Annotated in this window: 92 protein-coding genes and 2 pseudogenes (1 of these 94 cut by a window edge); 35 read left to right on the forward strand and 59 right to left on the reverse strand. The window is 68.4% G+C overall.

Going from position 1 to position 115,343, the window contains the following annotated elements; translation table 11 throughout:
- The 3 genes in view from ACFYPG_RS05740 to ACFYPG_RS05750 are tightly spaced (at most 36 nt apart) and all read left to right on the forward strand, a layout consistent with a single transcriptional unit that may run on beyond the window.
- On the forward strand, positions 1–522 hold the 3' portion of the coding sequence (locus ACFYPG_RS05740; RefSeq protein ID WP_355008675.1) for an acyl-CoA dehydrogenase family protein. Its footprint begins 630 nt before the window's first position; the window shows 522 of its 1,152 coding nt (coding positions 631–1,152); the start codon falls outside the window, past its left edge; it ends in the stop codon at positions 520–522.
- An 11-nt stretch (positions 523–533) separates the two neighbouring features.
- Entirely contained in the window at positions 534–1,538 is a 1,005-nt protein-coding gene (locus ACFYPG_RS05745) for an acyl-CoA dehydrogenase family protein (protein ID WP_355008674.1), read from the forward strand.
- Positions 1,539–1,574: 36 nt separating this feature from the next.
- On the forward strand, positions 1,575–2,663 hold the full coding sequence (locus ACFYPG_RS05750; protein WP_387350544.1) for an LLM class flavin-dependent oxidoreductase: 1,089 nt from the start codon (positions 1,575–1,577) through the stop codon (positions 2,661–2,663).
- Between the two features lie 61 nt (positions 2,664–2,724).
- Here ACFYPG_RS05750 and ACFYPG_RS05755 read toward each other — a convergent pair whose 3' ends face one another.
- From ACFYPG_RS05755 to ACFYPG_RS05770, 4 genes are read right to left on the reverse strand one after another with little or no spacing between them, the layout of a single operon-like run.
- Positions 2,725–4,107 (reverse strand): FAD-dependent monooxygenase, encoded by a 1,383-nt coding sequence (locus ACFYPG_RS05755; protein WP_355008672.1) that lies wholly within the window; start codon positions 4,105–4,107, stop codon positions 2,725–2,727.
- A 25-nt stretch (positions 4,108–4,132) separates the two neighbouring features.
- Entirely contained in the window at positions 4,133–4,543 is a 411-nt protein-coding gene (locus tag ACFYPG_RS05760; RefSeq protein WP_355008671.1) for an SgcJ/EcaC family oxidoreductase, read from the reverse strand.
- A 22-nt stretch (positions 4,544–4,565) separates the two neighbouring features.
- A complete protein-coding gene (locus ACFYPG_RS05765; protein WP_387350896.1) occupies positions 4,566–5,747 on the reverse strand; it encodes an acyl-CoA dehydrogenase family protein in 1,182 nt (393 codons plus the stop codon).
- 31 nt (positions 5,748–5,778) lie between these two features.
- Positions 5,779–7,014, reverse strand: coding sequence for a cytochrome P450 (locus ACFYPG_RS05770; RefSeq protein ID WP_355008670.1), 1,236 nt, complete (start codon positions 7,012–7,014; stop codon positions 5,779–5,781).
- Between the two features lie 304 nt (positions 7,015–7,318).
- Between ACFYPG_RS05770 and ACFYPG_RS05775 the strand changes: the two genes are divergently transcribed.
- Complete coding sequence (locus ACFYPG_RS05775) at positions 7,319–7,717, forward strand: cupin domain-containing protein (RefSeq protein ID WP_355008766.1); 399 nt, start codon at positions 7,319–7,321, stop codon at positions 7,715–7,717.
- A gap of 66 nt (positions 7,718–7,783) precedes the next feature.
- On the opposite strand, the gene ACFYPG_RS05780 is transcribed toward ACFYPG_RS05775, so the two are convergent.
- The 3 genes from ACFYPG_RS05780 to ACFYPG_RS05790 form a co-directional block, all read right to left on the reverse strand.
- Positions 7,784–8,089, reverse strand: a complete 306-nt coding sequence (locus ACFYPG_RS05780; RefSeq protein WP_387350547.1) for a GNAT family N-acetyltransferase — start codon at positions 8,087–8,089, stop codon at positions 7,784–7,786.
- A gap of 71 nt (positions 8,090–8,160) precedes the next feature.
- Positions 8,161–9,102: a DUF5996 family protein gene (locus ACFYPG_RS05785; protein WP_387350549.1), complete on the reverse strand. Its 942-nt coding sequence runs from the start codon at positions 9,100–9,102 to the stop codon at positions 8,161–8,163.
- Between the two features lie 67 nt (positions 9,103–9,169).
- Positions 9,170–9,895: a flavodoxin family protein gene (locus ACFYPG_RS05790; protein ID WP_355008667.1), complete on the reverse strand. Its 726-nt coding sequence runs from the start codon at positions 9,893–9,895 to the stop codon at positions 9,170–9,172.
- 724 nt (positions 9,896–10,619) lie between these two features.
- On the opposite strand from ACFYPG_RS05790, the gene ACFYPG_RS05795 reads away from it, so the two are divergent.
- Positions 10,620–13,442 carry an immunoglobulin-like domain-containing protein gene (locus ACFYPG_RS05795; RefSeq protein WP_387350550.1) on the forward strand — a complete coding sequence of 941 codons (2,823 nt, stop codon included), beginning with the start codon at positions 10,620–10,622 and terminating at the stop codon, positions 13,440–13,442.
- A 77-nt stretch (positions 13,443–13,519) separates the two neighbouring features.
- On the opposite strand, the gene ACFYPG_RS05800 is transcribed toward ACFYPG_RS05795, so the two are convergent.
- The 4 genes from ACFYPG_RS05800 to ACFYPG_RS05815 all read right to left on the reverse strand — a co-directional run bounded on the left by ACFYPG_RS05800 (position 13,520) and on the right by ACFYPG_RS05815 (position 16,452).
- Positions 13,520–14,323 carry a DNA polymerase beta superfamily protein gene (locus ACFYPG_RS05800; RefSeq protein WP_387350552.1) on the reverse strand — a complete coding sequence of 268 codons (804 nt, stop codon included), beginning with the start codon at positions 14,321–14,323 and terminating at the stop codon, positions 13,520–13,522.
- Positions 14,323–14,994, reverse strand: a complete 672-nt coding sequence (locus tag ACFYPG_RS05805; RefSeq protein WP_387350554.1) for a DNA polymerase beta superfamily protein — start codon at positions 14,992–14,994, stop codon at positions 14,323–14,325. The genes ACFYPG_RS05800 and ACFYPG_RS05805 overlap by 1 nt, the downstream gene beginning before the upstream one ends.
- A gap of 245 nt (positions 14,995–15,239) precedes the next feature.
- Positions 15,240–15,605: a VOC family protein gene (locus ACFYPG_RS05810; protein WP_355008663.1), complete on the reverse strand. Its 366-nt coding sequence runs from the start codon at positions 15,603–15,605 to the stop codon at positions 15,240–15,242.
- An 82-nt stretch (positions 15,606–15,687) separates the two neighbouring features.
- Positions 15,688–16,452, reverse strand: a complete 765-nt coding sequence (locus ACFYPG_RS05815) for an ATP-grasp domain-containing protein (protein ID WP_387350556.1) — start codon at positions 16,450–16,452, stop codon at positions 15,688–15,690.
- Positions 16,453–16,670: 218 nt separating this feature from the next.
- Between ACFYPG_RS05815 and ACFYPG_RS05820 the strand changes: the two genes are divergently transcribed.
- The 8 genes from ACFYPG_RS05820 to ACFYPG_RS05855 all read left to right on the forward strand — a co-directional run bounded on the left by ACFYPG_RS05820 (position 16,671) and on the right by ACFYPG_RS05855 (position 24,337).
- The gene (locus ACFYPG_RS05820; protein WP_387350558.1) at positions 16,671–17,210 is read left to right on the forward strand and encodes an RNA 2'-phosphotransferase; all 540 of its coding nucleotides are present in this window, start codon (positions 16,671–16,673) and stop codon (positions 17,208–17,210) included.
- A gap of 894 nt (positions 17,211–18,104) precedes the next feature.
- The gene (locus ACFYPG_RS05825) at positions 18,105–18,338 is read left to right on the forward strand and encodes a hypothetical protein (RefSeq protein ID WP_387350560.1); all 234 of its coding nucleotides are present in this window, start codon (positions 18,105–18,107) and stop codon (positions 18,336–18,338) included.
- Between the two features lie 34 nt (positions 18,339–18,372).
- On the forward strand, positions 18,373–18,975 hold the full coding sequence (locus ACFYPG_RS05830) for a SigE family RNA polymerase sigma factor (RefSeq protein WP_387350562.1): 603 nt from the start codon (positions 18,373–18,375) through the stop codon (positions 18,973–18,975).
- Positions 18,976–19,364: 389 nt separating this feature from the next.
- Positions 19,365–19,595, forward strand: a complete 231-nt coding sequence (locus tag ACFYPG_RS05835; protein WP_387350564.1) for a hypothetical protein — start codon at positions 19,365–19,367, stop codon at positions 19,593–19,595.
- A gap of 313 nt (positions 19,596–19,908) precedes the next feature.
- Positions 19,909–20,481, forward strand: coding sequence for an RNA polymerase sigma factor (locus tag ACFYPG_RS05840; RefSeq protein ID WP_145780037.1), 573 nt, complete (start codon positions 19,909–19,911; stop codon positions 20,479–20,481).
- Positions 20,478–21,602: a hypothetical protein gene (locus ACFYPG_RS05845; RefSeq protein WP_387350566.1), complete on the forward strand. Its 1,125-nt coding sequence runs from the start codon at positions 20,478–20,480 to the stop codon at positions 21,600–21,602. Before ACFYPG_RS05840 ends, ACFYPG_RS05845 begins: the two co-directional genes overlap by 4 nt.
- Positions 21,603–21,892: 290 nt before the next feature.
- The gene (locus tag ACFYPG_RS05850) at positions 21,893–22,921 is read left to right on the forward strand and encodes a hypothetical protein (protein WP_355008656.1); all 1,029 of its coding nucleotides are present in this window, start codon (positions 21,893–21,895) and stop codon (positions 22,919–22,921) included.
- 180 nt (positions 22,922–23,101) lie between these two features.
- Positions 23,102–24,337 (forward strand): hypothetical protein, encoded by a 1,236-nt coding sequence (locus ACFYPG_RS05855; RefSeq protein ID WP_387350568.1) that lies wholly within the window; start codon positions 23,102–23,104, stop codon positions 24,335–24,337.
- A 131-nt stretch (positions 24,338–24,468) separates the two neighbouring features.
- On the opposite strand, the gene ACFYPG_RS05860 is transcribed toward ACFYPG_RS05855, so the two are convergent.
- Positions 24,469–24,867 (reverse strand): VOC family protein, encoded by a 399-nt coding sequence (locus tag ACFYPG_RS05860; protein ID WP_387350570.1) that lies wholly within the window; start codon positions 24,865–24,867, stop codon positions 24,469–24,471.
- A 92-nt stretch (positions 24,868–24,959) separates the two neighbouring features.
- Here ACFYPG_RS05860 and ACFYPG_RS05865 point away from each other — a divergent pair, with 92 nt between their 5' ends.
- Complete coding sequence (locus tag ACFYPG_RS05865; RefSeq protein WP_387350572.1) at positions 24,960–25,973, forward strand: helix-turn-helix transcriptional regulator; 1,014 nt, start codon at positions 24,960–24,962, stop codon at positions 25,971–25,973.
- A gap of 118 nt (positions 25,974–26,091) precedes the next feature.
- Here the strand turns inward: ACFYPG_RS05865 and ACFYPG_RS05870 are convergent, their stop codons facing one another.
- Positions 26,092–26,616 carry an aldo/keto reductase gene (locus ACFYPG_RS05870; protein ID WP_387350898.1) on the reverse strand — a complete coding sequence of 175 codons (525 nt, stop codon included), beginning with the start codon at positions 26,614–26,616 and terminating at the stop codon, positions 26,092–26,094.
- A 368-nt stretch (positions 26,617–26,984) separates the two neighbouring features.
- Complete coding sequence (locus ACFYPG_RS05875) at positions 26,985–27,905, reverse strand: fatty acid desaturase family protein (protein WP_387350574.1); 921 nt, start codon at positions 27,903–27,905, stop codon at positions 26,985–26,987.
- A gap of 669 nt (positions 27,906–28,574) precedes the next feature.
- On the opposite strand from ACFYPG_RS05875, the gene ACFYPG_RS05880 reads away from it, so the two are divergent.
- Together ACFYPG_RS05880 and ACFYPG_RS05885 are read left to right on the forward strand one after the other, a co-directional pair.
- Positions 28,575–32,726 (forward strand): SpoIIE family protein phosphatase, encoded by a 4,152-nt coding sequence (locus ACFYPG_RS05880; RefSeq protein ID WP_387350576.1) that lies wholly within the window; start codon positions 28,575–28,577, stop codon positions 32,724–32,726.
- Positions 32,723–33,022 carry an STAS domain-containing protein gene (locus ACFYPG_RS05885; RefSeq protein WP_387350578.1) on the forward strand — a complete coding sequence of 100 codons (300 nt, stop codon included), beginning with the start codon at positions 32,723–32,725 and terminating at the stop codon, positions 33,020–33,022. The genes ACFYPG_RS05880 and ACFYPG_RS05885 overlap by 4 nt, the downstream gene beginning before the upstream one ends.
- 310 nt (positions 33,023–33,332) lie before the next feature.
- Here ACFYPG_RS05885 and ACFYPG_RS05890 read toward each other — a convergent pair whose 3' ends face one another.
- The 4 genes from ACFYPG_RS05890 to ACFYPG_RS05905 all read right to left on the reverse strand — a co-directional run bounded on the left by ACFYPG_RS05890 (position 33,333) and on the right by ACFYPG_RS05905 (position 36,181).
- Positions 33,333–34,196, reverse strand: coding sequence for an alpha/beta fold hydrolase (locus ACFYPG_RS05890; protein ID WP_387350580.1), 864 nt, complete (start codon positions 34,194–34,196; stop codon positions 33,333–33,335).
- A 219-nt stretch (positions 34,197–34,415) separates the two neighbouring features.
- Positions 34,416–34,667 (reverse strand): hypothetical protein, encoded by a 252-nt coding sequence (locus ACFYPG_RS05895; protein ID WP_387350581.1) that lies wholly within the window; start codon positions 34,665–34,667, stop codon positions 34,416–34,418.
- A 91-nt stretch (positions 34,668–34,758) separates the two neighbouring features.
- The gene (locus ACFYPG_RS05900) at positions 34,759–35,763 is read right to left on the reverse strand and encodes a DUF808 domain-containing protein (protein WP_387350583.1); all 1,005 of its coding nucleotides are present in this window, start codon (positions 35,761–35,763) and stop codon (positions 34,759–34,761) included.
- Positions 35,764–35,962: 199 nt separating this feature from the next.
- Complete coding sequence (locus ACFYPG_RS05905) at positions 35,963–36,181, reverse strand: hypothetical protein (protein WP_387350585.1); 219 nt, start codon at positions 36,179–36,181, stop codon at positions 35,963–35,965.
- A 66-nt stretch (positions 36,182–36,247) separates the two neighbouring features.
- On the opposite strand from ACFYPG_RS05905, the gene ACFYPG_RS05910 reads away from it, so the two are divergent.
- Positions 36,248–36,556, forward strand: coding sequence for a hypothetical protein (locus ACFYPG_RS05910; RefSeq protein WP_387350586.1), 309 nt, complete (start codon positions 36,248–36,250; stop codon positions 36,554–36,556).
- Positions 36,557–36,920: 364 nt separating this feature from the next.
- The gene (locus ACFYPG_RS05915) at positions 36,921–38,168 is read left to right on the forward strand and encodes a PP2C family protein-serine/threonine phosphatase (RefSeq protein WP_355008262.1); all 1,248 of its coding nucleotides are present in this window, start codon (positions 36,921–36,923) and stop codon (positions 38,166–38,168) included.
- A gap of 87 nt (positions 38,169–38,255) precedes the next feature.
- Here ACFYPG_RS05915 and ACFYPG_RS05920 read toward each other — a convergent pair whose 3' ends face one another.
- From ACFYPG_RS05920 to ACFYPG_RS05960, 9 genes are all read right to left on the reverse strand, one after another.
- Positions 38,256–39,077, reverse strand: coding sequence for a PIG-L family deacetylase (locus ACFYPG_RS05920; RefSeq protein ID WP_355008263.1), 822 nt, complete (start codon positions 39,075–39,077; stop codon positions 38,256–38,258).
- 79 nt (positions 39,078–39,156) lie between these two features.
- A complete protein-coding gene (locus tag ACFYPG_RS05925; RefSeq protein WP_355008264.1) occupies positions 39,157–40,398 on the reverse strand; it encodes a glycosyltransferase family 4 protein in 1,242 nt (413 codons plus the stop codon).
- Positions 40,395–41,264 carry a sugar phosphate isomerase/epimerase family protein gene (locus ACFYPG_RS05930; protein WP_355008265.1) on the reverse strand — a complete coding sequence of 290 codons (870 nt, stop codon included), beginning with the start codon at positions 41,262–41,264 and terminating at the stop codon, positions 40,395–40,397. Before ACFYPG_RS05930 ends, ACFYPG_RS05925 begins: the two co-directional genes overlap by 4 nt.
- Complete coding sequence (locus tag ACFYPG_RS05935) at positions 41,261–42,745, reverse strand: YcaO-like family protein (protein WP_355008266.1); 1,485 nt, start codon at positions 42,743–42,745, stop codon at positions 41,261–41,263. Before ACFYPG_RS05935 ends, ACFYPG_RS05930 begins: the two co-directional genes overlap by 4 nt.
- Entirely contained in the window at positions 42,742–43,569 is an 828-nt protein-coding gene (locus ACFYPG_RS05940; protein ID WP_355008267.1) for an MBL fold metallo-hydrolase, read from the reverse strand. The genes ACFYPG_RS05935 and ACFYPG_RS05940 overlap by 4 nt, the downstream gene beginning before the upstream one ends.
- Before the next feature lie 2 nt (positions 43,570–43,571).
- Entirely contained in the window at positions 43,572–44,558 is a 987-nt protein-coding gene (locus tag ACFYPG_RS05945; RefSeq protein WP_355008268.1) for a Gfo/Idh/MocA family oxidoreductase, read from the reverse strand.
- A 3-nt stretch (positions 44,559–44,561) separates the two neighbouring features.
- Complete coding sequence (locus tag ACFYPG_RS05950; RefSeq protein WP_355008269.1) at positions 44,562–45,692, reverse strand: class I SAM-dependent methyltransferase; 1,131 nt, start codon at positions 45,690–45,692, stop codon at positions 44,562–44,564.
- A 14-nt stretch (positions 45,693–45,706) separates the two neighbouring features.
- Complete coding sequence (locus tag ACFYPG_RS05955; protein WP_355008270.1) at positions 45,707–46,633, reverse strand: HD domain-containing protein; 927 nt, start codon at positions 46,631–46,633, stop codon at positions 45,707–45,709.
- A complete protein-coding gene (locus ACFYPG_RS05960) occupies positions 46,630–47,808 on the reverse strand; it encodes an inositol-3-phosphate synthase (RefSeq protein WP_355008271.1) in 1,179 nt (392 codons plus the stop codon). Before ACFYPG_RS05960 ends, ACFYPG_RS05955 begins: the two co-directional genes overlap by 4 nt.
- Positions 47,809–48,001: 193 nt before the next feature.
- Between ACFYPG_RS05960 and galE the strand changes: the two genes are divergently transcribed.
- From galE to ACFYPG_RS05985, 5 genes are all read left to right on the forward strand, one after another.
- Positions 48,002–49,030, forward strand: coding sequence for a UDP-glucose 4-epimerase GalE (galE, locus tag ACFYPG_RS05965; protein WP_355008272.1), 1,029 nt, complete (start codon positions 48,002–48,004; stop codon positions 49,028–49,030).
- Between the two features lie 389 nt (positions 49,031–49,419).
- Positions 49,420–49,743: a hypothetical protein gene (locus tag ACFYPG_RS05970; protein WP_355008273.1), complete on the forward strand. Its 324-nt coding sequence runs from the start codon at positions 49,420–49,422 to the stop codon at positions 49,741–49,743.
- A gap of 637 nt (positions 49,744–50,380) precedes the next feature.
- Entirely contained in the window at positions 50,381–52,864 is a 2,484-nt protein-coding gene (locus tag ACFYPG_RS05975) for a beta-L-arabinofuranosidase domain-containing protein (RefSeq protein WP_387350590.1), read from the forward strand.
- Positions 52,865–52,959: 95 nt separating this feature from the next.
- A complete protein-coding gene (locus tag ACFYPG_RS05980; RefSeq protein ID WP_387350592.1) occupies positions 52,960–56,268 on the forward strand; it encodes a discoidin domain-containing protein in 3,309 nt (1,102 codons plus the stop codon).
- A gap of 243 nt (positions 56,269–56,511) precedes the next feature.
- Positions 56,512–58,446, forward strand: a complete 1,935-nt coding sequence (locus ACFYPG_RS05985) for an Ig domain-containing protein (RefSeq protein ID WP_355008276.1) — start codon at positions 56,512–56,514, stop codon at positions 58,444–58,446.
- A 906-nt stretch (positions 58,447–59,352) separates the two neighbouring features.
- Here the strand turns inward: ACFYPG_RS05985 and ACFYPG_RS05990 are convergent.
- A complete protein-coding gene (locus tag ACFYPG_RS05990) occupies positions 59,353–60,864 on the reverse strand; it encodes a family 43 glycosylhydrolase (RefSeq protein ID WP_355008277.1) in 1,512 nt (503 codons plus the stop codon).
- A gap of 684 nt (positions 60,865–61,548) precedes the next feature.
- On the opposite strand from ACFYPG_RS05990, the gene ACFYPG_RS05995 reads away from it, so the two are divergent.
- Positions 61,549–62,622 (forward strand): cellulose-binding domain-containing protein, encoded by a 1,074-nt coding sequence (locus ACFYPG_RS05995; protein WP_387350594.1) that lies wholly within the window; start codon positions 61,549–61,551, stop codon positions 62,620–62,622.
- 78 nt (positions 62,623–62,700) lie between these two features.
- Here ACFYPG_RS05995 and ACFYPG_RS06000 read toward each other — a convergent pair whose 3' ends face one another.
- The 5 genes from ACFYPG_RS06000 to ACFYPG_RS06020 all read right to left on the reverse strand — a co-directional run bounded on the left by ACFYPG_RS06000 (position 62,701) and on the right by ACFYPG_RS06020 (position 69,422).
- A complete protein-coding gene (locus ACFYPG_RS06000; RefSeq protein ID WP_355008279.1) occupies positions 62,701–63,729 on the reverse strand; it encodes a LacI family DNA-binding transcriptional regulator in 1,029 nt (342 codons plus the stop codon).
- Positions 63,730–64,310: 581 nt separating this feature from the next.
- Positions 64,311–66,236: a beta-L-arabinofuranosidase domain-containing protein gene (locus ACFYPG_RS06005; RefSeq protein ID WP_355008280.1), complete on the reverse strand. Its 1,926-nt coding sequence runs from the start codon at positions 66,234–66,236 to the stop codon at positions 64,311–64,313.
- Positions 66,237–66,238: 2 nt separating this feature from the next.
- Positions 66,239–67,153 carry a carbohydrate ABC transporter permease gene (locus tag ACFYPG_RS06010; RefSeq protein ID WP_355008281.1) on the reverse strand — a complete coding sequence of 305 codons (915 nt, stop codon included), beginning with the start codon at positions 67,151–67,153 and terminating at the stop codon, positions 66,239–66,241.
- A gap of 4 nt (positions 67,154–67,157) precedes the next feature.
- On the reverse strand, positions 67,158–68,078 hold the full coding sequence (locus ACFYPG_RS06015) for a sugar ABC transporter permease (RefSeq protein WP_355008282.1): 921 nt from the start codon (positions 68,076–68,078) through the stop codon (positions 67,158–67,160).
- 99 nt (positions 68,079–68,177) lie between these two features.
- Positions 68,178–69,422, reverse strand: coding sequence for a sugar ABC transporter substrate-binding protein (locus ACFYPG_RS06020; RefSeq protein ID WP_355008283.1), 1,245 nt, complete (start codon positions 69,420–69,422; stop codon positions 68,178–68,180).
- A gap of 397 nt (positions 69,423–69,819) precedes the next feature.
- Between ACFYPG_RS06020 and ACFYPG_RS06025 the strand changes: the two genes are divergently transcribed.
- Positions 69,820–70,842 carry a LacI family DNA-binding transcriptional regulator gene (locus tag ACFYPG_RS06025; protein ID WP_387350595.1) on the forward strand — a complete coding sequence of 341 codons (1,023 nt, stop codon included), beginning with the start codon at positions 69,820–69,822 and terminating at the stop codon, positions 70,840–70,842.
- An 8-nt stretch (positions 70,843–70,850) separates the two neighbouring features.
- On the opposite strand, the gene ACFYPG_RS06030 is transcribed toward ACFYPG_RS06025, so the two are convergent.
- Positions 70,851–71,981, reverse strand: coding sequence for a LacI family DNA-binding transcriptional regulator (locus ACFYPG_RS06030; protein ID WP_387350596.1), 1,131 nt, complete (start codon positions 71,979–71,981; stop codon positions 70,851–70,853).
- A gap of 250 nt (positions 71,982–72,231) precedes the next feature.
- Entirely contained in the window at positions 72,232–73,518 is a 1,287-nt protein-coding gene (locus ACFYPG_RS06035; RefSeq protein WP_355008286.1) for a cellulose-binding protein, read from the reverse strand.
- A gap of 808 nt (positions 73,519–74,326) precedes the next feature.
- Here ACFYPG_RS06035 and ACFYPG_RS06040 point away from each other — a divergent pair.
- The 4 genes from ACFYPG_RS06040 (at position 74,327) to ACFYPG_RS06055 (ending at position 76,151) form a co-directional block, all read left to right on the forward strand.
- Entirely contained in the window at positions 74,327–74,590 is a 264-nt protein-coding gene (locus ACFYPG_RS06040) for an alpha/beta fold hydrolase (protein WP_387350598.1), read from the forward strand.
- Between the two features lie 27 nt (positions 74,591–74,617).
- Complete coding sequence (locus ACFYPG_RS06045; RefSeq protein WP_355008288.1) at positions 74,618–74,821, forward strand: hypothetical protein; 204 nt, start codon at positions 74,618–74,620, stop codon at positions 74,819–74,821.
- A gap of 201 nt (positions 74,822–75,022) precedes the next feature.
- Positions 75,023–75,400 (forward strand): RidA family protein, encoded by a 378-nt coding sequence (locus tag ACFYPG_RS06050; protein WP_387350599.1) that lies wholly within the window; start codon positions 75,023–75,025, stop codon positions 75,398–75,400.
- Between the two features lie 70 nt (positions 75,401–75,470).
- Complete coding sequence (locus tag ACFYPG_RS06055) at positions 75,471–76,151, forward strand: GPP34 family phosphoprotein (RefSeq protein ID WP_387350601.1); 681 nt, start codon at positions 75,471–75,473, stop codon at positions 76,149–76,151.
- A gap of 114 nt (positions 76,152–76,265) precedes the next feature.
- Here ACFYPG_RS06055 and ACFYPG_RS06060 read toward each other — a convergent pair whose 3' ends face one another.
- On the reverse strand, positions 76,266–77,579 hold the full coding sequence (locus ACFYPG_RS06060) for a M48 family metallopeptidase (protein ID WP_387350603.1): 1,314 nt from the start codon (positions 77,577–77,579) through the stop codon (positions 76,266–76,268).
- A 508-nt stretch (positions 77,580–78,087) separates the two neighbouring features.
- On the opposite strand from ACFYPG_RS06060, the gene ACFYPG_RS06065 reads away from it, so the two are divergent.
- The 4 genes from ACFYPG_RS06065 to ACFYPG_RS06080 all read left to right on the forward strand — a co-directional run bounded on the left by ACFYPG_RS06065 (position 78,088) and on the right by ACFYPG_RS06080 (position 83,947).
- Complete coding sequence (locus ACFYPG_RS06065) at positions 78,088–80,154, forward strand: cellulase family glycosylhydrolase (protein ID WP_387350605.1); 2,067 nt, start codon at positions 78,088–78,090, stop codon at positions 80,152–80,154.
- A 717-nt stretch (positions 80,155–80,871) separates the two neighbouring features.
- Positions 80,872–81,336: a class I SAM-dependent methyltransferase gene (locus ACFYPG_RS06070; protein ID WP_387350606.1), complete on the forward strand. Its 465-nt coding sequence runs from the start codon at positions 80,872–80,874 to the stop codon at positions 81,334–81,336.
- Positions 81,337–81,447: 111 nt separating this feature from the next.
- Entirely contained in the window at positions 81,448–82,260 is an 813-nt protein-coding gene (locus ACFYPG_RS06075) for an AAA family ATPase (RefSeq protein WP_387350608.1), read from the forward strand.
- Between the two features lie 538 nt (positions 82,261–82,798).
- A complete protein-coding gene (locus ACFYPG_RS06080; RefSeq protein ID WP_387350900.1) occupies positions 82,799–83,947 on the forward strand; it encodes a DUF6236 family protein in 1,149 nt (382 codons plus the stop codon).
- A 323-nt stretch (positions 83,948–84,270) separates the two neighbouring features.
- Here ACFYPG_RS06080 and ACFYPG_RS06085 read toward each other — a convergent pair whose 3' ends face one another.
- The 3 genes from ACFYPG_RS06085 to ACFYPG_RS06095 form a co-directional block, all read right to left on the reverse strand.
- Positions 84,271–84,915: a response regulator transcription factor gene (locus ACFYPG_RS06085; protein WP_355008294.1), complete on the reverse strand. Its 645-nt coding sequence runs from the start codon at positions 84,913–84,915 to the stop codon at positions 84,271–84,273.
- On the reverse strand, positions 84,903–86,141 hold the full coding sequence (locus ACFYPG_RS06090; RefSeq protein WP_387350610.1) for a sensor histidine kinase: 1,239 nt from the start codon (positions 86,139–86,141) through the stop codon (positions 84,903–84,905). The genes ACFYPG_RS06085 and ACFYPG_RS06090 overlap by 13 nt, the downstream gene beginning before the upstream one ends.
- A 509-nt stretch (positions 86,142–86,650) precedes the next feature.
- A complete protein-coding gene (locus ACFYPG_RS06095) occupies positions 86,651–87,598 on the reverse strand; it encodes an alpha/beta fold hydrolase (protein ID WP_387350612.1) in 948 nt (315 codons plus the stop codon).
- 399 nt (positions 87,599–87,997) lie between these two features.
- Between ACFYPG_RS06095 and ACFYPG_RS06100 the strand changes: the two genes are divergently transcribed.
- Together ACFYPG_RS06100 and ACFYPG_RS06105 are read left to right on the forward strand one after the other, a co-directional pair.
- The gene (locus tag ACFYPG_RS06100; protein WP_387350614.1) at positions 87,998–88,906 is read left to right on the forward strand and encodes a LysR family transcriptional regulator; all 909 of its coding nucleotides are present in this window, start codon (positions 87,998–88,000) and stop codon (positions 88,904–88,906) included.
- A complete protein-coding gene (locus ACFYPG_RS06105; protein WP_387350616.1) occupies positions 88,906–89,826 on the forward strand; it encodes a serine hydrolase in 921 nt (306 codons plus the stop codon). Before ACFYPG_RS06100 ends, ACFYPG_RS06105 begins: the two co-directional genes overlap by 1 nt.
- On the opposite strand, the gene ACFYPG_RS06110 is transcribed toward ACFYPG_RS06105, so the two are convergent.
- From ACFYPG_RS06110 to ACFYPG_RS06205, 20 genes and pseudogenes are all read right to left on the reverse strand, one after another.
- Positions 89,823–90,656, reverse strand: a complete 834-nt coding sequence (locus ACFYPG_RS06110) for a CPBP family intramembrane glutamic endopeptidase (RefSeq protein WP_355008300.1) — start codon at positions 90,654–90,656, stop codon at positions 89,823–89,825. The two genes, ACFYPG_RS06105 and ACFYPG_RS06110, sit on opposite strands and share 4 nt — an antisense overlap.
- A 262-nt stretch (positions 90,657–90,918) precedes the next feature.
- Positions 90,919–93,075: pseudogene (locus tag ACFYPG_RS06115) on the reverse strand (transglycosylase domain-containing protein); the annotation flags it as partial.
- A gap of 76 nt (positions 93,076–93,151) precedes the next feature.
- Positions 93,152–94,060 carry a class A beta-lactamase gene (gene bla / locus ACFYPG_RS06120; RefSeq protein WP_387350618.1) on the reverse strand — a complete coding sequence of 303 codons (909 nt, stop codon included), beginning with the start codon at positions 94,058–94,060 and terminating at the stop codon, positions 93,152–93,154.
- A gap of 313 nt (positions 94,061–94,373) precedes the next feature.
- Entirely contained in the window at positions 94,374–94,772 is a 399-nt protein-coding gene (locus ACFYPG_RS06125) for a hypothetical protein (RefSeq protein WP_387350620.1), read from the reverse strand.
- Between the two features lie 277 nt (positions 94,773–95,049).
- Positions 95,050–96,651, reverse strand: a complete 1,602-nt coding sequence (locus ACFYPG_RS06130; protein ID WP_387350621.1) for an alpha/beta hydrolase — start codon at positions 96,649–96,651, stop codon at positions 95,050–95,052.
- A 1,263-nt stretch (positions 96,652–97,914) separates the two neighbouring features.
- Positions 97,915–98,517 (reverse strand): helix-turn-helix domain-containing protein, encoded by a 603-nt coding sequence (locus tag ACFYPG_RS06135; RefSeq protein ID WP_387350622.1) that lies wholly within the window; start codon positions 98,515–98,517, stop codon positions 97,915–97,917.
- Positions 98,490–99,215 (reverse strand): PucR family transcriptional regulator, encoded by a 726-nt coding sequence (locus ACFYPG_RS06140; RefSeq protein WP_387350624.1) that lies wholly within the window; start codon positions 99,213–99,215, stop codon positions 98,490–98,492. Before ACFYPG_RS06140 ends, ACFYPG_RS06135 begins: the two co-directional genes overlap by 28 nt.
- A gap of 116 nt (positions 99,216–99,331) precedes the next feature.
- Positions 99,332–99,814 carry a hypothetical protein gene (locus ACFYPG_RS06145; RefSeq protein WP_387350625.1) on the reverse strand — a complete coding sequence of 161 codons (483 nt, stop codon included), beginning with the start codon at positions 99,812–99,814 and terminating at the stop codon, positions 99,332–99,334.
- Positions 99,815–100,036: 222 nt separating this feature from the next.
- Entirely contained in the window at positions 100,037–100,813 is a 777-nt protein-coding gene (locus ACFYPG_RS06150; RefSeq protein ID WP_387350902.1) for a substrate-binding domain-containing protein, read from the reverse strand.
- 189 nt (positions 100,814–101,002) lie between these two features.
- A pseudogene (locus tag ACFYPG_RS06155) lies at positions 101,003–101,191 on the reverse strand (LacI family DNA-binding transcriptional regulator); the annotation flags it as partial.
- Between the two features lie 143 nt (positions 101,192–101,334).
- Complete coding sequence (locus ACFYPG_RS06160; RefSeq protein ID WP_387350627.1) at positions 101,335–102,657, reverse strand: RICIN domain-containing protein; 1,323 nt, start codon at positions 102,655–102,657, stop codon at positions 101,335–101,337.
- A 133-nt stretch (positions 102,658–102,790) separates the two neighbouring features.
- Complete coding sequence (locus ACFYPG_RS06165) at positions 102,791–104,371, reverse strand: RICIN domain-containing protein (RefSeq protein WP_387350629.1); 1,581 nt, start codon at positions 104,369–104,371, stop codon at positions 102,791–102,793.
- Between the two features lie 184 nt (positions 104,372–104,555).
- The gene (locus ACFYPG_RS06170) at positions 104,556–106,025 is read right to left on the reverse strand and encodes a family 43 glycosylhydrolase (RefSeq protein ID WP_355008319.1); all 1,470 of its coding nucleotides are present in this window, start codon (positions 106,023–106,025) and stop codon (positions 104,556–104,558) included.
- A 19-nt stretch (positions 106,026–106,044) separates the two neighbouring features.
- Positions 106,045–107,100 carry an arabinan endo-1,5-alpha-L-arabinosidase gene (locus ACFYPG_RS06175; RefSeq protein ID WP_387350631.1) on the reverse strand — a complete coding sequence of 352 codons (1,056 nt, stop codon included), beginning with the start codon at positions 107,098–107,100 and terminating at the stop codon, positions 106,045–106,047.
- A 165-nt stretch (positions 107,101–107,265) separates the two neighbouring features.
- Positions 107,266–108,906 carry a glycoside hydrolase family 27 protein gene (locus ACFYPG_RS06180; RefSeq protein ID WP_387350633.1) on the reverse strand — a complete coding sequence of 547 codons (1,641 nt, stop codon included), beginning with the start codon at positions 108,904–108,906 and terminating at the stop codon, positions 107,266–107,268.
- 22 nt (positions 108,907–108,928) lie between these two features.
- Complete coding sequence (locus tag ACFYPG_RS06185; RefSeq protein WP_387350634.1) at positions 108,929–110,320, reverse strand: glycoside hydrolase family 43 protein; 1,392 nt, start codon at positions 110,318–110,320, stop codon at positions 108,929–108,931.
- Positions 110,321–110,528: 208 nt separating this feature from the next.
- Positions 110,529–112,058 (reverse strand): alpha-N-arabinofuranosidase, encoded by a 1,530-nt coding sequence (locus ACFYPG_RS06190; RefSeq protein WP_387350636.1) that lies wholly within the window; start codon positions 112,056–112,058, stop codon positions 110,529–110,531.
- A 23-nt stretch (positions 112,059–112,081) separates the two neighbouring features.
- A complete protein-coding gene (locus ACFYPG_RS06195; protein WP_355008324.1) occupies positions 112,082–112,942 on the reverse strand; it encodes a carbohydrate ABC transporter permease in 861 nt (286 codons plus the stop codon).
- Complete coding sequence (locus ACFYPG_RS06200; protein ID WP_387350637.1) at positions 112,939–113,898, reverse strand: carbohydrate ABC transporter permease; 960 nt, start codon at positions 113,896–113,898, stop codon at positions 112,939–112,941. The genes ACFYPG_RS06195 and ACFYPG_RS06200 overlap by 4 nt, the downstream gene beginning before the upstream one ends.
- A gap of 68 nt (positions 113,899–113,966) precedes the next feature.
- Positions 113,967–115,328, reverse strand: a complete 1,362-nt coding sequence (locus tag ACFYPG_RS06205; protein WP_355008326.1) for an extracellular solute-binding protein — start codon at positions 115,326–115,328, stop codon at positions 113,967–113,969.
- Positions 115,329–115,343: the final 15 nt, after the last annotated feature.

Below are 115,343 nucleotides of genomic sequence, written 5' to 3' on the forward strand. Positions count from 1 at the left end.
GAGATCGTGCTGACCGGCGTGGAACTGCCCGAGGACAGCGTGGTGGGTGCGCGTGGCGAGGGCTGGAAGGTGGCGCTCACGACTCTCTCGCACGAACGCGGCACGTTCGGCATCACGCTCACCGCTCGCCTGGCGGTGCAACTGGACCGGCTGATCCGTACCGCCCACGCGGTCGGTGCCACCGCCGACCAGGCCGTGCGCCGGGAGATCGCCGATCTGCACGTGCGGCTTCAGGGGTTGCGCTTCACCGGTTACCGCGCGCTCGCGCAGCTGGAACGGGACGGGGAGCCCGGCCCGGAGAGCTCGGTGCTCAAGCTGCGCTGGTCGCAGACCCATCAGCAGATGTGCCGGCTGGGACTGCGGCTGGTGCAGGGCGACACCGTCGGACACGCCGGGCAGTGGGCGGCGTACTGGCGGCGGGCGCAGCTGCGCAGCCGCGCGAACACCGTCGAGGGCGGCACCTCCGAGATCCTGCGCGGGATCGTCGCCGAACGCGTTCTCGGCCTGCCTCGCCACCGTTAGGAGAGCGCACCATGGACTTCGCCACCACCACCGCACAGCGGGACCTGGCCGACGCGGCCCGACGCCACCTGAGCGAGCGCTTCCCACCGTCCCGGCTCGCCGCGACGGCGGATCACGGCCTCCTCGATCCGGAGGACTGGGCCGCGCTGGACCGACAGGGCTGGCTGGACGCGGAACTCGGACCGGTGGATCTCGCCCTGCTCGCCGAGGAGAGCGGGCGGGCGCTGCTCCCCCAACCCTGGGTCGGCACGGCCGGATCGGTTCTGCCGGTGTACCAGTCGGCGGGGCTGCCGCTACCCGGACCGGCCGCGCTGGTCGATTCCTCGGACACGTGCGCCGCGCACGACACGCCGGACTGGCGGATCAGCGGGAGCGCACCCGGCGTGGTCGACGCGCACCTGGCCACGGAGCTGGTGGTGGCCGCCACGACCCGCCAGGGGGTGGCGCTGTTCGGCGTCGCGCCCTCGGAGGTTTCCATCGCCGAGCGGGACGACATCGATCCACTGCGCCGGTACGCCACCGTCCGGTTGCTGCACGCGCCCGCCCGACTGCTCGCCGACCCCGGCCGCACCGCCGAGCTGCTGCCTGCGCTGCGGTTACGAAGCGCCATGCTGCTGGCCTGCGAGGCGGTGGGTGTCGCGGACGGCGCACTGGCCGAAGCCGTGCGGTACGCCGGAATCCGGACCCAGTTCGGCCGGCCGATCGGGTCGTTCCAGGCGGTGGCACACCAGCTGGCCGAGGCGTACGCGGAGATCGAGACCGCACGGTCGCTGGCCTACCGGGCGGCGGTGACGCTGAACGGCGAAGGCGCCGCCGAGGCGGTGGCCTGTGCCGCCGTGGCCGGTCCGCGCGCGGCCGTGCTGGCCTGCGAGGTGGCCCTGCAGGTCTGCGGTGGCATTGCCATGACCTGGGAGTTCGGGCTGCACCTGCGCTACCGGCGGGCGCTGTGGCTGGACGCCCACCGGGTCACCTCCGTGCCACCGCACGACGTGCTCGCGGCCCTGCTGCTGAGCTGACCGCCGGCGCTCACCGCCGAATCGAGAGGACGACACATGTCGTTGCAGCTGCACTGGTTCCTGCCCACGCACGGGGACGGACGCGAGGTGGCCCAACCCTCCTCCGGCCCGCCACCGCCCGGCGCGCGCCGCGACGTCGACCCGGACTACCTGCGTCAGGTCGCCCTCGCGGCGGACCGATTCGGGTTCACCGGGATGCTCGTGCCGTTCGGCATGTTCTGCGAGGACCCGTGGCTGGTGTCTGCCGCGCTCGCCGCGGACACCCGGCGGATCCGCTTCATGGTGGCGATGCGCCCCGGGCTCATCTCGCCGGTGCTGGCCGCGCAGTCCGCGGCGACCCTTCAACGTCTCTCCGGCGGCCGCCTCCAACTCAACGTGGTCACCGGCGGCGACGCCGACGAGCAGCGGCGCTACGGCGACTGGTTGTCGCACGACGAACGGTACGCCCGCACCGGCGAGTTCCTCGACGTGTTCCGCCGAGCCTGGACCGGTGAGCGGTTCGACCACACCGGCACGCACTACCGCATCCGCGCGGGCCTGCTCACCCGGCCGTACCCGGTCGCTCCGGAGATCTTCGTCGGCGGCTCCTCCGACGCGGCCCGGGAGGTGGCCGCCGTGCACGCGGACGTGCTGCTGGCCTGGGGCGAGCCACCGGCGGCCATGGCGGAGGCGATGGGCCGGGCCCGCGAACTCGCCGACGCGCACGGACGCACACTGAGCTTCGGCACCCGCTTCCACGTCATCGCCCGGGACACGTCCGCGCAGGCCTGGCAGGTGGCGCGGCAACTGGTCGACGGCATGGACCCGGCGCGGATCCGGCAGGCGCAGCAGCGCTTCCGGTCCACCGAGTCGCAGGGGCAGCAGCGGATGGCGGCGCTGCACGGTGGGCGTACCGACGACCTGGAGGTCTACCCGAACGTCTGGGCCGGGTACGGCCTGGTCCGTCCCGGCGTGGGCACCGCGCTGGTGGGCAGCCACGAGGACGTGGCGGACCGGATCGAGGAATACCACCGGCTCGGCCTGGACCACCTGATCCTGTCGGCGCAGCCGCACCTCGAAGAGGCCTACGTCGTCGGGGAGGGCGTCCTCCCGCTGCTGCGCAAGCGCGGCGTGCTCGCCGGCTGACGCCGGGCCCGGACCCGTCGGTGCCCCGGCCCAGAAGGGCCGGGGCACCGAACTTCTTGGATCAGACCTCCGAGGCGGTGCCGACGGCGTCGGGCTGCCACGCGGGCACCTCCGGTGCCGGACGGCGGCTGCGGGTCAGCACCCGGAGCATCATCGCGGGTCGCATCAGGGCCTGTGGCGGCTCGACGAGCCCCGCCACCCGCATGAAGGTCCGCGTCACCTGCGGGTCACGGGTCGCGGCCGCCTGCATCTTGGCCATGTACGCGTTCGCCATCCGCACCTTGAACGGTCGCGGGCCCCGCACCTGCGGGAAGCTCAGGTCACCACCCGCCGAGATCTCCCAGGGCACGTCGGTGACCGCGGAGACGGCCTGTTGGAAGTCGGTCGGCCGGGGTGCCGTGCCGCCGGCCAGGTGGTCGCGCAGGGTCAGCGCCTCCAACGCCGCCACTGTCATGCCCTGGCCGTAGACCGGGTTGAAGCTGCACGCCGCGTCGCCGAGGACCAGGAAGCCGTCCGGCAGCCGGGACAACCGCTCGTAGTGGCGACGGACGCTGGCCGGGTACCGCAGGGACACGGGCTCGTCCAGCGGCTCGGCGTCCTGGATGGCCTGGTAGATGTCCGGAACCGGCAGCGACTTGACGAACTCCAGGAATCCGGCCGGGTCGGCCGGCGCGCTGTCGCCGAGCACCCCGGTCAGAGAGACGATGCACCGGCCGCCGTCGATGCGGGACAGGAAGGCGCCACGGGGGTGCGACGGCGTCGACACCGGGTTGATCGACAGGTCGCCCTTGAGAACATCGTCCGAGGCCAGCCGATAGAGGCGCGTCGTGTAGGTCAGGTCGATCCGGATCCGGTCCTCGTCCGGCCGGCTGTACCCCAGTTCCTCCAGCCAGACCGGGGTGCGCGAGCCGCGGCCGGTGGCGTCGACCACCAGATCCGCGGTGATCGTCTCCTCGGCCGCGCCGTCACGCCCCTGCACCCGCACCCCGGTGACCCGCCGGCGGTCCGGCGTGGTGGTCAGCCCGACGATGTCGCGCTCTTCGGCGAAGCGTACGGCCGCAAGCTCGGCCACCCGTTGGCGCACCAACTGCTCCAGCACGGGACGGGCGGCCGACACGCAGGTCAGGCCGGTACTGGCCGGCGCCAGAGGGCGTCCGTTGAAGAACCACCGCAGCTCGCCCAGGTCGCCGGTCGGCACCCCGGCGGCCACCGCCTCCGCTGTGAAACCGGGAAACAGCTCGTCGAGGATCTGCTGGCCCCGGGCGAGCAGACCGTGCACGTGCCGGCCCTGTGACACGCCACGTCGGGCGGTGGAGACGCCGGTGAGCCGGTCGCGGTCGACGATGACCACCTCGGCGTACGCGTCGGCCAGCACCCGCGCCGCGAGCAGGCCCGCCATGCTGCCGCCGAGAACGACGGCACGCTCTCCCACCTGTGCGCTCACGGCTGCCCCTTCCTGGCCTGGTTGCTCACGACTCGCCGCGCGGGCTGTTCTGGTAAGCCGCCAGCAACCACTCGCCGTCGCGCTCGACGAGGATCCAGGACGCCCGGATGGCCCGGGCCGGCGACACGTCCTCGGCGCCGGGCTCCAGGACACCGCCCTCGGTCGTCAGCACCGCGACGCCGGGCGCGATGAGGCGGGCGTCGACCGGTGTGCCGGTGACCCGGGTGCCCTTGAGCTGGCCCTGGAACGCCTGCTCCATGTATCCGCGGATCTTGTCCCGGCCACGGCAGAAGACCCCGGGCAGGATCATGGTCGCGTCCTCGGTGAACGTGCGGGCGAACGCGTCGGCGTCGTGCTCCGCCCACGCGGTGACGATGTGCCGCGGTACCGCGGCCACGGCGGCCTGAGCCTCGGCGTTGAAGGTGCTCGTGGTCATTCTGGTGTCCTTTCTCGGCGGCTCAGAGATAGAGGGTGTCGGGTTCGAGGCCGCACAGGATCCGGCCGTACAGCTCGGTGTTGGTGTCCGGGTTCATCAACGCGTGCAGGTTGACCGCCTGCACGTCGCGGGCGATGCGCTGGATGGGCACGTCGTCGTAGAGCGAGGAGCCGCCGCTGGCGCCGGCGAGAATGCCGACCGCCTCCCTCGCCAGGCGGCACGCGGCTCCCAGGTCGGCCCGGGCACGGGCCCGCTCCGTGAGGCTCCACGGCTGGCCGCCGGCCGACTTGTCGTCGACCTGCGCGGTGAGGCGGTGCACGTGGAACTCGGCCTCGTCGGTCTTCAGCTCCGCCTCGGCCACCTGGCGGTGGGTCAGCGGCGCCTCGGCCTGCTTCTCGTACCCCGTGTAGGTGATCTTGCGCTCGGGCAGCCGCTCGAGGAACGTCTCACCGGCCGCGCGGGCCAGGCCCAGCACGGTGCCCACGGACGACGCGGAGGCAACCGGCAGCAGCGGCGCCCGGTACATGGCGGGCGCGTCAGCCGCGTCCGGTCCGGTCCGGCCCTGGAGCACCACCGGCAGCGGCAGGAACCGCTCGGCCGGCACGAACAGGTCCTGGGCGACCGTGCTGACGCTGCCCGTGCCGCGCAGGCCGGACGTGTGCCAGTCGTCGACGATCTGCAGCTCGGACGTCCGCACCAGCGCCATCACCGGCATCGGCGGGCCATCACCGCCGACCAGCACCGCGATGATCTCCTGCCAGTGGCTGTGCAACGCGCCGCTGATGAAGCCCCACCTGCCGTTGACGACGATGCCGCCATCGGCCGGGACCGCCATGGCGGACGGGCTCAGGGTGCCGCAGATCCGCACGTTCGGCGTGGAGAAGACCTCCTCCTGCACCGCCTCGGGGAACAGGCCGGCCATCCAGGTCGGGATCCAGTAGACGGAGGCGGTCCACGCGGTGGCACCGTCGGCCCGGCCGAGCGCGGTCGCGACGTCGGCGAGCGTGCGGGTGTCGGCCTCGTAGCCGCCGAACCGCTTCGGCACCCGCAGCTTGAAGACCCCGGCGTCGGCCAGGGCCTCGATCGTTTCGTCGGGCAGTCGGCGGTCCCGCTCGGCCTGTACGCCGTTCTTGCGCAGCAGCGGGGCGAGGTCCGTGACGCGCGCGACGATCTCCTCGCGCCTGGGTGTGTCGGTGGTGGTCAGCACGGCGGCTCCCTGAGGTCGTCGATGGTTGTCAGGCGGCGGGCACGGGGGCGGTCAGCCGGACCGGCAGCGTCCGGTGGCCGTTCATGATGAAGGTGGGCAACGGCTGCAGGTCGGCGACCGGCACCGCCAGCGAGATGTCGGGAAAGCGTTCGAACAGCGAGGAGAGGCCGGTGGTCGCGACCGCCCGGGCCACCCCGGCGCCGAGGCAGTAGTGCGGTCCGTGGCCGAAGGAGAGGTGCTCCTTGTCGGCGCGCTTCAGGTCGAAGCGGTCGGAGTCGTCGCCGTGCAGGGCGGGGTCGCGACCCACCGCGCTGTAGTTGATCAGGATTGGATCGCCCCGCGGGATCGTCACGCCGTCCAGTTCGATGTTCTCGACGGCGTACCGCAGCGGCAGGTGCGCCAGCGGCGACTCGACCCGCAGCGTCTCGTCGATGACGTCGTTCCAGGTGGCCTCGCCGGACAGCACGAGATCCCGCTGCTCCGGGTTGCTGAGCAGGGCCGTGATGGCGTTGTCGAAGAAGTTGATGGTGGTCTCGGAGCCGGCGCCGAGGATGGCGAAGATGGTGTCCGTCAGCTCCTCCTCGCTGAGCCGGGAACCGTCCTCGTCACGGGCGGCAATGAGGTCGCTGGTGATGTCCTCACCCGGGTTCTCCCGCTTGGTGGCGATGAGATCGGCCATCGCGCCGCGCCACCCGGCCAGCACGGCCTGCGCCTGCTCCGGGGTGACGGTGGTGTCGACCATCATGTCGATGACCTTCGCCGTCTTGGCGCGAGCCTCCTCGGACATGCCGATGAGGTCGGCCACCAGGCGGGCCGGCAACGGGTACGCGAACCGCTCACGCAGGTCCACCACCTCACCGGGGGCGGCGGCGGCCAGACCGTCGAGAAGCTCCTCAGTGATCTTGGCGATCCACGGCCGGATGGCCTCCGTACGCCTCGGGGTGAACGCCTTGCCGACCAGCTTGCGCAGCCGCACATGGTCCTTGCCGTACGCGGTGACCATGTTGTCCATCGCGATCCAGCTGATCATTTCCCAGTCCGGCGGGATCTCGCCGTTGATGAACGCCGGCCAGTGGTTGCGGGCGCTCTTCGTCACCCGCGGGTCGGTGAGCAGCTGCTTGATCACCGCATAGCTATTGATCGACCACGCCACCACGCCGCCGGGCAGAACCACCTGAGTGGCGGCGCCCTGCGAACGCAGCTTCGCGGCCTCACCGTGGATATCTTTTCCGGTGGTGTCCAGAGAGAACGGGCAACTGTCCATGGATGACTCCCAGTTTCGGCGGAGTGTTTCGGCCACGCGCCGGTCCGCCCGGCGAAGCCGAAGTGCCCGTTCCGGGGGGCGCAGCGGATCGACCGGTGGCGTTGCACGAGCGTGTCATCAGCCGATCCGGCGATGCATCTCTCGGTGTGCGCACTCGGTGGCGGCCTGCGAGAACGCCCAGGTCAGGTTCGGCGAGGCCAGGCAGAACACCCGTGCCGGGCTGAAGGACGATCGTGACGTCGGTCCGCTCAGCCGGGGTCGGCGCAGAGGTGGGAGGTCAAGGCGGGCCACTACAGTGGCCATCATGTCCGTACGTCCGCCTCTTGCCGAACAGTTCGATCTGCGCCCGCACCCTGAAGGCGGCTGGTTCAGGGAAACCTATCGGTCCGCTGTCACGTTCGAGCCCGATGGCTACCCGGGCAGCCGTGCCGCCGCGACGGCGATCCTCTATCTCCTCGAGCCGGGTGACTCGTCGGCCTGGCACACCGTGCGGTCGGACGAGATCTGGTTCTGGCACTCGGGTGGGCCGTTGGCGCTGACAGTCGGTAGGGACAGTCGGCCGACGATCCTGAGTGCCGAATGTCCGCAGATCCTGGTTCCGGCGGGCGAGTGGCAGTCCGCGAAACCGGCGGGCGACAAGCACGTCCTCGTCAGTTGTGTGGTGAGTCCGGGCTTCGATTTCGCCGACTTCGCCATGCCGTGAGGACGCCCCGGGCCTCCGCTCAGCGGGCCGGAAGGGTCGCGCGGCGGCACCGCCGCGCCCCTGCGTTCAGTCGCTGACCCTGCTGCGGGACTGGTAGACCAGATCCTGGTACTCGGGATGCCGGTCGATCCATCCCGCGATGAACGGGCAGGTGGCCAGGACGCGCAGATGCGCGGCACGGGCTTCGTCCAGGGCAGTGCGGGCCAGCGCCGACCCGACCCCCTTGCCCTCGTATTCCGGCGAGACCTCGGTGTGCACGAACGCGACGAGTTCTGCGGTGCGGATGTACTGAGCGACGCCGGCAACCCTGGACTCCCCGTCGACCCGGGCCTCGTACCGGTTGGCCTCGGGAGCGTCCGTCACTTCCACCATCTCGTGTCCTCCATACGGCGTGCCGGGATCGACCTTGTCCGCGTACTCGTGATCGTCACAGTGTTCGGTCCTCATCGAGCAGGGCCGCGGTGCCACCGGAGGGGGTCGTCCTCCAGCGCGGAGCGGTCCCAGCGCCCGAGGTCCGCAGCGGCCTCGTAGGTGGTGCGGAGGAACTCGGCGACCGCGCGGTCGGGGTCCGGTGCGGCGCGGGCAACCTCGTAGGGCAGGAGGAACTGCTGGAACTCGGAACTGTAGTAGGCGCCGTCGGGACCGATCCGCCGCTCGGCGAACCCGTCGGGTGCGGGATAGGCATACGAGTAGAAAGCGCCTTCCTCACCGCCGCCGGGCCAGAACCCGCAGCTGGACAGTTCGCGGGAATAGCCCTCGACCATCACCCAGTCCCCGCAGTTGGGCACACCCCCCGGGTGTGGCGGGGCCGACCGGCCGGAGAAACGGGTACAGGCGAGGTCCATCCCACCCCAGAAGAAGTGCACCGGACTGACCTTGCCCACAAAATGCGACCGGAACTCGCCCATGACCCGATCAGCCTGCAACAGCTGTCGCCAGAACAGGGCGGCCGCGTCGCCGTCGTAGGAGGCGTGGTCGTGGTCCTCTGCGAACGGGATCGCCGGGTCGACCTCGTTGGGGTATGGCCGGATAGGTGCCTCGATCCCGAGCTCGTCGAGCATGGCCATGACCCGCGAGTAGAACTCGGCGACCGGCATCGGCCGAAGTGCGAGGCTCCGTGCGCCGCCGCCGCTGGTCCGAATGTCGAGCCGATGGCCGATGAAGTCGAACTCGATCTCGAAGGCTCCCGCCCCGTACGGGATGGCGGACGTCGTCAACCCGCGCGGGCTCACGTACAGGGTCACCTGCCACCAGTGGTTGAGAAACGGAGCGTGTGCCATGCGGATCTTGCCCACGATCTGAGTCCACATGTGCACCGTGTCACGGGTGGCGGTCCAGTCCGAGACCCGCAGGCTCGGCCAGGTCGTCGTTGCCGGGCTCGTCATCACTACTCACATCCTTGGCGCTGCCACGAGAGGGTGACAGAGGTCGTTGTCGTGGTCGGTCGTCGCGTCAGCGGTACTCGGGGTTGGCGGCGTCCGGATGAACTCCTGCCTCCCAGGCGGTGCGCTGGTTGCCGTAGGCCGGGAATCCACCCGCGCTGCGCATCATCGACGCGAGGTGGAGCAGGTTGTAGGTCATGAACGCGGTATTACGGTTGGTGAAGTCGTTCTCCGGCCCGCCGGAGCCCTCGTCGAGGTAGGACGGCCCGGGGCCGACCTCACCGAGCCAACCCGCGTCCGCCTGCGGCGGGACGGTGAAACCGATGTGCTGCAAGCTGTAGAGAATGCTCATCGCGCAGTGCTTCAGGCCATCCTCGTTGCCGGTCAGCAAACAGCCACCGACCCGCCCGTAGTAAGCGTACTGACCCTGCTCGTTGAGCACCCCGGAGTAACCGTAGAGCCGCTCGATCACCCGACGGGTCACCGAACTGTTGTCACCGAGCCAGATCGGCCCGGCGATGACCAGAATGTCGGCCGCCAGCACCCGGGGCAGCAACGCCGGCCACTCGTCGGTGTCCCACCCGTGCTCGGTCATATCGGGTCGGACGCCGGTGGCGATGTCGTGGTCGACGGCGCGGATCTGGTCCACGGCGACCCCGTTCGCCTCCATGATCGCCGCACTGCGATCGATCAGTCCCTGAGTGTGGCTACGCACGGCGGAACGGTTGAGGGTGCAGTTGATGAACATCGCTCGCAACCCGGTGAAGTCGGGCTTCTCGATCACCGACGCGGTCATCAGCGGTCCTTCCTGGTTGTCGGTCGCGCCTCCGCCCGGCCGGTCGGCTCGACGAGCGTCGCACCCTGGCAGGATCCGACGACGCACCGTCCAGCTCCCGAGCGCGGCGGCGCATCCGGTGGATCAACGTAACGAGTGTGGTGTGTCCTGACCTGCGCCGAATCGGCTGGTCAACAGGTCGGCCACGGCGGACCGGACACAGCGCCCACGCGCTGAGCGCCCCCGCGGCCGGCGCGATCGACGCGGGTGTGACGCGGCGATCGTGCGGTGACCACCCCAGTATTCGGCGCTCAGCGGCGAGCGAACAGTGACACCACGTCACAAGCGATCGTGACACCACGCCACTGGCGCCTCCGGCGCGTCCGCACTGCGATGGGGGGCGCGCCCGTCGTGAACCAGCAGGCCACGTGCGTGCCAGACCGCAAGCGTCAGGCTGCGACATCGAACGGCCAAGCCGACCCTTCACGGGCCTCCGTGGGCTCGGGCCGCAACGCATCGCGTTGACCCGACAGCACCCCGTAGTTAGCGTTAACAAGTCCGTCCAGTTTGGAAACAAACGCGCCCGGCCAAGGAGGATCAATTGAGACTGCGACAGCCAAGACCACGTCTCGAGCGGAGTCGGAAGGGCAGAGGTGTCGCGGTCCTGGCACTGGGTGCGCTTGTTTCGGTCTCGATCGCGGCAACGCCCTCGTACGCTGCCGAGGAGCAACTCACCCAAGGCCTGGTGCACCACTTCGCCCTCGACGAGACCAGTGGGACGACGTTGGTCAACTCGGGTAGCGCGGGTGCGGCGGCGAACGCCACGCTCGTGAATCCCGAGAAGGCGGCCCTGACCGGCGAAGGAGTCAGGTTCAACCCCGACTCCTACGAAAGCGCCCTCGACGGCGCATACGTGGCGCTGCCGAACGACATCACCGCCGGCATGTCCAACCTCACCGTGGACTACGACGTGTGGGTCGACCCGGCGAACGTCGGCGAGCACCAGATGTGGGGTTTCGGCCGTAAGTCCGGCTCGTGTGACGCCGACACCGGCGCCGAGGGCTCCATCTTCGCGTCGAACACCCAGCGGTTCCGCGTCGCGGTGGGTCCGACGAACCTCCAACAGAACCGGGTCCGCATGCTCGAGAGAGCGTGGACCCATGTCACCTACACCCAGTCACTGAACTCGGACGGAACGAGCTGGACCGGCAGGGTCTACCTCGACGGCGTGCTGCACGCGACGTCGACGAACCTGACGACGGCGCCGTCGGTGAACGCCGCGGGGACCAACTGCAACTTCCTCGGTCGCTCGCAGACAGCGGGCCACTACTCGTTCCGCGGAACGATCCGGGACTTCCGCGTGTACGACCGGGCCGTGAGCCTCGACGAGACACTCCTCCTGGCAGAGAAGACGGTCTCCGACGGCGTTCGCGCCGACGCCGCGGCCATCGACCTCGGCCGTACCAGTGCGGTCGTACGCGACCTCGTTCTGCCCAAGGTCGGCTCCGTGGCGGGCTCGGCCATCACCTGGACCAGTTCCGACCCGTCCGTCGTCGAGGTCAACACCCCGCCAGCCGTCGCCAGCGCACGCAAGGTCGGGGTGACCGGCAGAATCACCCGGCCCGCACAGGGACAGGCCGACGCGACAGCCACGCTCACGGCGACTGTCCGCAAGGGCGCGCAGGAGGTCACCACACGGGAGATCCCCGTGGTGGTGAAGGCCGAGTTCGACGATGCGCAGGCTGTCGACCGCGACGCCTTCGATCTGACAGTGGACGGCGCCGACGGCGTACGCGGAAACCTCGACCTCGCCGCCGAGGGCGAGTTCGGATCCACGATCACCTGGAGGTCGACCACCGGCCTCGTCACCCCGACGGGCGTGGTCAGCCGGCCCGCCTTCGGCCGTGCGGACGTTGCCGCCACCCTGACGGCGACCATCAAAAAGGGTAAGGCCTCGCAGAAGAAGTCGTTCCCGGTGACCATCACCGCCATGCCACGATCGGAGGACCACGAGCGGTACTTCATGGGGTACTTCAAGGGAGAGGGAATCGCCGACGGCGAGCAGATCATGTTCGCCACTTCCAACGGCAACACCGCTCTGGACTGGACCGGTCTGACCGGAGGTCGGCCGTCACTCATCTCCCAGCTGGGCGACCAGGGGCTTCGTGACCCGCACATCGTCCGCTCCCCCGACGGCGACACGTTCTACATGATCGCCACCGACCTGAACTGGTACGACCAGGGCGGGTACGCCATCAACGACACTCAGTACATCGAGGTCTTCGAGTCGCACGACCTGGTGAACTGGACCCCTCAACGGCACGTGAAGGTGGCACCCGACAACGCGGGCAACGCCTTCGCACCAGAGTCGCTGTGGGTCGACGAGCTCGGCGCCTACGTCGTGTTCTGGGCCCAGTCGCTGTGGAACGACCCCGTGAACCGCACCGGTCAGGGGAACGCGCAGATGTGGTACGCCACGACGCGGGACTTCAAGACGTTCTCCCCTCCCCAGGTCTGGCAGGATCCGGCCCCGCTGTCGCGTATCGACACGACCGCGATCCGGGTCGGTGACCACTACTACCGGGTGACCAAGAACGAGGCCGGCAACCAGGGCTCGGACATCTTCTCGGAGAAGCACACCGACTTCCTGGACAGCAACATCGCCAACTGGACGTTGGTCGCGCCAGCTCTGGGGCGCACGACGTGGGTCGCCAACCAGGGGTACGAGGGACCGGTCATCTTCAAGGCCAACCCCGGTGACACCGCCTGCCCCGGCCAGTTCTACCTCTGGGGTGACCGGTACACGAACGGTGGCGGATACCAGGCCGCGTGTCACGAGAACATCGAGGCTTCGACGTGGAACGCCAAGGCGATCACGATGACCAACGCCGGTGTCGTCCGTCCCCGGCACGGCACCGTGATCCCGCTGACCGTCCGCGAGTGGAACGACATCCGCGGAATCCCGAACAGCGACGTCACCACCACCACCGAGGTGGCTGTCGAGCCGTACGCGAGCGGGGCCCAGACGACCACTGCCACCGTGACGGTCACGGCAGCTGACGGGTTCGAGACCGGCGGTCAGGTACGGATCAGCATCGGCTCGTGGTCGAAGCTCGCCCACCTGAGCGACGGTGCGGCGACCGTCACGCTGCCGACGGGCCTGCCCGCGGGTGCCCGGACGGTCAAGGCCGAGTACCTCGGCTTCGACTACCTGAAGGCGTCGGAAGGCACGGCGTCGTTCGAGGTGCCCTCCGGCCCGGCCGCCGTCAAGGTCAAGGCGAAAGCCACGCCGGCATCGGTTGTCCGCGGGGACACGTTCACACTGAACGTGACCGTCGGGCCGGCGAGCGGACCGAAGCACCACCCTCCGACCCCGACCGGCGAGGTCACCGTCACCTTCGGCGGCATCGCGTACGTCGTGCCACTGGCGCACGGCAGGGCCGTCGTCGAACTGCAGACCGCCGACCTGCGGCCCGGGGCCTACCAGGTCCATGTCGCCTACTCGGGCAACCCGACCTATCAGCCCTACGCCGCCGACTACCAGAAGTTGACGGTACGGAAGCAGTAGGCACCCCGACGAGACGCGCCCAAGTAGTGGGCGGGCGAGATCGATCTCGCCCGCCCACTGCCCGTGGGGCCTGTGTCTCAGATGACGGACATCCGGCCGACCTCAGTCCGCTGACTCACGACCCTGGTGGGGAGCCCGTGCAGTCGGGTGCGCACCACCAGGTCGTGCAGGGCGTTCACGGCTGCCGGATCTGCGCGTTCGGGCAACACCGAGGTGTCCCGGGCCGTCTCCAGCTCGGCGCGCAGCCGCGACACGTCGGTGGCGAGCCACCCTGCAACGCCCGCGGGGAGCGGGCCATGCTCGGCCTCCCGTTTGGCGGCAATGAGATCCGGTACGTACGCCAACCTCGTTCCCAGCACGGCAAGGTTCGTCTCTACGCGGCCGGTCCGCATCAGGTGGATCCCGGTGAGCAGGACCCGCAGCGTATAGAGCGCGGGCTTGAGCTGCCCGGTCCTGGCGTACAACCTCTCCTGAGTGGCCGCGAAACCGAGATAGTGGTGCGCATGGTGACGGGTGACCAGTCGCGGGGCCACGGCGATGAGTTCGGCGTGCACCGCAGTGGTCAGGACCACCAGCGGTGACAGCAGCTGCTCCAGGACGTACCCGTTGCGGCTGTTCAACAGCTTGACGAACTTCAGCAGATCGTGGCTGACCACGTCCAACTCGACGCCGTCGCGCACGCCCATGTGCTGCAACGTCTGCGGACCGGTGCGCAACCCGACGACCTCCTCGGCCGGGAGCAGGTGCACGGCGCGCAGATCCAGATCGGAGTCGATGGACGCGAATCCGTACAGATGCGCGCCGCTGACGGTGGCGAACAGCAGCGGACGGGGCAGGTCGCGGGCTGCCTCGGCGGCCCACGGCGGCACCTCGGTGGTCACTACAGGTTCCTCTCCCGTACGGCCGCGAGCAGCCGATCCACGTCAATCTGGTCGGGCTGATCGGGCAGCACGGTGGCGGCGGTCGCGTCGGCGAGCTCGACAAGTAGGTCCGCCGCCCAGGCGGCAACCTCATCCCAGGGCAACTCGCCGCGCCGCACCGCGAGCAGACGGTCGCGCAGGTGACTAACGTCGACCAGCACCTCCCCCGTACGCAGCACATGCGCCCCGGCGATCAGCAGCCGTACCATGTGCATGGCCTGCTTGTGATTCGTCTCGCCGGTCCGCTCGCGGCGGGCCGCCACTCGGTTGAGCTGATCCCTGGCGTAGTTGCCGTAGGTCTCGGCCACCCGCCTCGACAGGAACGCCTGCCGTGCTGCCAGCAACCATTCCCCGTCGACGGTGATCGTCTCGACCAGCGGGGACCAGAGCACCTCCAGAACTGTCGGGTTGCCCTGCAAGGCCAGGACGCAGAAGCGTTCGAACTCCCAGGAGAACTGCTCCGCCGCCGGACCGTCGAGGTGGGTGGGCGGCTTGTCGAGGTGCCAGAACGCCCGTGTGGGCGCTACATACACACCACGGCGGTCGTAGTCGGAGGCCAGGTCGTGCAGCCCGTACGCCCGGGACCCGACCACAACGGCGAGGGCCGTATGCCGCTCGACAAGCTCGATCACGCCCGGGACGCTACCCAATCAACGCCCTGCACGCGCCACCCTTTTCGAACACTCAGCGTCGGTGACCCCGAAGTGAGGACGACCTGACCGCCGATGCCGTGGTGGCGCGAAGCAATCGGAGAGTGTGGTGAGCGGTCCGAAGCGGTCCGGCAGTTCACGACACCGCGAGACGGCTCGCTGACCCGGCAGCCCGCAGCCGGCGATCCGGTGGCAAGTGCGGTGCTCGAAAAGTGAGGACTAGGACGTCATTTTTGGTAGTACTGCACGACGCAGAACTCGTTGCTCTCCGGGTCGGCCATCACCAGAACCGCGCCTTCCGGGTAGTCGTGCCGTTCGCCGGTCCACCGGCCGCCCAGCGCCCCGATCCGGTCCACCGCTTCACCGGCGTCGGCGACAGCGATGTCCACGTGCAGACGCGCCTTGCCGACCTTGGGCTCCGGTACGGGTTGGAACGTCAACACCGGCCCGCCGTCGGTAATGATGACTCGCCGCCAGCCGGGTAGGGACTCCGTCACCCGACCGCCGAGCACGGCGGACCAGAAGTCAGCCAGCTTCTGTGGGTCTTGACAATCTATCGTGACGCCGGCAAATCGGCCCAAGGTCGTCGTCATGGGCCCTAACGTAGTCGTGCCACAAAGCCTTGTCAGGGAGCACTCGACTCGGCAGTTCAGTACACCGGCTTGGACCTACGGCTCAGAGCGCAGCGCTCGGCTGAGGCCGTCGGATGAACTGTCGGTCGCGGTCGGTCACCGAAGCCGTTGGGCTTGCCGCTCGAAGGACGACATCGAGGACCAGGTCGGGATCCGCTACGTAGGCGCCGCTGGCCCATGCGGCGTTTGCCTCGATCACGGCCCAGTGACCGTCCACGAGTCCTACGTCGACAACGATGGCGGAGGGCAACGTGTGCCCGTAGCCGGCGATGAGATCGGCGCCGAAGGCTAGCGCGTCGGTCGACGGAGGGCCGAGGTGCAATCGGCCGTACGCGGCGTACTGACTGCCTGCGTGGACAACAGCGTCGAGCACGTGTAGCCGGTACTCGGCGGTGAAGTCGACGATGTCGCTGACGAGCACTGGAGTCCGCCGGTCGACAGCATCCGGGCCGGGCAGGCGGGAGCCATCCGTGTAGATCATCGCCGGGATGTTCCTGTCATTCGGCGACTTGATGAACGCCGGTCGACGGAGCTCGTAGGCCTCGCCGATGGCGACCAGGGTGATGTCGCGGCGGGTAAGTTCACGAGGAAGCCCAGTCAGCCAACCAGGTTCCGCTTCCAGCGGCGCGATCCCAAGCAACGGTGCGACAACGTCGGCGAAGCTCGGTCCCGCATGAAGGTGATCAGCACGCAGTCCGGCGGGCACGTCGAAAGAGCCGAGCTGGACGGTGCGTATTCCGCGTCGATGAGCGGCGTCGCGCAGGCTCCGGGCCGAGGCCGTCAGACGCGGCGGCAGGACAAGTGTCACGGCTGATGATCCTGCCCCGATACGCCGTCACAATCACAGCGGTTATCAGGCGCCCGGTAGCGGTTATCTTCGACAGATGTGGGTGGTTTCGTGGTAGCCGCTTCAACCCCTGGCGGCCGGCTGAACCATGTCCGGGCCGCGGTGCGGCAGAAGACCTGAGTTCGGTGTCGTCGGAAAACCTCTCGATTCGACCACCGGGGATCGACCACAATGCCACAGTGGAACGCGAGCACCTGGTGAAGTTGAGCAAACGGTTGTCGAAGGCCCTCCGGCACGACCCCGGCCGGGCCGGCCTGGTGCTCGACCCCGCCGGTTGGACTCCCGTCGACGCTCTGCTCGCCGCCCTACGGATCGAGCGGGCCGAGCTGGACGCGGTCGTCGCCAGCAACGACAAGCAGCGGTTCGCTGTCGAGCGCGGCACCGACGGGGTGCTGCGGATCCGGGCCAACCAGGGCCACTCGGTCCCGGTGGACCTCGGGCTGCCCTCGGTGACCCCACCGGACCGGCTCTATCACGGCACCAGCGCCGACGCGCTGGAGTCGATCCGGGCCACCGGCCTGCACCGCGGCGGCCGGCACCACGTCCATCTCTCCACCGACACCGAGACCGCCTATCGGGTCGGCGCCCGGCGAGCCGGTCGGGTCGTGATCCTCACCGTCGACGCGGCGGCGATGGCCGCCGACGGGCACGTGTTCCACCGCAGCGCGAACGGTGTCTGGCTGACCGACGCGGTCCCTGCCAGCTATCTGCTCGACTGAGCCCTGGCCTGGCCCGGGCAGCGCTCGGCCGATGACCCGAACCTGCACTGCCTCGACGGACGGGACCTGTACGGCGAGGCGGACTACGCCGAACTCCCACTGCCCGACGGGGTGCACCCCGACTCTGCCGGACATCGCCGTATCGCCGAGAACTTCGCGCGACTCGCGTTCGGCAACGGCGGCCCCTTCGCCACCGAGACCGGCTGACCGTCTATCGCGCCGAGACGCAACGGGTGGAACGTGGCCGTCGCACCGATCGTCCAGCATCCGACTCTCCGCACTGGTGTGAAGACGATGGCGGGGAGGAGAAAGAGCGATCAGCAGCCAGGTCGTCGCGATCGCAGTTGGTGTGGCATCAAGCGTGATCGCCCTCCCAGGTTCCACCGGCTCCCGCCCTGAGCGCCGGGACGGCGGCGATCCAGACCAGCGCGGCGTGCGCGATGTCAGCTCAAATCCCTGGTCAACGCCTGGCGCAACACCGGTACGGCGATCCCTGCGGGCGGGCTTCGAGGCGCCCAATCTCTTCGGCGAGTTTGTCCCCACACATCACGCTTGGATTGCGCTCCGAGCCGGTGGGCGAAGATCTCGTCAGCTGACGGCAACCTTTCTGGCGCGGCGGGTCTGTCATCAGGTATGGCTCTCCACACCGGACCACGCATCCTCGTAACCGCCGCGTTCGTCGCGGTCGCCTCGGCCGGCTGCTCCGACGGTCAACCTGTCGCCGAGGCACCCCCCTCGATCCCGCCCGGGACGGCATCCGCCCCGATCACCACCACCCCGCCGCCGTCGGTGTCGACCCCCTCGGCATCGCCGTCGACACCTCCGGCACTGCCGTCGCCGTCGAGCAGGCAGCCCGACGGCGGCTGTCCCGTGACCGCACCGACCCTGAACCGCGTGCCCGGGCTACCCCACGGCGACCGCATCACCCCGGACACTGTGGGGTGCTGGAGAGGCTGGGCGTTCGGCTGGAACCGCGATCAGCAGGGCGACGGCATGTACCTCTTTCGCTACACCGCGAGCCAGGGCTGGCGCATCCACGGACAGGGCAGCGCCTTCGACTGCGGCGACCTGGGCATCGAGAAGGACCCGGACGACCCGCCACCGTTCTGCTCGTGGCGCAACGGATGACCGGTGGTAGTTGGCGATTGCGGGTGTTGTTCCGATGACGAGAAGCGGAGCGATGGTGGCCGAACCAACGGCGCGTCGGGCTGTCCCGGCGACGAGCAGCAGAGCCGCGCCGGAGGATCCGGCCGAGGCCGAGTTCTGCGCGTTCGTCCGGGCCCGGACGCCAGCGCTGCAACGCAGCGCCTTCCTCCTGACCGGTGATCGGCACCTCGCCGAGGACCTGGTGCAGGACGCGCTGGCGCGCACCCATCGGGCGCTGGGTCGGCTCGCTGACGGCGGACATTTCGAGGCGTACACCCGCACCGTCATGTACCACCTGCATGTCCGCCGCTGGCGACGGACCCGGGTTGCCGAGAACCTGTTTGGAGAACTCGCCGACCGAGCTCACCCGGACAGCGACCACGCGGGTCGCTCCGACCTGAAACTGTCGCTGCTCCGGGCGCTGGATCAACTCACTCGCCGCCAGCGCGCGGTGCTGGTGCTGCGCTTCTTCGAGGACCGCAGCGAGGCCGAGGCGGCCGAGGTGCTCTCCTGCTCGATCGGCACGATCAAGAGCCAGACGAGCAAGGCGCTGGCACGGATGCGACAGATCGCACCCGAACTGCTGTCGGCGACGGAGACGAAGGGAGTCCCCCGTTGACCGACGATCTCGACCGGCTGCGCGGCGTCATGACCGATACGGCGGAGCACGGCGGAAGCACCGACCTGTATGAGCGCGCGCTGCACGAGTCCCGCCGGCTGCGCCGGCGCAGCGTTGCCACGAGGGGCGTCGCCGCGGCCACGGGCGTGCTGGCGATCGTCGCCTCCGCGACGCTGGTGAGCGGCCGAATCTCTGGTCCTCCAGCGCCGCCGGCCACCGATCCACCGACGGTTGTCCCCATCCCCCCGCCCTCGACGGAGCCGACGTCCGCCTCGCCGACACCGTCGGCGTCATCGCCACCACCGTCGGGGTCGACATCTCCAGCACGGCCTTCGAGGACGACGGCGAGTGGGCGGCCCGACCATGGCTGCCCGGTAACGGCGGCGACCTTGAACCGCGTCCCCGGTCTGCCTGACGGTTACCGGATCAGCCCGGACAGGGTGGACTGCTGGAAGGACTGGGCGACCGGTTGGGACCCGAAGCAGCAGGGCGACGGCTTGTACCTCTTCCGGTACACGCCGAGCCGTGGGTGGCGCATCCATGGAGAGGGCAGCGCGTTCAACTGCGCGGACCTGGGCATCACCAGGGACCCGGACGACCCGCCACCGTTCTGCTATTGAGCAGCGACGAATCGTCGCCGCTGTCGGCACACTGTGGCGGCCGGCCAAGCCTGGCTCGAAAGCCCGACGCTGCCTCCCCCACCTGGCGGCGGCGGCCGGGGTCGAGCCGGTGGCGCGGGCGGTGCGCAGAATGTCGGTGAGGGTGTCGGCGATGCCGCGGACCCGGGCGGGGCGACCTGGGATTGACTTCGGCGGCCAATCCGCGGAGCAGGTGAGGCGACAACACGGCTCGCCGTCGGACCTCGGCACCTGAACACTTTCCCGGCTGATCGGCAATGTCAGGTTGAAGCGCGGATTTTTGCCGAGGAGGGCCATGGCTTCGGATGCGGATTTGATAGGCCGGTCGCTGGATGGCGATGTCGACGCCTTCGTAGAGGTGGTCGAGCGTCACGAGGCCGCCGTCGGTTCGTACCTCGTTCGCCGGGCAGGGCGGGATGCGGCTGAGGACCTCCTGGGCGAGGTGTGGGTTGCGGCGTTCGAGTCGCGGCGCTCGTACGACCGGTCGTACAACGATGCGCGGCCGTGGCTGTACGGGGTGGCATTGAATCGCTTGCGGCGCTACTGGCGATCCCGGCCGGCCGAGGACCTGGTCGCGGACGTACCGGACGTGGCAACTGGATGGGATCCGTGGTCGGCGGTGGACCTCGGCGTGGACGCCCGGGCGGTGCTCCGGTCGGCCCTGACGCGGCTCAAACCCGAAGAGCGGGAGGTCCTGAGGCTCGTCGCCTGGGAGGACCTGACCGCAGCCGACGCCGCGCGGGCACTCGGCATACCGGCCGGCACCGCGCGGCGGCTGCTGAGCCAGGCCAGGACGGCATTGCGCGACGCCCCGGGGGTGTCCGCGCTTCTGAAGGACCGCAACAGCGCGAAGGAGAGACACCGATGACCGACGAGCTCGATCTGGTCGGTGCGTTGGGCAGCGCAGAACCACTGCGCCCGGAGGCGTATCAGCGGGCGCGGATGGTGCTGCGGGCGGCTATGGCCGACCCCGGAACCGTACGGCTGCTGGGGGCGGTATCAGCGGAGGACACGACTATGGAGGCGACTTCAACCATGGAAACGACGACAACCACGCGGGAGCAGCGCCGCCGCCGTATCGGTATCGCGGGCCGATTGGGCATCGGCGCCGGGGTGGGGGTTGCCGCCGCGGCGGCAGTCGTCGCTGTGGTGCTCAACTCGTCGGCGACCGGGGGCACGGAGGCCAGCAAGGATTCGTCAGCCGCCACCTCAAGCTCGACCACCGTCGACCGGTCCGCCGAGCGCGCGCCGCTGATGACCCTGGCCGGGTCCATCAAGACGCTCACCCCGTCGGCGGGCGACGCGTGGCTGGTGAAGGCGACGCAGGTCCACGGCACCAAGACCATGCAGGTCGTGTACACGCTGTACACCGACGGTCACGCGATCTATACGGGCAACAGCGTGAAGGACATCAAGCGGGCGATCGTCCGTCACCAGGATCAGATGACGGAAGGCGGCTACGCTCCGCTCCTCGAGGCAGCCGTCGCCGCGGCGGACAGCAGCCCGGCCGACGGCCGGACGCAGATGCTCAAGGCAGCCAAGGACCCGCTGGTGGGCCTCGACCCCGTAGCGCAGAAGGCGGTGTGGGACAAGCAGCAGGCGGACGCCCAGGTGATCATCAAGCAGAAGGGCGGCAACGCCAAGCCGAAGCCGTACACCCCCCAGGCCGTTCAGCGGCACTTCGACAACGCCCTGTGGACGTACAGCACTGAAGCGCTGTCCGCTGGCGACGGCAACACGCAGGTCCGGGCCGGTGTGCTGCGTCTGCTGTCCACCATCGCCGCGGTCAGCGTCAAGGACTCGACCACCCACGGCAAGGCCACGCTGACGATCACCGCCGGCCCCGAGGTGTTCGGCGGCGAGGTCAGCGAGGTGCTGACCATCGACGCCACGACCGGCATGCTGGTCAAGAACGTCTCCACCGTGCCCGGCCTCCCCCGGTCCTTCACGACGTACGAATCCTCCCGCGTGACGACGGCCGACCTGTAGGCCGGGAACTCGAACCCAACAGCTTTCCGCAGACGGGCGTAACGCGCCCAGCGTTCGATAACGGTGCGGGCCACCTGGAGGTGGCCCGCACCGTCGTTCTGTTGTTCGCACGGCCAATGCTCACCCGACGGAAGGCTGCTCACCGTGCGGCTGGTACGGACCATGTGGGGCATCAGCCGGCATTAACATTCACTCGCCTCGAACTGCGGTCCGATTCGGGTCATGGCCGGCAATTCGGCCGACGCGGCACCCTCCCGGGTGCCTTCCCTCAACTCTGAAGGAGTCGATACGTGCGGAAAGCATTCAGCATGCTCGTGGCGCTGCTGATCATCACCGGTTCCGCGCAACCCGCGCAGGCGGATGCGGGGCCGGTGACGAGACTGACGCTGACGAGCGGGAACAACTTCTACTCAAGAGTCGAGGAGCGCCTGCTGAGCCGAACGGTCACGCTCTCGGCCGGAGAGTCGAGGCACGTACGGGGCCGTCTTGAGGCGACGAGCAGCGTCACGCAGATCGTGGCGATGAACAACACGCTCAAGTGCGTGGACGCGGGCGGCACCGTGGTCGGCACCACCTCAACGTCGTCCCGCAACCACGAGGGCTCGGACACCACGTACTACGCCATGCCTGGGCATCTGCCCATCTACGCCGACCTGCTGTTCACCGCGCCGTCGGCCGGCACCTACACCTGCGGCCTCTACGGATACACGGCCTCCAGCTCGCTCACCGATTACCATCTGACCGCCGTCGCCACCAACACCTGGCTCGAGGTGAGCGACACCAACCAGGTGGGCGCACGCTGGTGGCAGAACCCCTCCTGCAACAGCACCGGAACGTCCAGCACCTGCACCTACGTCGGCGCGGGCACCTCCACGGCCTGGGTGTTCTACAACGACGGCACGCCCGTGTACAAGTGGAACGCGCACAGCAACGCCACCAGCGTCCAGGCGCTGGCCAATCTCGAGCTCACTACCTGCTACACGGGTACGGCCTCGTGCAGCAGCAGCGTCGACGCCTACGAGATGCCGCGCGGCACGAACGCTGTGGTGGATGTGCGCTTCGAGATGATCCAGCTGGACACGACGGCGCACACCTGTCGCACGACGAGCACGGCGACGTCCCGCAAGACGATCCGCGACGACGCGCACCACTACGTCACGAACTTCGCCCTGTCCGGCATCCCGGTCGACCCGACCTGCGGCACCCGCAACTTCATCATGCGGGTCTTCGTGCAGCACGTCTCTGGCAACCCGATCAAGATCGATGGCGTACAGAGCACCACGTCGCTCACGAACGGCATCGCCATGAACATTTTCTGACGGGTCGCGCGGTCGTACACCGGCCCAGGAGCCCCCCGCGTGGGGGCCCTGGACCCGTTTCGTGTCTGGACGAATGAAACAAGTCAGACTATGTCGTTTATCAATGCGTAGGACATCGCTGCCGCGATCGGGACTATACGATCACCGCACCATCCGGGCACCTTCCACTAAGGAGGCTCCATGCGTAAAAGCATGGTGTTGCTCTGCTGCCTAGTCACCACGATCGCGGTCACATCGTCCCCCGCTCAGGCGAAGGAGTCTTCGGCCGGGCCGGCCCCGCAACCCGGCTTTGCCGCAGCAGTCGACGTCGAGGCGATGACCGCGCAGTTCCACCGACTGGAAGCCGCTGCCGCCGCGCACCCCGACGGCGCGGGCGGCACCTACTTCGACGAGGTGACCGGTCAACTGGTCGTCCGCCAGGTACAGAACGCCGAAGGTGCCCGGCTTCGCTCCGCGGTCGGCTCCCGCTCGCGACAGGCGGGAGAGGTCCCGGTCCGGTTCGAGACCACTGCGGTACCGATCAAACGGCTGGAAGCCGCAGCCGAGCGGCTGGCGAACAGCCGCGCCTGGGCTGGCTCCCACGCCGCCAGCGTTGACCGTGTGAAGCTGGACCGCCTGGCCGGAGAGGTCGTCATCCACGCTTCCGGGGACGCGGACGCACTCGCCGCCGCCGCCGTCAAGGCCACCGGCGTGACTCCCCGGGTATCGGTCTCGCAGGCCGGGATCACGCCCGCCAGCCGCCGGGTTGACACCATCCCGTACTACGGCGGGTTGGCGATGTTCAACTACAACGTCACCGCTGCGGGAGACAACCCGCGTAGCGTGAACGCGTACTGCACGACCGGCTTCCGGATGACTCGCGGGGGAACGAACAGCAACTGGGTGACGACCGCGGGGCACTGCGGTGCCAATGGCACCACCTTCTGGCACAACGGCGGCTGGAACCTCCGCGTCAGCTCGAACTACCTGGCCCTGGGCACGGACGTCTCCATGGTCGCCGGCGAGAACGGGGCCTACTTCAGCCGGTACTCCTGGTTCGGCGAGCGCGACACGTCGACAGCCAACCCGGTCACGGCGAAGCTGACCGGGTGGCCCGCCATCGGCTCCGCCGTCTACATTTCCGGCTCCAACGGCGGCCTGGTGTACGGCAGGGTCACCGACACCGGCAACACCGGATGCAGCGGCTCCCCGGTGGTGGAGGTCGACACCGTCACCGGACACGCGCAGGACGGTCCCGTACTCGGCGGTGACTCGGGCGGGCCGGTGACGAGGTGGAACACCGCCACCTCAGCAACGAACGACCTCGTCGCCGAGGGCAGCGTCACCTGTTCCGACCGTAGCAGTTACGCCGAGTTCGACCCGATCCACCGCATCGAGGCGGCGACGGGCGCCGTCGTCGTGGTCGCCGGCACCTGACAGAAGCCTGTGCGGGCGGTGTGCTGACTGACGCCGCCCGCACACCACCGCGACGTTCTGACCGCCCAACGCCGCGAACGCGCACCCGTACGCCGGCCTGCCGGAGGTACCTGTCGGGGGGTGCACTGTCGTCAGCGAGCATATTTTTCGATGGCGGCCGGGGTCACAGGGGTGAAGAAGTTGACGAGGTTGCCGTCGGGGTCGCGGAACAGTAACGACCGGTTGCCCCAGGGCATCGTGGTGGGCTCGTTGACGAAGTTCTCGACGAAGCCGGCCAGGTTCTGATGCGCGCCGTCCACGTCGTCCACGAGGAATTCGATGATGACGGTACGGTTGTCGGCCGGACGGGCGGCGCCAGGCGCGAACAGCGGGACGGTGCGGGTGCTGCCGATCGCGAGGGTCGCGGAGGTGGTCCTGATCTCGGCGAAGTCCTCGTTGGCCCAGCTCGCCTGCGCTCCCGTGGCTCGCTCGTAGAAGTCGACGAGGCGTGCGACGTCGTCCGTGATGATGCGGGTCGAGACGAAGTTCATGGTGATCTCCTTGTTCCGGTGGAGCCGTTCCAGCTCGCATGCTAGGACCAATACCGGACAGAAACGGTCCACATTTGCGCTACGTTCCACGCATGGCTCGACCTACCGCTCGCGTGCTCACTCTGCTGGAGCTCCTACAGTCGGGCGGCAGCCGGACGGTGGCCGAACTGGCCGACCGGCTCGGCGTCGACGGGCGCACCGTGCGGCGGTACGTGGACCACCTGATCGAGCTCGACGTGCCCGTCGAGTCGGTGCGCGGCCGCTACGGCGGGTACCGGCTCGCTTCCGGATACCGCATGCCTCCGCTCATGCTGGGCGACGACGAAGCGCTCGCCGTGCTGCTCGGCCTGGTCGCCGGTCGCCGAGCGGGGTTGACGACGGCGACGGGCACGGCGAGTGAGACGGCGGCGGCGAAGATCCGGCGGGTACTGCCCAAGCGGCTCGCCCACAGGCTCGACACTGTGCTCGAATCCCTCACCTTCACGGCTCCGCCCGGCGAGTTCGCCGTCCCGGAGACCGTGATCGTGCTCTCTCTCGCCGATGCCGTGCACCATCGTCGGCCGGTCTCGATCAAGTACACCGCCGCCGACGGGCGGCACAGCGAACGCACGCTGCACCCGTACGGGCTCGTCGCCCATTCGGGCCGGTGGTACGTAACGGGCGCGGATCCCGAGATCGGCGAAGACCGGACGTTCCGGTTGGATCGCATCGCAGACGCGAGGACCCTGCCCGGCGCGTTTGAGCCGCCCGCCGGACTCGATCCGGCGCAGCGCGTCCTCTCAGGGCTCGCCAAGGCTCCGTACCGGCATCAAGTGACACTGTGGATCCAGGGGACGGTCGAGCAGATCCGCACCCGATTTCCCGCCAGCGTCGCGAGCGTGGAGGAGTCCCCGTCCGGGGAAGATGCAGATCCGGAGACCGAGCGCTGGCTCCGCGTCGAGCTGTGGGCGGAGCGGCTCGACTGGTTGCCTCCGGTGCTCGCGTCGCTCGACCGGCCGTTTGTCATCGAGCGACCGGATGACCTCCGCGGTCTCGTCGTCGCGCTCGCCGACCGCCTTGCGACCTCCGCCCGTGGAGTCCGCCTCACGCATAACGGCAGCCCGTGATGGCCGTGCGCTGGACAGTCGTACGTCAGATCGAGGTGCCGCCGACACCTCGGCGAGCCGGCAACCCTACGGCTACCGGCTCGCCGACGCCGGCCCTCATCCGAATCGCGCCGTGGTGTCAGCGGTGGGTTGCGAATGTGATTTCGCCACGGGTTTGGGCTCTGATGTGGTCGCTGGCGAGCATCGCGTGCGGGAAGCCGAGCTCGATGGCGCTGGCTTGGTCGAGCCGAGTGAGCTGCGACGGCGTGAACTCGACCTCCAGTGCGCCGAGGTTTTCCTGTAGCTGTGCTGATGTACGGGCACCGATGACTGGGGAGGTCACCGCGGGGTTCTGCAGGGTCCAGGCCAGGCCTACCTGAGCGGGCGTGCGGTTCAGGTCGCTGGCGATCTCTTTGACCACGTCGACGATCGCGAGGTTGCGTTCGGTGACCCCACCGAGTGCCAGATTGAAGCTCTTACGGGCGCTTTCGGCGGCTGTGGCATCTGGCGTGGCCAGGTCTTGGCGGCTGTATCTGCCGGTGAGCACCCCGCCGGCGAGTGGTGACCAGAGGACCGTTCCCAGCCCCAGTTCCCGGGCCATGGGAAGCAGGTCGCGTTCCGCGGTACGTTCGATCAGGTTGTACTCCAGCTGTACCGCGGCCAGCTGGGCAGCATCGCGCCGACCTCACCGGTGCGCAGTTTCAGAAGAAACTGGCCGGCAGCGCCACCCTCTACCGCCACTTCCCGACGCGCGAGGACCTGGTCGAAGAGATCTACCGCGACCAGATCCGCCCGCTACACGAGGACGCCCACGCCCTGCTGGCCAGCCAGCCACCGGACCGGGCGCTACACATCTGGATGGGCCGGTTCGCCGCATGGGCCACCGAGCGGCGCGGCATCTGTCAGGCCCTGGTCGCCATGAGCGCCTGCGGAAAATCGCCCCCAGTTCGACCGTATGCTCGCGATCGTCGTCAACGGCCTGCGGCCCGGCGGGTCATGAGTGCGGGCAGTGTGGGAGGCGCGGACACGGTTTCAGTCGTTGCCCAGGCGGGTCGCTGCGGACCCGACTGTTCGCAGGTGTGCCAGTCCTTGCGACCAGGACTGGATCAGGGTGGTTTCGTGGTAGGCGACCCCCTGTTCGGTGCAGAACTGGCGGATCAGTGGCTGGGCGTGGCGCAGGTTCGGCCGGGGCATGCTGGGGAACAGGTGATGTTCGATCTGGTAGTTGAGCCCGCCGAGGAGGGCGTCGAGGAGCCGGCCGCCGCTCACGTTGCGGGAGGTAAGGACCTGTCGGCGTAGGTAGTCGAGGTCGTCGGCCTCGGTCAGGATGGGCATCCCCTTGTGGTTCGGGGCGAAGGAGCTACCCAGGTAGAGCCCGAAGAGGGCTTGATTGACCAGTATGAACACGATCGCCTGGGGAACGCTCAGGACCAGGAATATGGCTGCGAGGTAGCCGCCGAAGTGCAGGACGAGCAGTCCGGCTTCCGCCGGTCGATGCCTGAGTCCGCGGCGGCTGATGACCGCCCGGACACTGGCGCCGTGCAGGTGCAGACCCTCCAGCATCAGCAGGGGGAAGAACAGCGCCGATTGATGGCGGACGAACAGCGCCTTCACGCCGCGCTGCGTCGCGGCCTGCCCCGGGGTGAAGGACAGCGGAGCCACGACGATGTCGGGGTCGCGCCCTTCGGTGTTTGGATGGGCGTGATGGCGGTTGTGTTTGTCGACCCACCATCCGTAGCTAATTCCGTTCATCAGGTTTGCACAGACCATGCCCACCACGTCGTTCGCCTGCCGAGAGCGGAAGATCTGTCGATGCCCGGCGTCGTGGCCGAGAAACGCCAGTTGCGCGAGCAGTACCGCGAGGCCGACCGCTGTGCCCGTCTGCCACCACGACGACCCGAGCCGAACGAACACCACGCCCATCAGCACGAGGCCGCCCAACAGAACCGTCACCCGGGCCGCGTAGCGGCGCGGGTGACGGTCGAGGAGACCCGCACTTCGGACCAGGCGAGACAGCTCGGCGTACGCGCTGCCACGGTCGCTACGGGCACCAAGATCCGAATAACTCACTCTCGCCACTCCCTGTGCGACCGCTCAGGTCAGGTTCGGGATCCGCCAGCAGCCACGAGCAGGCAGGCACGCAATCCGTACGGTTTCGGCAGACATCGATCAAGTTGGCCACCGCTTGATGGTTCCAGTCTTCCTCACAGCTGCCTCGCGCAGGAGGAAACGGCAGCTCGACTTGTCGCCTGTTGAGGTGGCCTACGCCGAGGAGCAGTCGCGGATGCTGTTGCCGTTCGCGATTCTCGCCCAGCGTGCGACCGGCCACGACGGCCACCCGCGGCATCGTCGTGATCAGGCGAGGCACGGAGAAGATCTCGTCCAGGCACCGCGCAAGCCAGCGAAGCGCAGATACCGGCTCCAAGGGGGCGGGCTGGTAGAACCGCACGCGACCGTGCGTCACGCTCCCGCCGTCCTCTGGCGGGCCGGCAGGCTGAACATGTTTTACGATGCCGCGAGGCATCTGCGCGTCGGCACGTCGGTGCCAGAGGGCAGCACCGATCCGTGCTGCGAAATGGGTGCCGCTGGGTCAGGCGTGCGGTTCGAGGGAGTGTCGCCACGATGAGCAGCGCCACACAAAGGCCTTTTACCAGGGCCGACGTGTTCGCCGGTGACGGCGAAATCGGCCGTGACCTCGCGAAGGTGGACTGGGCGTCGACTCCGCTGGGAGATCCCGCAGGGTGGCCGCAGAGCCTGCGGACGGCGGTGAGCATTCTGCTGTCGTCGCGCTTCCCGATGTGGATGGCCTGGGGTCCTCAGCTGACGTTCTTCTGCAACGCCGCGTACCGGCGTGACACCCTCGGCCGCAAGTACCCGTGGGCTCTGGGTCGACCAGCCAGTGAGGTGTGGGCGGAGATCTGGCCGGACATTGGCCCTCGGATCGATCGGGTGCTGACCACCGGCGTGGCGACCTGGGATCAGGCGTTGCTGCTGTTCCTGGAGCGGTCCGGTTATCGGGAGGAGAGCTACCACACCTTCTCCTACAGCCCGCTGCGCGACGACGGCAACGCCCTCATCGGCATGTTGTGCGTGGTCAGCGAGGACACCGAGCGGGTCGTCGGCGAACGGCGGATGACCACGCTGCGTGAGCTCGGGTCCGATCCCAGCGTGGTGCGGACCGAAGAGGAGATGTTGGCCTTCGCTGGCCGGCAACTCGGACGTAACGACCTCGACCTGCCGTTCACGGCGATCTACCTTCTCGATGGCGACGGTAGCGCTCGCCTGGCGGCGGCCGCGGGCATCCCCGCAGGTCACCCCGCAGCCCCTCGCACGATTTTGGCCAATGAGCCGGCCATGGTGTGGCCGCTTGCGGCGCTGGCGCGGGGTGAGTCACAACTTGTTCGGCTCGATGGCGCCCCGTTCGTGGGACTGCCTACCGGTGCGTGGTCGCAGCCGCCGACGCAGGCACTCCTGGTGCCGCTGCTGCAACAGGGCGAGAGGCCGTACGGCTTCCTGGTGGCCGGCTTGAATCGGTACCGGGCGCTCGATGACAGTTACCGAGGCTTCGTCGATCTGGCAGCGGGCCACGTGGCGGCCGGGATCTCCAGTGCGCGCAGCTACCAGGCGCAGCAGCAGCGGGCCGAGGAACTCGCCGAGATCGACCGCGCCAAGACGGCATTCTTCTCCAACATCAGCCACGAGTTCCGCACTCCACTGACATTGATCATGGGTCCGCTGGAGGAGTTGCGTTCCCGACTCGGCGACACCGACGAGGGGGTGCTCGAGGAGTTGCAGGTCATGCACCGCAACGGGCTGCGACTCGGCAAGCTGGTCAACGCGCTGCTGGACTTCTCCCGGATCGAGGCGGGACGGATGCAGGCCCGCTACGAGCCGGTGGACCTCGCCGCGGTCACCGCTGATCTCGCCAGCGTGTTCCGCTCCGCCGTCGAACGCGCGGGTCTCACCTTCGAGGTGGACTGCTCCCCGCTCCCCGAGCCGGTGTATGTCGACCGGGGCATGTGGGAAAAGATCATCCTGAACCTCCTTAGCAACGCCCTGAAGTTCACCTTCGACGGCTCGATCCGAGTACGGCTACGCGCCGAGGGCGGCCGGGCTGTGGTGACCGTGGCCGACACGGGGATCGGCGTGCCGGCCGAGGAGATGCCGCGGCTGTTCGAACGTTTCCACCGCATCGAGAACGTCCGCTCACGTTCGAACGAGGGCAGTGGCATCGGCTTGGCGCTGGTGAGGGAACTCGTCGGGTTACAGGGCGGCGACGTCAGCGCCGACAGCACCGTCGGACAGGGCACCACCTTCACCGTCGGGCTGCCCTTCGGTAGCCTTCACCTGCCGCCGGGCACCGTCACTCCTGGCGAGGAGTACGACGTCGCCGCCACCGCCGAACCGTTCGTCGAGGAGGCGCTGCGATGGTTACCACAGGAGCCTTCAACGAGCGCGCTCGACGTGGTTGCCGGAAGCAGCGCGCGGGAATCGACGACAGACGTGCGGCCAAGCCCGGCGCATGTCCTGGTCGCTGACGACAACGCTGACATGCGGGAGTACCTCACCCGCCTGCTGCGCTCGGCCGGCTACCGGGTCGAGGCAGTCAACGACGGCCAAGCGGCCTTGCAAGCGGCACGCGTCAACCAACCCGATCTGGTCGTCAGTGACGTGATGATGCCTCGCTTGGATGGTCTGCAACTGGTAGCCGCGCTGCGCGCCGAACCTCGTACGGCGGGAACTCCGGTCCTACTGCTGTCGGCGCGGGCAGGGCAGGAGGCTTCCATCGAGGGGTTGGAGGCGGGGGCGGATGACTACCTGGTCAAGCCGTTCGCCGCCGCCGAACTGCTGGCCCGGGTGCGGACGAACGTGAAGTTGGCCCGGCTGCGCAATCACCACGCTCGGTGGCGCACAGCCCTCATCGACTCGCTACAGGAGGCCTTTTTCGTCTGCGACGAGAACGGCGCCGTCATCGAGATCAACACCACGTTCACCGATATCCTCGGCTACGGCCCCGAAGGGCTTCCCTACCCCGCCAATCCCCCTTGGTGGCCAAGCCAGGACGCAGAGCCCGAGGCATACCAGCAAGTCGTCGATGCCCTCACCCTGCTGGTGGGTCAGACCAGCGGCGCGTACACCATCCCGGTGACTCACCGAGACGGCCATCGTCTGTGGGCCGCCGCCGCTTTCAACCAGGTGCAGGACCCCGATACCGGTCGACGGGTCATCGTCGGCACCTTCCGCGATGTCACGGCGGAGCACTACGCCGTACAACGGGAGAGCGCGCTGGCCGCCCTGAGCATCCGTCTGTCGCAGGCGGACAACCTCGCCAACGCCCTGCACGGCGTCCTCGATGAGCTACGGGGGCTGTGGCGCGCGAGGCGAGTGCTCGCGGCGGTCTTCGACGGCTCGCACACCCCGACGATCGCCACGACCGATCCGCACCAGCGCTGGGACACCCTGTCCGACCAGCGCCGGCAGATGCTCACCGTCCTGCGGGACCGGCCCCTGCTCACCACGGTCGCGGACCGGACCACGGGCGTCGGAATCGCCGTCGACCACCCGCACGGCACGATGGCCCTGTGGATCGACCTCGGCGAGAGGCGCCCCGTCACCGAACAGGACGAGACCCTGCTGGCCTTGCTGGCCGGCCACCTCAGCCAAGGGCTGCAGCGGGTGCAGCAGATCGATCAGCAGCGGGAAACCGCCCTCGCGTTGCAACGGGCCATCCTCGGGCCCGCACAGCTGCCCAGTGGTTTCGCCGCGCGGTACGCACCCGCCACCCGGCCGTTGAAGGTCGGCGGCGACTGGTACGACACCATCGCGCTCGTCGACGGGCAGATCGGCATTGTCGTCGGAGACTGCGTTGGTCACGGACTGCGAGCCGCCACCGTCATGGGACAGTTGCGCAGCGCCTGTCGTGCTCTGCTGCTGCAGGATTCCAGCCCGTCGCGCACGCTCACCGCACTCGATCGTTTCGCCGCCCAGTTGCCCGGAGCGCTGTGCGCGACGGTCTTCTGCGGCGTCCTCGACCCGACGACCGGGCACCTGCGCTACGCCAGCGCCGGGCATCCTCCCGCCATCATCACCTCTCCCGACGGCCTCACCCGGATGCTTGACCAGGGCCACTCGCGTCCCCTCGGAGTTCGAGGCAGCGCCGAGCGGCCCGAAGCTGAGGAACGTGTGCCAGCGCGGGCGACCTTGATGCTCTACACCGATGGACTTGTCGAACGCCGCCGCCAACCGCTCACCGCAGGCATCGACCACGTCGTGACGGTGATCCAGAACGGACGCGCCCACCCCATCGAGACGCTCGCCACCGATGTCATGGACCAACTCAGCCCGTCGGGGGGGTACGACGACGACGTCGCGGTCCTGCTCTACCGCCATCCCGGCCCGTTGGAACTCGACTTCGCCGCCGAAAGCGCCGGTCTCGCACCCGTACGCACCGCCCTGAGAAGCTGGCTTGAGCGCTGCGGACTCGATCCCACCAACGCCTACAACGTCCTGGTGGCCGTCGGCGAAGCCTGCGCCAACGCCATCGAGCACGGCCACCGCGACAACCCCGGCGGACGGATCCGGCTACGGGCCACCGCCACCGCCGGCGGCCTGCACCTCAGCGTTACCGACAGCGGGCGCTGGAAGACACCCCAGCCGGACGCCGACACCCACCGGGGACGGGGCCTGGTCCTCATGCGTGCCCTGATGGACGCCATCACCATCACGCCCGGCGCCACCGGCACCACCATCGACATGCAGGCGAGGATTTCATGAGCACCCCGCTGACCCTCACCACCAGTCACCAGTCAGACGGCACTCCCGTACTGACCGCAACCGGCGAGGTTGACATGAGCAACGCCGCCGACTTCGCAGCAGCCCTCACCCGCGCCGTAGAAGCCGCCTGCGGCCAGCTGACGGTCAATCTGACCGCACTGGAATACCTCGACAGCGCGGGTCTCGCGGTCCTGTTTCCCCACGTCGAGCGGATCCACCTCATCGCCAGCCCACTCCTGGCTCCCGTCCTGACCATCGCAGGCCTGGCCGACCTGATGACAGTCACTCCTGCCTAACGGGTTCAGGCTGTTTAGGCAGGCTTCTCGGCACGAGCCATCGTCGTCGTAGCGACGACGCGCCTCAAGGCACCGCGACGCCATAGGCGCATTCGTTGGAAACGGCCTACGAAGCGGAGGCGTCGAGTCCATCACCTCAAGATCGGCGGAACGGTTTCGCGCTGGACGATACGTGGTGTGCGATGGCGACGTTCTCCGGCGTGAACTGGGTCCCGCTCAGGAACGCCACCTTGGTCAGGCCCGAATCGATCCAGGCGCCGAAGTGCTGCCCGGTGCCCTCGTGGTGGACCAGCGCGGCGGAGCGAGACTGTCAGGTGAGAAAGTCCCGCAGCGCTGTGGTCAAGCCGTCGGGATTTTCTTCAGCGACGTGGTGTCCGGACTCAATCGGATGACCACGAAGATCATCGGCCCACGCCGCCCAGATCGTGAGCGGATCACCGTACAGATTCTCCATGTCGTCCCGTGTGGACCAGAGGAAGAGCGTCGGGCAGCCTACGGTGCGGCCGGCATGCCGGTCGGCTTCCTCGTGCTCTCGGTCAACTCCGAGGCCAGCGCGGTAGTCCTCCAGCATCGCCCGCACCGTGGCTGGGTCGTGGATGGCCTGCCGGAACTCCTGGTAGTTTTCGGCTCCCATGCTGTCGGGCCGCGCCTTGCTGGCGTACCAGGCGTCGGGATCGGCGTTAATGACCCGTTCTGGCGTGTCAGCCTGGGCGAAGAAGAACCAGTGGTACCAGTCGCGGGCGAACGTGGCGTCGCACCTCGCGAGGGCCTCGCTGATCGGCACGCCGTCGAGCACGACCAGATGGCTAACTGCGTGGGGATGGTCCAGTGCCAGGCGTAGCCCGACGTAGGAACCGCGGTCGTGCCCAACTACGGCGAAGCGCGGGTGGCCCAGAGCATTCATCAGCCGGACGAGATCCGCTGCGACTGCTCGCTTGGACTGCTGGGAGTGGTCGGGGAGGATACGCGCTTTCCCCGACTGTCCGTAGCCGCGCATGTCCGGACAGACAACGGTGAACCCGCGTTCGACCAACTGCGGCGCGACCCGATGCCACGTCGAACCGGTACGGGGATGGCCATGAATGAGAAGAACCGGAAGGCCCTGTCCGGCGTGCCGGACTCGTAGCTCCACTTCCCCGACGTCGACCCGCTCGTCCGTGAAGTCATCGAACATGACAGACAGGTGTCCAGACGGCCGGTCGGGCAAACTCCCCTTTTCGGCAGACTCGGATGCTGTGGGTGTCGCCTTCAAACTCGCCGAGCAAGGGCCTCCCGTTCTGCGCCGTGCCGCCGAGCCAGAAGCTGTTCCTCGATCTCGTTGAGGCTAGGCAGTACGCAGTCGCTCGGCTACCGGTGACACCGGGCCGACGGCAGCGGGTTGGCTTTGCGGTCGTCAGTCGCGCGCGAGCGCGGCGTACGCCTCGGCGAACCGTGTGCGTCGTTGCGTGTACTGCCCGACATACGCGAGTCCGGCTTCATATGTCGCGCCGGTGGCCTTGGGCGCGCGCGGGACGTCCGGTGCCAGCACATCGAGGGCGTGCTGCCCGGCATCAGGCTCGGTCGGACCTTCACCGTGCGCAAGCCGGCCGCGACGGCTGCCCGCGTCCTGGCAATCCTCGACCTGGACGAAACCATCACCCGACAATCCGGCCGTCCCGGTCCACCTTGCACCCGTACCAGGCGCGGTTCGGCACCAGAACGCCTGGCCCCGTGGTCGAGTTGCGGTGATTTCGTGGTCATCCGCGCGGCGCTTGGTCCGCAGGAGCGTCGGGACGCCGAGCTGCACGGCTCGGCGGCGCGGGGATGGTGCCGTCAGTACGAGTCGCGGCCGTCGCAGTCGCGGCCGCAGCCTCGGGTTTGCGGCGGTGGAACGTGAGAGTCATGACCAGCACGACCAGCGCTCCGACGATCAGCCCGAGGATCGCGCTGGCCACCGTGTTGACGAGCCAGCCGACGAGCCCGCCGAGAACACCCGTGGCGTCGTGGGCAGCGACCTCCACGTGGTGCACGGCCTCGTACAGGAAGTGCAGGTTCAGCTCGTTCGTGCCCAGCAGCAGGATGTGCCCGCCCACCCACAACATCGCCGCGGTGCCGACCACCGTCAGCACGGTGAGGACCACCGGCATCGCCCTCACCAGACCGCGGCCGAACGTGGCGACGGCGCCGGAACGTTGCGACAGGCGCAGCCCGGCGTCGTCCATCTTCACGATCAGGGCCACCACGCCGTACACCAGGACGGTTATGACGACGGCGACGACAGCCAGGATCACCAGGCGGGACCAGAACGCCTCATCGATCACCTCGTTAAGGCTGATGACCATGATCTCCGCCGAGAGGATCAGGTCGGTTCGTACCGCCCCGGACACCAGTGTCGTCTCGTCCTGCACCTTCTCCTCGCCCGCGCCGGAGGCGCCGTGATGGGCGATCTTGGCCCACACCTTCTCCGCGCCTTCGTAACAGAGGTAGGCGCCGCCGAGCATGAGGATCGGAGTGAGCAGCCAGGGCACGAACTGACTGAGCAGCAGCACCGCCGGCAGGATGATGAAGAACTTGTTGCGCAGCGACCCCACGGCAATGCGCTTGATAATCGGCAACTCGCGCTCGGCCGCGAGGCTCCGCACGTACTGCGGCGTGACGGCAGCATCGTCGACGACGACGCCCGCAGCCTTGGCGCCGGCCTTCGCGGCGGCCGCCCCAATGTCATCGATCGACGCGGCAGCGGCCCGGGCCAGCACCGCCACGTCATCCAGCAGGGCTACGAGTCCACCGGCCAAGGGAGGGTCCTTTCAGGGTTGAGCAGAGTTCGAACTGGCCCATTCTCGCTCAGGTCCCTGTGCGCGGCACGCCACCGCCCGGCCGTAGATAAGCGCCTCACGAACACCACGCTCTGTCAGCGGCAGATCCGGACACTCGATCATCCGTCGACGGGGCCTTGATGGCTCACACCAGGCTGCACTTGCCCGTCCGAAGGCACGCACCCACGGGGCGCCCGTGGCCGGGAGTCTCGTCGGACGGGGCGACGCTCGCCGGTCCGAGGACGCTGGTCGTCGTCACAATCGTCGGCCAGTCGCGCAGCGCGAGCGCGTTGGACAGGCGAAGCCACGCCCACCACGCGTCACCGTGGGCGTCGTCTAGTACGCCGTCGCGGTCGTCGAGCACGGCGGCGACCTCACGGTCAGCGGGAGATCACTACCCTCGTAGTCCACCGAGCGGGAAGGGGCCAGCATGGCAGCGCTGGTCGAGCACACCGAGCTGTACGTCGATGTCGACTATCGACTGTTCGCGATGATCGACGACAGCAATGACCGGCGCAACGTTCCACCCCCACCGCACGAGCTCGATCAATGGGTCAGCTCGGCGCCGGGCTACGTGGTGGTCGAGAACATCGACGACGCCATGGTGCTGGGTAGCGACATCCGGCTGGAGACCTGGGACGGGCCGGCCGACTTCGATCCGGCCGGCTGGGACCGCTGCCACGTGCTCGAGGTCACAGCCAGCGAGCAATCCAGAATTACAGCATTGGGGCCTAAATAGGTACAAATAGACAGTCGTTCTGTCCTATTTATTGTGTTTTCCACGAAATTTGGTGTCCGAGGGGCGACACGATCCATTGCCCCACCGCCGTTGACGCTCAGCGCAACTCTGCAGCTGGCCCAAATCTAGCTGCGGTGTCGACCTCTTCGGATTCGCCAAGTACTTCACGGCGGAGGACGCGCTGGTCACGGCACCGCGAGTGGGATCGGTGTTCCGGGCGGCGGATCGTGCTCGTCGGTGTGGCAATTCCGGGGCGCAGATCATGGCTGACGTGTCGCGGGGTCGCCGAGGTCACCCGGGTCGCCCCGGCGTCCGCCACGATTGCTCGGTGGCATGCTGTGGGTCGGCTTGGAGGAGGGTCCGCGTGAGTAGCTTGGAGTCGCTGCGGCAGTTGCTGCAGCAGTCACACCACGCACGTCCGGATGACCTGCCGGAGATGGCGATGCGCGCGGCGCCCTTGTTGGATGCGCGCGCCCTGGTGATCTACCTGGTGGATCATCAGCAGCGGCTGCTGCTGCCACTGCTGGGTGGCAGCGCGCCAGCCCGCGAACCGATCGAGATTGACGGAACTCTCGCCGGACGCGCATTCAGCACGGCGGCGACCTGCCGTGGCGCCAGCGGTAATGAGGGCGAGCGGGTGTGGGTGCCGGTGCTCGACGGCAGTGAACGCATGGGGGTGCTGGAAGTGGTCGCCGACGGCCCGCTGCACAACGACAGCGTTGACGACTGCGTCGCGGTCGCGTCCCTGCTCGCCGAGCTCGTCGTGACACGGAGTCTGTACAGCGACACGATCGAGCAGATCCGGCGCCGGGCACCCATGCAACTGGCCGCGGAAATGTTACGCGCGCAGCTACCGCCGCTGACCTTCTCGACCGGACACCTGATGATCAGCGGCATCCTCGAACCCTGCTACGACGTGGGCGGCGACGCGTTCGACTACGCGGTCAACGGCGACACGGCACATTTGGCGTTGTTCGACGCGGCCGGTCATGGTTCCAGCGGCGGGATGCGGGCCGTGGTGCTCGCCTCTATCGCTCTCGCCGCCTACCGCAACGCCCGCCGCACCGGCCTGGACCTCACTGCCACCTACCATCACATCGACGCCGCCGTCCGCGGCCACGACCGGTACGGGATGATCACCGCAGTTCTCGCCGAACTCGACCAGCGCACCGGCATCCTGCAGGTCATCTCCGCCGGTCACCCGAGCGGAATCGTGCTGCGCGACGGCAAGGTCGTCAAGGTCCTGCCCACCCCGACCGCCCTCCCGGTCACCCTCGGCGACCAGCGCCCACCGGTCGTCGTCGAGGAAGCTCTCGAACCTGGCGATCAGGTGCTGCTCTACACCGACGGCATCATCGAAGCCCGAACATCCGCAGGCGAGACATTCGGCGTGGAGCGCCTCGTCGAATTCGCCACCCGAGCAGTCGCCGACCAACTGCCCCTGCCCGAAACCGCCCGCCGGCTCGTGCACGCCATCCTCGAGCACCAGGACGACCGCCTGCAGGACGACGCCACCGTACTACTCGCCCAATGGCGCAGCCCTGCACCCCCGCACTCGGACTGGGAAACGATCAACGCACCGACCCACCAACCACTCGCCACGCAGTCGTAGCACCGGATCGCCGGGAGCCATGCCGCAACGTGGCGGACGGCGGCATCCAAGACGACCGTCGCTGCAACCGAGCCAATGTGTGGACGCTCAGTCGTAGTGCCGGTCCTTCAGGGACTCCCGATCCACGACCGGCGGCGTGACCACGTCCATCCCGCGGACCCCCGGGTGCACCGCGCCGATCAACCGGAGACGGTCCACCCTCCCGCGCAACGCCTCTACCACGCCCGGCAGGCCCAACCTGGCAGCCTCCTCGGCGGCGAGGTTCCGCAGCAGCGGAGCCACCCCAATCTGACCGAACTGGAACCCGAGTTGGCTGTGATAGCTGGTGGCGGCCGCCACCTTCCTGGCCAGATGATCGCTGATGTCGGCACCCGCCTCGACACCGTCGGGCACGCAGCGCCACGGTGACGCAGCTGGTTGCCGACTGACGTACGGCACGTCCCGCCACCACAGGCCGTCCGGCCTGAGCGCGGCGACCGTCTCGGTGACGACGCGATGGTCGGCGTGGTCACCGAGGGCCTGTGGCGCGAGGATCACGCCGGCGTCCGCCAGATGCGGACGCAGCGCCGGTACGAGGGCCGCCGCCACCCGGTCGTCGCCTCGAACACCGGCGAAGAGCGCGGCCGGATCGGAATAACCGCGGTGCGGCGCCTCAGGCAGTGGCAGGTGGACCGGTTGCACCCCGAGCACCGCACAGGCTGCTTCGTCCTCCGCCCGGCGAAGCGCCATGTAGTCGACGTCGGCCGCGATCCCCTTGTCGAGCTGACAGGCCAGGGCGAACGGCGACAGGTCAGGCACGCTCGCGGTGAAGCAGGTGACCACTCGTACCGTCCAACCCGTCGCCGCCAGCGCCGCGAGGGTGCCGCCGACGGAGAACACCGCGTCGTCCAGGTGCGGGCTGACCGCCACCGCGACTCCGGGACACGTCGTCACCGGCGGTCTGCCGTTCCGGGCTGTCGGGCTCGCGAACCCGACATGCTCCTCGCGCTCACAGCAGGTGCGGTGCCGCGCGGAAGCGGCAGGCCGATTCGACCGGCGGGTCGGGGATCTCCGGCACGGGTGCGGCCAGCCCGTTGTAGACGGCGGTGATCCGATCAGCGATGACCGGCCAGCTCCACTGCTGCTCGACGTCACTGCGGGCCTGTCCGGCGAGCCGACGGCGCAGCGCCGGGTCATCGAGCAGGCGACGGACGGCTCCCGCCAGCGCCGCTGGGTCGCCGGCCGGCACCAGCAGACCGTTCTCCTCCGGGCGCACGCAGTCGCGGACGCCGACCACGTCGGTGGAGATGACCGGCAGGCCGCTGGCCATCGCCTCCAGGATGGTGTTGGAGAAGCCCTCCGCGTAGGTGGGGCTGACGAAGATCTCTCCCCGCGCGTACACCTCGTGGGCCCGCTCGTAGGGCACCGCGCCGAGCAGTTCGACGGTGTCGGCGAGGCCCAGTTCGGTGATCCGGGTCTCGACGGTGCCCAGGTCGGGGCCGATGCCCGAGAGCAGGAGACGCACCGGCACCGCTTCCGCGCGAAGCTTGGCGACCGCGTCGAGCAGGTCGAGCACGCCCTTCCGCGCGTCGACCCGGCCGTGGTACAGCAGCACAGCCGGGTCCGAGACCCGACCGGGCGACGCGACCGGCACGAATCGTTCGGTGTCGGTAGCGCCGGGTACGACGGTGAAGCGGGTCGGATCGAGCTCGTGTCGCTGGCTGACTTCGGCGGCGAACGACGGCGACCCGATCAGCAGCGCCGGCGCGTGCGCGAAAACCGCCCGCACCAGGTAACGGTGGGTGGCACAGCAGGTGCCGACCCAGTGACCGTCGCCGCCCTGCACGGAGACCACGGCGGGTAGTCCGGTCGCCTGGGCGGCGCGGAGCACCGCAAGCCCGTTGGGGTACGCGTACTGCGCGTGCAGCACGTCGAAGGGTCGGCGGGCGTGCAGCCGCAGCACAGTGTCGGTCATCTCCGCGACGTCCGCCTCGAAGTCCGCCGGCTCGCCCCGGCCCACGGCCTGCTCCCCGAGCGCCTCCAGGGCGTGCACCTCCACGCCGGCTGGCACCCGGTCCGGCGGTGGTGGGCCGCCGCCGTACACGGCGCGGCCTGCGGTGTCGCCCCGGTACTGGGACACCAGGGTGGGCTCGTGGCCGGCGCGGACCAGGTGCCGCAGCAGGTTCTCGGCGTACGCGCTCATTCCGGAGACGGCCGGCCAGTAGCGGCGCGACACGAGGCAGATTCTCATCGGACACCGGCCTTCAGCTCGACGGAGGTACGGGGCTGCTGCTCGGCATGGCGCAGCGCGGCCAGTGCGGCAGGCACCAGGGTGTCGGCCCGGTGTGCGTCCCGGGAGAGTTCGAGGCTGACCAGCCCGGAATAGCCCGCCTCGGTCAGCGCGCCGAGCACGGCTGGGAAGTCGAGATCTCCCTCGCCGGGGGCGCGGTGCTCGTGCCGGCCGCGGGGCATGTCCTCGATGGCACAGGCGCCCAGACGGGTCGCGAAGGCGCGCACCGCGGCGGCCGGGTCGTACCGGCCGGACACGAGGCAGTGACCGGTGTCCAGGGCCAGCGTGAGACCGGGGACCTCGGCCGCGAGCCGGGCCCAGTCGTCGCAGTCGTCGACCAGCATGCCCGGCTCCGGCTCGAAGGCGCACGTCATGTCGTGCCGGGCGGCGTACTCGACGACGTCGCGGACGCCGGCGACGAGCCAGTGCCAGGCCCGGCCACTGTCGATGCCGGGCTCGGGCACGCCGGCCCAGAACGACACCACCTCGCTGCCCAGTTCGACAGCGACGTCCACGCAGAGGCGCAGGAAGTCGCGCCGCCGCGTCCGGTCGTCCTCGGCCGGCGAGACCAGGGTGGGATGGTGCTTGCGCCGCGGGTCGAGCAGGAAGCGCGCACCGGTCTCCACCACGCTGGCAAGGCCGAGCGCGTCGAGACGGCGGGTCAGCCGGCGGGTGCGCCCGGCGAGGTCGGGCGCGTACGGGTCGTGGTGGGCCACGTCGAGGGTGAGCGCGACGCCGTCGTAGCCGCAGTCGGCCAGCAGGGCGAGCGCGTCGTCGAGTCGGTGCGACGTCATACCGTTGGTGTTGTAGGCGTATCGCAGGCTCATGTCTGACTCCGGGCGACGGCGTGCCGGCTCGGTTCGCGATAGAGCGGGTAGAGCGGGCCGACGGTGTGGGCCACCTCGGTCAGGTCGAGCCAGGCGTCTCCACCCAGCCGCTCACGGGCGGCCGGGTCGAGGACCACCGGTGCGGCGCCGCCGTGCGGGGGTGCCCCGAGCCCGACCAGCGGCGAGTCCCTCTCCATCAGGCGCTCGACCCCACGCGCCGCGATCCGCCCGTACGACATGGTCTCCGCCTCGAGCCCAGGCACGATCACCTTGACCGCCACCGCCCCGTCTCCGGGTGCGACGATGACCAGCACGTCGAACTCGGCGAGCCGGTGCAGCAGGTCGGCCAGCAGCGCGCTCGGATCGTCGAGGCTTCCGGGAGCGACGGTCGGCAACGCGCTGAAGGGCACCGTGCTGCGCTGGGCCAGCACCACGGGTTCCAGCAGGGCACGTAGGTGCCCGCCGTCCAGGTGCGTCCACTCGCGCATCGCGGCCAACGCGCGCGTCTCCTGTGACTCGGCCGGTCGGGCGAACTCCCGCCGCCAGTACTCCTCCGGCGTGAACCGCCGCAGCGCTTCCAACGGCCCGTGGGAGAAGACCTTGCGGGAGCGGGACGAGACGTATTCCAGCAGCGCCTTGCGCAGTGCGACCTCCCGGTCCGGGTGAGCGGCCTCACCGCACGCGGTGACGGCCAGCGGAGGAGTTTCCGGCTCCTGGTCGATACCGACGACGTGCACGTCGACCAGCCCGAATGCGGTGGAGGCGAGCTTCGGGACCACGTCGATGTGGGCGGCCCGCAGCCGGTCCACTGTGGCTCGGGTCACCGCGTCCCGGACCTCGTCGAGGTCGATCACCACGCCGGCGTCCATGGCCCGGAAGGCGGTGGTGTTGCCATCGCGTTGCAGCAGTTCCAGCAGGCCGTGTGCGACGGCCCGTTCGATGGTGTCGCCCGCGCCCGACCCGTTGGTGATCACCGTGATGAGCCGCTCGGCCGGGTCCTGCCAGGGCAGGTCCTCACTCGCGGAACCGCAGAACTCCGCCGGCACCAGCACTGTCTCGCCGGTGCGCCACCGGACGGTCGGCAGCCAGGAGCGGGGCTGGTCGTCGTCGACAGTGGTGCCGGCGGGCAGCACCAACGACCGCGGATCCACCACACCGCCGGTGCCCAGCTCGCTGCGAAGCTGCGCGTACGAGGCCCGGCGAGGAACCATGGCCCGCAGCTGTCCGTGCAGCAACAGGGCCTCCGCCAGCTCCCCGTACGCGCCGGTGCGCGCCTGTTCGAGGGTCGCGCCGTAACCCATGGCGGCGGCTCGGGGCCAGCCGTCGCCGAGATGGTCGGCCGAGATCACCGGCAGACCGAGCCGGTCCAGTTGGGAGATGTCGAAGTCACCGACCTCGCCGGCTGGTAGGGCGTCGGCGAGTCGGTCGACGATCGACGTCGCCGAGATGGCGGGGGTACGCGGTTCGGCGGCTCGGGTCACGTCAGCTCCTCGATCGGTATGGGTCCGGCCGTCGGCTGCCCCCGCAGCTGCCGGTCGAACAGGGCGAGCACCTGCCGGCGAGACACCGGCGCCGCGTACTCGAAGGGTGTGGCGACCGCGTCAAAGTCGAGCGTCTCGACCAGGTCGCGGGCCTGCCGCACCTCGGCGTGCGACAGCGGGATCTGAGCGTGGAAGGCCTTGTGGCACGAGAGGCCGATCGGTGTCTCGCCGGCCAGCTCCACCTTGATCAGGTCACCGACGAACAGGATTCGGCGCTGCTCGTCGTGCAGCACACTGTGCCCGGGGAAGTGGCCGCCGCTGCGGTACATCACCAGGCCGGGTGCGAGCGGGTGCCGATCGTCGGTGGGCCAGGTCACCTGGAACGCCTTGGTCCAGATGAGATCGTCGACCCCGATGGCGAGCACCGGCGGGGCGAGCTCGTCCTGAAGCTGCCACAGAGCGCCGTACCCGTGTACGTGGCTCGCGCCGAGCGCGACCAGACCGCCGCGGGCGCGCAGGTCGTCGATGGCCTCGGCTGGATACCAGCCGGCCGCCTCCCAACCGACCAGGCCGGCTTCGGTCTCGATCACCCAGCCGGTACTGCCGAGCCCGAGCTGCGGCTCGCACCAGTAGCCGGTCACGCCGGGAGCGACCACGGCCGAGCGTGCCTGCCGTCCGACCGCCACCTCGTCGGCGGAGTCGAACTGCCAGCCGTCCGCGGGCAGCGCGTTACGCACGTCGGTGCAGACCGGACAGGACGGCGGGGTCGCGAACCAGCGTTGCCAGTGGCCGCAGTTCGCGCAGGAGTACGGGCGAAGGGGCACGGTCAGCTCCTCTCCGCAGCCGTGTGCAGCAACTCGTGCAGGCGCAGGTCCCGGGCCAACGGCCAGGCCCAACCGCCTTCGCGGACGGCGGCGGAGAAGGCGCGCACCTGACCGGCGAACGGGGTCGTGTCGACATCGAAGGGCACCTCGGTGGCCACCCCGGTCGCTGCGTCGAGACGGGTCAGTGTGCCGCCGGCGCTCTGACCCAGGGTGTCCACGGCGACAAGTTGCCCGCCAGTGCCGACCACCTCCAGTCGGCGTCGAGGCAACGGATCGGCGGTGTTGAACGACACGTGTGCCTGGACCAGCACCCCACCACCGGTCACGCCGGCCAGCAGCGCCCCGTCGTCCACCGGGTAGGGATGCACCCGCCGATGCGTCCGCACGGTCAGCTCGACCAGGTCCTCGCCGAGCAGCACACCGACCAGGTCGACGCCGTGCGGAGCCAGGTCCACCAGGGCCCCGCCGCCGGAGCGGGCCCGGTCGATCCGCCAGTTGTCGTGCGGTCGACCGTCGGGACTCCACCGCTCGGGCAGCCAACAGCCGTAGACGATGCGAATCGCGGTCACCGTGCCCAGATCACCGGCGGCGACCATCGCGGCGATGCGCTGGTGGGCGGGATGGAACCGCTGGTCGAACGCGGCACCCGCGAGGGTGCCACCGGCGACGTCGACCAGTCGACGGGCATCGGGCACCGTCGCCGCCAAAGGCTTCTCGCACAGCACCGGCAGCCCTGCCTTGGCCACCGCCGCCACCACGTCGGCGTGGGTGTGGTTGGGCGTTGCGACGTGTACCGCCTCGACCTCCGGGTGATCGAGCAGCTTGTCCAGGTCGGTCGTGGCCACCCGATCCGGGGCGAGCCGTCGGGCGGCGGCCGGATCCGGGTCGCAGGCGGCGACGAGCCGGTGCCCGGCCGCGCGGATAGCCGGGGCTACGTGGTCACGGGCGACCCAGCCGCAGCCGACCACACCCCACCCGACCGGTTGCATCGCTCACCACCGCTCGGGCAGGTCGAGCAGGAGGCGGCGCCGTACCGCGTCAGGGCCCGGGCCGATGGGCCAACGCTCCGGCAGGTACGCGGCGGCCCGGTCGCCGTACTCGGCCGCCCACCGCGGGTCGGGCCAGCGGCGGACCCCGTCGGTGTAGAGCGGATTGGGTCGCAGCGGGCTCGCCGACGCGGGCCCCAGCAGGGCGGCGTCGGCCGGTGCGTGACCCGCGTCCCAGGCCAGGCCGACAGCCTCGGTGCCGATCAGCGTGGCGGGGTCAGCCGGAGCGGGCAGCCGCCCGGCCGCCGTCGCCGCGGTCAGGTCTTCCTCGGCGTACGCGTTGGCGCCCGGCAGCAGGTCCGTCCAGCCGTCGGGTGGCAGCGGCAACCCGGTCGTACCGGCGGGGTGCTGTGCGTTGTGCAGGTGACCGAGGAGCACCGCCCCGTCGGGCCCGGCGCAGGCGAGCGCGGCGGCCACCACGGCAGCCTTGTCCGGCAGGAAGTAGAGAGCGTCGTGGCAGGTCACGTGGCGAGGTGCCGTCTGAGGTGGTAGCGGCCAGGGTGCGGTCAGGTCGGCGCACACCAGCGCCACCGGCGCGTCGGGCGGCAGCACGAACCGGCGGGCCAGCCAGAGCTTGGCGAAGACCACGTCGACGCCGGTCAGATCGCGCTGGCCGTGCATGACCAGGTGTCGCAGCAGGTGGCCGGCCCCACAGGCCAGGTCGACCACCGGCCGACCGTTGGGCGGATGGGCGGCGGTGAGCGCCAGGGCCGCCAACCAGCTCGGGTCGGACCAGCGGTGCAGGAAGTAGACCCCGACCCGGCCGAGTCCGAGCAGCTCCACCGCGTCGCGCAGGGTGGTGGCACTGAGCGCCGCACGGAGTTGATCCGCACGCGGCGCCGCGCCGTCCCACCAGTCGTCGGAGTCGGCGAGCAGCGTCACCGCGGCCTGGTCCGGTTCACCCGCGTCGAGCGCGGCCACCGCCTGCTCCCGCAGGTCGTCGCGGTCCGGACGCAGCCAGGGAATGGTTTCCACCACCGGCCAGCGCCGCACTCCGTCGGTGAGGGTGCACGACGTGTCGGCGTGCAGGGGCGTGCCGTCGGGGCCACGCCACCCGGACGCCGTGGTGGCGGGCACCGCGCGGACGGTGGTCACAGCCCGGCCGCCCGCAGTACGGCCCGTTGATAGTCCACCACCGGGCCGTCGTGCACGAGCGCCAGATCCACCAGGGCCTGTTCGACGGTGAACGCGGCGGCGCGGGCGTGATGGTGCACCTGGAGCACCCGGTCCAGCACGTCCGCGCTGTGGAAGGTCCGTCCAAGCGGTGTGTCGGCGTCCACCCGGAACGCCAGCACCGCGTTGACTCGAACGGCCAGTTGCTCCGGCAGCTCGGCCAACGCCCGCTCGGTGAGCCGGTCGGTCATCGGCTCCAGGTACGCGCCAAGCAGCAGCTCACCGGCGAAGCCTGCGTCGGGTAGCCGGGCGTTGTGCAGGTGGTGGGCCAGGCCGAGCAGGAACGCCTGCGCCGGGTCGGCACCGGTGTCGTCGGCGAGCAGCGCGCCGTAGACAGCGACGGCCCAGCAGTGCTCGGCGTGATTCTCGGCTGGCTCGACCACCAGGCGTGGCCGTCCCGCAGCGGTGGCACCGGCGCGCGGCTGTCGGCGCAGGGCCGGCACGAACGGCGGAACCGGCGCGTCAGGCAGGGCTTGGGCAACCAGATGGGGCAGCGCCGATCGCACCCGGCGTCCGGTGTCCGGGTGCAGCGAGCCGACAAGTTCGTCGACGGCGCGGGCCAGGACGGTCTCCACCTCGGTCTGTGCCAGTCCGCAGGCGGTGAGGGTGGCCGCGTCCATCCCACCGAGGCGGGCGCCGGCCAGCGCGGCGGCGCACTCCCGGTCGGCGACCACCGCTGGGTCGGCGCCGCCGACGATCGCCGCCCATGATCGGGAGAACGCCCGTTCGGCCACCGAGCCCTCCGCGTGGGCCACCCGGACCCGTTTGAGGTCGCCGATCTGGCGCAGCGTGGGTGTCACGGCGGCCAGTCGGTCGACCGGCGGTACCGCCAGGACGGTGGTCATGCCGCCGCGTCCAGCCAGTCCAGCAGGGTCCGCTCCTGCGCGTGCAGCGCGTGTTCTGGGGTCCGGCCGTCCTGGGTCATCGGGGCCTTGAAGAAGTAGCCGAGTTGCTCCTGCGCGCCGCTCTCACCGCGGCGGGCGGCCTCCGCCATGAGCCGCGCCAGGTCCAGCACCAGTGGCGCGGCGAGGATCGAGTCCCGGCAGAGGAAGTCCACCTTGAGCTGCATCCGCTGCCCGAGGAAGCCGATCAGGTCGACGTTGTCCCAGGCTTCCTTGGCGTCACCGCGCGGCCGGTAGTAGTCGATCCGGACCACGTGGTCCTCCACGTCGTAACCGAGGATCTGGTTGAGCACCGAACCCTTGGTGTCCAGCTTGCTGGCCAACGACGACGGGTCGTCAAGGATCTGCCCGTCACGGTTGCCCAGGATGTTCGTCGAGTACCAGCCCTCCACGGTCAGTGCCCGGGAGCGGAATGCCGGGGCGAGCACCGTCTTGATCAGTGTCTGACCGGTCTTGCCGTCTTTGCCGGCGACCGGCACGCCCTCCCGCTCGGCCAACTCCAACAGCGCGGGCGTGTCGGCGCCGAGACTGGGCGTGAAGTTGACGTAGGGGCAGCCCTCCCGGATTGCCGCGTACGCGTAGAGCAGACCGGGGGTGATGTCCGGATCGTCGGCGTCCAGCCCAGCCTCGAACCCGTCGAGACTTCGCAGCACCGGCGACGCCGGATCGGGTCGGGCCTCGGTGGACGCCAGGTTGACCACCACCACCCGTTGCACGTCCTGCGCCGACCTGAACCGGGCGAGGTCGGCGCGCAGGTGTGACACCCGCTCACGCAGTGGCCCGATCGGCACCACGTTCGCCCCGGTGGCGTTGCGGCAGTACGCCGGGTCCGCCACGGCCGGCCAGGGCTGTAGCTGCCCCAGCGGCCCCGCGACAGTGTCCAGGTGGGCTGGCTCCACCACGCGGTGCAGGTGTGCCGCCTTGGCCAGGTCGTCCGGAGCCAGGTCCCAACCCCCGAAGACCATCGACTCGTACGGCACCAGATCGGTGCGGTGCGCCAGGGGTAGTCCCGACATGTCCGTCATTCCCAATCGCAACAACTCCACCCCGGCTATCGCCGTGGTCGCGACCGCTCCACCCAGTCCGACCACCGCGACCCCGATGCGCTCCCCCGTCATGCTGCCTCCCGATTCGACCCGCACGTCCGACCCGAGCCGCCGCCTACCCCGCCAGCCGCCGAGCAGTCATCGGTCTTTGTCGATGTTCAGGAGGTGCACCTATCGGTCCATTTCCCAGGTCAAGGGCGCTGCGGTGTGCGAAGAATGCAGAAGGGTACGGCGCGTCGTCGGTTCCCGCGGGGGAGGTCTGCTCGTGAAGGTGCTGATCGCGGGTGGGGCAGGATTCATCGGAAGTACCGTCGCGTCCGCCCTGATCGATGCCGGCCACACACCGGTGGTGCTGGACAACCTGGTCACCGGTCGTCGCGAGTTCTGTCGGGGGCGGTCCTTCCACCTCGGCGACATCGCGGACGCGGACGGGGTGGACCGGCTGTTGACGCGGCATCCAGACATTGAGGCGGTCGTGCACTGCGCGGCCCTGATCGCGGTGCCGGAGTCGGTGGCCCGGCCGGTGGAGTACTACCGGGCGAACGTCTCCGCCACCCTGGAGTTCGTCGACCGACTGCTCGCGCATGGCGTACACCGGTTGATCTTCAGCTCGTCCGCGGCCATCTACCGGCCGGACGCGGATCTCGGCGTCGACGAGGTGTCGCCACTGCACGCCACCAGCCCCTACGCGCAGACCAAGCTGGTGGTGGAACGGATGCTCGCCGACATCGCGGCCAGTAGCCCACTGAGAGTGCTGTCCCTGCGCTACTTCAATCCCATCGGCGCGGATCCGGCGCTGCGCACCGGGCTCCAGGTCGCCGCGCCCTCGCACGCTCTGGGCCGGTTGATGCAGGCGCACCAGACCGGTGTGCCGTTCTCGGTGAACGGTCTGGACTGGCCCACCCGCGACGGTTCGGGGCTGCGTGACTACGTCCACGTCTGGGACCTGGCCGACGCCCACCTTCGGGCGCTGGACCGGTTCGACGACATCTTCGCCGTCGGTGGTGCTCCGCACACCGCCCTCAACCTGGGCAGCGGCACCGGAACGACGGTGTTGGAACTGGTCGCGGCGTTCAACGCGGTGGTGGACCGTCCGGTTCTGGTCCGCGAGGCGCGCCGGCGCCCCGGAGACACCGCCGGCGGCTTCACCCGTAGCGGGCGGGCCTGGGAGGTGCTGGGCTGGCGGGCGCAGCGCGACCTGTCCACCGGGATCGCCGATTCCCTCGCCTGGCACGACCGGCGCGGTCAGGTGCTGGCGGACCTGGCGGCACGCCGTCGGCAACTGGCCGGCTGACTCGACCACTCCGTGTCTTGTGCGGCGATCAAGCCGCCACTGATCGATCACTCCGGCCCAGGCACTCACGGGGCAGCAGTTGAAGGCCGTTCAGTGCATCCTGTTGCTCCCCACCTGCTCCCCATCTCGTGACTACGCTGCGGCCGCTGACCGGCGGTAACAGTCCTGCAGGTCGTTCCTCGCCAGATCACGCACGCTGGCCGGAGGTACGGCCATCGGAGCAGCGACCTCCCCGCAGCTTCGGCTATGGCTGACGCGGCAGATCCGTGCACCTGTGAAGCGCCGTGGGCTGACCGGAGAGGATGTATGCGTGGATCCCACAACGTTGCACTGGGGCATCACGCCGGTATCTGACGAGGCGATACGAGGAACTCCAGCGGGCGTATGGCGTGGACGCCATCCTCATCGAAATGGAGCGCCTCGATCCGGACCGGCTTCCCAGCGTTCACGTTGTGGCCAGCATGATGCTGACGGCTGCCGAGAGTGCGAACTCCCCCTTCACCGAGCCCTCGTACGACGAGGTCCAAGCACGGGCCATGGCCGATGAGCGCCGGCTGTTCGCTGCAAAGGTTCAGCACTGGACGGCGCAGACCGATTTCCGCAGCGACCCGGTCCCGTACCGGCGCGTGCTGGCGCCCCAGGAGTCATCAGCCTGGCGGACGTCGCTGCACGGCGATGGGGGGTACAGAACGGCTGGTGGCACCCGTTGCTGAGTAGTTCGGTTCCGCACGACGTCCTGGTCCTCACTGGAGAGTCGATGTGGGAGGGCGATGGGTGAACATGTCATGCTCCATGAAGCCGCGAAACGCACTCGTCTCGACGTGAGCGGACGCCGCCCTACCCCCTCTGCGGGGCCAACGCCGACGCCTCGGAGTTCGCCGAAGAGCTCTCCCGGCTGAACGGCCAACTCAGCGTGCGTGGATCAGACCGTGCTCTTCGCGGCGCGCGCCGCAGGCGCCTACCCACCGAAATCCTTTGAATTTTCTGCTGGATGCAACGTGACAGGATCCCGGCTTCGCCCGCCGGCTGCAGCCACAGCGGCTCTGCAGCAGAAATGGTTTACCTGTGACCAGCCACGGCGGATCGCGACTCTTGCCGAAAACCTTTTCGGCATCCATCGTGTACTGAACGCCCGGGTGATCGAGCTCACCCACCCCGACCTCGGAGGAAGCCTATGACGGTCCCTGCGTCGCCCGTTGACCAGTCCGCAGGACGCCCGGCCGTGTCGACCAACACCGCGCTGCTCCGGGTCGGGCGGGGCGGAGTTCGGATCACCGGTGGCTTCTGGCTGGGGCGTCACGTACGCACGCACATATCCGGTCGCCGCCGCCCCTAGAAGAGGTGATGTGCATGTCGAAAGTCCCAGTCTCGCGACGCACGGTGCTGAAGGGCAGCGGCGCGATCGCAGCCGGGATGGCCGTCGGTGCGATTCCCGCACACGGCGCGCAAGCTGTCCGACCCGACACCGGGGTGTCGGTCTATCCGTTCCCGCTGGCCGCGGTGAGCCTGCTCGCCGGGCCCTTCCAGGCCAACACGGCCCGTATCCATGCCTATCTCAAGTTCCTCGACGCGGACCGGCTGTTGCACACCTTCCGAACCAATGTGGGCCTGCCGTCCTCCGCCACGCCATGCGGCGGCTGGGAGGCCCCCACCGGCGAGTTGCGCGGGCACTCGATGGGCCATGTCCTTACCGCTCTGGCGCAGGCCTACGCCAGCACCGGCGACACCGCGTTCAAGACCAAGGGCGACTACCTGGTCACCGCGCTCGCGGCCTGCCAGGACCGGGCCGTCGCGGCCGGTTTCAACGCCGGATACCTGTCCGCGTTCCCGGAGAGCTTCATCGACCGGGTCGAGGCTCGGCAGAACGTCTGGGCTCCCTACTACACCCTGCACAAGACCGTCGCCGGCCTGCTGGACATGCACCAACTGGCCGGCAACGCACGGGCGCTGCAGGTGCTGCAGCGCAAGGCCGCCTGGGTCAACGTCCGCAACAGCCGGCTGACCTACGCCCAGCGGCAGAACATGCTCGACACCGAGTTCGGTGGGATCGGCGAGACGCTGACCAACCTCTACCAGCTCACTGAGAACCCAACCCATCTGACCGCTGCGCAGTACTTCGACCACGCCGAGGTGCTCGACCCACTCGCGGCGAACACCGACGCGTTGGCGAACTACCACGCCAACACCCAGATCCCCAAGGCGCTCGCGGCGATCCGCGCATACCACGCCACCGGGACGACCCGCTACCGCGACATCGCCGTCAACTTCTGGAACATGGTCGTCGACCGGCACAGCTACGCCATCGGTGCCAACTCCAACGGCGAGTACTTCAAGGCCCCCAACCGGATCGCCAGCGAGCTGTCCGACTACACCGCCGAGTGCTGCAACAGCTACAACATGCTCAAGCTCACCCGGCATTTGTTCTTCACCACGCCGGGCAGCGTGCGGCACTTCGACTTCTTCGAGAAGACGTTGTACAACCACCTGCTCGGCGGGCAGAACCCAGCCAGCACGCACGGCTTCCACTCCTACTACGTGCCTCTGCGCGCCGGTGGCATCAAGACCTACAGCAACGATTACGACGACTTCACCTGCTGCCACGGCACCGGACTGGAGACCAACACCAAGCACGGCGACAGCATCTACTTTCACAACGGCGCCAACACCCTGTACGTCAATCTGTTCATCGCCTCGGTGCTGAGCTGGCCGGGCCGGTCGATCACGGTGCGGCAGGACACCAACTTCCCGCAGGCGCCGTCCAGCCGGCTGACCGTCACCGGCAGCGGCACCATCGACCTACGGATCCGGATCCCCGGCTGGGCGGCCGGCGCGCAGCTGCGGCTCAATGGCGTCCTGCAGCCAGCGCCGACCCCCGGCACGTACGCCGTACTCAACCGCCTTTGGACGTCCGGCGACGTGGTCGACATCAGCCTGCCGATGGCGCTGACCCGGGAATCGACCCCGGACAACTCCACCGTGCAGGCGGTCAAGGTCGGACCGATCGTGCTGGCCGGCCAGTACGGCACAAACAACCTCTCCGCCATGCCAACCCTCACCCCAAGCACATTGACCCCAACCGCCGACCCGCTGCGCTACACCGCGACCGCCAGCACCGGACCGGTGACCCTAGCGCCCTTCTACGCCACACACGGGCAGCGCTACACCGTCTACTGGGCAGTCAACGAAACCCCGCCGCCCTCACCGTTCGTGGCGCACTACCTGTTCAACGAAACATCCGGAACGACCGCCGCCGACGCCACCGGCAACGGCCGGACCGCCACCCTGGCCGGCGGCGCCGGCTGGACCGCCGGACGGACTGGCAACGCGGTCAACCTGACCGGAGCCGGAGCCTACGTGCAACTGCCGGCCGGCATCCTCGCCGGCTCGAGCGCCTTCTCGTTCGCCTGCTGGGTCCGGATCGACGCCGCGACCAACTGGGCCCGAGTGTTCGACTTCGGCTCCGGAACCGGGGTGAGCATGTTCCTCGCCGCCCGCAACGGCGCCGGTCTGCCGAGGTTCGCCATCACCACCGCGGGTGCCGGCGGCGAGCAGCGCATCGACGGCCCAGCCGCACTGCCCGTGGGCGCCTGGACCCACCTCGCGGTCACCCAGGCCGGCAACCTCGGCGTGCTCTATGTCAACGGCGCCGAGGTCGCCCGCAACAGCAGCCTCACACTGCGGCCATCGGCGCTCGGCGCCACCACCGCCAACCGAATCGGCCGGTCGCAGTACGCCGGTGACCCGACCCTGGACGGGGCCGTCGACAGCGCCCGGATCCACGCCCGAGCGCTGACCGCGGCCGAGATCGCCAACCTGTACGCCACCGGCCTGTGACCGTCCCGCAGGCCCCACCAACGTGACGACCCGATCCCCAGGTCAGCACGACACCCCACCCCCAGAACCGTCCCGACCCCGCTGGAGATGAAACGATGCGACTCTCCCTCCTACCCAGGCGCAGACCGCTGGCGACAGCCGTCGCGGCCCTGCTGACCACCGGCAGCCTGCTGGTGCTGGCCGAAGCGCCCGCCACAGCCGCACAGCCGATCGGCTACCCGAGCTTCAACGGACCGTCGATCCCGACACCACCGGTCGGCTACAGCACCGGTAACACCATGCAGGCCATCTACAACGCCGAGAGCGCCGGCACCGACTTCTGGATGGACAGGCTGCTCGGCCGGCCCGGCAACGACCCGGCCGGCACCTGGCTGATGACGCGCGGCCGCGGACTGTTCATGACCACCCACACCCCGTCGGTGATCGGCTTCGGCGGTCAGGTCGCCTACTGGGACAACATCAGCAGCCAGAACGCCTACTCGGTCGCCATCACCCCCGGCACGTTCGCCGAGCAGGTCAGCGGCCGCTGGCAGAGCCCCAGCCACTGGAAGGGCGTCTACACCAACGGCTCGGTCCGCGTCGACATGCAGAAGTTCATCACGCACAACAATGTCGCGGTCACCAACCTGTCGATCGTCAACAACGGCAGCGCGGCGACCACGCTGCAGCTGCGAGCCACCTCCCCGTACGCGACCAGCGGCAGCGGCAACGAGCTGACCGGCAGCCGGCAGGTGAAGAACAACCTCACCACGATCTATCCGCGGCTCTCCGGGGACGGGTTCACCGTCAGCAGCGGCGGGCTGAACCGCTCGGTGACCGTCGCGGCCGGGCAGACCGTCACGACCAAGGTGGTGATGGGCTTCGTCACCAACGAGATCCCGGAGTCGCTGACCGAGTACAACGCCTACAAGGGCTACTCGCCGGCGACGGCGTTCGGCACCCACGTACGCGAGTACAACCGCTGGTGGGCCGAGAACATCCCCTACATCGACGTGCCGGACGCCGCGATCAAGAAGAACATCTACTACCGCTGGTGGCTGATGCGCTACAACTACCTCGACGTCGACATCCCGGGACAGGACTTCCAGTTCCCGGTCTCCATCGAGGGGGTGACCGGCTACAACAACGCGATCGCGTTGACCCAGCCGATGCACATCGACGACCTGAAGTACCTGCGCAACCCGGTCTACTCCTACGGGCCGTGGCTGTCGGCCGGGCAGTCGTCGAAGGGCGGCCGCTTCATGGACAACCCCGGTGACCCGGAGAACTGGTCCAACAGCTACACCCAGTACATCTCCGAGGCGGCGTGGCGGTCGTATCAGATCCACGGCGGACAGCCGGCGATCGCCGGCAACCTCGCCAAGTACGCCGAAGGCGACGTCAAGGGCCAGTTGGCCACCTACGACACCAACAACAACGGGGTCATCGAATACAACTGGGGCGCGATGACCGGCAACGACGCCGACGCGGTGTCGTTCCACTGGCGCTCTGGCAACCTCGACCGGACCGAATCGGCCTACGTCTACAGCGGCGCGATGGCGGCGGTGCAGGCCTACACCATGTTGGGCAACACGGCCAAGGCCACGGAGATGCAGGCGCTCGCCGACAAGATCCGCAACGGCGTCATCAACACGCTGTGGAACCCGTCCCGGCAGCTACTGGAGCACAAGCACGTCTCCACAAACACCCACGTGCCCTGGAAGGAGATCAACAACTACTACCCGTACTCGGTGGGCCTGATGCCCAACACCGCCCAGTACCGGGAGGCTCTGCGCCTGTACGCCGACCCGGCCGAGTACCCCATCTTCCCGTTCTTTACCGCCAACCAACGGGACAAGGCCGCAGCGGCCGCGGCCGGCCAACCGGGCAGCAACAACTTCTCCACCATCAACTCGACAGTGCAGTTCCGGCTCTACTCCTCGGTGCTGCGCAACTACCCCAACCAGTGGATGAACAACGAGGACTACAAGAAGCTGCTCTACTGGAACGCCTGGGCGCAGTACATCGGTGGCAACACCCAGTGGCCCGACGCCAACGAGTTCTGGGCCGACTGGAACAACGGCACCAAGAACATCGACTACCGGTCCTGGATCCACCACAACATCCTGGGCAGCAGCAACTGGACAGTCATCGAAGACGTCGCCGGACTGCGACCACGCAACGACGCCCAGATCGAGCTGTCCCCGATCAACATCGACTGGTCCCACTTCGCGGTCAACAACCTGCGCTACCGCAACACCGACCTGAGTGTGGTCTGGGACGACCCGGCCGACGGGGTGACCCGCTACAGCGGGGTGCCGCAGGGCTACTCGGTCTACGTCAACGGGACCCGGGCTTTCACTGTCGACCGGCTGACCCGGGTGCTCTACAACCCGGCCACCGGAGCGGTGACCTTCCCGAGCGGATCCGGCGTGGTGAACTACAACGTCGCGCTGACGGGCCCCCAGCTGCCGCAGAACGTGGTGCAGAACAGCCCGCGCATCGTCGACATGTTCGCCAAGGCGGGCGCTGACCTGACCAGCACCACCGCCAACCTGGCCCAGGGCGCGGCGGTGTCGGCGTCGTACACCGCGAGCGGCACCTCCACCGGGGCTGCGGTAGACGGCTTCCCCATCAACGAACCGCTGTGGGGCAGCTACGGATCCCCCAACGCCACCGACTGGTACGAGGTCAACTTCGGCCAGAATCGTGCGGTCGACGAAGCCCGGGTGTACTTCCGCAACGACCGGGCGACCAACCGGTACCGGGCGCCGACGTCCTACACCGTGCAGTACTGGAACGGCAGCGCCTGGATCAACGCGGCCGCGCAGGTCAAGTCGCCGGCGGCGCCGCAGGCGAACTACAACCGGGTCAGGTTCACCGCGGTCAGCACCCAACGGCTGCGCATCCAGGTCACCCACGCGTCCGGGTTCAAGACCGGACTCACCGAGGTGAAGATCTACAACCGGGGCGGCACGGTACCGCCGGATCCGGATCCGAGCGGCAACCTCGCCCTTGCGGCGACGCCGTCGGCCTCCTACACCTCGAGCTGGGAAAGTGTCACCGCACTCAACGACGGCGTCGATCCGCCGTCGTCAAACGACACCGTCAACCCGCGCTGGGGCACCTGGCCCAACACCGGCCAGCAGTGGGGTGAGCTGACCTGGTCCGCCGCCCAGACACTGCGGTCGGCACAGGTCTACTTCTTCGACGACAACGACGGGGTACGGCTGCCCGCGTCCTGGAAGCTCCAGTACTGGAACGGCAGCGCCTACGTCGACGTGCCCGGGGCGAGCGGGTATCCGACCGTCATCAACCAGTACAACACCGTCACCTTCCCGGCGATCAGCACCACGCGGCTCCGGGTCGCGCTCACCAGCGGGACCAACTCGGTCGGGCTGCTGGAGGTCAAGGCCTTCGGGTAGTCCGCCCTGGGCGTGGGGGTGGTCAGCCGCGCGGCTGGTCCACCCCCACGCTGCACCACGACGGTCATCGGACCGACGTGAGGCGACGCCAGACTCTCGCTCGACCGGGCCTCGTTCCAGCGCACCCACGTCATCCGGTGGGGCTGACTGACCGCCGCCCCTGCGGCCGTCACCACGCTGCGGCTCTTCCCGCAGCGCTACTTCATCGAAGGTGTCACCGGCATCAAGAACTGAGGTAACGACGTGAAACGCTTCACCACCGCGGTAGTGCTCGCGCTGCTCGCGTCCCTGCTCACCGCCGCCCCGGTACGGGCCGCCGGCACCGCGACGGTCGTCGACCGGTTTGGCAGGATCATCAACGGCTACGGCGTCCAACTTGTCGACTGGGAAGGCTACCTGGCCAACCCGTACATCGAGCTGACAGTGCGACCCCCGACGGACGTCCCGTTCCCGGTGACCATCGACCTCAAGGCCGAGGGTACTTCCCGGCTGATGATGGACCTACCCAGCCAACTGACCGCCACCGGCGCCACCAAACGGCTGACCTTCGCGAACTCGTCCGAGCAGAAGACCTTCAAGTTGGCGATCCATTCCAAACGCGCCGCAGGCCAGGACGAGCTCCACACCCTGCGGCTCAGCGTGCGGGCCGGCAACAACTCGACCTACACCCAGACCATGCCGATCCGGGTGCAGCAGGACCAGAAGACCGCGATCGAGCCGACCATCCCGATCAACTTCGACTACCGCTACGACAACATCACCGGGTACTTCACGAACCCGGCATTCCGTACCGCCGCCGAGGAAGGCGTCAAGGACTGGTACCGGTTCTTCAACCTGCAGCCGTTCGACACCGTGGCCGCCGGGGCAGAGACCAACCACCTGCCCGGCAACGACTGGCAGAACAGCATCAACGTGACCAACAACGCCGCCTACAACGGCATGTGGGTGTACTTCCGGGGAATCCAGACCCCCTACTCCACCGGCTACCCCGCCAACAACGGCCGCTACCACACCCGCAACGGGCAGCAGTTGCCCGGCCCGATCCATCGCTCCACCGCGATGATCTTCGAGTACGACGAGGCCGGCAAGCAACTGTTCACCTCGCTGGCCGACGAGGACTGGTACAAGACCGAGATCGCCGGGTCGGTGCTCGACGTGCACGGACTTGTCATGCACGAGTACGGGCACGCCCTCGCCTACCACAGCGACTGGGCCGGCATGCGCAACTTCGTCACCACCGGCGGCGTCAACGACGCGGAGGTCACCGCGTACCAGGGCCGCGCCGTGCCGCTGGACAGCAGCTACCACATCCCGGGCACGTCCCCGTACTGGGACCGGCTCAGCGGACAGAGCGGCGGCTGGAACCACCTGTTCCCGACCCGCCGGTGGATGCTGACCAAGCTGGCGCTGCTGGTCGCCGAGAACGCCGGCTGGCCGTTGAACCGCAACCTCACCCCGTTCCTGACCCCCTCGATCGTGACGACCAGCCTGCCCAACGCCCCGATCGGCCAGGCCTACCAGCAGAAGCTGACGGCGAAGGGGGGCGTGCCGTTCTACGACTGGCGTGTCGTCGGCGGCACACTGCCGGCCGGCCTGACTCTCGACCGCTTCACCGGCACGGTCAGCGGAACTCCGAGCACGGCCGGAACGCACTCGTTTACTGTGGAGCTGCGCGACTACGACAGCCAGAGCGCCCCGGCGACCCGTACATTCCAGCTCACGGTCGGTGGTGGGGGTGGCGGTGGAAACCTCGCCCTCAGCGCGACCCCGTCGTGCTCGTTCACGTCGTCCTGGGAGAGCTGCGCGGCGATCAACACCGGTGGCGATCCGGCGAGTTCCAATATCGGCGCCCCGAATCAGGGCAATCGCTGGGGAACGTGGCCGCAGCAGGGCCAGCAGTGGGCCGAGCTGACGTGGCCGTCGGCTCAGACGATCAGCCGATCGCAGGTGTACTTCTTCGACGACGGTGAGGGTGTCGACCTGCCGGCATCGTGGCGGCTGCAGTTCTGGAACGGCAGCGCCTACGTCGACGTGCCGGGCGCCAGTGGGTATCCGGTCGTGGCCAACCAGTACAACACCGTCACCTTCCCCGCGGTAAGCACCACCCGGCTGCGCGTCCTGCTGCAGAGCGCGCCGAACCTCTCCACCGGCCTGCTGCAGGTCAAGGCATTCAGCTGACGGTGGCACGCGGCGTCCGGGTTCGGCAACCCGGACGCCGCGATCGTCGACCCGCAGCCGGAGGCCTGCTGACGGCTGCCCCCGCCCACCGTCAAGGAGGTGGTCGGTGCGTCCTTGACGTAAAGTTCTCGTGGCGACGGCGCTGCCCCGGCGCGACGGCACGGCGAGCCGCCGACGGAACGCCGAGCACGTCCACTGGCTGATCGACTCGGCTGCGGCGGCGTCCCCACCACGTCGTTGGGTGAATACCAGGTTCTCACCGCAGTTGAACGCGCCAGTGGTACGCGCCGCGGCGGGGCGAGCGCGCGGTTGGTGATGTCGGGAGACGCCGTCCACGGCGCGATAGATGCCTGCGGCTCGGCCGAACAGGCGGCTGAGGCAGCCTGCCAAGCCGTGATACTGCTCTCACCGGCCGTTTACCGCGCCGACGGCCTGGCCTGATCACGCAAAGTTCTGGCGGCATTGGCCCGGCGGCGGCGGCAGAGCTCACCGCAGCTGGGCGGTCATCCGCCGGCTTCAGGCGCAGCTGTCGAGCGCGACCGTCGGCCGGCCACCCAGGTTGGCTCATCGAACCGAGGCATGTGCTGTACACCGCGCGCGGGGCGATCGAGCCCGACCGACGCGTGCTCGCTACCCGTCTACGACCAGGTGACGCCGTTCCCCGGCTGGGCGCCGCCCTGCGTGGTGAAGCTTCCAGCGCGGCCAGGCTCAAGCCGCCACAAGCCTGGTTGCGGGCGAGTGCCGCGTACTCACGATCGAGTCGACCTGTTGGCTTTCGCCACTCGGCCGATCCCGCAGCGCCAAACGACCTCGCCGAATCGGATCCGGCCTCACGTGCTGCGTGCGGCGGCCGCGCCGTCACGACCGGACGCCCGCTCTCGCCGTGGCAAGAGCGGGCACCGTCGGTCAGGGGGCAGGCTCACCCGAGGGTGCGGTCAACGCGACTCCGGTCGGGACCGGCACGCCGAAGTTCGGCGTGCCATCGGCGTTCCAGGTGAATTTCTGGGCGCGGGTGGAGCGATTGATGTCACAGCCGGCCGACGCCGAACTGTTGGCGTGATAGACCATCCAGTCCTCGGTGCCGTCCGGCGACTTGAAGAACCCGTTGTGGCCGGGCCCGTAGACACCGTTGGCGTTCGAGCGCTGGAACACCGGGTTGGGTGACTTCGTCCAGGACGAGGACAACAATGGATCGCCCGTGCCGTTGTAGGTGAGCATGCCCAGCTTGTAGTCGGGTGTGGAGCAGTGGCTCGCCGAGTAGACGATGAAGGTCTTGCCGTTGCGCTGCAGGACTTCCGCGCCCTCGTTCACGCCGCCGCCGACGGTCTCCCAGCTGTAGGTCGGTGTGGACAGGATGCGGCGGGTGCCGCTGGCCGTCCACGGGTTGCTCAGTGGGCGAATGAACATCGGCTGCGAACCGTTGTAGAACGTACCCAGCAGGTACAGCTGTCCGTTGAGCTGCAGGATGCTCGCGTCAAGCTCCCAGGTGTTGTCCGCGGTCGGGTCTACCATGGAGGCTTTGAACGTGTACGGACCCATGGGGTCCGTACCGGCGCTCTCCAGCACGTGAATGCGTTGGGTACCCAAGTTGAACGGCTCGCGGCCGGCGGTGTAGTAGAAGTACCACCGTGGCCCGTTCGGCCCGCTGAGCAGGAAGAATTCGGGTGCCCACATCGTGCCCGCGCCGTTCGGATTGGTCAGGTTGAAGATCACCTGGTCGGCGGCGGTGGCCAGCCCACGCAGCGTGGTGGCCTTGCGCATCGTGATGGTGCGGTTCCAGGTCGTGGTGGCCAGGTAGTAGTAGCCGTTGTAGTAGGTCAGCCACGGGTCCGGACCCTGCGCCTTGATTGGGTTGGTGAACGTGTTGGCCGTGCCGCCGCCGGTCACGAAGCCGGCGAGGCGCCAGATCCGGCTGGTGGCGGTGCTACACGGCAGCTGCACCAGTCCGGTGTTGGCGGACGAAGAACCACCAGCGGGCACGAGGCACTTGCCAGAGCTGACCGACACGACATTGAACGTCTTGTCGGTGCCACTGACCGTGACCGGGACGAGCCGCCAGCGCTGGTTGGGATTGCTGTGGCAGGTCCACTGGATGATCGCGGCGTTGTCGGCCGTCGAGGCGCCGTTGACGTCGACGCACTTGCCCGCGGTCGACGTCGCGACGGTGTAGGTGTCGGTGGTGCCGGACACCGGGGTGAAGGTGACTCGCTGGTAGGCGGCGCTGTTGCAGGCCTGCTGATTGAGCTGCACGGCGTTGGCGGTGTCGCCGCCGGGCAGGGCCAGGCAGTTGCCGCCGTTGGAGTTGACCAGCGTGGTGGCGAACGTGGCAATCGCGGCGGCGGCGGACTGCGGTACGAACAGCATGGCCGCAGCCAGGATCGGCACTGAGAGCAGGGCGGTCTTTCGGGAACGTTTCATGTCGTGCGACCTCCGGTGGGGACGGTTCCGGAATCGGCAGTGTGCCAGCCACCATGCCTCACGAAAACCTTTTCGGCAATCACCGATGCCGCACTCGCGTACGTTCACCGGGGCGGGTTCCACGCGGAGCGGGTCCAGCATGGATCAAGACTGTCGTGGTGGGAGGTCGTTCACCGGGTCAACCAGGTAGGCGCGCGCAACCCGAGCCCTGATGGACGGGTGGCCGCGCACCTGATCAACACATCCGACCAGGCAAGCCAGTACAACGCCTCGGTGGAGGTCACCGGTGCACACGAACCGCCGCTGGCACCTCGGCACCTCTCTGCGCACCTCAGAGTCTCACCGCAACCAGCCGAGCATCTTGACGAAAACCTTTTCGGACTTCAGTCTAACCGGCAGAAACATCGGCATACGTAAATACCGGCTAGTCCGGCCGGCACTGTCGTCGACGCCTCCCTACGTCCGCAGCTCCACCGGACCGCGCAAGCGGTTGGCACCGAAGGCATGGCGGGCACGACTACCTCACCCGAGCCAGCCCCGCCCCAAAGGAGGATCCATGCAGTTGTGCCAAGACAGCGCACGACCTGAGGTGACGATGGTCGGCACCCTGAACGGCGGCGCGGAGGCGCCGATGGTGACACCCCAAGAGCCGCTCCGGCTACTAGCTGGACGAGGAGATGACTGATGGCCCATCACCCACGACTTCTGTTCCGGCTCGCGGCCGCGGCGCTCGCGATGAGTCTTGCCTGGGTGGTGGTCCTGACCGCCGGCACTGGCCACGCGGCTGCGACGGGCTGCCGGGTCGCGTACACGATCAGTTCCCAGTGGGCGGGTGGGTTCGGCGCGAATGTACAGGTCACCAACCTGGGTGATCCGCTGGCCGGCTGGACGCTGCGCTGGGCGTTCGGCGCCGGGCAGACGGTCACCCAGGCGTGGAACGCCACGGTGACCCAGAACGGCGTCACGGTGACCGCGACGAACGCCTCGTACAACGGCAACCTGGCCACCGGCGGCAGCGCCTCATTCGGGTTCAACGGCAGCTCGAACAACGCCAGCAACCCGGTGCCGGGCAGCTTCACCCTCAACGGCGTCACCTGCACCGGCGGCACGACGCCGATCCCCACCGCCGGGCCGACCACCCCACCCCCGACGGTGGCTCCCACCGCGGCGCCGCAGCCCCGCACGGTCCGGGTCTACTGGCTCAAGCCGTCCGACGTGGCGTTCGACCAGCGGTGGCCGGACGGCATCGCCACCGTGATGCGCGAGGCGCAACGGTACTACCGCCAGGAACTGGGCAAGACGTTCACCCTCAACAGCCCGGTGGTGGAGGTCGTCAACGGCGACCACGTCAAGTCCTGGTACGAGAACACTCCCAACGGTTCGGACCGCTACTGGTGGTCGGTGTTCAACATGCAGCAGGAACTCATGCGCAAGCTCAACCTGCGTAGCCCCGACAACCGTTGGCTCAACGTGGGCGAGATCAGCGCCGAGGGCCCGGGTGCCGGTGGTGGCGGCGGGAACGGCTGGGTGATCCTCTGTCAGCACGACGCCGACGGCGCCGCTGGCGTCAACGGCCCGATGAACCGCTGGCACGGCGGCATGGTCCACGAACTCGGACACGCTCTCGGGCTGCCCGACTCGACCTCCACCGACGGCACCCCGATGTCCGCCTCGTTCTACAACTACCCGAACACACATTTCAGCCAGGCGCAGAAAGACCGGATCCTGTCCGGTCCGTACGGCAGTTTCCTGTCCTGAGCCCTGAACGCCATCGGCTGGTCCGGCCCACCCACGGCCGAACCAGCCCTCAGCGTCGGCCTGCTGGTGACCGGCCGCTCAGCGCTGCGGCAGGGTCGACTCGCGCATGACGAGGCGGCCGGAGAACTCCTCCGACCGGGTCGCCGCCCCGCTGATGGCCTCGAAGAGCCGCTGGCCGGCTACGGCGCCAAGGCGCTGGAGGTTCATGTCGATGCTGGTCAGGCGCGGGCGGGAGTCCGCCGAGATGGCCTCCCAGTTGTCGAAGCCGATCACGGAGAGCGCCCCCGGCACGTCCCGTCCCAGATCACGCAGCGCGTCCAGGACGCCTCGGGCGATCTGGTCACTGCCGCAGAAGATGGCATCGACCTCGGCGTGCCGTTCGACGACCATGTGCGCGGCGGCCCGCCCCCAGGACTCGTCCCACGACCCGAAGTAGGGTCGATCGGCGACCAGGCTCAAGCCGGCGTCGGCGAGTGCCGCCGCCGCTCCCTCGGCGCGGTCGCGTGCCGCCTGGAAGCCGACCTCTCCGGTGATGTGGGCGATGTTGCGCCGCCCGCAGGCGAGCAGGTGGTCGATGGCGAGTCGCCCACCGCCCACGTTGTCGACCGTGATCGAGACGTCGTTCGGGTCCGCGGAGGGGGCGTAGACGTAGACGACCGGCACCGGGATGTTGCCGGCCAGCGGCGGGCGAGGGTCGGTCCGGGAGCCGACGACGATCAGCCCGTCGACGCGCCGCGACAACAGTGCCCGTACGTGATGCTGCTCCCTGATCGCGTCGCCGCGCGCGTCGCACAGGAAGACCGAGACCTGGCCAGCGCCGAAGGCGTCCTCCGCGCCCATCAGGATGGGGATCGAGAAGCGTCCCTCCAGATCGCTGGTTAGCAGACCGACGGTCCCGGTCCGGCCGCTGAGCAGGCTACGGGCGAGGGCGTTCGGTGCGAAGGACAGCAACTCTGCAGCCTTCAGCACCCGGACCCTGGTGGTCGCTCTGACCTCGCTGCGCCCGTTGATGGCCTTCGACGCGGTCGCGACCGACACGCCGGCAAGCTTGGCGACGTCGGTGAGCGTGGGTGTCCGGTTGGCGGGGATCTCGGGCTCCGTGGTCATGGCGTGCTTGCTCCTCCCAGCAACCAGGCACAGGTGGGATGCGCGGCGATAGGGTGCCTCGACGGATCTTCGACGGCCACCCATACACGGGCAGCTTCCGAAAACCGATTTCGGCGCGGTTTCCCCGCCCCTCGCGGCCCGGCAGAACGTCGTTGTACCTGCCGCCCAACTTGGAACACTACAGGGAAGCGTCACGTCGGCTCATGCTGGGAAGTACGCAATCGAATCGCCGTTCGAAACGCCTCGAAAGCGGGTCCCGCCATGCCGGGTGGCGGCGCTGGGAGGAGCGCCGCCACCAAGCGGGAGCCAACTACCGGCTGAGAAGTAGGCGGCCTCGATCTGGGTGGTCACCGCAGCGCCGTCGACGGTTTCGGTGATCCGCACGATCGCGGCGCCGGCTGCGGCGGCGGCGCTGCGGGTGGGGAACGTCTGGTAGGCGGCCTTTCCTCCTTCAGTGGCGGCGCCGCTCCGGAAAATGAGGCGTCTCCGGAGCGCGGCACCGGTGGTGGAAGCCTTGAGTGGGAGTGATCGGTGGACTACCGCAGTTAGCGCTAACACCGCAGGGGGACGGGGTGCCCGCGCTACTCGCCGGCCGTGGCGAGCCAGACGCGCATCGTCGAAGGCCCCCGACTTGCCCAGGCGTGGTACTCCACCAGCGATACGTCGTCGAACTCGTCACCGGGCACCGGCGCTGAGCCGGCCTCGTCCGCCCGGTAGGGCCATCCGTGGTCCCGGGCCCGCACCCGCCGGCACGTCACGGTGACCCTGCCGTCGACCAGGCGTGGCGGTCGGCGGGTATCGACGCGGAGTTCGTCGACGGTCTGGACGCCCGGGACATCCACGGATTCCAAGGCGTATACGAGGGGGCCACGCTCGACTGCCACACAACCGCGAATTGCGTCGATCCGGGCGTCCGGGTAGGTGAACCGAGGCGCCATCGGCAGGGTCAGCACCATCTCGTCGCCGCGTCGCCAGGTCCGTCGCTCGGTGACGACCCCCGGGCCGACCGGTCGGGTGTCGCCGACGAGGGTCACCGTCGCCCCCCGGGCCGCCCAAGCGGGCACCCGCACCGACAGTGACCACGGGCGGTCGTCTTCGCTGTCGATTCGCACCCGGATCCGCCCGTCGTGCGGGTAATCGGTAATGATGGTCACGCACAACTCACGCCCGTCGGCGAGGCGGTGCGCGACGGTGCCGGGCAGGTATTGGTGTAGCTGGAGTCCGTCGTCGTCGGCGGTGGCCACGTACGCGGTCAAACTGGCCATGGTGCGGGCGACGTTGGTGGGGCAGCAGGAAACCTCGAACCAGGGCGCCCGCAGCGATGCCGCCGCGCGCAGGCTCGGCCGGTCCGCGTCCGGTTGGGTGCCGAGTTCGCGGCGGTGCAGGGTGTTGGTGTAGAAGAAGCTGCGCCCGTCAGCCGACGGCGAGGTGGCGACTACGTTGAACAGGGTCCGCTCGATGAGGTCGGCGTACTCCGGATCGCCGTCGGCGAGCAGCAGCCGCCACGCGAGCATCACCGACCCGACACCGGAGCAGGTCTCCGAGTAGGCGCGATCCGGCGGCAGCACCCAGTCCCCGCCGAATGCCTCGTCTTGGTGGCGAGAACCCTGCCCGCCGGTGAGGTAGGTGCGCCTGGCCACCGCGTTCCTCCACTGGATGCGGATCGCGTCCAGCAGGCTGGTTTCCTTCAGCTCCACCGCAACGTCGACGGCCCCGGCAGCCAGGTAGTTCGCCCGAACCGCGTGTCCCCGCAGCACCGTCGCCTGCCGGACGGGAAGCTCGTCCTGGAAGTACTCCCGGCCGAACTCCACATCGCTGAGCCGGCCATGGCCGCGCCGGTCAACGAAGAGAGCAGCTTGAGCCAGGTAGCGGTCGTCGCCGGTGACCCGCGCAAACTCGACCAACGCGGGCTCGATCTCCGGGTGCCCGCAGAGGCCGTCCAGGCCGTCCGGTCCGAACGTCTCACACACGTTGTCGGCCGCGCGGCGGGCGACGACGAGCAGCCCGTCGTCAGCGCCTGGCCGGGTCCGGGCGCGGGCGACAGCGGCTTGCAGGAGGTGGCCGACGCAGTAGAGCTCATGGCCCCACTCCAGGTCGGACCAGCGCGGCGCCTGTCCCGGCCCGCCGAACCTGGTGTTGAGGTAGCCGTCGGGCTGCTGTGCCGCGGCCACCCGTCGCACCACGGCGCGAAACCTCGACTCGAGGTCCGCGTCGCGGCCGCGGCCGATCTCCCACGCCGCGGCCTCCAGAAACTTGTAGACCTCCGAGTCGGAGAACTCGCGTCCGCGACGGTCGCGGGAAAGGTCGCCGTGGACGGTGAGGTCGAAGTTGCGGAGCCAGCCTTCCCGCTCAAGCCAGTGCTCGATGTGCGGCAGGGTCGCAACGGCATTGATCGATTGGCGCTCGGCCCAGAATCCGCCCGTGACACGCACCTCGGGCAACCCGAGTGGGCGGAACCGGCCGCGGATCGGCAGGACTGGGGCGGCGGTAGGTGCGATGCCGCTCATTCTCATCCCTTCAGCGCGCCGGACATGAAGCCCCGCACATAGTGTCGTTGGAGTAGCAGGAACAGGACGACGCACGGCAGGGCGAGGACGACGACGCCTGCCTCGGTCGCCCCGTAGTCGACGACACCCTGGACCTGGCCGCGCAGATTCGACACAGCGAGCGGGAGCGTCATGCGCTCGGTGTCGTTGATGAGGATCAGCGGCGCCATGAAGTCGTTCCAGGCCGTGAGGAAGGCGAAGAGCCCGACGGTGATGAGGCCCGGCTTCACCGCCGGCAGCAGTACGCGCCACAGCGCGCCGAACGACGAGCAGCCGTCCACCATCGCGGCCTCATCGAGTTGACGCGGCACCGCTTCGAAGGAGATGCGCATCAGGAACGTGGAGAACGGCAGCTGGAACATGGTGAGCACCAGGGCCACCCCGACCAGGGAGTTCTGCAGCCCCACCTGGTTGAGCAGCACGTAGAGCGGGATCAGCAACGTCGCGTACGGAACCATCAGAATCGCGAGTGTGAGCAGGAACAGGATGTTGCGTCCCGGGAACCGGAACCGGGCGAACGCGTACCCGCCGAGCATCGAGGTCACCAGCGTCAGGACGACGGTGAGGAGGGAGACGATCGCCGAGTTGCCGAGGTATCGCCAGATACCGGCCTGATAGTTGGTCAGCGTCTGGTAGTTGCCGAACCCCCAGCCGTCCACCTGGTTGGTGCCCGCGTGCGGGGCGACCGATGCCACCGCCGTCCAGGCCAGCGGTGCCAGGAAGATCAACGCGAGCGCACCGGTAAAGACCCAGTACGGCGTTCGAAGCGCGATGCCGGCGACCGTGACGCCAGCTGATCTGGGGCGGCCGGTCGGTCTCCGGCCAGGCGACGACGGCGCTCCGGCCGACGTGGAGTTGGATCGGGAAAGGACGGCCATCGACTCAGCTCTCCTCGGACCGGAAGACGCGCAGCTGCAGCGCGTTGACGAGAATCAGGGCCAGCAGGACGATGACAGAAAGGGCCGCCGCCACGCCAAGGTCGTTCTGCCCCTGAAAGGCCACCATGTAGATGAGTTGGACAACGGTGATCGTGCTGTTGTCCGGGCCGCCCTTCGTCAGGATGTAGAACTGCTCGAAGGCGAGCAGCGAGCCGGTGACACAGAGCACTGTGGTCAGCGCCAGCGTCGGGCGCAGCAACGGCAGAGTGACCATTCGGAAGGTCTGCCAGCGACTGGCGCCGTCCGAGCGGGCGGCCTCGAACACATCGGCCGGGATGCCCTGCAGGCCGACGAGCATGAGCACCATGTAGAAGCCGGCGTAGCGCCAGACGATGAGGAAGGTGGTCGACAGCAGTGCCGAGTTCGGTGAGCCGAGGAACGTGAAGCCCAGATCCTCCATCAGTGGCGCCAGCGGGCTCGCGTACGGCGAGTAGAGGACGTAGAACAGCAGGGACGCCGACGCCAGCCCCAGGGCGCTGGGAATGAGGAGCGAGGCTCGGAGCAGGTTGTTCCACCGGCTCGACTCCTGCACGAGCAGGGCCAGTCCCAGGCCGAGTGCGAGCAGCAGCACGGTCGCCAGCACCGTGTACTTGACGGTGAACACCACCGAGTCGGTGAAGAAGCGGTGGTTGATCGCCTTCACGAAGTTGTCCGGCGCATTGATGCCCTGGTCGCCGGTCAGCAGCGGCCACCTCGACAGCGACATCTTGATGACCAGCATCAGCGGCACAGCGAACAGCAGCACGACGAAGACCGCGGTCGGCGTCGCATAGAACCAACCGAGCAGGGCCTGCCGGGCGCGCGAACGAGCGCGGCCGCGTACCGCCGGTTCGGGGGGCGGGCGGAAGGGTGCGGTGACGCTCATCGGAGCCTCTTTGTTCCTTCAGGTGAGAGCCAACGGGAGGGTCCTACCGCAGGCGGGCGCCGGCCGACGGCACGGTCGGCACCCGCCTGCCGGGATCGGCTACTGCTTGAGCACAGCGGTGATCTCGGCGTTGTCCTTCTGGATGTCACCGCTACCGTTGAGCACCTGGTTGCGGACGAGGGTCAGCCACGGGCTGCTCGGGGCGTTGAACGCCTGCTGGAAGTTCAACGCCACAGGCGTGTCACCCTTACCGGCCGCCTCGTTGATGGTGACCAGTCGCGGATCCGTCACGGCGTACTTGTTATTCGCGAGGTCGGCCCGCGCCACCACGTCCTTGTTCTTCGCCAGCACCTCGACCTGGGCGTCCTCGGACATCAACCAGCTCAGGAAGTTCCAAGCCTGCGGTGCCTTCTTCGAGTCCTTCGAGACGCCGATGCCGTCCCCACCGACGAAGGTGGAGCCGCCACCGCTGGGGCCCGGGATGGCGGCGACACCGACCTCGAACGGCGTCGACGAGAGCAACGTCGCCGGGTAGAACATCAGACCAACCTTGCCCTCGGTGAACGCGGCGGTCCAGGTCGGGCCCGTCTCCCCCGCCGAGGCGGGCAGCACCACGCCGGACTTCCAGAGGTCGTGCCAGGTGCGGTAGACCTTCTGGGCGGTCTCGTCGGCGAGTTTGGATTCGGTGCCCTCCGCGCTCAACACCTGACCGCCGCTGGCCCAGACCGACGGGAACCAGGTGAAGACCAGGCAGCCGCCGCAGTTCAGCCCGGCCGCCGTGCCGTAGACGCCGTTCTTCTTCGTCGCCTGGACCGCCTTTGCCGCGGCGGCGTAATCGTCAAGTGTCGCCGGGGCCTTCTCCGGGTCCAGCCCGGCGTCCTTGAACAGTTGCTTGTTCCAGAACAGCATCGACAGGTCCAAAACGAAGGGCAGGACGTGCTCCTTGCCGTCAAGCTTGCCAGCCGACAGGTGCCCCTTGTTGATCGAGTCTTTGAAGCTGAGGCCGTTGATGTTCGCGCTGAGGTCCTGGAACAGCCCCTGGTTCACCCAGTTCTTCACGTAAACGATGTCGGCGGCGAAGAGGTCCGGAAGGGCACCCGAGCCGGACGCCGCGCCGACCTTCGCGACGTAGTCATCGTTGGGAATGACGGTCAGCTTGACCTTGTTCTGGTGGCTGGCGTTGTAGGCCTGCACCAGGAGTTTCGCCTGCTTTTCCAATGGCGCGCGGGTCCACATGGTGAGTTCGGCGCCGTCGTCGACGCCGTTGGGCCCAGCCTCGGCGGCGCTCGGCCCGGTCGAGTCATCGCCGGTGCAGGCCGCCATACCGAGAGTCAGCGTGGCCACTAGGGCTCCGGCCAGCGAACGGAGGGCAGTTCGCCTGCCCAGGGCTCTCCTCATGATCTATCTCCCTTGGGTCCATCGTTCCGAGGAAGCCGTTGCATGGGCCTCCGTAAGCCGGCGATCCGTGCGGGGTGCCCTGGATGTCCCATCGCGCCCTCGCCTTCCGCCGGCACCTCGCCCGCCACGTCGTCAGCGCTGCGCCCGAGATGTGCGTGTCACTTTTGCGCCGCTAGCGTGGCGCACGAAATCGTTTTCGGCAAGATGTCACGCAGGTAAATCCGAAACGGCTTTCGGCACCGTCCGCTGCTTCCCCGGAACCGCTCTACGCTCTACGCTTACTCAGAAAGTGAGCGGGAGCCACCCTCGGTGGGTGACCCTAAAACCTTGCGAAAGGATTTCGGTGGGGCGACGACGATCACAGTCGGTGACGCTGAGCGATGTGGCGGATCGCGCCGGCGTCTCCGTCGCCACCGCATCGAAGGCGCTGAACGGCCGCGCCGAGGTCGCTGCGGACACTCGAGAGCGGGTGATACGTGCCGCCGCCGATCTACGCTTCCAACCGAATGTGCTGGCATCCGGGCTGATCTCCGGGCGTACCCGCACAGTCGGGCTACTCACCGACGAACTCGGCGGGCGGTTCTCGATCCCGATCCTGCTCGGCGCCGAGAATGCCCTCGGCAACGGACAGATGTCGGTCCTGCTCTGCGACGCCCGCGGTGACGCCATCCGCCGCCAGCACTACATCCAGACCCTGTTGGCACGTCAGGTCGACGGGTTCATCGTTGTCGGAGACAGCAACGACGTCAGCCCGTCACTGACCCAGGACATCCCCGTGCCGGTGGTCTACGCCTATGCCGAGTCAGTCGACCCACGAGATCTGTCGATCATCGCGGATGACGAGGGCGGCGCCCGGCTCGCAGCCGAGTACCTGGTCCTGCATGGTCGACGCAGAATCGGGCACATCACCGGACCGGACAGCTACCGCGCCGCCCGGGATCGGGCGGCCGGACTTCGGGCGGTCCTTGACGATGCTGGCCTCTCGCCCGCCAACGATCCCCTGTTCGGCGAGTGGTCGCAGCGGTGGGGCCGGCACGCGGCGCGTCTGCTGGTGGCCGCCTGCCCCGACGTCGACGCGATCTTCTGCGGTAATGACCAGGTCGCCGCCGGGGTCACCGACGCCCTCCGCGACCTGGGTCGCCGGATCCCCGAGGACGTGGCGATCGTCGGCTACGACAACTGGGAGGACTTCGCGGCCGAGTGCCGCCCGCCTCTCACCACTGTCGACCTCAACCTCGAACAACTCGGCGCTACCGCGGTCAATCACCTCCTCGCGGCCCTTGACGGTAACGCCAACTCCGGCGTCATCCGCCAGCACGGCCGTCTCGTCGTACGTGAGTCCACCGGACCCGCACTCCCCCGGTAGCCGGCGTCTCAGCGGGGTAATGGCGCCGCGGTGAATGGCGAGGCGTTCGGCGGCCCCGGGAGGCGGGAGGGCGTTGCCGTGCTACGCCTGATCACCAACTCCGGCACGAGCAGCTGCCGTGTCTGTGTCGGGGTGCCCTCGGGCTGCCCAAGCTGGGACAGCAGGAGCCTCAGGCTGAGCCGGCCCAGCTCGGCAAAATCCTGGCGCACCGTGGTCAGCGGCGGCAGATAATGCGCGCCGTCGGGCGCCCCGTCGAAGCCCACCACGCTGACGTCCTCGGGGACCCGCCGACCGGCCTCGTGCAGGGCCCGCAGCACGCCGAGAGCCAGCTGGTCACTCGCGCAGAAGATGGCCGTAACGCACGGATCGACCGCCAGCCACTCGCCCTGCTCATACCCCGCCCGCGCGCTCCAGTCTCCGGGCACCACGGCAGGGATCGGCCGACCGGCGTCCTGCAACGCCTCGCGCCAGCCACGCAGGCGCTCGCCCGCCTCCGGCCAGTCGTCCGGACCGGCCACGTGGTGAACGGTGCGGTGCCCCAGGTCGAGCAGGTGTCGGGTGGCCAGTCGTGCGCCCGCAACGTTGTCGATGCGCGCACTCGGCACCGCATCGATGCTGCCCCCACCCACGGTCACGCATGCGATTGCGGGCAACGGCTCCGCCAACGCGCCAGCCATCGCCGACTTCGGGGCGATAGCGATGACCCCCTCGACCGACTGCTGACACAGCCAGTCGATCGCGTCGAGCACTGACCCGCGATCCAGATGGCCAACGCTGGCAACGCTCACGAAGTAACCTGCCGCCCGGGCCGCACCCTCGATCGCATACAACATTGAGGTCGGCCCGAACAGCGGGCTTTCGTAGCCGATGATCCCCAACATGCCGGAGCGCCGGGTTACCAACGCGCGAGCGGCGGGATTCCGGCGGTAGTCCAACTTTCGCATCGCATCGACAACCCGCTGCCGGGTTGCGGCCGTGACGTGTGGGTGCCGGTTGAGGACCCGCGAAACCGTCTGGGTGGACACCCCCGCCAGCTCGGCGACGTCACGCATGATGGGCCGTCCGGGCCACCCGGCAGGTCGGGTGGAGGCGTCCGACCACGGGCCGCCCACCGTTTCGGGGCCGTTCACCTTGACCACAACCCACTCTCCTCGGCTTTAGTCAATCCACGGTCTAGCCTCCGAGAATGGCCGCCGAAAAGGCTTTCGGCAAGATGCCCGCCGCCCCCGGGTCCGGCAGCGGCCGGACCCGGGGCGGCACCGTTGACTGGCACCGCCACTTGTGTGCGGGCGATGAAGCCTGGCCAGCGATCTCGGCGGCGGTCCGACGCCTGCTACGTCCGCAAGCATCCATCGCGGTGGTGGTCAGGCAATGTCCTGCCTGCTGCGGTCAGTAGCCGTAGCGATTCTTCAGGTGTCGCCACCAGTCGCGGAACATCCAGGTGTCGAACTCGGTGATCGTGCTGGCGCTGCCGGCCTTCATCAGGAACCCGCCGACACCACTGGGAGTCCAGTCGTAGAAGTCGTCAAGGCCGAAGGTGTGGCCGATCTCGTGCAGCAGGATGTGCATGTTCGCGACACCGAGGTTGTTCATGAAGTACTCACGGCCGACCCGTTGACCCCAGTCACCCCCCGCGCCGCCACCGAACCCGTCGGTCAACCACAGCGACTGGTCATAGTGCCGGGCCGCACCGCCCGGGCAGTTCGGGTACTGCCCGCCCTGGTTGAAGAACCGCCCGCACGGCTCTGCGCACTGCGGCGCGTTCTCCCGAATGTTGTTGACATAAATGTCCACCGACGTGTCCGACCACTGCAACTGCGCCCGGTCCCGGACCGCCCACCCGACGACCCGCACCGGCACCTCGCTGTACGGCCAGGCGTTGTGCCCGACCATCAGGTCGAACCACTTCTTGTACTGGCGAGCCAACGTCGCATGCACCTGATCACGCTGCGCCGCGCTCACCGACGCGCTGGAGTCCCAGCGCACACAGACGTTGAGATACCCCCCGTTAGCGAAGACCTGATCCCAGCCGTAATTTCGGAACCCGTACAGGTTGTTGTAGGTCTGCTCCTGATGCGTCCACACCTGACCGAGCGGGCTCACCAGGTTGCCCGGCGGGTTCCACCCCGACGACGGCGGCGGCGTGGGCGGGTTGGCATGTGCCTTGACCTCCAGCAGGCCTACCGAGGAGGTGCCGCTGGAGGTCAGTTGGACCCGCAGGCGGGTGGTGTTGACGGCAGCGAAGGACACCCGGTTGTACCGATCGGCAGCCACCGGGTAGCCGCTGGCGCTTGGGACGTCGGCGAAGGCCCCGCCGTTCCAGGACTGCACCCGCCAGGCAGACGGCAGCCGAACTCCGCCCTGGTCGTCGAAAAAGTACGCGTCCACCGCGCGGATCGTCTGAGCGGTGGCCCAAGTCAGCTCGACCCAGTGGGTGCCGGTCTGCGGCCAGGTGCCCCATCGGGGGTTGGCCGTGTCATTGGAACGGGGTGGGTCAACTCCGTCCTTGACCGCCGCCACGTTCTCCCAGGCCGAGGTGTAGGAGGCCGTCACGGTGGCGGTCCAGGCCAGATTGTCATTGGGGGCGGCCTTCGCCGCACCACCGACCACCAGCAAGTTAGAGGCGAACAGGCCCAGGGCCACTATCAGCGTCGAGACCCGCCGATTCCAGGTCATCTCACTCTCCTCTCGATCGACAAGCACCTGTTTATGAGGGTCAGGTCGGCTCGCTTCTCGGCGAGCGCGACCTGATCGATGCCGCCAGGGCTCCGGGCTTCGGAACGGACGCGGCCGTCGAGGGCTCCGACACGAGGTGACCCGGTTTTCGAGGCGCGGGCGAGCCGCCGGCCCCTGTCGGCTCTACCAGAAGTTCGTGCCGAAGACACCGCCGCCGCCGCCGCTCGATGCCGCCACACCATCGCTGGCCTGTCTGCGACCCGCGATCGCTCCCGGCCGCCCAGGCTCGACCGTCGACCGGGATTGCAGCCAGCCCGGCGGGCCGACCAACGGTGGCGTGGTGCAGGAAGAGTCTGCCTTCCACCAGACTCCAGAAAGTGATGCAGCTCAATGCCGCACGTCGCCACCCTGCCTCACGAAAACCCTTTCGGCAAGATGTCAGGCATGTGACCACTGCCGCCTCTCAACCCGACACCACCTGCAGCCCCGGCATCAACTTCAGCGGTATCGCGGCTGGCACGGCGGATGCACCCCGCCGTGCACATTGACCATCCAGTAGTTTCGAAAATGTTTCGGTGATCATCTGACGTTGAGTCAATGCCACCGAAAGGAAGCAGGTCTGGCCTTGGTGATCGGCCAGTGGAACGGTGGCGACCTACCCCGACGTCTTTGCCACGGTGACCTCGGTGGCCGGCGGCGAGTACGGTCTCAACCAGGTCGACCCGGACGACCCGGACTCGACATCGCCGCTGGACACACGGCGCGTCAGGCCTGGGCCCAGATGGGTGAGCGGGCTCGCCGTGTGCCGTTGCTGATCATTCAAAGCGAACGGGACGAGGTCGTGCCGCCCCTGGTCGCCACCCGCCTCGTTACCTCGGCACCCAACTTCGCTGGGCAGTACCTCACGCACTGCAGCGAGTTCGACCGCTGTGGCCACTTCGCCGCGGTGGAGGCGCCCGACTCCACGCGGGATCGCCTGCTCGCCGACGCTTACGCCGACCAGTGGAACGACTGCGCGGCCATGCACGCCGCAGCACTGCGCGACCCGGATCCGGCGCCCGCGCTGCGGTAACTGACCCGTACCCTCTGCGCCTACCAGGTGCGGGACCGGGGCTTCACAAGGGCGTACGTCGACGCGGTGGTCGCCGGGCACTGGCTCGACCACGAGCGCCAGGAAACCGAACGGGTCATCGCCCGGCTGCTTATCGCCGCCAACCACGGCGTCGTCCTGGCCACCGGACCCGACGTCGCTGCGGACTCCCAACGCTTTCTCTCCCTGGCGCTGCGCTCACTCCAGCCCTGACCAACCGCGCACGCAGGACCGGCCGTCGGTCAGTGGCGCACGCGTCACGTCCGACACATGACGCGGCGTCACTGTTCGCCAGTGCGGCAAGCCCGGACAGTGGCATGGTGACCTAGCTCGACCACAGCGCCTCCGCATCGGAGGCATCGAGCAATACGAAAGGCGACGACCATGAGCGTAGAACTCCTGCACCCGGACGGGATGCTTCAGCAGTCCGACTACGCGCCGGTTGCGGTCGCGACCGGATCCAGGCTGATCCTGCTGGCCGGACAGGCCGGCGTCACCCCGGACTTCAAGCCCGCCTCGCCGGATCTGGCCGGTCAGGTCCATGCGGCGCTGCGCAACATCATCATCGGCGTCAGAGGCGCGGGAGGGGACGTCAACGACCTTGCGAGACTGACTTTCTACGTCGTGGACTGGGTACCGCAGAAGTGGGAGGAAGTAATCGCTGGCATCACTCGGGCGCAGCAAAACGACGGTCTGCCCGCCCCGACCCCGCCCATCACCATCATCGGCGTGCACGCTCTCTTCACGCCCGAGTTCGTCGTGGAGATCGAAGCGACAGCCGTCCTCGACTGAGGCGCCGCCGCGTCTCTCCCGCGGAACGCGCGTTGCCCTTCGCCGTACCCGTCACATGAGGATGATTTACATGATGCCGACCTCCCACCAGAGCGGGTCGAGGCCGACCGTCGACGACCTACCGATGCCGCACCAGTTCTTCCTCCTCAGTCTTCAGGCCGAGAAGGGCCGCCTCGACGACGACAGCGAACCGGTACGGGGATCGCTGCTCTCCGCCGCCGCGCTCGCCGAGCTTTGCATCGCCGGGCTGGTGCACAGCCGCGACGGCAAGGCCGAGCGGACCAACGCCGGGACACCGACGGCACTCGATCCGTTCCTCGCGGAGGTGCTCGGCGACGTTCCACCGCGCCGTCCGCGAAGCTGGTTCGAGGTGCTGGAAAGCCGATGGAACAGGGCCGAAGGTGCCGTTCGCGACCAACTCGTCGAGGCGGGACACATCGCGATCGAGCACCGTCAGATCCTCGGCCCGATCCGGCGGACGAGGATCGTCGCCACCGATCCCCCGCAGGTCGAGGCGCTGCGAGAGCGAGTCCGCGACGCGGTGCGGGCAGGCTCCGAACCCGCATCGGGCCACCAGGCGGCCGTGCTCGCCACTCTGGCGGTCGACGGACTGGTCGGCACCATGTTCCGGTGGCGCGATCGGAGAACGCACAAGCACGCAATTCGTGCGCTGGCTGGTCGGATGGACCAGGAGATGCCGGGTCTGCGCAAGGGTCTGACCTATTCCATCGCGGCTCGCCGCGGTGGCTGAACGCAGTAGCTGAACCATTCCGAGCGCCCCCGACGGCACCCGGAACCTCGTCCTCGAACCTCACCCGCGCCGGCCCGGAGCGAGCAGCCGGGCCCACCCTGGTGGCACAGGTCCTCAGAACCGGTCCCGGGTGCCAAGCAGGGCGTTGTGTGCGGTACGGCGCCACGGCGCGAGTTCAGCGTCGAGCGCGGCCCAGCGGGTGTCATCGACACTGAGGGCTCCGTCGACGTCAGGCAAAGCCTCAATCAGCCGCATCCGCTGGTCTTCGCCCGGGTGGGTACTCCACAAGTCGGTGGTACGCCGGCTGAGCTGACGGGCCAGCGGCAGGTGGACGGACAATCGTTGCCGGGCTTCAGTTGCCATCGCCTCCATTTGTTCGCCGTCAATGCGCGGCGCCAGATGCCACAAGTCCTGCCAGATTCGGCCGGCGAGCAGGACCGTCTCGGAGGATCGGAGGAAGGGCACGCTGCCGGCGACCCGGCGGGCGACCAGGTCGGCCCTGTACTCGGCGCGGCGGCTGTCGGGCATCGCCACGCTGTCGACGAGCAGCTGCGCGGTCGCGCCGGCGACGTTGGCCAGAGCGACTATTCCATGGACGATCATCCCGAGGAGAACAACCGCGCCGCCACCCTGCTCGGCCAGCGAGTCCGTTGCGCGAATGGCCCGCCGCCAGGGGTTCCGCCCACCGGTGGCCGTCACCGCGCGGCTGCCGAACGTCCTCGCCAGCAGGGTCCTGCGGACCCGAAGCGGATCGCCGTTTGCGAGATGACCCAGTTCGTGGGCCAGCAGCGAAACCCGAGCCGGACGCGGCAGCATCACCCACAGGGGAATCCCGATGACGAGCACCGACCGCTGGCGCCAGCCGAGCCGGGCGACACCCGCGTTGAGGCTCAAATCGGCACAGATCACATCGGGAACCGGCGTCCCGGCCATCTCGGCGACCTCCCGCACCAGACGATGCAACTGCGGGGCTTCGCGCTCGGTGAGCACGCCATACTTGGGCACCCGCCCGAACGACGGCTTCACCAGCAGCAGGACGAGCACAGCGGGTATCGCCAGAGCCAGCCGCACCCCCAGCGGCAGCTCGCTGGCCACGACGAGCCAGACGAGGTAGCCCACCGCGGCCACCCCCAGCAGGGCCAGCGCCACGGAGACCGCCAACAGCCAGACCTCACCCGACGACGTGCCAGCCGGGCGTGCCTCCGGGCCGGCCAGCAGGTCCTCATGCATCGCCCGGTCGAGCTCCAGCCCTCGCCGGAACCCCCACCGGCCGATCAATTTAGTGCCGCGCCACGGAGCCAGCGCGGGGTCGTACACGTCCAGGTTCCACCGGCAGGCAGGGCACCAGGAGAGCGCCCCCGTCTCCAGGAGGACCAGGTCGTGGGCACAAGCCTGACACTTGCCCGGCATCGTCGTCTTCGTCGGCACGAGGGTGGAGTGTAGATCGCCGTGACGAGAGTGTCGCTGCTGATTGGCAAGCTCGCGTTCGGTGCCGGCAGCGAGAAAGGTCCAACGACCTGCGGAGGGATTCGCAGCACGGGCAGCAAGTGATTGCCGTCTATGGCTTGCGCAGTGTTCACGATGACAGCTACCGTCGGCCGCAGAAGCGAGGGGCACGCTTCCACGATCACCAGAACCGCACCGCCGGCCGCCGAGGCGGTCCACGCACGTCGCGGCTGGTCACTCCGGGCGTCCTGGTTGGCATTCGCACCGCCGGGTCAGGCTGACCGCCGACTCCTCGGGAGCCACAGCGGCCACCGTCGAGCGTCCACCTCCATGCGGAGACCCGACCTGTTCCGTACCCGATCCGGGCTGTCGTCCGGACGGCCGGGTGGGCCGCAGTCTGCGCATTTCCGGATCCAGGGCGATGGCACACGCCGCCGGCACGTGCGGACCCCACCCACCCCAGGCGCCACCATGGCGAGGAGTTCTCCTGATGAATGCGCAGTACGTTCGAACAACATATCGACGGGTCGGCCTCGTCGTCGGCGCAGTGGTCGCACTGTTGGTGGCGGGGCTGATGGTCGCCGGCAACGCCCAGGCGGCGGCCGGTTGCCAGGTGGCGTACACCGTGCCGTCGCAGTGGCAAGGCGGCTTCACCGCAGACGTGAAGGTCACCAACCTCGGTGACGCGGTCAACGGCTGGAGCCTGACCTGGACGTTCCCGTCCGGCCAGCGTGTCACCCAGGCATGGAACGCGACGGTCACCTCGTCCGGTGACCAGGTCACCGCGAAGAATGTGAGCTACAACGCGGCCATCGCCACGAACGCAACCCTCTCCTTCGGCTTCAACGGGTCGTGGACGGGCGGCAACACCGTACCCGCGATGTTCGCCCTCAACGGAGTCACCTGCACGGGACGAGTGGGCGAAACCCCGACCCCGACCCCGACCGATCCCCCGCCATCGGGCGGTGACGCGATGGCGACCGTGGCGGCGATGCAGCCCGGTTGGAACCTGGGCAACACCATGGACGCCATCCCCGACGAGACCGCGTGGGGCAACCCCCTGGTCACCCAGGCCCTGCTACGCCAGATCAAGGCGCAGGGCTACAACAGCATCCGAATCCCGGTGACCTGGAGCAACCACCACGGGCCCGCCCCGACCTACACGATCGACGCGGTCTGGTTGAGCCGCGTACGCCAGGTGGTCGACTGGGCGTTGGCGGAGAACCTCTTCGTGCTTGTCAACCTGCACCACGACTCCTGGCAGTGGATCAACGGCTATCCGGGTGACCGCACGAACGTCATGAACCGCTACACCGCGCTGTGGAGCCAGATCGCCACCACGTTCCGCGGCCACTCGTCGAAGCTCGTGTTCGAGAGCATCAACGAACCGCAGTTCACCGGCACGTCCGGTGACGCCCAGAGCGACGAGGTGCTGCGCGAGCTGAACGTCGCGTTCGTCCGGCTCCTGCGCCAGTCCGGCGGAAACAACGCCACCCGCCTGCTCGTGCTGCCCACCCTGAACACCAACTCCAACCAGGCCCAGCTCGACGCTTTGGCGACCACGATCAGCCAGTTGGGCGACAGGAACATCGCGGCGACCGTCCACTTCTACGGATGGTGGCCGTTCAGCGTCAACATCGCCGGCGGCACCCGCTACGACGCCAACGTCGAGCAGGACATGGTCGACGGCTTCGACCGGGTACACAACACCTTCGTCGCCAGGGGCATCCCGGTGATCGTCGGCGAGTGGGCCCTGCTCAGCTACGACTACACACGACCCGGCATCATCGAACGCGGCGAACTGCTCAAGTTCTTCGAGGCCGTCGGCTACCAGGCCCGGACCCGCAAACTCACCACCATGCTCTGGGACGCCGGCTCGTTCCTCAACCGCAACGACCTCCAGTGGCGTGACCCCGGCCTGTACGCGCTGATGAAAGCGAGCTGGACCACCCGGTCCGCGACCGCGTCGTCGGACCAGATCTACGTACGCCGGACCGGCACCGTCACCAGCAGGTCCCTCACCCTGAACCTCAACGGGGCCTCGTTCCGGAGTCTGCGACAGGGAAGCACCGTCCTGACCAACGGCACCGACTACACCGTCTCCGGCACCACGCTGACCCTGACCAGCGCGGCGCTGACCCGGCTGGTCGGCAACCGCGCCCCGGGGGTCAACGCCAACCTCGAAGCGCACTTCTCGCAGGGCGTGCCCTGGCCCATCAGCATCATCTCCTACGACCCGCCAACGCAGGCCGCAGCCGCCGGCACGACCAGCTCGTTCACCATCCCGACCCAGTTCCGCGGTGACCAGCTCGCCACCATGGAGGCCAAGTACGCCGACGGCAGCCCCGCCGGGCCGGCGAACTGGACGTCGTACAAGGAGTTCTGGAGTAACTTCCAACCGGACTACGCCGCGAACACCATCATCCTGAAGCCGGAGTTCTTCGCCGAGGTCAACGACGGCTCGACAGTCACCCTCACGTTCCACTTCTGGAGCGGCACGCAGATCACGTACCGCGTCACGAGATCTGGGACGACGGTCACCGGCAGCGCTTCCTGACCGGACCGAACATCGACGTGTGTTAGCCAGGGCATCGACGATGCCCTGGCTAACACACGTCCACCGCGAGCGCGGCTCGGCCGCCGGCGTCACCCAGGTGGACCTGCTGGTGCTCTGGCGCGCACTGGCCGGCAGGTCGCGTACCCGGGGATCACTCCACGCTGGCCCCACCCAGGTCCACACGAACGGGGTTGGTGGCATGAGCCGTCGTCCGGCGAGGAGAGTTCAGCACTCAACCGCGCCGGCAAGACGCTAGACGGGTACGCAGAGGTGCGGCGAGTGCCCGGCGACCAACTTTATGCACTGCGCAAAGCCATTCGATTGCTGATCAAGCAGCAGACGGGCCACCGCGTCGGACCCTCGTACACAACGACCTGCTGGTGGTGGTGTGCGAGTCACTCGGCGACCGCGAGGCTGAACAGCGAGCAGCCGTCGAGGCACTTGGAGCGGTGCTCCCGGGGCGAGAACGACTGCCCGCAGCCCGGCCGGTACGGGAATGGGTTCTCTCGTGGAGCGCATGGAGGCAAGGGTGACGCGCTCGCTGCACACCTCCACCCCCTTCGTACCTGTGCCCGACTTGCCCATGTTCCTCATCGTGAGCGGCTGGACGCTCGGCAAATCTCGCCCCGGTAATGGCGAGGCGCGATGCGTCAGGATTCTCGAAGTAGGCGCGGGGTGTAGCGGAGGTGAGCGACGAAGCGTCTGACCCCATAAGCCATGGTCCGCACACCCGAGGTGATCCACCTTCAAAGCGGCAACGGCCTGGACGATCCCGCACTCACCTACGCCGGGGCCAGATCCGTGGTCGACGTCGACTACAGCGAGGTAGCCGTCGAAGCAGCGCAGCGGCTCGCCGACGAACTCGGCGTGGCGTGCCGGTACATCACCGCCACAGTGCCACACGTACCTCTACCGGACTCCAGCGCCGACCTGGTCTACACCGGAAAGGGCGCCCTGATCTTGATGCCCGACCTGGACGCGTGGGCTCACGAAGTCGTCCGGCTGCTGCGGCCCACCGGGCATCTGTTCATCTACGAGGCGCACCCGGCGGTACCGCTGTGGACCTGGGACGCCGACTACCCCCGGATTCGCACCGACCGCAGCTACTTCGCCACCAGCCACGTCAATGACACCTTCCCGGCAACGGCGCCGTCGAGTGGCAATGGAACCTCGGTCAGATAATCACCGCGGTAGTGCGGTGGCGACGATCCTCGAGGGCATCGCGTTCGGATAGCACGGTCAGCAAGCCGTCTCAACCGGAGTCGCCCCCGACGCGGGTGGCACCATCGAAGAATGCCACCGCAGCTCCTCGAGCGCCGGGCCGCGTTGACCACGCTGCGGGCCGCCGTCGACGCCGCGCTGGGCGGTGCCGGCTCGGTGGCCGTGCTCACCGGTGAGGCGGGGATCGGCAAGACCAGCGTGGTGCGCCAACTGCTCGCCGAGGTCGATCCGGCCGTGCGGGTCCTCTCCGGCGACTGCGACGATCTGATCGCCCCTGCACCTCTGGCGCCGCTGCGCGAGGCGGTGGCGAATCTTGGGGGTCCTCTGACGGCCGCCCTGGCCGCGCCGCACCTGTCAACCGCGCCGAGCGCCGCGGCCGGGGCGTACCCGTTGGTGGCTGTGCTGCCCGCCATGCTGGCCGAGCTATCGCCAGATCCTCGTGGCCCTCCTGGCGCAGCCGCTGCACCGCGGTGGCCAGCGTCGCGTTCGACGTTGCCGCAGGGGCGAGCAGGGCGGCGCCGGTCCTCCGCCGCGGCCGGGTCCACGGGCCGGCCGACCTGCCCGTCCATCGTGGCCGCGACCAGGTGGTACGCCGAGGTGGCCGGCCGGGGTGGCCGGACGTCGAGCGGGTCGACCGCGCCGCCCTGTTCACCGGGGACGATCTCCAGCCGGGAGATCGCGGCCAGGACACCGGCGACGGACAGGTCGATCGGGCCGTCCGACGGGCGCACCACGAACACCACGTCGCTGGGCGGCGTGAAGATCGGCTTGGTCTGCACCAGTCGCGGGCTGGTGCCCCGGGCGGCGTTCTCCAGGAGTTGCTGCGGGGGGAACCGCACCCACAGATGCCCCTGTACGGCGCCGACAACCAGCTTCAGGTCGTAACCGGTCGGTGGGCCGGGGCGCAGCTGCGGCTGCAGGTTGCTGACCGACACCTGCAACACGAGCTGGTCCTCGGCCCGGGTGAGGGCGAACGACGGCGAAAAGGCCATACGCCCACCCTGGCCTCCACCGCCCGCGACGACATCGGTAGCCGCTGCCCATACTTCGCCGGACCGCTACCTACGTTGCGAGTCCCGCTTTCGCGGCCGGAGCTTCCCGCGAAGAAACAGCTCCAGGGCGGCGTCCTGGCTCTGAGACCAGGTGCGCGTTGGCCGGTTTGTGCAGGCGTGCGGCCAGCGGCAGTGGCTATCACCTGCCATCGATGCGCCGGTAACCGGCTCCGCCGTCGCGCGGCGATCGAAGCAGTGACGAATCTGCTTCAATAAGGCATCAGCACCTGTACCCCACTTAGGACGAGGTGGACGAGTTGACTGGAGCGTGGCCGAATTCCGGGTCCCGGCTGCACGGCTTGTACTACCCGTACTTCCACGTTAGGGATGAGCGGTGGCTCAAGGTGGCCGCGCTGTATTGGCCGAAACTGGTGCGGATTGTTCCGGACGGCTACCCGACGCGGGACTCCGACGCCGTGCGGGCGCTCAATGGCGACTTCATTGTCCGCACTTCCCCAGGTTCATCGGTCGAGGCAGTAGCCCCGTTGTTCCTGGGCCTAGTAGCAGATCATGGCGATCTGCTACGCACCTACATGAAGCCCGGAGAATGGCCAGAGTCGGACATGCACGTAGGTCCTTCGCGCTTCGGGCCGCGGGGCGCTGTGGAGGTAACTCCGTCACGCGATGTTTGGTGGTTAGAAGGGACAACAGGTCACCAACGACTGGCTCCGGTGCACATCGATGAGGTCTCTCCCGCAGTCCAGGACTCGCTACAGGACGCCGGACTGGCTTCTGTCCACATCACCCACGGACCGCAGCCGGTGGCATGGATGTTGATGAAACGAGAGCTGGCCGCAGCTTACAAGAGCGTGTTGGCCGAAGACTTCGCCACGGCCAACATGCTGCAACCCACCACCGACCAGGACGGCGCCTACGCCGTGGCGAGCCGCTGGACAACCGACCGAATCGCCGCCATGCTGCTCGACGACGACACCGTCCGGCGCCCTTCGACCTCGGATCAACTCGCGCAGACGCTGGGATTTCTCGCCCTGGATCTAGTCGTCCCGGCGAACCTGGATACGGTCCCCATCCAGAAGATCATCGACATCCGCGAGCGCTATGGCGCCGAATTCCTCGCCTTCGGCCAGGCGGTCGACGAGGCCGCCGCCGCGATGGCCATCCTCTCCGACATTCGGGACCAGGCCGTGCTCGATGACTATCTCCACGACGTCGTCGCCGCCCGCTTCGCCCTGCCGCTGGATGACCTACGGCGAAAGATGAAGGCGCTGACCGGCGATGTGGTGACAATGTCCGTCAACGTCAAGACCGAACTCCCCGCCGGTGTCGCATTGGCCGCCGGGGCATGGGCTGCCGGACATCCCCTGCTTGCCGGCACGGGAGCCGCCGCAATCGGACTGATGGTCATCCGCCGCGGTATCCGGCAGCAGCGTGAGACGCTCGCCGGAGCGGCACCAGCTGCCAGCTTCCTGCTACATACCGAGGCCAATCTGCGACCACGCAACCTCTTGGACCGCACGGTGCACCGATTGGCGCGGATCGCGGGGACCAACGCCACCTAAGCAAGATCGACAAGGCCCTGGTCGGCAAGCCGGCCCAGTCCGCCGCGTCAACGCGCGCGTACCAATGTTCGGGAGGGTCACGCTAGCGATGATCATGATCGGCTTGGGGGAATCCGTCCTCCACCGCTTCCAACATGTTAGCCAGCAACCGGCCATGATCGATTCCGGCTGCGAACGCTGCGGTCGACCCGTACGTGACGCCGCCGCTGGCGTACCCCATCCGTGATCAGATTCAGGGTGCTCAGCTCTTCGTCGTCGCACCACCGGCCCTGGTTGCTCGGCAGTCCCTCGGTCGCACTCATGGTGGGGCAGAGGCCAAGGACTCAGCCCTCAAGGTAGGCGAGTACCGCCAGGATGCGGCGGTTGTCGTCCTCGGAGGGCTTGAGACCGAGCTTGGTGAAGATGCTGTTGCTGTGTTTGCTGACGGTCTTCTCGGTGACGAACATCCGGGCGGCGATCGCAGCGTTCGAGCGGCCCTGCGCCATCAGGGTGAGGACCTCATGCTCGCGTGGGCTCAGCTCCAGGAGCTTAGGGTCGGTGGAGCGGTGGGTGAGTAGCGCACTCACCACGTCGGGGTCCATAACGGTGCTGCCGGTAGCGACCTGCCGGACACTGGCGACGAATTGGTCGACGTCCGTGACCCGGTCCTTCAACAGGTAGCCCACCGCGCCCGCGCGATCCGACATCAGCTCCCTGGCGTAGATCTGCTCGACATACTGCGAGAGCACCATGATGGGCAGCCCTGGAATCTGGCGGCGGGCCTCGATCGCGGAACGCAACCCCTCGTCGGTGAAGGTCGGCGGCAACCGCACGTCGACGATGGCGACGTCGGGGCGGCGCGTCATCAGCGACCGGATCAGCGCGGGGCCGTTGTCAACGGCTTCCACGACCTCGAATGAATTGGCCCGCAGGATCCTGATCAGGCCCTCGCGGAGTAGGGCGAGGTCCTCGGCTATCACGATACGCACGGCAGCGACATCCTCACCTCGGTAGGTCCGCCCAGCGGGCTGTCAACGGTCAGCGTGCCGTCGAAGGCCGCCAGCCGACGGACGATGCCACGCAGGCCCGTGCCGGAATCGATCGAAGCACCCCCACGGCCGTCGTCGGACACCAGCATCGTCAGTTCCCCGGCAGCGCCGCCCAGGTGGGGTGCGAACTCCACGGTGATCCGGATCTGCTGGGCCTGGGCGTGCTTGACGGCGTTCGACAAGGCCTCGGCGACGGCGAAGTAGGCCGCGGACTCGATCGGGGCCGGCAGCCGTCCGGGTAGGCGGGTCACCACCGTGGTCGGGATCGGATTGACCAGGGCCAAGGCCTTCAGTGCGCCGTCCAGGCCACGGTCGGCCAGTACCGGCGGATGGATGCCTCGTACCAGGTCGCGCAGCTCGGTCAGGGCGCTGGAGGTCGACTCGCGGGCCTCGGCCAGCAACTGCTGGACGGCCTGCGGATCCTTGGGCAGTAACTGTTCGGCCAAGCCCAGGCTCATACCCAGCGACACCAGCCGGGCCTGCGCGCCGTCGTGCAGGTCGCGTTCGATTCGGCGCAGTTCACCGGCCTGGGTGTCGACGGTCTCAGCTCGCGAGGTCGCCAACTGTTGGACGCGGGCCCGCAGGCGCGCCTGTTCGGTGGGGCCGAGCAGAGCGCGGATCACCCGAGCGTTGAGGTTCGCGAGGCGCACCGCAGTGACGTACCAGAGCAGAAGGAAAACCGGACCGAGCGGTACCAGCCCGAACGACTGCGCGACGCTGTGCAGCCGGAAGCCCTCCCCCATTGGAGTGCGGAATACCTGAGGAGGCGTCAGCTGATAGATGAGCGGATAGATCAGGTATACGACTCCGAAGACGAAGAACAGCAGCGACAGTCCGCAACTCAACCAGAAGGTGATCGAGTTGACCACCAACCAGATCCAGTCCCGCCACGTCGCCGGGTCGCGCAGGATCGTCCAGAGCCGCACCGGCCACCCGGCGTCCGGCGTCGGCTGATAGGGCCGGGCGGGCACCGGTTCGCCGAGCCGGTCGGCGGACCACTGGCGGTGCAGGTCGGCAAACCAGCGCACCAGTACGGTCGCGAGCAAGGTCAGGGGGACTCCGGCGCCAAGCGCGGTGATCGATATCGAGGTGATCCAGAGCGTGGCCAACACGGCACCTAGGACCGCGCCCGGCAGCAACACCAGTGACCAGCCCAGCAGGCTCATCCGCTGGGCCAGCGCGGAGCGCGGAATCGGACCGTTGCGAGCGACGCGACCCGGCCCGGAGTCGCCCCGCGGGGGCGAGGAGCCGCCGGGAAGGGCGGTTCCGCTGTAATCGGTCATCTCACTCCAACATTGCGCATCGTGCCGAATAGCCGGGCGCCTGGTGATTCACAGCGGCCGGCGATCCGCACTTCCCCACGATTGGTTCCGCCACTTCGCGTGGAACCCAGCGACCATGGTGTCCGTCTGTGGCCCACGGAGGCCGGCACCGCCGATCGACAGCTCGATCGATCGACACCCGCGCACACGTTACCCATCGCGTAAGCAGTTCCGGCCCGCTCCCCGAATCTCGACCACCACCTCGCCGTCATCGGGATCCGGACCGTGTGGCTTGTCGCGCTCGCCTGAAGAGCTGCCCGGGTCATCGGCAGCTGCGCCACAACGAATTCCGAGTCGGCCGGACACTCCCTGCCCGCTATAGCGGGCCCTATCCCTCTCCGGCACTATGGCCGTTACTTGACGGTGGCGGTCATCTGTTCGATCTCCTTGAGCACCAGGGCGGGCTTGTCCTGGAAAATGTCGTGAGAGCTTCCCTCGGCTATGACGAGTGTGCGGTCGGGCCCCGCCTTGGTGAACAACGCTGCTGCATCGCGCCAGGCCTGAGCGTCCTGCGGAGATCCGTCGAAGGGTGTCTTGTCCGACACGACATAGATGACGGGGACGCTGTCGGGCCAGGAAACCTTGTGGTAAGCCTGGTGCGTGGGACCGAAGTTGTCGGCCGTGGCGATGAGCTGGCGGTTCGCCTTCGTCGACGGCGCGTTCTTGACTTCTTCGATCTGCGGCGTGGTTAGCGCGACGAGGCGTTGAGTCTGGGCGTCGTTGAAGAATTGCGGCACGTTGGCATCGATGAGCACCGCCCCGGAGACAACGCCGGGGTTCGCGAGGACGAAGTAGTGGGCCACCTCTCCTGCCTGCGAGTGGCCCGCCAGGACCACGTTCTGGGTGACGCCGAGTTCACGCAGACCTGCCTGCAGGTCGGAGGCGGCGGCCTTGGGATCCCATGGGCCCTTCACCTCCTCGCTGGCGCCCATACCGGCCCGGTCATAGGTGATGATCTGCGATCCGGTGGCCTGCGACAGCTGCGGCACCAGGGCATCCCAGTACGAGGAGTCCTCGCCACCGCCGGCGTCCAGCACGATGGTGGGAGAACCCCCGGGCGTGACGTGGAAGGCAAGCTGATGCCCGTTGTTGGCGATCATATGCAAGCCCGCTGCGGGGGCCGCACTTGCCGGGCCGGCCACGCTTGTCGAGGTCGAGGGAACCGCGGCTACCGAACTGGCCGCGGGCGCGGCCTTCGGCGCCGCCGAGTCATCACACCCGGCGACTGCCGCTATCACGGCGACGGGAAGGACGAGGGCCAGGGCGGCCCGATGGAACCGGGAGATCTTCTGCGTGGTCATGGAAATGAGCTTCCACGGTTTCTAGATCTTGCTCGATCCTGCTACCACCCAGTCGGGTTGGGAGTTACCCCTACCCTCGCCAGGGGGCAGATCAGAACCCGTCAGGCAGGGTGGCCGGGCACACCAGCGCCCGCCGGTGGGTCGGTCAGCAGGTGGGTCCCGGTGGACCAGATTCCTGGCTGATCACCGCCAGCCGGCCGCGAACGTCCCAGCCGTGCAGTTCGAGGTTCAGGTCGCGGTTTGAAGAGCTGGGCATCATCGCGGGCTTCGCCGCGACGCTGTGCGCGCCCGTCTTGCCGCGTACGCCGGTAAGCAGCACCCCGATCGAGGCAGCCGACGATCGATGCCGTTTTTGATCCCTGCGACTCTACCCATGTGTTACGGGTATAGGTTGGCGGGATGGACATCGTTGCCGCGTGTCGGGCCTTCGTCGCCGTCAGCGGCCACGGCAGCTTCACCTCCGGTGCCGCAGCGGCGGGAATCCCCCAGTCGGTGGCCAGCCGCCGCATCGCCGCTTTGGAGGAGCACTTCGGGTCGCGGCTGTTCGACCGGACGTCCCGCGCGGTCCGGCTGACCCCGTTCGGGCGGGACATGCTGCCGACGGCGCGACGCCTGGTCGACCTTGCCGACGCCATGACCGACGACGCCGAGCGGGCCCGATTGCGGCCGCTGCGGGTCGCCGTACCCGAGATCTGCCCGCCGCACCGCCTCGCCGCCCTGGTGGCCGCGGCCCGGCGGCAGCGGATCCACCTGGAGGTGCGGCCGGCCGGTCCGCAGGAGCGCGAACAGCTCTGCCAAACCCTCGAGGTCGGTGCCGGGATCGTGGCGGTTCCAGAGGCGATGGCACCCTGGCGGGTGCCGCTCGGGCTGGCCGCCCGGACTCCATTCCCGGCGCCGACGGTGTTCCTGGAGACGCTGCGCAGCGGCCGAGCCCGCTCGCAGGCACGCCGGCGGATCCTGATCCAGCCCGAGGACGACGTCGCGCACCTGCGGGACCCGCTGACCCGCGCCGGCCAGTCGGCCGGCCTGGCACCGGCCCAGGTGTCTATCGCGCCATCCCTGGTCGACGCCGCCGCGGCGGCCCTCGTCTCGCCCGACCTGCTGCTCTGCTCCCGCCAGCAGGCCGAGGACTTCACCCTGCACTGGTGCCCCCTCGCCGGCCCACAACTCCTCCGGGGTTACGACGTCGCCGCCGGCGTACCCGAGGACCTCGCCCGCCTCCGCACACTCCTGTACGCGGACGTCGCGCGATGCCTGGGCGCGACCGGGGATGGCGCAACCGGTGCCAGCTCGACAGGAGATGCCTGATGAGCGCCACCGCTGTCGTCCGCAACGCGCGTGACCTGCTGGACGAGGCAGGACTGCGCGGCGCTTTCCTCGTCCGCGACCTCGACACCGGCCAGGAGATCGGCTTCGACGCCGAAACCCTGTACCCGTCGGCGTCGCTGGTCAAGGTGCCGCTGGCGGTTGCCGTCCTGGAGCGGATCGGGCGCGGGGAACTCGACCCGGCGACGCCGGTCGAGGTCGCACCCGGTCGGATCACCACCCCCGGCCCGACCGGGCTCAGCCGCTTCCGCCATCCCGCGCGGATCTCCGTGGACGACCTGCTCTACCTGAGCACCGCCGTCAGCGACGGAGTTGCCGCCGACGCCCTGTTCCACCTCGTCCCGCCGGCCGCGGTCACCGCCGAACTGCGGCGACTGCGAATCGATGGCATCGCCGTACGGCACCGGGTCGGCGACCTCGCCGAGACGCCGGCGGAACGCCTCGGCCCCGACGACGTGCACCTGGCGCATTCCCTGGCCATCGGCGCGGCTACCCCCGGGCAGGGCCATCCCGTCGCCCAACTCGACGTCACCCGCGCCAACGCCGGGTCGGCACGGGCCTTCGTCGACCTGCTGCACGCCCTCTGGCGGCCCTCGACGATCCACGAGACCACCGCCGCACGGGTACGCGCCCTGCTGGCTGACAACCTGCACCGACAGCGACTCGCCCCCGACTTCACCTCCGACGCGTCCCGCTGGTCGTCCAAGACCGGCACCCTCCTGCACCTGCGCCACGAGGTCGGGGTGGTAGATCACGCCGACGGGCAGTCGTACGCCATCGCCGCGCTCACCGCCTCCCGGGTGCCCGCCGCTGCACAGCCCGGCAGTGAGGCGACGATGGCCCAGGTCGCCCGGAACCTGCACGACCACCTGCGGACGGGCACCCTGCCCTGGTGGAGTTAGCGGGCGTCGCTGGTGGTCCGGGCTCGCCGCTCGCGCAGCCAGACCAGCACCACCATGGCGACGTTGACGGCACCGAGGATCAGCAGCGTCGCGTCACCCGAGTCGGTCGACCGGTCGATCGCGTAGGGCTGGCCGTCCGCCATCACCGTGTTGACGATCCCGAACAGGACGTTGTTGGCGACGTGGAAGGCAACCGGCGCCTCGATGCCGCGACTGATGATCGCCATCACGCCGGTACTGACGCCGATGAACGTGTAGTAGCCGAACAACCAGGGGTCGGCCGACCCGTGGACCACGGCGAAGCCCAGGCCGGAGACGACGAGCCCGACGACCAGGGCGGGACGCACCGCACGCACCCAGGACGCCGCGGCGGGCAGCACGGCACTGCGGAACATCAACTCCTCGCCAGCGGACTGCAGCGGCGTACTCAGTACGGTGACCACCAGCACCCCGATCGTCGTGCCGGTGACACCGAAGGCGGTCCAGCCCGGGGAGTCGGGCGCGACCAGCGCCACGGCACCAATCCCGGCACCCACAAGCAACGCCGCTCCGATCAGGTAGTACGTCAGGCGGCGGGCGTCGAAGGCTCGGGGAAAACTGATCAAGCTCCGCCACGGCACCTTGGCGATCCACACCAGGAGCAGAATCGCCAAGACGCCCGCCGCGCCGATGCTGATGTTGATGGCCAACAACTTCAACGGCGTGAAGTCGGCCGACATCGGGTCGTCGCTGCCCTCGATGACGCCCACGACCTGGTAGAGCACCACCTGGAGAAGCAGCATCACCAGCGGCGGCACCAGGATGACCACGAGCGGCTTCCACCAGCTCATGCGCAGGTGGGCGCCGAAGGGCCGGGAACTGTCGACGGCCGGCCCGAATTGCTCCGACGTCAGGACACCCGAGCCTCTCGCGTCAGAGGGGCCTGGGCGTTCCACCCCTACCCAGGGTCCGTCGGATCGTGGCGCGCTCATCGGGGAGATTCCTTTCGAAGATGCCGGACATCCCATTCCAGCGCGGACCGCGTCCGGCGTGCAGTGCCACCGTGTCACCACCTCACCGTGACATTTCGACATAGGCGTTCCGACCGCCTCAGCGGGCGAGGTCCGCCGGTGCGGGTGGGAAGTCGATGCGCGGTCTGCCGTGCATCGCCGCCGCCAGGCTCTCGTAGACCGGCGGATTGATGCCGTCGCGCTGCTGGTGCCGCATGTTCACGGTGGTCTGCGGCCAGTCCGGGTCAGTCAGGATCCCGGCCACCGCGTACTGCTTCGTCATCGCCACCATGGAGGCGTAGTTCTCCAGGTCGGTGGTGCCGGTCTTGCCGGCGACCGGAGCGTTCACCGTGGTCTTCACCTGCGCGGCCGTGCGGCTGCCGCCGCACCTGCTGGTCGCGGAGTTGTCACCGACCGGGCAGCGGGCGACGTCGACGGCAGCGCGGGCCACGTCGGTGCCGACCCGCTTCTCGCAGCGCGGCTCGGCGATGTCCAGGCTCCTGCCGTCTGGGCCGCGGATCTCCTGCACCGGAGTCGGCGCACACCAGGTGCCGTCGGCGGCAAGCGTCGCGTACGCGTTGGCCAGCTCCAGCGGGGTCGTGGCGGAGACGCCAAGGGTGAACGCGCCCCAGTCATGGGCGGCCGTCCGGTCGTCGGCCCACCGCTCCTCCCGGTCGACCCGGAACTGGATGCCGAGCCGCTTGGCCACGTCGACCACGTTCTCCGCGCCGACCTGCTGCTGCAGCGGGACGAAGTAGGTGTTTGTCGACCGGGCGAACGCGCTCCACATGTTCAGCACGCCACCGGCCTTGTGGTCGGCGTTCCTGGGGCAGTAGCGGGAGGTCCCGGGACACGCGGTGGGACTGGCGGGGTCGATGACGTACTCCGAGCGGAACCGCTGCGGCGCGTCGACGGTGTGGCTGAGGGGTATACCCCTCTCCAGGGCGGCGACGACGGTGAAGATCTTGAAAGTCGAGCCGGCCTGGTAGCCGGTGATGCCGTCACCACCGGTCAGTAACGGGTTCACCGTGTTGGGGTAGTTTCCCAACCGGTTCTTCGATCGCTGTCCCGGGTCGCTGTGGGGTTTGTTGACCGGATTTTGCGGGTCGTCGATCCGGAAGGCGCGGTTCACCGCGAGGGCGCGGACGCGGCCGGTGCCGGGTTCGACCACGGCGACCATAGCGGCTTCCCTGGCGGTCTCACTCTTGGCCTTGCGTACGGCCCGGTCGGCGCCGCGCTGCGCCTGGACGTCGAGGGTGGTGACCACCCGGTAGCCGCCGCCCTTGAGCCGCCGCTCCCGGTCGTACGCGGTGGCGCCGAACTCGTCCTGGGACATCCACCAGCGGTAGAAGTAGTCGCAGAAGAAGCCCCAGCGCTTCTCGTTCGTGGCGACGCAACCGTTCGGAGAGCGCTGGTCCCTGACCACCATCGGCTGCGCCTTCGCGGCGTCGGCCTCAGGCTGCGTGACGGCGCCGGTCGTGACCATGTTGTCGAGCACGTAGTTGCGCCGCTCCAGTGCCAGCGGACGGCCGCCGCGGGTGGTCGGGTCATTGGTGGTGGGTGCCTTCACCATTCCGGCCAGCAGCGCCGATTCCGCAATGCTGAGCCTGCTCGGCGGCTTGCCGAAGTAGACCTGGCTGGCGGCGAAGACGCCGTACGCACCGTTGCCGAAGGAGGCGATGTTCAGGTAGCGCTCCAGGATCAAGTCCTTGGAGAACTCCTTCTCGACCTGGAGCGCGTACCGCACCTCGCGTAGCTTGCGGGCGGTGGTGTCCTCCGTCGCCGCGACCACGTCGGCCGGGTGGTCCGCCGAATACGCGAGGGCGAGCCGCACGTACTGCATGGTGAGAGTCGAGGCGCCCTGCCGGTCCCGGGCGCCGGAGGAGTTGTTGACGAACGCGCGGGCGACACCGGCGAGGTCGACCCCGTTGTGCCGATAGAAGTCGTGGTCCTCGGCGGCGATGATCGCCGCGCGCGTCACCGGCGCCACGTCGCCCAGTTTCACGTCGCGCCGATTCTCGTCGTACATGGTGGCCAGCGGGGTCTTGCCGTCGGCCGCGAGAAGGTAGCTCAGCTGCGGCGTTCGGGCCGCAGTCAACTCGCTCGGCAACGCACCGAAAGCCCTCGCGCCGGCCTTCGCCCCCATGCCGGACAGCGCCAACGGAGGGAAGGCAGCCGCCGCGACCACCACGCCGACCAGCAGGCCACAGACGATCAGCGACCGGGTGTTGTTCAGGATTTTGCGCCTAGACATGGGCATTGGGGGCAACCTCGATTCACACGGGTGCAGCAGGCAAGCGGGCGTCAGCATGCTTCCGCGGCGGGCCGACAGGCCGTCACAATGCGGTGATGGCGACCTCGGCCGCCTGGGCGATCAGGGCGTCGTCGTAGTCGGCGTCCTTCTCGTCGCGGCTGGACAGCACCGCGAGGACGATCGGCGCGCGGTCCGGGGGCCAGATCACCGCGATGTCGTTGCGGGTGCCGTAGCCGCCGGCACCGGTCTTGTCCCCCACGACCCAGCCGTCGGGCACACCGGCGCGAATCAGCTCGCCGCCGGTGGTGTTGCCCTTCAACCATCCGTTCAGCACGTCGCGGTCCGCCGGTTCGAGGGCTTCCCCCACGGCGTACGCCCGCAGGTCCTGAGCCAGGGCCGCCGCGGTGCTGGTGTCCCGCCGGTCACCCGGCCTCGCCTCGTTGAGCTCGGTCTCGTAGCGCGCCGGATCGGTGACCTTGTCCCCCACCTCGCGCAGTTCCTTCTCGAACTTCTGCGGTCCGCCGAGCTGGCGCAACATCAGATTGCCGGCGGTGTTGTCGCTGTACCGCACGGCCGCATCGGCGATCGCGCGCAGCGTCATGCCCTCGGCGACGTGCTGCTCCGTGATCGGCGAATAGGTCACCAGGTCGTCCGCCGAGTACCGGACCAGCCGGTCCAACTCGGCGTCGGTGGTCTCGTCGAGGACCCCGGCGGCGGCCAACGCCTTGAACGTCGACGTGTACGCGAACCGCTCGTCGGCCCGGTATCCCACCGTCCGGCCGGTGCCGGTGTCGATCGCGTAGACCCCCAGCCGCGCGTCGAAGTCCTCCTCCAGTCGCCGGAACTCATGGTCCCGGTCGGTGGCGGTGGACGCGGTGACCGTTACCGCACGGTCCCGCGTCCGCTGTTCAGCGGCATCGGTGGGGCCGCAGGCCGCCAGGGACACCGCCGCCATTGCGGCCACCAGACGGTGTGTCGCAAAAATCATCATCGCTCCTTGTCGGTGCCGTCGGTCCGGCGCCGGCGGCACCGGTCGGACAGGACTCGACCCTGGCAGGGATCTGGCATGCGATCGAAGACGGAACTGACGATGTTCATGCTGATGTGGCATCGTTGGCACGGCGCGGATGGTCCTGATCGAGATCAGGCCGGTGGTGCCGGGACGCCGTCCGGGGCCAGGGTTCCCCGGGCACCTGCCGGTCAGGAGCTGGGTTCCGCGAAGGGACCGTCGGCGCTGAACGCCCGCTGCGCGAAGCGTTCGGCGATGCGCCAATGGGTGGCGGTGTCCGGATGGAGCTGGTCGGTCAGCGGCAGCTCGGCGAAGTCAGCCTCGCCGTAGAGATCGAGGCCGTCGAGGTGGTGCAGGTTCGGATCGCCGGCCCGCGCTGGGCGGTGATCCGCGCCAACTCGTCGCGGATGATACCGAGGGTGAGCTTCCCGCTCGCCCGTTCCGCCGGGTCACCGGCGGCCTGGAAGCGCACCTGTGATCCGGCGAGGTCGAACGCACCGGGGGCCGGGGTGTCCTCGTGGATGGGGCAGTAGATCGGTGACACGACAAGCAACGGCGTGGTCGGATGGCCCTCCCGGATGGTGTCGAGGAAGCCGTGCACGGCCGGGGTGAAGGCGCGCAACCGCATCACGTCGGCGTTTACGAGGTTGATGCCGATCTCCACGCTGATGAAGTCTGCCGGCGTGTCACGCATCGTGCGGGCGGTGAACGGGTTGCTCTCGTGGTGCGGCAGCCCTGCGCGACCCGGATCCGGCGCGCCGCGCTGCGGGAGGTGATCCGCACGCTCTGCGCGTTCCAGTTATGGGACAGCGGTTCACCAGGGCTGACGCAGACGGCCAGCACCGTCCGCGCCGACCTAACCGTCGCCGCCTTCCGGCTGCTGAGACGCTGCGCTCGCTTCAGCCCTGATAGCGGCTGCATCCACGGAGGAGCTGGCGGTTGACAGGACCACCAGCTCCTCCGGGCCGGGTTCAGATTGAGCAGGTGGGCATCTTTTCCGGCAGTTTGAGATCAATGAGATAGTCCGAGGCGATGGTATCGACGCACTTGTTCTTACCGGAGGACACGACGGTGTGTCCCTCGCCCTCGACGGTCAGCAGGTCGCTTCCGAGGGTTTCGGCAAGCTTGATGCCACCTTGGTGTGGGGTGGTGGGATCCCCCGTGATCGAGATGACCAGCGTGTCCGGCAGGCCCTTGACGTTCTGCGCGTACGGGATGCCGAGCGTCGGCGGGGCGGGCCAGAACTCGCATCCGTCCCGGGCGCCCGCAAAGGGGTCCCCGCCGGGGTTCATGAAGGGTGCAACCTTGTAGGTCTCCGCGCGCAGCCGAGCGGCGTCGGCCGGGCTGAGGCGCTGCTCGTCCATACAGTTGATCGCAAACGCCGCCTCGGTGAAGTTGCCGTTGACCGCCGATTCGGGCTCGCCGCCTTCGAGATCGTACGTAAGCTTGAGCAAAGTGTCGCCGCTCCCCTGCCGTACCTCTGCGAGGCCGCTGACGATGGTGGGCCACTTGTCCGGGCTGTACAGGCCCGCCATCACTCCGCCGAGCGCGGTGTCGAAGTCGAGCTTCTGGTCGAGCGCGGGCACCGGCTTGTCCCGCAGCGGCTGGACGATCTTCTGGAAGTTCGAGGTCCACGCCTTCGGGTCGGTCCCCAGCGGGCAGTCTGCCGTCTTCGCGCACGTGGCGGCCATTGCGTCGAAGGCGCCCTGGAAGCCCCCGTATGCGGAGAGCCGGCGCTCGATCGTGCCCAGGTTCGGGTCGAATGCGCCGTCGAGGACCATCGCCCGTACCCGCTGCGGGAACTGCTCCGCGTACACCGCACCCAGCCGGGTGCCGTAACTCTGGCCGAAGTACGTCAGCTTCTCCTCGCCGAGCGCCGCCCGCAGCACGTCCATGTCCCGAGCGGTCGTGCGCGTACCCATCTGGGTGAGCGCCTCCTTGCCACCGGAACCCTGGGCGCAGCGCTCGAGCACCGCGCGGGTGTCCGCCTCCGTCAGCGAGGCGGTCATGGTCAGCAGCGGAAACACCTCGTCGCCCCGGCTCGTGCCGCCCTCGGTGTAGCAGTCGGCAGCGGGCTTCGTCGCGCCGACACCGCGCGGGTCGAAGCCGACCACGTCAAAACGTTCCGTGATGCGGCTCTTCGTCATCCCAACTCCGCCGACGCCCAGGGCTCCGAGGATGCCGGAGCCGCCGGGACCGCCGGGGTTGAACAGGAGCGAGCCCTGCGACTCACCCCGCGCGGAAAAGCGCAGGACCGCTACGGTGATGGCGCTGCCCTGAGGGTCGTCGTAGTTCAGCGGCACGCTCAGCCACGCGCACTGCGCCTGCGCCGGAGCCTTTCCGAAGATCTCCTTTTCGCGCTCGCTGGTGGCGAAGTCAGCGCAACCCTGCCACGCCAGCTTTTGGGTGTAAAACCGCTGCAGCGCGGCGTTGGACGCGCTCTCGCCCGGATCGGGATCACCGCCGGGCGTACACGCCACGACCGATACCCCGCAGACCACCAGTGCGACAAGCGCGAGACCAAGCCTCCGCAAAATCGGGCGGCCGGTACCGGGCAGGGGCGTACTGCTCATGCTGTGGACTCCTTTATCGCGCTGCTTTCCAGTCGAGACTTGTCTTGATCGCACCTGGTGGTCGCGACCGGCGATGGCTCTGCGTTCCCGCTGCCGTCGAGGCTCACCCTCCGGGATCGCCCGCCGAACTCCTCCCGGAACAGCTGTCGATCACGAGCCAGCGGTGCTGGCGGAAACATCGACGCGTACGCGACGCCCAGCGCCGACCCCGGACGACGTTCCGATGAAGCCGGCCTTCGCCTCCCTGGGCGCGGCCCGGATCGCACCCAGGGCTTGTGCCTTGTTCGCGGTCGTCGCGTGGCGGCTCGATGCTGCGAAGCCTTCATACCTCCATGGCACCAGTCGCCGCAGCCGCTCGGCAGTGGCGCTATGTCACGCCGCTGCGTGACGTGGCGTCACTGTTCGCGGTGTCGGACTTCACGGACAATGGTCGGCTACCTTGAGACTGCGATTCACTGAGTCGACGCACCGGCGAGCGCTGGTTCGACCAGAAGGTTCGGAATTATCCTTTTCGCCCCTGAGTGGCCAGTATTCAGCGGTCGGTCGGGCGGCGGGTATGACCGCACGTCAACGCGCCGGCGGGTAATCCCGAGTCAGCGGCTGGGCTCGGCAGTCTCTGCGGTTTCCGCCAATCTGGGGGGACGGCGGGCCGGGCAGACCCGGGCGGCGCGGTGCGGCCCGCTGGGTCACCCGCGTCCCCGGTCTGGTTAGCACACTCCGATCCAGCGCCTGAAGGCACGACGACACTGCTTATCCGGCAGGAGCCCGCCACCCACAACGAGCCGGCGACACGGATGAAGCAGGCGCGGCGGTGGCTTGGCGGCGACGTGAGCGCTGCCTGAACGGGGTTCTGCGCTGCACGCCGGTCGTTCCGCCAGGCCGGTGGGGCGCCGGCCGGGAAGGGCGGCGAGCCTACGCGCAGTCATTCCAGGTAGCAGTAGATGACCATGGTGTGTGGCTCGTCCACGCCCAGGCAGATTAAACCCGAGCCGGTTGTGATCACCACGCCGCTTCGCGATGAGGTCGCGGTCCGTGTCGTTGAAAGAGAACCGCTCCAACGGCGCCTGATTCGGCGGCACAGCCGCGAACCGTTCGAACTACGCGAGAGATGTTAACGATCCGGCCGCCGTTCCGGAGCCGGTCCAAGCCACGCTGCACCACGAAGAACGGCGCCTTGACGTTGACCGCGAACAACTCGTCGAAATCGGTGCTCCCTCGCGTGATGTCCCGCCAAGGAGCACTCATCGGTCGGTACCGCGCTGTTCAGTCCCGGCGCTGCCAGAAGAGCCGTTCCTCTTTGTCAGGGTCGTAGGCGATCCTGCAGTCAGGGTCGATCCACATGGTGGCCCGGTCCTTCGGCGTGTAGGCGGGCCATTTCGGCACGCCCCTTGCGGTGGGGTGGCCGTAGTGGGCGAAGCCGGCCCACAGAGCGCTCATGTGCCGGGCGGTCGCCCGCTTGCCCGGCAACTGGTCCACGCCGACGTTGGCGAACTTCGTCGGGATGTCCGAGGCGTGCGGCGAGCCGAGCGGGAAGCCGGTGCCCGGCACCACGGTCGGATCCTGGTACGCGAGCTGGTACATGAACACCGGTGCGGCGTGCTGCGCCGCCTTGGCTGTTTGCAGGGTGAAGCGTTGGGTCGGCTCGCCGGGGTGGTAGCCGGTCAGGTCGCGGATGCGGTCGAGTCGGTAGGTGATCGCGCGGACGGATAGGTGCATCTGCCGGGCGGTCGCGGTGTGGTTGCCCTGGTTGTCGAAGAGCACGGTCAGGGTCTCCAGGTACGGCTCGGCACCGCCGCGCGCCGTCGTTAGTGGCCCGAGGACCGTGGTCACCAGGTCGGTCATGGCGTCGCGGTCACGCAGCAGCACGGGAACACCAGCAGATCGGCAACATTGAGTACGGGCGTGGTGAAGCCGAGCCTGACGGCATAGTCGAGGGTGTGGCGGGCCTCGTCGAGGGACGTGGCCAGGCCATGCAACCCCGGTTGGGTACGGCCGACGGCGATCTGCCAGTTGCCCGCGCCGAGTTCGGCGAGGAGCAGGTGGGCGAGTTCGGCCGCGATGCCGCGTAGGCCGCCGGCGCTGATGCAGACCACGTCGCCGTCGCGGAGGGTGGTGAGGGTGTTGCCTTCGCCGAACCTGGAGGCCAGTGCGGCATCGATGCGGTGCGTGATGCCGGGAGTCAGGCCGGCCGCACGGGCGATGAGGACGGTGTGGGTGGCCGACAGGCGGATGCCGTACCGGTGTGCGCGCTCGGCCAGGCCGCCCGGGTCGGCACGGCCGGTGAGCAGGTCATTGACGAACGCGGCACGTTCGTTGTCGTGGCGATCCAGCTCGGCGCGGTTCTGCCGGGTGTACCCGTCCACGGCATCGGTGAGCAGGACACGGGCGGTGTCCAGCAGTGTCTCGGCGCGGGAATGCACGGCGACGGCGGTGTCGGTCGACGCGACCGGGGTGGCGCTCCAGTGGGCAGTGGTGGCATCCAGCAGACCGGTAACAAGCTCGCGCAGCGTCAGCCCCTCGTCCGCTGCGCGGGCACCCAGGTTGGCCTGCCCGACGCCGGGCACTGGCCGGGACGTACAGCAGATCCTGGCAGTTGGCCGCCAGCCATTTGTCCTCGCTCATGGGCTTCCTTGTCGGCGTGCTGGTGGCCGCAGGGAACCCGCGGCCACCAGCCTCAGGTTTACACACCGATGTCGCGACGGTCGAACACGATGACTCCGGCGGTCGTGGTTGCGGCACCGAGGAGCACGAGAGCGAGAAGCTCGACCGGATGCCAGCCGGTGTGCAGCGGGTCCGTGCCGATGAAGTAGTGAAACGGCGACAGCCAGCGCACCCAGTGCCACCCTTCGCGCATGCCGCCGATGGCGTTGGCCATGTAGGCGGCCACGGCAAGGCCACCGGTGATCGCGAGGACGACAGCCCGTTTCCCGGTGGCGGCGCCAACAAGGAAGGCGACGCCAGCGAAGCTCCACACCAGGGCGACCAGGCCCGCGGACGCGGCGGCGACGTTGGACAGGGGGATGTCCATGCCGATCCAGGGAACAATGATCATCAGCAGGATTCCCGGGATGGCCGCGATCCCGGTGAGCGCGCTGCCGACGGCGGCCACCCGTTGGCAGGCGAAAGCGGCTCGCGAGACCGGATTGGCCAGCATCAGCTCCATGCCGCCGTCCTCCTCCGGCCGACCCCGTACGCCATGGCCTGCACGGCGGTCAGGATCTTCGCTCAGTTCCCCGCACGCTGCGAACGCCGGAACAACGCGTACGCCGTAGCCCAGGACCCGTAGAAACTCCGGGACATCGGGCCACGCGGTACCAACGCGTATCCCAACACTCAGCTGCCGTTTCGTCCATGTCGACGGCCAAGCTGGCCTGCGGGCCAAGGGTCAGGCTCGCTGGCCGCGCCGCGTCCGAGGTGGGTCACCGTCGCCGTACAGGTCGGGAGATGGTGCCGTGCTATGCCTGATCAGCAGCTCAGGCACGAGCAGCTGTCGTCTCGACGTCGAGGCACTCTCCGGCTGCTCAAGCTGAGACAGCAGCAGCCCCAGGCTGAGCCGACCCAGCTCAGCGAAGTCCTGGCACACCGTGGTCAGCGGCGGCAGATAGTGCGCCCCGTCGAGCGCCCCGTCGAACCCCACCACGCTCACGTCCTCGGGGATCCGCCGACCGGCCTCGTGCAGGGCCCGCAGGACGCCGAGAGCCAGCTGGTCACTGGCGCAGAAGACCGCCGTCACGCACGGATCGGCCGCCAACCGCTGGCCCTGCTCGTACCCCGCCCGGGCGCTCCAGTCTCCGGACGCCACGGCAGGGATCGGCAGATCCGCCTCCTGCAACGCCGCACGCCAGCCCCGCAACCGCTCGCTGGCCTCCGGCCAGTCGTCCGGACCGGCCACGTGGTGAACGGTGCGGTGCCCCAGGTCGAGCAGGTACCCGGTGGCCATCCGCGCGCCGACGACATTGTCGATCCGCGCGCTCGGCACCGCGTCGATGCTGCCCCCACCGACGGTCACGCAGGCGATCCCCGGCGACGCCTCCGCCAACGCGCCGGCCATCGCCGATTTAGGGGCGATGGCGATGATCCCCTCCACCGACTGCTGACACAGCCAGTCGACCGCGTCGAGCACCGACCGGCGGTCCAGGTGCCGGACGCTGGCAACGCTCACGAAGTAACCTGCCGCTCGGGCCGCCCCCTCAATCGCATACAACATGGACGTCGGTCCGAACAAGGGGCTCTCGTAACCAATGATCCCCAACGTCGCCGAACGTCGTGTGACCAAGGCACGAGCAGCAGGGTTCCGGCGATAGTTCAACTTCCGCATCGCATCCAACACCCGCTGCCGGGTTGCGGCCGACACGTGTGGCTGCCGGTTGATCACCCGGGAGACCGTCTGTGAGGAGACCCCCGCCAGCTTGGCGACATCACGCATGACGGGCCGCCCGAACCACGTCGTACGGGTCGAGGCGTCGTCCGACCACCGGCCGCCCACCACCTCAGGGCCGTTCATCTCACCCACAACCCGCCCCTCCCCCACCTCACTCATTCACGGTCCAGCGCCAGAGGATGGTCGCCGCGAAGGTCTCGGCGAGCTGGCCGCCGTCCCGGCTCCGGCGCAGGCCGGCAGCCGGGGCGGCAGGTTCGAGCCACGGTTCTCCAACAACACCCACCGGGTGCGTAGGGACGCCTTTAGACGGGTCGGCGGGTGAAGCGCTGATTGGGGTTGCCGGAGTAGGCGTACTGGGAGATACGAGCGCCGTCGGCGGTCGAGCGCTCCCACACGTCCAACGCAAGGCCGGACTGCCGGTTGGTGAGGCTGACCACGCCGCCCTGGTCGGTGATGCGCCATTGCTGGCTTACGGCGTTGGTGTCGGGCTGCTGAGTGATGTCGGCGCCGCTGGTGTTGTTGGCGATCTGGAGGACCAGGCCGCTGTGGCGGGCCTTGATGCGGACGTAGCCGCCGCCTGCGTCGACGAATGCGAACTGCTGGTGCTGTCCGCCGTTGCTTGACCACTGGGCGAGGGTGGCTCCGGCGGAGGTGGAGGCGCCGGTGATCTCGGCGACCTTGCCGCTGTGCTGCGCCACCAGGTTGTAGTAGGTGGAGGTAGGCGGCGGCTGGGTCGAGCCTGGGATGAACTCCCATCTCGTGGTGGATGATGTCGCGTCGGCGGTGAGGCGGTCACGGGCGGTAATGTCTCCGTAAAGGCTCCACCTCATCCAGTCGATGGAGGTTCGCATCGACAGGGCGTTGCCGAAGAAGTTGCCGTGGTCGCCCCCAATGAAGGTGAGGAATGCCTTGGTCGCGGGCAGCTCCGAATATGCCTGGCGGGCCGACGAGTACAGGCAGGTCGGGTCCCGGTCACCGTGGATGAACAGCACATTGGCGCCGACCGCGCCGCTCGGGTTGCCCATGTCCACGCAGGACATCGGGATCGCGGCCTTGATCCGGGGGTCGGGGAACGCGGTGAGCATCGCGTGGGTGGTCATTCCGCCCATGGAGTGCCCGGACATGCCGACGCCGACGGTGGTGTCGATGTGGCCGGCCAACGGATCGTTGGCGGTGTTCAGGGCCAGGGTGCGGGTGATGGCCTCAGAGTTGTCCCTGGGCAGTTCGCCGTTGTACGTGTCACCGATGCCGACCGTGGGCACGCTGACGGCGGGGACGACGAAACCGGCCGCGGCCAGCGGGCGGATGACTGCTAAGGCGCCCTGCGGGGTGCCGCCGAGGCCGTGCTGGTAGGCGCAGACGGGGAAGACGCCCGGGGCGACGGGGGCGTTGTTGATGGGGTTACCCCCGGGAGTGCCGGTGGCGGGGTAATACACGAAGGTGGTGATCCGGCGGTTGCCACGCATCCAGTTGTACTGGCGCACGCCCACGGCGAACGGCGTGGTCGGCGCGGCCCGGAGCGGAACGACCGTGTCGGCGCTTGCCGGCCAGGTACCGAATACGGATCCCGCGCCCACGCTCGCCGCTCCGACAACGCCTAACCTGAGAAAATCGCGTCTCTGCATGAGGATCGCTCCTTACGATGTGTTCGACTAGGGGTGGCATTCCGTGCTTCCGCGGCAACTAAGACGGATCTGTTGTGGCCGGCGGGTACGGACTTCGCCGGACCGCATGCCGCGCCGCCGGCGTTGCCGCGAGTTACTGCCGGGTCCACTTCTGGTTGCTGCCGCCTGCGCAGTCCCAGATCTGCACCTTCGCGCCGTTGGCCGTGGCGGCACCGTTGACGTCCAGGCACTTGTTGGCGCCCACTGCGGTCACCGTGCCGTCGGCGTTGATCCGGAATTGCTGATTGGGCTGGCCGTTGCAGTCCCAGATCTCGACCGCGGTGCCGTTGGTCGTGCCCTGGTTGTAGACGTCCAGGCACTTGGTGCCGTTGTAGACCCGCAGCTCGCCTGCCGACGTCTGGGTGAATCGCTGGTTTGCGCCACCGTTGCAGTCCCAGATCTCGGCCAACGCACCGTTGACCTGCGACGCCCCGGTGATGTCCAGGCACCGCCCCGACCCCTGCCCCCGCAACCCGAAACTGGCACCTGGGTTGGTGGTGCCGCCGCCGGTCACGATGTACATCGCCGCGCCGTGTGCCGGCACTGAGGCGCTGATGGTGCCGCTGGTGGTGGTGCTCGTGTGGGCCCACAGGTCGCGCACCGAGTAGCTCGACGCGGCACCGAGCCCGATCTGGGAGGCGGAGGTGGAGATGGTGGCGGCGCTGGACGCGCGGTTGAGCAACACGACGGCCATCGACCCGTTCGACATCGGTTTGGCCCAGATCTCGGAGTTGCCGTTGTCGACGATTCGGTTGCCCTGCCGGCCGCCCCAGTCCTGGTTGACGGCGATGACCTCGGTGTTGGTCAGGATCGACCGGGTGGTCGCGCTCATGGTGCGCAGGTCGTTGCCGGCGATCAGCGGCGCGTTGAGCAGTGCCCACAGGCTGAAGTGGGCACGCGACTCCGTGTCGGACAGGCCGTTGCCGACCTCGAGCATGTCCGGGTCGTTCCAGGCACCTGGCTTCGACGCGCCGGCGTAGCCGGGCTGGGAGTCGAGGATGCCCATCACCGAATTCCAGTTGCCCTGGATGTCACCGGTGTTGCGCCACGAGTTGCCGGTCGCGGCTCCCCACTGCACGACGTTGTCCTGGCCCCAGTTGCAGAGCGCGAACAGGATCGGCCGGCCCGTGCGGGCCAGCGCGTCACGCATGGTGGTGTAGCGCTGCTGACCACTCTGGCCGCCGTGGTCACCGCAGTTGTCGTACTTGAGGTAGTCGATCCCCCACGACGCCCAGGTGTTGGCATCGCGCTGCTCGTAGCCGAGGCTGGCGGGATAGCCAGCGCAGGTGGTGGTGCCGGCCGAGGAGTAGATGCCGAGCTTGAGGCCCCTGCCATGGACGTAGTCGGCGAGTGCCTTCATACCGTTCGGGAACTTGGTGCGGTCGGGCACCAGGTTGCCGTTGGCGTCGCGGCTGCGCTCGGACCAGCAGTCGTCGATGTTGACGTACGAGTATCCGGCAGCGGCCATGCCGCTGGACACCATGGTGTCGGCGGTCTGCCGGATCAGGCTGTCGTTGACGTTACAGCCGAAGGTGTTCCAGTCGTTCCAGCCCATCTGCGGGGTGCGGGCGAGCCCGTTGTCCAAGGCTTGAGCCGGCGCGGCGAACGCCAGGACCACGGGTACGGCAGCGGCAACCAGTGCTGCGGCGAGCGCGATGCGGAACGGTTTACGCACGTCGTTCTCCTTCGGGTAGGAGGGGTTGGAGTCGCGTTCTGGGCGTAGATGGCGGTGGTTCGGAGCCCGCCGCCGCCGACGGCGGGCTCCGCTGTTCCGCAGATGCCGGCGCATCTGAGCCGGGTGGCCGCTACCCGCACCGGGTGACATGCCAAGCACGAACCGCGACTGGTCCTTGCGGGTGCTATTCGCCGGATGGCGCTGTCAACGTCATGCCCAACCGTGCCGGGGTTCCGAAGTTGGGCGTGCCGTCGGCGTTCCAGGTGAACTTCTGGGCGCGGGTGGAGCGGTTCATGTCGCACCCGCCGGAGGCAGAGTCGTTGGCGTGGTAGACGATCCAGTCCTCCGTGCCGTCCGGTGACTTGAAGAACCCGTTGTGGCCGGGCGCGAACACACCGTTCGAGTCGCTGCGCTGGAACACCGGTGTGGACTTCTTCGTCCAGTGCGCCGGGTTCAACGGGTCGCTGCCGGTCAGGGTGAGCAACCCGAGCTTGTAGTCCGGCCCCCAGCACGCGGAGGCCGAGTAGACAACCATCACCTTGCCGTTGTGATAAAGCGGTTCGGGCCCTTCGTTGACCGCCCCGCTCTGCCGTTCCCAGGACAGCGTCGGCGAGGAGAGCCTCGACCGTGAGCCCTGCAGGGTCCAGGGGTTGGACAGCCGCTGGATGGAGTTGCTCTGCCCGGCGCCGTCGCCGCCGTAGGTTGCCATCAGGTAGAGGCTGCTGCCGACCTTCAGCACGCTGGCGTCGAGGGACCAGTCGCTGCCGAGGTCGGCCTTGAAGGTGTACGGGCCCATCGGGTCGGTGCCAGCCGATTCGAGGACGTGCAGCCGTTGGGTGGGGTTGTAGTCGGGGACGTTCCGGCCGGCGGTGTAGTAGAAGTACCAGCGGTTGCCGTTCGGACCGTTGATCAGGTGAAACTCCGGTGCCCACATGTTGCAGCAGCCGTTGGCCCGCCCAGCCAGGTTGAAGATGACCTGGTCGGGTGCGCTGGCCAAGCCACCCAGCGTCGCCGATCGGCGCATCGTGATGGTGGAGTTCCACGTCGTGGTGGCCAGGTAGTAGTACCCGTTGTGGTACTGCAGCCACGGGTCGGGGCCGTTGCGCTTGATCGGGTTGGTGAAGGTGCGCGTGCCACCGCCGCCGAGGGCGACGAGCTGCCACTGCTGGTTCGTGCCGTCGAGGTCCTGGTACTGCGAGACTTTCGCCCCGTCGGCGGTGGACCGTTCCCACACCTCGAGGGCCTTGCCGCTGTTGCGGTTGATCAGCCGGACCTGACCGCCGGCCGAGTCGGCGAGCCGGAACTGCTGCCGGGAGTCGTTGCGGTCGGTGTTCTGCACCAGCTGGACGCCGTCGGCGGTGGTGGGCAGGTCCAGCACTTTGCCGCTGTGCACGGACTGCAGCCGGTACCAGCCGCTGCCGGAGTCGAGGAACCGCCACTGCTGCCAGGCGCCGTCGTTGCGGGTGTACTGGTTGATCGCTGCGCCGTCGGTGGTGGCCAGGTTGTAGACATCGAGGGCCTTGCCGCTGTTGCGGTTGACCAGCACGTAAGACACGTTCGGTTGCACCGTGGCAGCCTCGGCGGCTGGGGTGGCGATCGTCGTGCCCGCCGCGGCGAGCATCGCCACCACCCCGGTGACCAGGATTCTGCGCATCGTCGGATCTCCTCTCCGGTCAGTAGACGAACGGCCAGCCGGCGGCGTCGTACCCGAGCAGGTTGATGCCCAGCAGCGAGGCGCCGTTGTTGGCGTAGTAGTGGTAGACGAGGACGTCGGCGTCGGTGTCGGTGAACACCGCCTGGTGACCGGGTCCGTGGATGTTTCCGTGCCCTGCCAGCACCTGGGTGCCACCGCCGGCGGTCATCGCCTTGCCGCTGCGGTCGACATACGGTCCGGTGATCGAGGTCGACCGGCCCACCATCACCCGGTACGTGCTCGCGGCACCCTGGCAGCATCGGTCGAACGACACCCACAGGTAGTAGTAGTTGCCGTGTCGTGCGATCTCCGGTGCTTCGATCGCGCCTCCGTTGCGGCCGGCGATGCTGTGCACTGTCGCATCGGAGCGTTTCCCCGTGGACGGGTTCAGCGCCACCATCTTGATGCCGGACCAGAATGATCCGAAGCTGAGCCACCACTTGCCGGAGGCGTCGACGACCAGGTTGGGATCGATGGCGTTGAAGTTGTCCGACGTCCGCGATTCGATCACCAGGCCCTGGTTGGTCCAGCTGCCGGAGGTGCCGGTGGTGCTCGTGGCCAGGAAGATCGCGGACCGGTTGGAGCCGAACGTCGAGGCGGAGTAGTACAGCCAGTACCGGCCGTCGCGGTAGGTCAGGTCCGGTGCCCACAGGTTGCGGCTGCCGCCGGTGTACGTCGTGGTCCACGACGCGCCGTTGGGGAACACCGCACCGGCGTTGCGGAACGCGGTCCGATCAGTGGAGGTCTTCAGCGCGATGTTGTTGCCGGTGTGGGCCAGCAGGTAGCCGCCGCCCGGGCGGGCCACGATGGTCGGGTCGTGCACGCCGACGTCACCGGTGACCGTGCCCGGATTCGGGTAGGACGCGGGCGGTGTGGTGGGCGTTGCTGCCGCCTGCGGCGCGGCATTCAGCGAGGCGGCGGACGAGGATTGCGTCGCCGCGGCCCCGCCGGCGGCCAGAGCGACGACGGACAGCGACAGCACAGCCAGACGGCGGAGGGTGGGTGTTTTCTGTACGGGCGAAACCGAAGTTGTCACGACAGGTCCTTAGGTCGGGCGCCGGGCAGCCCGATCGCGGGCAGTGTCGGCGCGGTGCGTCACACGCCAGTCGGCGCGTTCGTGGATCCCAGATGGTGTTCATCGTTGGGTGCGATTCGATTTCCGGGAAGGAGAGCGGCAACCACCGCCGGCCATCGCTCTCCGTCAGACGCGGGTCCAGCGTTGGTTGGCCGCGCCGGAGCAGGTCCACAGGACCAGCGGGCTGTTGTTGGTTGTTGCGGCCTGATTGACGTCGATGCACCTGCCCGACTGTCCTCCTCGTATGGTGCCGTCGGCTTGGATCGTCCACTGCTGGTTGGGGCCCGCGCCGCAGGTCCAGAGGATGACCCTGGTGCCGTTCGCGGTGCCGTTGCTCTCGGCGTCGAGGCACTTACCGCCAATGCGGAGCTGACCCGAAGCCGCGGTGACGACCTGCGTGATGCCGCCGTTGCAATCCCAGATGACCGCCTGGGCGCCGTCGGTCGGCGCACCGCCGAGCAGGTCCAGGCAGCGACCGGATCCTGCGCCGCGCAGGCTGAAGGAGGTAGTGGGTGTCGACGAGCCGGTCCGGACCCGGTACATGACCACGCCGTGCGGCGGGACGGTCGCGCTGATCGCTGCGGAGGTGTTCCGGGACGCCTTCGTCCAGACGTCGGCCAGGGTGTAGCTGCCGGCCGTTGGCATGCCGATCTCGGCGGCGGTGGTGGAGACAGTCGCGGTGCTGCCCGAGCGGTTCAACAGGGCGACCGCGCCGGAGCCGTCACTGAGGGTCTTGGCCCACACCTCGGTGTCGCCGAAGTCGCGGACCCGCTGGGCCTGGCGGCCCGCGCTGTCCTGGTTGATCGCCAACACGTCGGGGTTGGTCAGTACGTCGCGGACGTCGGTGGACATCGTGGTGATGTCGTTGCCGGCGATCAGCGGTGCGGCCATGATCGCCCACATGCTGAAGTGGGCACGGTTCTCAGTAGGTGTGAATGTGCCGCGGACACCGACCTCGAGCATGTCGGGGTCGTTCCAGTGCTGCGGGCCGGCCCAAGCTGCCAGGGGCGCCTGGACATCGAGGATCTCGGTGACGCCCATGAAGCAGTCGGCCCGACAGCCGGTGCTCCACCGATCGGTGATGTCCTCGGTGGTGCGCCACATGTCGGCCACCTGGCTCCAGTTGTAGGAGGGGCCGGTGTTGGAGTGTGCGCTGTTGGAGTTGATCGAGTAGACGATCGGCCGTCCTGTGGCGCGCAGGGCGTCGCGCATCTTCGTAAAGCCCGCGATTTGATCGTTAAGGCTGCCCCAGGGCGAGCACCAGTCGTACTTCAGGAAGTCGACGCCCCAGGACGCGAACGTGTTGGCGTCCTGCTGTTCATGATTGAGCGCGCCGGTGGCCCCGCCGATGGCGTTGAAGTACTGGGCGCAGGTCTCCTCACGAGGCGCCTGGTAGATGCCGAACTTGAGGCCCTTGGAGTGGATGTAGTCGCCCAGCGCCCGCATGCCGGACGGGAATCGCGCCGGGTCGGAGCGCAGGTTGCCGGCCGCGTCGCGAGTCGTCGCCTGCCAGCAGTCGTCGACCACCACATACTGGTAGCCGGCCGCGCGCATGCCGGAGTTGACCATGGCGTCCGCCGCACCGCGGATCTTGGCTTCGTTGATGTTGCAGCCGAAGGTGTTCCAGCTGTTCCAGCCCAGGGGCGGGCGGACGGCCGGGCTGCCGGGCGCCGCCGAGGCCGGCGCGGCGGGGGCGAGCACGGTGCCCACCGCGACGGTGACGGAAGCGGCCAGGGCTGCCAGCAATTGTCGTATACGTGGTCTCACCAGGTACCTCTGCCTTCGGGGATCAGGAGACGCGGAACGTCGCGTCCTGGCGGTCACTGGCACTGGAGCCCGAACTGAGGGGGTCGATGCGCAGCACGTAGTTGGAGTGACGCAGATAGCGGTCCGGGAAGTTGTACGACCGAAACGACGACCAGGTGGAGTCGGCCAGGCCGGGAACCCGCTGGAAGGTTGCGTCGGCGCGGAAGGCCGCGGTGCCGTCGTTGGCCCCCAGCCGGATCACGTAGTCGCTGTGCCGCAGGTAGCGACCGGGTGAGTTGACCGACTCGAACGACACGCCGGCAGAGTCGGCCAAGCCGGCGACCATGCGCCACAGTTGGTCCTGGTGGGGGTCGAACGGGTAGGCGTCGATCCGGCCCACGTCGCCGGCGTGTCGTACGTAGTAGTCGGGGAAGTTGTACGACTTCAGCCGGACCCAGGCCGGCAGGCCCCAACGGGACACGAGTCCGTCGTACTCGGCCGAGGTGATGCCGATGATCGAGCCGTGCTTGGCGTTCAGCGGTGGCGTGTAGTCGCGTTGGTTGAGCAGCGTCCAGGAGTTGCCCGCCACGTTGGAGGTGGACCAGGCGTAGTAGTCGTTGTTGACCGGGCTGAACGAGTCGCCCCACAACCGCCAGCCGCTGCCGGTGTTGTTCTTGATCAGCAGGGGCGCCTCGATGGCATTGCCCTGCCGCAGGCCGCTGGTGTAGTTGGTGTAGCTGTTCGGCGCGCCGCTCGACGACCGGGCGCCGTAGATAAGGCCGTTGGACATGTTCTTGTAGTACATGTAGAAGGCTGAGCCGTCGGCCACGATGTCGGCATCCAGCACGGGGTAGCCGGGGCTGAAGTAGACCTGGTTGGTGCTCACCGTCCGGAAGTCCGAGGTGTAGTTGACCATGAAGACGTCGGCGCCGTTGTTCGCGGAGTAGACGATGGCGTACTGGTTGCGCGACGGCACCCAGAAGGCGGTTGGTGCCCAGGTGTGGGTAGCCAGTCCGTGCATCCGGATTCGGCGGTAGCTGGTGAAGCTGCGCAGGTCGACTGAGTCCCAGACGTGCAGGTACTGGTTGTTCTGGTTGAAGATGCGCCCGCGCAGGTCGGTGGCCAGCACGACGAAGGTGCCGTCCTGCTTGCGCAGGATGAACGGGTCGCGCAGTCCGAGCGTGCCGGCGGTCGGGGTCGCAACGGGGTTGTTCTGGTTCAGCGGACGCCAGTTCAGGCCGTCGGTGCTGACCGCCAGGTGCAACGCGTAGCTGTCGCCGCTCTGGTTCGGCGTCTCCTTGAAATAGCCGAACACGTACGCGCTGTTGGCCGCCAAGGCGGCTGATGGCGCAGCCAAAGCGGCCGTTCCGCCGCCGACGGCGGTCAGCGTGCTCAACGCGGCAAGGCGGGTGAAGTCTCTCCGGGACAGTGGCACAGCGATCTACCTCTCTGGGGATTCGGCGGCCGGCTCGAACGGGGATCTCCGCGTTTGCCGACGCCAGGGCACCGCGTCGACGGAAACGTTTCGAAGATGTTGAGATTGTGTTTCGTCATAGTGTTAACGTTCACATAGATGGTTGTCAATACTTATTCTGGATTGCCCTCTTGCAGTATCTGAATACGGCTGATCTATAGCGTTAGCGTTAACAATCTTGCCTTGACGCGCAGAGCCGAATGGCGGTCCACGACACGGGCGGCAGTGTCGCGCGAAGCACCCCGTCATCCACTTCGGCGTCGTCCGCCGGCCGCGCGACCACCCGGTCGGGGTAGTCCGACGTGTTCACCGCAAAGAGGTCGTCGTCGGCGATGGTCCAGGATTCCGCCACCCGCAGGGCGGCGCCGAAGCTCGTCACCGGAACGGTCAGCGTCACCGACTGCGACTGATGCCGGTTGACCACGAAGACGCTCACCTCACCGGTGTCCGCGTCGTGGGTGGCGACCGCGTCGAGTGCCGGCACCGCGCCGTGACGCGCGGTGTCGTACGTCGGGCAGCGTGGCTCCACCCGCAGCACCTCGCCTCGGGCCAGGCGGGAGGTGATGGCGAAGGGGTAGAAGATGGTCTGCCGCCAGGCCGCGCCGCCGGGTTCGGTGCGAATGGGTGCGATGACGTTGACGAGCTGGGCCTGACAGGCGACGGTCACCCGGTCGCTGTGCCGCAGTAGCGAGATCAGCAGGCTGCCGACCACCACGGCGTCCGCGACGGTGTAGCAGTCCTCGATGACGCGCGGCGCCACCGGCCACTCGGTGGATCCGGTGTCCTGCCGGGCCTGGAACTCCCGTAGGTACCAGACGTTCCACTCGTCGAAGGAGATGTTCAGGCGCTTGGTGCTCTTGAGCCGGGCGCCGACGCTGTCGGCGGTGGAGACCACGCTGTGCACGAAGTGGTCCATGTCCACCGATGAGGCCAGGAAGCTGGCCATGTCGCCGTCGACCGGCTCGTAGTAGGCGTGCGCCGAGATGTAGTCGACCGCGTCGTACGCCATCTCCAGCACCTCCGCCTCCCAGGCCACAAAGGTGGGCATCGACGAGCTGGAACTGCCACAGGCGACCAGTTCCAGCTCCGGTTCGGCCGAGCGCAGCGCACGTGCCGTCTGCGCCGCCAGCCGGCCGTACTCCTGGGCGGTCTTGTGTCCCGTCTGCCAGGGCCCGTCCAGCTCGTTACCGAGGCAGAACATCCGGACCCCGTACGGCTTCTCGGCGCCGTTGGCTCGGCGCAGCTCGGCCAGGCGGGTGCGGTCGGGGTGGTTGAGGTACTCGTGGACATCGAGCGCCTCCTGCACGCCGCGGGTGCCCAGGTTGAGGGCGTACATCACCTCGACGCCGGCCTTGCCCGCCCAGCGCATGAACTCGTCGACGCCAACCTCGTTTGTCTCCAGGCTGCGCCAGGCCAGGTCGCGGCGCACCGGCCGGTCCGCGGCCGGTCCGATGCCGTCCTCCCAGCGATACCCGGAGACGAAATTGCCCCCGGGATAACGCACGAGGGAGACCCCGAGTTCACGGACCAGGTCCAACACGTCCCCACGGAAGCCGTCGACGTCGGCGGTCGGATGTCCCGGCTCGTAGATGCCGGTGTAGACACATCGCCCCATGTGCTCGACGAAGGATCCGAAGGTACGCCGGGACACCGGCGCAATGACGAAGGACGGGTCAAGGCTGAACGAGGCGGCAAACACAGATCTCCCAAAGCTCGAGCGCGTCATTTGAGGCTGCCGACGGCCAACCCGCCCTGCCAGTACCTCTGCAGAGTGAGGAAGGCGATGACCAGCGGAATGATCGACACCAGCGAACCGACAATGATCAGATTCCAGAGCGACTGGCCGCCACCGTTGTTGGAGCTGGCCAGCTGCGACCACAGCCCGATCCCCACGGTCAGGGGATAGAGCTTGGAGCTGGACAGCATGGTCAGCGGCAGGAAGTAGTTGTTCCAGGTGCCGACTACCGACAGCAGGAGCACGGTGACGACGCCGGGCCGCATCAGCGGCAGCGACACCCGCAGGAACGTGCGCAGCTCGCCAGCGCCGTCGATGCGCGCCGCGTCCAGCAGTTCGTCCGGAACCGAGACGGCCGCGTAGACCCGCATGAGGTAGACGGCGAACGGGCTGAGTAGTGATGGCAGGATCACCGCCCAGATCGTGTCGGTGAGCCCGACGTTGCTCATCATGACGAAGGTCGGGATGACCAGAGCGGTGAGCGGGACCATGACCGAGCCCAGGACGAGCGCGAAGACGATGCCCCGGCCACGGAAGTCGAACTTGGCGAAGCCGTAACCGGCCAGAACCGAAATGATCGTGCAGCCGACGCCGCCGGCGAAGGCGTACAGCACCGAGTTGCCCAGCCAGCGCAGGTACTCGCCGTTGTTGAAGGTGAACAGGTCGCCCAGGTTGTCGAACAGGTGGAAGCCCGAGAACCACAGGGCACCAGAGCCGGAGAAGAGCCCTTGAGCGTCCTTGGTGCTGGCCACCACGAGCCACCAGACGGGCACGAGGAAGTAGCACACCATCGCCAGCAGCAGCAGTTTCGCCCAGACGTGGCGGGGCCGTCGCCGCACGTCGCTCACGTGAAGATGCTCCCCTTCTTGCGCGTGACGATCATGAAGATGGCGACCGCCACGAAGACCACGAAGCCCAGCGCGAAGGAGATCGCCGAGGCGTAGTTGAACTGGGCATAGCGGAACGCCAGATTGAACGCGTAGATGTTCGGGGTGAAGTCCGGGGTAACGGTTCCGTTGGCGATCGGGCCGAGGATCTGCGGCTCGGCGAAGAACTGCAGGGTGCCGATCAGCGAGAAGATCAGGATGAGGGTCAGCGCCGAGGTCACCAGCGGCACCTTGATCCGGATCGCGATCTGGCGGGCGTTCGCCCCGTCGATCCGAGCGGCCTCGTAGACCGAGGAGTCGATACTGCGCAACGCCGCATAGATGATGATCATGTAGTAGCCGGCCCACTGCCACGTGACGACGTTGAGCAGGCCGTAGAAGATGTTGCCCTGGCTGAGCAGGAACGGCGCCCGTACGTCGAACGCCGAGGCGATCTGCTCGATCGGTCCAAAGCTGGGACTGTAGAGGAAGCCCCACATCAATGCACCGAGGACAGCGGGGATCGCGTACGGCAGGAAGATGACCAGCCGGGAGAAGCGCGCCAGGCGGCCGGTTACCTCGTCGAGCACCAGGGCCGCTACCAGCGCCACGATCATCTGCAGCGGGATGACCACGAGGCTGAAGCGTAGGACGAACCACAGACCCTTGCGGAACGACGGGTCGCCGAATGCGCGGGTGTAGTTGTCGAGACCGGCGAACGTCGTGCCCGTCGCCAGCCCTTTGGTGTAGAGGCTGAGGTAGCCCGCGTACGCCAACGGACATATCAGGAAAACCACGAACACGACGAGGAACGGGAGGATGAAGAGCCAGCCCAGGACGCCACGTCGAGAGGACCGGCGGCGAACCGGTGGCGAACCGAGCGGATCGGCTACGACGGCGCGGGGTGCGCTCGGTCTGGCGTCGATGATGCCGGCCACAGAGCATCTCCCTTCTGACCAAGATGGGCCCGGGCGGCCGACGGGGCACGGCGACCGCCCGGGGCGGATCAACGGACGGTGAAGCCCTGGGTCTTGGCGTACTTGACGATGTCGTTGTGCAGATCGGTGGCGGCCTGCGCACCGGTCGTCTGACCCGCGTTGATCTTCACGATCTGGGCTTGGAGCTGGGCGTAGTAGTAGACGGTGAACGGGCTGTAGACGGCGCCCCGGTAGGCGTTCGCGGCCGGGATGTAGACGTCCTTGTTGGCGGTCTGGCCGTTGAAGAACTCGCTCTTGGCCTCGACGAACTCCTTTGAGGTCAGAACGCCGGTGTTGAGCGGGAAGATGGTCTGTGTCTTCCAGCCGTCGGTTAGTGACGGCTCGTCGGCGTACAGGCCCATCGCGACCTTGGCCGCGGCTGCCTTGTCACTCGCCTGGCTGGTGACCGCGAAGGTGGAGCCACCCCAGTTCACCTCGACCGGGTTGGCCGGGTCCCACTGTGGCAGCGGGGCCACGGCCCAGGTGCCCTTCTCCGTGCCGCCGCCGACGCCTGCACCGGTCAGGTAGCCGGGTGCCCACGCGGCCGAGACATAGGTGGCGTACTTGCCGCCGACCATGCCGGAGATGTAGTCAGTGGTGAACTGGTCCTCCTTGCCGACCAGGCCGTTCTTGGCCAGGTCACCCCAGAAGGTGAGGACATCCTTGGTGGCCTGGTCGTCCAGTTTGATGGTGATGTTCTGCTTGTCGGACAGGTTGTAGGTGAACGGCTGCGCGCCCTTCTGCATCATCAACGCGGTGGTGACGGCCGGCACGTTGCTGCCGAAGTCGCCGAAGACCGGGCCGCCGGCCGCCTTCACCTTGGCCGCCGCCTCGGCGTACTCCGGCCAGGTCCTCGGCGGAGCCGTGACGCCGTACTTCCGAAACACGTCAGTGCGGTAGATCAGGGCCATCGGACCGCCGTCGACCGGGATGGCATAGACGGCCGACCCCTGTGAGACGTCCTTCCAGGCGCCCTCGCTGAAGTTCTTCTTCACCTCGGCGGCACCGAACGGCGCGAGGTCGACCAGTGCGTCCTGGATCTCGAATCCGACCAGTTGGTCGGATTCGAGCATGACGACGTCGGGCGCGCCTTTCTTTGCCGCGATGGCGGTCTGGAACTTCTCGTACTGCGGCTGACCCTGGCCGGCGTTGGTCCAGCAGACCTGCACGTCGGTGTGGGTGTTGTTGAAGTTGTCGACGACCTTGGCCATGTTCGGGTACCAGGCCCATACCGACACACGGTTCGCGTCCTCGTGAACGATCTTGTTCGTGCAGTTCGTGGGCTTCGCGCGGGGCGTGGCAGCACCGTCGTCACCGCCACTGCAGGCGGTCAGGCCGAGGACGAGCGCCACAGCGGTGACGACTGCGGGCAGATGTTTGCTGGTGCGCATTGCTGCGAGCCTCCT

It is taken from the genome of Micromonospora sp. NPDC005553 (assembly GCF_042871765.1).
GTDB lineage: Bacteria > Actinomycetota > Actinomycetes > Mycobacteriales > Micromonosporaceae > Micromonospora.

Excerpts from the sequence above, each read along its gene's own strand:
- ACFYPG_RS05745 (WP_355008674.1), top strand. The coding sequence starts at position 534 with ATGGACTTCGCCACCACCACCGCACAGCGGGACCTGGCCGACGCGGCC.
- ACFYPG_RS05750 (WP_387350544.1), top strand. The coding sequence starts at position 1,575 with ATGTCGTTGCAGCTGCACTGGTTCCTGCCCACGCACGGGGACGGACGC.
- ACFYPG_RS05760 (WP_355008671.1), bottom strand. The coding sequence starts at position 4,543 with ATGACCACGAGCACCTTCAACGCCGAGGCTCAGGCCGCCGTGGCCGCG.
- ACFYPG_RS05770 (WP_355008670.1), bottom strand. The coding sequence starts at position 7,014 with ATGGACAGTTGCCCGTTCTCTCTGGACACCACCGGAAAAGATATCCAC.
- ACFYPG_RS05775 (WP_355008766.1), top strand. The coding sequence starts at position 7,319 with ATGTCCGTACGTCCGCCTCTTGCCGAACAGTTCGATCTGCGCCCGCAC.
- ACFYPG_RS05780 (WP_387350547.1), bottom strand. The coding sequence starts at position 8,089 with ATGGTGGAAGTGACGGACGCTCCCGAGGCCAACCGGTACGAGGCCCGG.
- ACFYPG_RS05785 (WP_387350549.1), bottom strand. The coding sequence starts at position 9,102 with ATGACGAGCCCGGCAACGACGACCTGGCCGAGCCTGCGGGTCTCGGAC.
- ACFYPG_RS05790 (WP_355008667.1), bottom strand. The coding sequence starts at position 9,895 with ATGACCGCGTCGGTGATCGAGAAGCCCGACTTCACCGGGTTGCGAGCG.
- ACFYPG_RS05810 (WP_355008663.1), bottom strand. The coding sequence starts at position 15,605 with ATGACGACGACCTTGGGCCGATTTGCCGGCGTCACGATAGATTGTCAA.
- ACFYPG_RS05830 (WP_387350562.1), top strand. The coding sequence starts at position 18,373 with ATGACGAGAAGCGGAGCGATGGTGGCCGAACCAACGGCGCGTCGGGCT.
- ACFYPG_RS05840 (WP_145780037.1), top strand. The coding sequence starts at position 19,909 with ATGGCTTCGGATGCGGATTTGATAGGCCGGTCGCTGGATGGCGATGTC.
- ACFYPG_RS05845 (WP_387350566.1), top strand. The coding sequence starts at position 20,478 with ATGACCGACGAGCTCGATCTGGTCGGTGCGTTGGGCAGCGCAGAACCA.
- ACFYPG_RS05855 (WP_387350568.1), top strand. The coding sequence starts at position 23,102 with ATGCGTAAAAGCATGGTGTTGCTCTGCTGCCTAGTCACCACGATCGCG.
- ACFYPG_RS05860 (WP_387350570.1), bottom strand. The coding sequence starts at position 24,867 with ATGAACTTCGTCTCGACCCGCATCATCACGGACGACGTCGCACGCCTC.
- ACFYPG_RS05865 (WP_387350572.1), top strand. The coding sequence starts at position 24,960 with ATGGCTCGACCTACCGCTCGCGTGCTCACTCTGCTGGAGCTCCTACAG.
- ACFYPG_RS05880 (WP_387350576.1), top strand. The coding sequence starts at position 28,575 with ATGAGCAGCGCCACACAAAGGCCTTTTACCAGGGCCGACGTGTTCGCC.
- ACFYPG_RS05885 (WP_387350578.1), top strand. The coding sequence starts at position 32,723 with ATGAGCACCCCGCTGACCCTCACCACCAGTCACCAGTCAGACGGCACT.
- ACFYPG_RS05890 (WP_387350580.1), bottom strand. The coding sequence starts at position 34,196 with ATGTTCGATGACTTCACGGACGAGCGGGTCGACGTCGGGGAAGTGGAG.
- ACFYPG_RS05910 (WP_387350586.1), top strand. The coding sequence starts at position 36,248 with ATGGCAGCGCTGGTCGAGCACACCGAGCTGTACGTCGATGTCGACTAT.
- ACFYPG_RS05925 (WP_355008264.1), bottom strand. The coding sequence starts at position 40,398 with ATGAGAATCTGCCTCGTGTCGCGCCGCTACTGGCCGGCCGTCTCCGGA.
- ACFYPG_RS05930 (WP_355008265.1), bottom strand. The coding sequence starts at position 41,264 with ATGAGCCTGCGATACGCCTACAACACCAACGGTATGACGTCGCACCGA.
- ACFYPG_RS05945 (WP_355008268.1), bottom strand. The coding sequence starts at position 44,558 with ATGCAACCGGTCGGGTGGGGTGTGGTCGGCTGCGGCTGGGTCGCCCGT.
- ACFYPG_RS05955 (WP_355008270.1), bottom strand. The coding sequence starts at position 46,633 with ATGACCACCGTCCTGGCGGTACCGCCGGTCGACCGACTGGCCGCCGTG.
- ACFYPG_RS05960 (WP_355008271.1), bottom strand. The coding sequence starts at position 47,808 with ATGACGGGGGAGCGCATCGGGGTCGCGGTGGTCGGACTGGGTGGAGCG.
- ACFYPG_RS05975 (WP_387350590.1), top strand. The coding sequence starts at position 50,381 with ATGTCGAAAGTCCCAGTCTCGCGACGCACGGTGCTGAAGGGCAGCGGC.
- ACFYPG_RS05980 (WP_387350592.1), top strand. The coding sequence starts at position 52,960 with ATGCGACTCTCCCTCCTACCCAGGCGCAGACCGCTGGCGACAGCCGTC.
- ACFYPG_RS05990 (WP_355008277.1), bottom strand. The coding sequence starts at position 60,864 with ATGAAACGTTCCCGAAAGACCGCCCTGCTCTCAGTGCCGATCCTGGCT.
- ACFYPG_RS05995 (WP_387350594.1), top strand. The coding sequence starts at position 61,549 with ATGGCCCATCACCCACGACTTCTGTTCCGGCTCGCGGCCGCGGCGCTC.
- ACFYPG_RS06000 (WP_355008279.1), bottom strand. The coding sequence starts at position 63,729 with ATGACCACGGAGCCCGAGATCCCCGCCAACCGGACACCCACGCTCACC.
- ACFYPG_RS06005 (WP_355008280.1), bottom strand. The coding sequence starts at position 66,236 with ATGAGCGGCATCGCACCTACCGCCGCCCCAGTCCTGCCGATCCGCGGC.
- ACFYPG_RS06010 (WP_355008281.1), bottom strand. The coding sequence starts at position 67,153 with ATGGCCGTCCTTTCCCGATCCAACTCCACGTCGGCCGGAGCGCCGTCG.
- ACFYPG_RS06015 (WP_355008282.1), bottom strand. The coding sequence starts at position 68,078 with ATGAGCGTCACCGCACCCTTCCGCCCGCCCCCCGAACCGGCGGTACGC.
- ACFYPG_RS06035 (WP_355008286.1), bottom strand. The coding sequence starts at position 73,518 with ATGACCTGGAATCGGCGGGTCTCGACGCTGATAGTGGCCCTGGGCCTG.
- ACFYPG_RS06050 (WP_387350599.1), top strand. The coding sequence starts at position 75,023 with ATGCTTCAGCAGTCCGACTACGCGCCGGTTGCGGTCGCGACCGGATCC.
- ACFYPG_RS06055 (WP_387350601.1), top strand. The coding sequence starts at position 75,471 with ATGATGCCGACCTCCCACCAGAGCGGGTCGAGGCCGACCGTCGACGAC.
- ACFYPG_RS06065 (WP_387350605.1), top strand. The coding sequence starts at position 78,088 with ATGAATGCGCAGTACGTTCGAACAACATATCGACGGGTCGGCCTCGTC.
- ACFYPG_RS06070 (WP_387350606.1), top strand. The coding sequence starts at position 80,872 with ATGGTCCGCACACCCGAGGTGATCCACCTTCAAAGCGGCAACGGCCTG.
- ACFYPG_RS06075 (WP_387350608.1), top strand. The coding sequence starts at position 81,448 with ATGCCACCGCAGCTCCTCGAGCGCCGGGCCGCGTTGACCACGCTGCGG.
- ACFYPG_RS06090 (WP_387350610.1), bottom strand. The coding sequence starts at position 86,141 with ATGAGCCTGCTGGGCTGGTCACTGGTGTTGCTGCCGGGCGCGGTCCTA.
- ACFYPG_RS06095 (WP_387350612.1), bottom strand. The coding sequence starts at position 87,598 with ATGACCACGCAGAAGATCTCCCGGTTCCATCGGGCCGCCCTGGCCCTC.
- ACFYPG_RS06100 (WP_387350614.1), top strand. The coding sequence starts at position 87,998 with ATGGACATCGTTGCCGCGTGTCGGGCCTTCGTCGCCGTCAGCGGCCAC.
- ACFYPG_RS06105 (WP_387350616.1), top strand. The coding sequence starts at position 88,906 with ATGAGCGCCACCGCTGTCGTCCGCAACGCGCGTGACCTGCTGGACGAG.
- ACFYPG_RS06110 (WP_355008300.1), bottom strand. The coding sequence starts at position 90,656 with ATGAGCTGGTGGAAGCCGCTCGTGGTCATCCTGGTGCCGCCGCTGGTG.
- bla (WP_387350618.1), bottom strand. The coding sequence starts at position 94,060 with ATGATGATTTTTGCGACACACCGTCTGGTGGCCGCAATGGCGGCGGTG.
- ACFYPG_RS06125 (WP_387350620.1), bottom strand. The coding sequence starts at position 94,772 with ATGCGTGACACGCCGGCAGACTTCATCAGCGTGGAGATCGGCATCAAC.
- ACFYPG_RS06130 (WP_387350621.1), bottom strand. The coding sequence starts at position 96,651 with ATGAGCAGTACGCCCCTGCCCGGTACCGGCCGCCCGATTTTGCGGAGG.
- ACFYPG_RS06145 (WP_387350625.1), bottom strand. The coding sequence starts at position 99,814 with ATGGAGCTGATGCTGGCCAATCCGGTCTCGCGAGCCGCTTTCGCCTGC.
- ACFYPG_RS06160 (WP_387350627.1), bottom strand. The coding sequence starts at position 102,657 with ATGCAGAGACGCGATTTTCTCAGGTTAGGCGTTGTCGGAGCGGCGAGC.
- ACFYPG_RS06170 (WP_355008319.1), bottom strand. The coding sequence starts at position 106,025 with ATGCGCAGAATCCTGGTCACCGGGGTGGTGGCGATGCTCGCCGCGGCG.
- ACFYPG_RS06205 (WP_355008326.1), bottom strand. The coding sequence starts at position 115,328 with ATGCGCACCAGCAAACATCTGCCCGCAGTCGTCACCGCTGTGGCGCTC.